Below are 113,165 nucleotides of genomic sequence, written 5' to 3'. Positions count from 1 at the left end.
GTTCGACGCGCACTGCCCGCTGGCGCGGGACGCGATGGCGACCACGGTGCCGGGCGACCACGGGGTGGGCGCGCTCTTCGCGCCCTTCTTCCACTCTTTGACCGGCCACTCCGCCGGTCTGTCTCCCGACGCGAGGGCACGGATCGGCGCCACGCTGCTGGAGCTGCTGGCCACAGCTCTGTCCGAGCGAACCGATTCAGGCGCCCGGCTCGGCGTACCCAGAGCAGCCCATATGGACCGCGCCCGCCGGTACATCATCGACCACATCGCCGACCCCGACCTGTCGCCCGCCATGGTCGCCCGGGCGCTGGGAATCTCCGTCCGCTACCTGCACGCGATCTTCAGAGCCGAGGACACCTCACCGTCTCGCTGGATCCTGCAACAGCGGATCGACAGGGCCGCCGGGCTGCTCGCCGACCCGGGCCGGGCGGGCCGCAGTGTCACGGACATCGCCTACGCCGTCGGCTTCAAGGACGCCTCGCACTTCACCCGCGCCTTCAAGGACCGCCACGGGTTCAGCCCGCGCGAGTACCGCAGAAGGCTCGCGGGCTGAGCCAGGTGGGAACGATCGCCGGCCGGCGCTTGCACGGTCGGATGACAGTGATGACCATGGTGGCCACCCGCTGTCAGGCGCTTGCCTCGGCCGCCTCTTCGATCAGGTCGGCGACCGGTCCGGGGTTGGCTTCGACACCCCCGAGCTACCGCGAGGCCCTGCCTTCATGCGCCGACTTGATCGGTAAGCGGATGGCTTCTAAGGCCGCACAGAAGCCGGAGACCGGCGAGAACCGGGTTGAGGCCGTCGACGAACTCAAACACCACCGCAGGGTCTACCCGGGTCACCGTCCTCTTGCGCGGCCCTCGCATTCCGTAGCGGCGCGTGGAAGGACGAGTTCGCCCCTGCTGAGTCGTCGACCTTCCTCGCGAAGGGCCGCAAACCGGGTGGGTGGACGAGTCACGGCATCCCGGTGTCACCGACCCGGTCGGGTCCGAATTTCAACGGCGACCCCGGTGATGGCCTGGTCGATCCCGGCTGTAAGTTCCGGAGCCGGCAGCGCGGAGCCGACCATCCCGTCGGTGAACCCCTGGGGGCCGGTCTGGGCGGCCACGGTGCGCTGGTGGGTGAACTCGTCGAAGCCGGCCTTGCCGCCGTGCGCCTGTGCCGGAGCCTCCCACTCCGCCGAACGGGGCGTTGCTGAGGGAGGCGTGCAGGAGGCCGTCGTTGCGGGTGACACCGCCGGAGGTGGTGTCCTGCAGGAAGCGGCGGAAGTCGTCGCCGTCCTCGCCGTACCAATACGCCGCCAGAGCGGCCGGACGGTCGTTGATGAACGCGATCGCCTCGGCCAGATCGTCGTAGGGGTGGATGGTCAGCACCGGTCCGAAGATCTCCTCGCGGGTGATCTCCGCGTCGTCGGGGACGTCGATCAGCAGCGTCGGCGGGATCAGGCGCGCCTCGCGGGCTGCGTCCCACAAACCCTCGTCCGCCCCCAATAGGGGGCAAGCTTGCGCCGCCCCCTCGGCACGTCAAAGGGCACAGCTCGGCCTGGCCCCGAGCGATCACCTGTCGGACACACCCCGCGCACTCGAACCGTCGGCCGTTCTTCGCCCGGTGCGGCGCTGAAGTAGGGCGTGACTCAGAACCCAGCGGAGACGTGACGGGGTCGTTGCCGTCGGTTTGCTTTACAGCCCCGCAATGTTGGATTAACTTCCAACATTGGAAGCAGTTCCAAGTATCCGCGAGCCCAACGATGCGAGCCGTGTTACGGAGGTCCGATGACCGACCGACTGAATGTGACGTTTCCTTCGGGGCCGGACGAGTGTCACGCCTGGCTGTACCTGCCCGAGGGCGGGGGTCGGCGCCCCGTGGTGGTCATGGCACACGGTCTCGGTGGGGTCCGCGAGATGCGGCTGGACGCCTACGCCGAGCGTTTCGCCGCCGCCGGCTACGCGTGCCTGGTGTTCGACTACCGGCACTTCGGGGCCAGCGGCGGTCAGCCGCGACAGCTCCTGAGCATCAGACGACAGCTCCAGGACTGGCGGGCCGCCGTGGCGTACGCGCGCTCCCGGCCGGAGACCGATCCCCGGCGCGTGGTGCTGTGGGGCACCTCTTTCGGCGGCGGCCATGTCCTGGCGACAGCCGCCCAGGACCCGGCCGTCGCCGCCGTCATCGCCCAGGGCCTGTTCACCGACGGTGTCGCCTCTGCCCTGGCGATGCGCCCGGACACCTCGGTGAAGGTGATGGCCCGCGCGGTCCGTGACATGGTCGGCGCCCGCCTCGGGCGCCCTCCCGTCATGGTCGCGACGGCGGGGCCGCCCGGATCCGCCGCGTTGATGACCGCTGCGGACGCCGAGCCCGGCTACCTGGCCCTCGTGCCCAACGACGTGCCCTTCTCCAACCAGGTTGCGGCGCGGTTCGCCCTGGACATCCTCCGCTACCGGCCGGGCCGCCGGACCGCGAAGATCGCATGCCCGGTGCTGTTCTGCGTATGCGAGCACGACAGCGTGGCCCCCGCGCGGCCGACCCTGCGCCATGCCCGCAGGGCCCCGCGCGGCGAGATCCGCCTCTACCCCGACGGCCACTTCGACATCTACCTCGGCGAGCCCTTCGAACGCGTTGTCACGGACCAGCTCGCCTTCCTGACGCGGCACGTCCCCATCGGCTCCGCACCCGGTGAAGCCCCGAGACCCACGACACCCTGAAAGAGGTACGAGATGCTCACCTACCCGATTGCGGGGAAGACCGTCTTCATCACCGGCGCAGCCGGAGGCATCGGTGCGGCCACCGCCCGCACGCTGCACTCGCGCGGAGCCAACGTGGTCCTCGCCGACCGGGGCATCGACGCCACATCGGCCCTCGCCCGCGACCTCGGCGGCGACAGGACACTGACGCTGTCGGTGGATGTCACCGACAGCGCCGCACTGGCCGACGCGGTGGACCGTACGGTCGACCGGTTCGGCGGCCTGGATGTCGTCTTCGCCAACGCGGGGATCGCGGCCGATCCGCCGGCGGCGATCGCCACCATCGACCCGGCCATGTTCGAGCGCGTCGTCGAAGTGGACCTGCTGGGCGTCTGGCGCACCGTTCGCGCCGCACTGCCGCACGTCATCGCGGCGCGCGGGCACGTCCTGGTCACCGCTTCGGTGTACGCCTACTTCAACGGTATGACCAACGCCCCCTACGCCATGTCGAAGGCCGGCGTCGAGCAATTCGGCCGCGCCCTGCGCGCCGAACTCGGCATCCACGGCGCCAGCGCCGGGGTCCTCTACCCCGGCTGGGTCCACACGCCCATCGCTGGGGCAGCCTTCGGAAGCAACGACATCACCACCCGCATGCGCGAGATCGCCTTCCCATCCCTGCTCGGCAAAGCCATCGCCCCCACGCGCGTCGCGGACGCCGTCGTCCGCGGCATCGAGAACCGCTCGGCCCGTGTCATGGTCCCCCGCAGGTGGGTACCGATTTCGGCCCTGCGCGGCGTCCTTAACCCCGTCACCGATCTCATCGCCGAACGCCACCCCGAACTGCGCCGACTCCTGCGCCGACTCGAGGAATCCGCCGGCCCCACAGGCAAGTCCCCGCAGACCGACTCACCGAGGTAGGTTGTCATGACCCGTTACGACCTGGCCGGGCGCACCGTCGTCCTCACTGGCTCCACCGGCGGCCTGGGCGCCGCCCTCGCCCAGGCCCTGCGCGGGCGCGGCGCCAACCTCGCGCTGCTCGACCTCAGCCTCGCGGCCAGCACTGCCCAAGCGCAGGACCTGGGAGACGAAACAGTCGCCCGTGGCTGGCACGCCGACGTACGCGACCTCGCCGGCCTGCAGCAAGCCATGGACGAGGCCGCCTCGCACTTCGGGCGCCTCGACATCGTCATCGCAGGCGCCGGGATCGACACCATGGCCCCGATGGCGACCATCGACCCGTCGGCCTACGAACGTGTCATCGACGTCAACCTCAACGGGGTCTGGCGCACCTTCCGTGCGGCTCTGCCCCACGTCGAGGCCCAACGTGGCTATCTCCTCGCGATCTCCTCCATGGCCGCCTTCGTGCACTCGCCGCTCCAGATCTCCTACACCGCGAGCAAGGCCGGCGTGTGGGCGATGTGCGACAGCCTTCGCCTGGAGGTTCGCCACCTGGGTGTCGGTGTCGGCAGCGCCCACCCCACGTTCTTCCGCACTCCGATGATGGACGACGTGACCGCGGACCCGGCCGGGCACGCCCTCTGGGGCGGCAACTCCAAGGGGGTGTGGAAGATGGTGCCGCTGGAGAAGGTCGTCGCCGGTATCGTCCGCGGCATCGAGCGCCGTGCGGACCGCGTCGTCGTCCCCAGGTCCCTCACCCTGACCGCGAACGCTCCCGGCCTGTTCCGGCCGATACTCGAACGCGTCGGTTTCCGCCCTCAGACGGTCCAGCGCGCCCTCGGCCTCGCCTCGGCGTCGGGCTGGCACGACCCGGCGGTGCATGAGCGCCACCAGGCCGGTTCCCGCTGAATTCCGGGCTGAAGGAAGCGGCCGAGAGGGTCCGGCCGTTTCAAGCACCACGTAAAGTAGCGGAGACCATGACAATCAAGGTCACACGCACGACACGTCGGGCCGCCGCAACCCGTGCGGCCATCGTCGACGCCGCCGAGGAGCTGCTGGCCTCCGGAGGCCCCGACGCGGTCACCTTGGAAGGCATCGCCGAACGCGCGGATGTCGCCGTGCAGACGGTGTACAACCGCGTGGGCGGCCGCGCGGCCGTTCTCATCGCGGTTGCCGAGCGGGCACTCGAGGACAACCGGACCTACATGGACGACGCCTACGCTGCCCCGGGCACCCCCGTGGAACGCATCAGGGCCGCCTCGGCCGCGTACGTCCGCTTCGCCGCCGAGCGCCCACACCAGTTCCGCCTGCTGGCCGAGCCGCCGGACGAACCCGCGGCCCTGGAACGGGTCGCCGCGCTCGTCGACGAGCAGAACGCCAAACTCGCCGCCGCCCTGGCCGACGGGGTGGCCGACGGCTCGCTCGCCGCCGACCTCGATCCCGTCACCACCGCCACCGCGTTGTGGGCTGCCATGAACGGCGTTCTCGGCCTCTCCTGGCGCGCGGACCGACTCCGCGCTGACGCCTCCCACTTGACGGAACTCGTCGCAGCTGTGGAAAGGGTGGTTCTCCGCGGGCTGCTCGCCCGCTGAAGTCCGCCCGGGGCCGTGCCACCGTACGGTGGCCGGCCTGGCTCCCGCCGCGCCGGGATACCGCCGCCTGCGGATCGCTCCCCTTCCGGGTGGCGGTATCACCCAGGCTGGAGCACGTCTGCACACGCCGTACGGCACCGCCGAGGTGTCCTGGGCGCTCTCCGGGCGTGAACTCACCGTGGAGGCCACGTCGTCCCTCCGAACACCACGGCCGACGTTGTCCTGCCGGACGGCAGGGCGTCATCGAGGTGGGCTCCGGGAGGCACACGTGGACAGTGGCGTTGGGGGCACACACGGTTGAGCAGGCACCGTTGTCCCTGGACATGACGATGGGGGAACTCATGGACCGCGAAGATGCGGTCCGTGTCTTCAAGGACTTGCTCGTCTCGTACTTCCCGGAGGCCGCAGAGTTCGTCGAGAGCGGCTCCGGAGCTCCGGCCGGACCACCGTACAGGCGATCGCCGGAATGCTGCCCGACGGCGAGAATTTCCTGGCCGACCTGGAAGGGCGGTTCACCACGCTGACCGCCGGTACTGAAGTCTCCTGAGCTCGAGTGACCGGCTATCCCGTCTGTGCGGAGTCTGACGTCTTTCCCATCGGCTCGCCGGTACGTCCGGCCGCCGTGGCCAATTCCATTGAAAGCCCCCTCGGGGGACAGTGAGGAGCACGACCATGCCCAGCGCCACGTTCGCCCTGATGGATGGGTGGCATCAGGAGTCGGCCCGGACCAACGGCCCCGTGAGCCTCGCGTCGGAACGCGAGGGGTGGACGCGTTCGTCGGCATGTACCAGCCATTGGCGGGAGTCGCCCACCCATGAGGAGGTCGCGGAACTCAGGCCCCGGATCGTGGCTCCTGACACCGCAAGGCGCCCCCGAAGACCTTGTCATCCTCGACCTGCACGAGGGCGGCTTCCGGGTCGGATCCGCTGCCGGGGCGCGCTCCCTGGGCGCTCAAGTGGCGCTGGCCGCAGGCGCGCGCGTGCTGCTTCCCGCGCATACCGTCTCGCGCCCGAGAACCCCTTCCCCGCCGGTCTGGATGACTGCCTGGCGGCCTACGACCTGGCCGCCGAGACGGCTCCGAGGATCGTGGTGGCCGGGGAGTGTGTGCGTCCGCGGTTCGGTGGCGGTCGGCTCGCCGGCGTGGTCCGCTTGATCCCCCGGCTTCGGCAGATGCGGGAAGCCCGTGGTGAACGCCGCATGGTCCGCCCGGCTCTGTGGTGACTTGGCAAGCGTCCGGCTTCGCGGCCGCTGTGGCCCACCTGAGTAACAGCGGCTCGCCCGTGCGGGCCCAGCCCGCCGCCGTGCCGGCCCTGACGGCGGTGGCGTACGCCGCGGTCCGGCTGACAGCCGGGGCGTGCGCCGTCTCGCGCGGGAGCTCGTCACGCCGGACCGCTCACGGGTCGCCCGCTCGGCGTAGAGTCGACAGTGTGGTGGAGTACACGGCCGCCAGCTTTGTGTCCCGGGTCGCCGGCGAGCTCGGACCGAAGGCGGACGAGCTGATCGCCGACGTGGTGCGGTGCCTTCGGCATGAGGTTCCCGAACTGTGGAACGACCCGGATCTCGCCCGTAGGACCTCCGAGGGCGTCACCGAAAACGTCGTCGGCGTGCTGCGGGGCCTGCAATACGGCATCGAGCCGAGCGAGATCGAACCGCCGGCCGCGGAGATGGAACGCGCACGCCGGCTGGCCCGGCGCGGTATGCCCGTCAGTGTGATGCTGCGGGCCTACCGGCTCGGTCAGCGCATCGTCCTCGACAGACTGCTCGCGGAAATGCCGCGACTGACGAAGAATGCGGAGCTGATCAGTGCGGCGTCGCGCTGGCTGCTGGCGACAAGCGGATACGTCGACCACACATCTGAGCAGGGCGTCACGGCGTACCAGGAGGAGCGGGACCGGCGACTGCAGTGGCGGCTGTCCCTGGTGAACGAGGCCGGCAAACGCGTCGGGACCACCCTGGACATCGCTCGCACCACCCAGGAGCTGGCGGATCTCGCCATCGGTCACTTCGCCGACCTCGTCACTGTCGACCTGCTCGACCCCGTGGACCACGGGGGCGGCAGTCCGGCGGCGGGCCAGCTCGTACTGCACCGGGTTGCCCAGGCGTCGTCGGCGCGGGGCGGTCAGGAGCCGACGATTCGGCTGGGGGAGCGCCACACCTGCCCGGGCGGATCGCCCTCGGCTCGCGCCCTGGCCACCGGTCAGCCGTCCCGGCACACGGCGGCGCCGACCGATCCGGCCGATGCCTTCGTCAGCCACCCCACCCGCTCGATGCTGGTGGTGCCGCTGAGCGCCCGCGGTGCCACCCTTGGCGTCGCGCGGTTTTCCCGTCACAGCAACCCCGACCTGTTCGACGACGAAGACCTGATCCTCGCCCAGGAGATCGCGGCCAGGGCGGCCGTGGCCATCGACAACGCCCGCCGCTACACGCACGCCCATGCCACGGCCGTCACCCTGCAGCGCAGTCTCCTCCCACGTCGTACGGCGGAGCAGTCCGCCGTCGACGTTGCCTGCCGCTACCTGCCCGCCGGTGCCCAGGCCGGTGTGGGCGGCGACTGGTACGACGTCATCCCGCTGTCCGGCGCCCGGGTCGCCCTGGTGGTGGGCGATGTGGTTGGCCACGGTATCCACGCCGCCGCCACGATGGGGCGCCTGCGGAGCGCGGTCCGTACCCTCGCCGACATCGACCTGCCTCCCGAGGAACTGCTGACACATCTGGACGACGTCGTCATTCGGCTGTCCTCCGAAGTCTCGGCCGACCCGGACGTGGAAGCGCCCGGGGACATCGGTGCCACATGTCTGTACGCCGTCTACGATCCCGTGGACGGCCGCTGTTACCTGGCACGCGCGGGCCACGTGCCGCCCGCCGTGGTGACCGGCGACGCAACCGTCGACCTCCTCGATCTCCCGCCCGGCCCGCCGCTGGGCCTGGGTGGCCTGCCGTTCGAGGCGGCGGAGGTCGACCTGCCCGAAGGCAGTCTCCTCGCCCTGTACACCGACGGCCTGGTCGAAGCCCGCGACCGCGATATCGAGGCAGGCCTCACCCTCCTGTGCCACGCCCTGGCCCAGCCCTGCGCCTCGCTGGAGGCCGCGTGCGACACCGTGCTCGAAGCCCTACTGCCCGCAGGCCGAGCCGACGACGACGTCGCCCTGCTGCTGGCCCGCACCCGCGCCCTCGGGGACACCCAGGTCGCAGCCTGGGACGTGGACGCCGACCCGGCAGCCGTCACCCGAGCCCGTTCGAATGCTGCCCGGCAGCTGACCGCCTGGGGACTGGAGGAACTCGACTTCACCACCGAACTGGTGGTCAGCGAACTGGTCACCAACGCCATCCGCTACGGTCGGCCTCCCATCCGTCTGCGCCTCATCCGTGACCGCTCCCTGCTGTGTGAAGTGTCCGACGCCAGCAGCACCACGCCCCACCTGCGCCGGGCCCGGGTCTTCGACGAGGGAGGACGCGGCCTGTTCCTCGTCGCCCAGCTTGCCGAGCGCTGGGGAACGCGCCATGCCAGGCAAGGCAAGACGGTCTGGGCCGAGCTGGGCGAGGAGAACCCCGCCGAGGCCGAGGGCTAGGAGCGTGGGTCAGTAACGGGCAATTGGCCGGTCGGTCGTGATCGGGGTGATTGAGCTCTTTCAGCGTTGCCGCTCCGGCGTGAGGACGGCAGCGGCGATTGACGTCATTCGATTCGGGCTGCAGCGGGACCGGCGGAAGATGGCCCAGGACTTCAGCCGTGCGACGCCGCGCTCGACCGGGGCCCGGGCTGCGGACAGCGCGCGGTTGACGGTTTGCTGGGTCAGTGTGAGCTCGCGGCCCGGCGGGCGCCTGAGGGGTGTCGTCACCCATGAGCCAGCTCCCATGTAAGCCCGGTCAGCGAGGACTGGGACGCCTTGGCGTACGCAGATCCGGATGATCCGGTGGTTGCGCGCCGTCGTCAGGTCGTGGGCGCGGCCGGGGCGTGCGGGTGAGATCCACAGCAGCTGGCAGTCTGGATCAGTGACCACCTGCACGTTCACCCCGTGTCGGCGGTGTTTGTGGGAATAGTCGGCTCGGCTGTCGCCGACCCGGTCGCACTCCGCGAGGGTGTCGTCCAGCAGGACGTACTCCGGGTCGGCTTCACGCAGGGCACGGAGCAGGCCGGGCCCGGTCGGCGAGCAGATCGATGACAGAGGCCGTGTAGGCGTGGGCGGTGCCGACAGATATGCCGAACCCGGCCGCGATCTGCGCCAGAGTGTCGTGCCGACGCAGGTACACCAGACCGACCAGGGCACGTTGGTGCGGCGGGAGTTTGCAGCGGCGGTCACCCTCGCGGGTGACGATGAGCATGGTGACGGTGACCCACTCGGCCAGGGCGTGAGGCAGGTCGAGCGCGGCAGAATACGGAACCAACGCGGCTCCTGTGCCTTTGGGTTGAGACTTCGAACACCTCCCCCAACGGCACGGGAGCCTCGTGCGTTGCGCACACCACCAGCGTCACCCGATCAGTGGCCGAGCTGAAAACGCTCACTGACAGGCGGGGTCTCGGACTGCATTGGTTGACCGCCTCGTCCGCCATACCGAATGGTCTACCTCAAAGGCGACGGCCACCGCGTGCGAGGCCACTACCTCAGACGGGTTCTCGTCGTGGACATCGGGGAATGAATAACGTCAAGTGGCCTACTGGGGCCGGTGTTCACGCGTTCGTCAGGAGAGGCCGCCGAAAGACCCTGAGACGGACGCGCAAGTGGGAGGGGGCGGCATTGGCGGCAGCGCACGTGCTTGCGAGACACACGATCCCACAAGTGCCTGCGCGTAGTCCTGTTGCCGTACCCCGTGCCCGCCGGCTTCCTGTCGTCCCGAAGCCGGTTAGCGGCGAGGCTTTCTCCTCCTGGGTAGATCGTGTTGCGGGCACGCTGAGCGTTCCTCCCGGCCGGGCTGCCCACGCACTGGGGTTGGAGTGTTCCGAAGGCGCGGCAATCACTCGGCCCGTGTTTTTCGGAGTCATTCTCACCCCTGAGAGCCTCAGCGGCCTGCGCGATGCGACAGGGTTGCCGGTCCGAACGCTTCAGGCCATGCAGCTCGCCCGGTATGACGGGACCGCACTCGACTTCGCGGGCCTGGAGCCGAGCGACCGGACGTCGATGCGGCTTGTCGCTCTTCGTGAATGGATGTTGACCACGTCAAGTCGGGCCTGCCCGTGCTGCCTTGCAGAGAGACCGGTATGGCCGCTGTGGTGGCGTCTTGGGATCGCGGCAGTATGCCCCGTCCACCGTTGCCTGCTGATCGATCTCTGCCCCACGTGCGGCATCCGGCTCAGGCGCGGCAACCACAGCAACCAACGTGGCCTGCTCTCGCGGCCTCCGCTGCCTGGTCCCGGTGAATGCGGCAATCGTCCACCTGGCGGGCCGTCAGCCCGTGGTGGTCGCCGCGGCGGACTGTGCCCGCAGCAGTACAAGGACATGCCGACAGTAGCCGTGAACGACTCCTTAGCTGTTCTCCAGCTGCGGGTACTTGCCATCGCAGACGGAGCTGAAGGGTCCGTGGCAGGTACGTCTGTCTCCTCGAGCGAATGGTTTGCTTCCCTACGACTGCTGACAGCCATGGCCCGTCTCGCCTCTGATGAGACCGATGTCTCCGTCTTCCCGGGCTACATGGCCCAAGCGGTGGCAGAAGACCGTCGACGGCGCCAGGCCATCCGCAGCGGTAGTGCGAGTCACCTCGGAGCAATGCCTGCAACAGCCGCTCACGCCATGGCCTATTTGGCGCTGGCTTCCGCTGTCCTCGATGCCCCGAACTTCGAGAGCGGTGCACAAGTACTGGCTCCATGGGCCCGGCGCCTGGCGGACCTGCAACGGGCCGCCGGTGTCGGAGACCGGCTTCGCAAGATGCGCCGCCCCACCGTCATCAACGAAATGATGGCTGCCGTTGCTCCTCGTTCCTCACGTGTTGTCGGCGCCCTCACAGCCGTAAGACCAGTGGGAATCAGTCCCTGTCACGTTCCTCATCTCACTGATGCTGCGGACTACAGCGAGCTGGTTGCCGCGCATCTGCCCGGAACCAGTCCGTTGTGGGGAAGGCGGTTCACCGCCCTGGCCCTGGCCCGCCTGGCGGGCGCATCCAGTTGGCCGCGCGCCGCGGAGGTATTGGACATGGACGGCGGCAAGGCCATACGTGCCGCCACCAAGGTTGTCCGGCGAATCTCCGACGCGGACGCGTTCTGGGAGTCGGTGACGCTGGTGGCGGAACGTCTTCAGGAACGCGGGCTGGTCGACTATGCCGCCCGCAGAGCTGCTCTTGCAGACCTGTGTGAACTCCCCGCGGGCGTACTCACGCCTGTCTTCCGTCCCCTTGGGATGTCCGTCACTCCTCAGCGACGGCGCCACGCTGCGGCCTGGATCTGGCAGCGCTTCACCAGTGGTGATCCGCACGAGGCGCCCGCCTACAGGCAGGAATGGGGTAACGCCACGGCGGAATCGATACGCGTGGGCTGGTGGCGCTTCCAAACCCGTCTGCCCCCGCAAGCCGCTACTGCCCTCGTTGTCTGGGGGACGACCCACCTTTCCGACAAGGGGATCTCATGAGCCCACGGCGAACACGCACGCTTCGACCGGTGCGCGCCGCTCCCGACCGAACTTTCCTCCAGTACTACGACCCCTGCGGCACGGAACGCCTCATCCCTGCCTCCCAGGCTGCCGCAGTGACCTTCGAGGACGCACTCCCCGTCCGCAAGATCCCCTCTCATGCAGGACAACACCACACCCCCGGCCACTACTGGTCGGCGACGACAGACCGGATGATCGACTACGAGTCGTACCTGGAGTCGAAATGGATGAAGCTGCTCGACTTCGCCCCTGAGGTGGTTTCATTCAGCGCCCAGCCCTTCACCATCGACGGCCACGATACTGAGGGCCCCTGGCGGCACACGCCAGATCTTTTCGCTCGTCGGCGCGACGGCTCGGTGCTGCTGCTGGACGTGAAGGAAGACGGGCGTATGGCAGTGCCCGCCGTTATCTGCCAGGCCCGTCGGACAGCCGAGCTGTGCCAGCGGATCGGCTGGGACTACGCCATGGTGGGCGAACCCGATGCGCTGCGCTGGGCCATCGTTTCCTGGCTCGCCGGCTACCGCCGGCCCCTGTTGGCCGGGAAGGCTCTCGTCGATCGCCTGCTAATACTCGCCCAAAGATCCGTGGCCATTGGCGACTTGGTGAGCTTCCAGCCCGTGCCCGAACTCGCGCGGTCCGTGATCTACCACCTCATGTGGCACCACCGGCTTGCCTTCGACCAGACCCGCCCTCTGCGCGATCACACCCATGTGCGAGCCGCAGACCTACGGAGTCCCGCATGAGCAGCCACCGGCTCGCCGTCACCGACTGGATCGAGTTCGAGGAGGAACGGCACCAGGTCGCGGGGCTCGACGGTGCCACCGTGCGCCTGCGGTCGGAGAACGGCCGCGTGCAGACCATCATGCTGTCGGTCCTGCTCGCTGACAGCAGCTTCCGTGAGGCGGTCGAACCGCCGCCCACGGCACTGATGGATGCCGATGCCCACCCCGATCCAGCCGGCGTCCTGGCAAGCCTGGACAAAGCTGTGAAGGAGGCCGCACTGAAACTAGAGGCCCATCTACTGGAGGCCATGACGGGCTACCGCTCCGGTGACCCGCTCAGCGCTGCCGCGGACGAGCCCCGCCCGCAATACGATCCTGCGCTCCCCCAAGTCGTCCGTGTTCAGGCCAAGGCACAGGAGCTCGGCGTGACGGAACGGTGGATGTGGAAGCTGTGGGCACGGCGCGCGGAGAACGGTCTCTGGGGGCTCGTGGACAAGCGCAAGGCCCGCGTGCCAAACCCCTTGAGGAACCTCGATCCACGTGTGGTCCAGGCCATTCGTGATCAGGCGGCCGCCGAACGCGCTGACAGCTCCGCGACCATCGGCAACCGCTTCTACCGGCGTACTCAGAACCGTCTCGATGCCGACCACGGCGCCGGTGCCGTTGCGCTGCCAAGCCGGGACATCTTCCGACGCGCGGTCGCCCACTTGCTGGACATCAGCCCCTCTGCCCTGGCCTACCAGCGGTCCTCGGCCGCGAACCAGCCCGACCGGCCCTTCGGCAACGTCATCGCCACCCGCCCCGGCGAAGTGGTCATGCTCGACACCACCCCGCTCGACGTCCTCGCCTTCGACCCCGGTACCACGAGCACGATCCGCGTGGAACTCACCGTCGCCCTCGACGTGGCCACCCGTTCCCTCCTGGCTTGGCGGCTCACGCCCGAGGGGACCAAGGCCATCGACATCGGTCTGTTGTTGGCCGACGTCATGACGCCTGAAATGATGCGACCCGGCTGGTCTGATGCCCTGCGCTATCAGATGCTCCGCGTCCCATACGAGCGGCTGCTGACCGTGGACGAGCGTCTGGCCGAGGCCGCCGCTCGGCCGGTCATCTACCCCGAGACGCTGCTCTACGACCACGGCAAGCCCTACAAGTCCGACGTTGTCTGGCGCGCCTGCACCCGCTGGAAGATCGACCTTCAGGACGCGCGCAAGCTCAAACCCACTGACAAGCCGAACGTGGAAAGACTCTTCAAGACCATCCGCGAGCAATTCGCCGAGCACGTAGCCAGCTACAAGGGCTTCAACGTCGCACACCGCGGCCGCACTGCCGAAGAGCAGGCCCGGTGGACCATCGACGAACTCACCGAGTTCTTCGCGGAGTACGTCATCGCTGTCTACCAGCGCAGACATCATCGTGGGCTCACCCTGCACGGCTTCCCAGACCTGCGCGTCTCCCCGAACGAGGCGTACGCCATGGCGCTCGGCTCGGCTGGCTACGTGGACTGTCCCCGCGAAGCCAACGTGTACTTCGAGCTGCTGCCGATTGCCAAGCGCGTAATCCACCCCTACGGGGTCGAGCTGAACCACCTGACGTACAACGCCGACATCCTGTACCGCTACCGGAAGGCCAAGGCTCCCTACCCCGGCGAACTGTGGCCCATCCGCTACGACCCGCGGAACCTGTTGCACGCCTACTTCCTCGATCCCTCCGACGGCCGCTGGCACGTACTGCGCTGGACCCATGCGCTCGGAGAGCACCAGCCGTTCACCGACATCACGCTGCGGGAGGCGAAACGGCTCATCACCCTGCGCGGCCGCGCACCCGAGGACCAAGAAGCGGTAGCTCAGGCTCTGACCGACCTACAGAACCGCACAGACGCACCAGAGACCTGGACCGCTGCCGACCGCAAGCGTCACACGCGGGACGAACACCGAGGTGCGGCACAGAGCCGCGACATGCAGCGTGACGACGCCCCCGTCAACAGCCACCCTCCGCTGACCGCCGTGCCCGACGCTGCGGACGAGGAAACAGAGCCCGGCGAATGGGGCGACCTCGACTTGAGCAAGGTCAGGGCCGCAGAGGTCTGGGACCCCGACGCGATCTAGGAGCCTGTGTGAGCACCTTCCGACACCCCGGCCTAGCCGAACCCCGCAACAAGGAGGAATGGCGGCGCTACCGCGATAGTCGCGCCCCCGAGCAGCCCGTCATGCCGCCGTACGAGGAGTACTTGAAGCTGTCGGATGACGACAAGGACGACCTCAATGAGGATCGCGACAACTATCACAGTGCCCTCGCGATCATCGACACTTCCCAGGTCAAGCGTCTGCACTACCTGATGGAGCGCAGGATGAAGGCCAACGCCCGGCGGGCTGCGGGGGCCAGAGCCGGCCTTGTCTTCGATGGCCCTCCCACTGTCGGCAAGTCCACCCTCGTCAAGTTGTTTGCCGCCCGCTATGAGAGACGGCTGCGCCGCAAGCACCCAGAAAGGTTTCAGGACGGTTATGAATCCAACGGGATGGTCATCGACTACACACCCGTCGTCTATCTCAGCATTCCGGCCAGAGCCACGCCCAAGGACCTCTCGGTACTGTTGGCCGACTATCTCGGCATGGTGCAACGCGGCCGGGATACCCAGACCGACATCACCAACCACGTGCTCTCCGTCCTGTCGGACGTCGGCACGGAGCTCGTGATCATTGATGATGTGCACTTCTTGGACATGTCGGCAAAAGAGGGACGAGTGGTCAACGATCACTTGAAGTACATCGCCAACGAAACCGCGGCAACGTTCGTCTACACCGGCGTCGACCTTGAGAAATCCGGACTGTTCCTCGAAGGCCAGGCTGCCTCGCGGGCCACCCAAACCTCAGGACGAAACACTCGCTACCCGGTCCGCAAGTTCGGATGCAAAACTGCTCAGGAAAAGCTCGAATGGGCGGAGACCGTCAAAGCACTGGAGGACACTCTCGTGCTGTACAGGCACAGGCCCGGCCAACTCGTGAAGCTTTGCTCGTACTTCTACGATCGTACCGATGGCAGCATCTGCGCCCTCACCGATCTGTTCCGTGAATCCGCAATCGAAGCAGTCATGAGCGGGGAGGAGGCGATCACACGCAAGCTCATGGACCGCATCGAGATTAGCGAATACGCCCAGGCCACGTACCGGAAAGTCGTACAGCAGCGCCGCCAGAAAGCCGCAGTAGGATCGAAGGTGGCGGCAAGCTAGACATGAGAAACGAGCACTTGGCGGAACCTACCACTGCCCGACGGCGGGACGTCGTCCACCCCCAGCTGTCAGCTCACGCGACGCGGCTCCGCCGACTTCCCGTTGTGCCCGCCCCTGTGGAAGGCGAAGCGTTCCACTCCTGGGTGGATCGCGCTGCCATCAAATTGGACGTGCCGCCGGGTATCGCAGCCCGGGTACTGGGACTTGAATTCAGCTCGGCAGGGAAAATGAGGCGACCGCTATTCTTCGGCGTCACCCTTACACCGGCCAGCCTGGCTGGCCTGCAGCTGACGACTGGGCTGACCACCAAAACACTGCGACAGATGCAGCTTGCTCGATATGACGGAACTGCCCTCAATTTTTCGCGTCTTGACGTAAACGACGTAACAACCCTGCCTCGTCTGACTCGCCACCAGTGGTTCCTGGCCTACCAAAGTCGCGCCTGCCCACATTGCCTTTCAGGGAGTGGGGTATGGCCGGTGTGGTGGCGCCTGGGCATCGCAGCCGTATGTCCCGTCCATCGGTGCCTTCTCGTCGACATATGCCCTGCCTGCGGCGTCAGATTGCGGCGCGGAGGCGGGAACAAGAAGCCTACAGGTCTCCCTACAGGGACCCATTACGCACGGGACACGCAGGAATGCGGAAACCGCTCGCCGAACCCGGTGGCAGCGAGCCAGCCGGAAGTATGCCGCCAGCGGATCGCAGACATCCCCACTCTCTCGGTCCCACATGCGTTGGTTGATCTGCAAGTGCGCGCGCTCGCCATTGCCGACGGCGGTGCGGCCCGGCTGGCCGGCGAGCCTGTCTCCGGCGCCGAATGGTTCGATGCTCTGCGCTACCTGACGGCAGCTGCGCGACTGGTCGTCCACGATGACGAACTCGCGGAACTTCCCGGGTTCGCCGCGGACACATTCGCCGCCGTCCGCACACAGCGCGCACTCAGCCCTCGCGCAGTACCCGGTGGGGCCAGCGCGATGCCGGGCACCGCGTCCGAAGCTGCCGCCGCTCTCGCACTCGCGGAACCCATCCTGAACGCCTCCGACTGGGGTGCTGGCGCACGCCATCTTGCTCCTTGGGCGCGCAGGTTGGCCGCAGAACGGCAAACCAGGCACAGTGGCCGCAACCCGCTGCGCGGCATCCAGCACCCGGCGGGACTACATCGCATGATGACGGCGATCGTTCCCCACCAGAGACGAATCGCCGGCGCCGTTCCCACTGGATCATCCGTCGCCCTGGAGTTCCGGCATATTCCGAATCTGATAGACGCTGATGACTACCGCAACGTCATGGCCGTTCACCTTCCCGGAACCACACCTGTCATCGGCAGGCACTTCTGCTCCCTCGCGCTCGCTCGCCTGGCCGGGGCAGAGACTTGGGCCCAAGCCGAAGACTCGCTAGACGCTCCACAGCGCCGCAAAGGAAATTGGGGAAAAACTACCCAGCGAATCCCTGACTCTCAGGCTTTTTGGAGCGGAATTCGCACTTTGGCCGATCTATTGCGGAAACGAGGAGCCATTGACTACGCCGCTCGCCGGAGAGCGCTATCCGAACTTCTCGAAGTCCCTTATGACAGCCTGTTCTCGATCTTCCGTCCAGTACGGATGGGCGTTACTCGTCAGCGGCAACGCCACGCCGCAGCGTGGATCTGGCAAGCCCTCACCGGCAGCCCAGCCCACGGCTCCCCTGTCTACGCCGGAGGCTGGGAGGGACAGAGCGCGGCCTCGGTGACCGAAGCCCGGCGGAAGTTCCACGAACGCGTTCCGGAATCCGCCGCCAGGGCATTGACGCTGTGGGGGCTGGAATGGCTGGACGAGAAGGGCACTGGACCCCAGCCTGACTCGAGAGCCGCTGGTGCCGTGGGCGGCCCGGTGCGATCGTGGTCTGCGCACTGAACTGTTCCGCGCGAGGGTCGCTACTTCCTTCCATGCAGAGAAGAGTTCAGTGCCCAGGTCAGGGCCACGGGGACTGAACTATTTCCTTTCGTCCGACAAGTGACGCGACCGGCGCCCCGGCCGGGGCGCCGCCGAGCGCAGCACGTTCACAGCCCTGCAGAAGGCGGGGCCGGGCCGCGTACGCCCAGCACGGTGTCCGTCCGCGGGGTGGTCAGCGGGCCGGTACCGCCGGGTCGGGGTCGGGGTCCTCGACGGGTGGCAGCAGTACCTCCTCGTAGCGGCCCAGCGCCAGAACGGCGCAGAGCATCAGCATCGGAATGATCACGGCGATCACCGCCATGGGCCCGGTCCTTCCCCAGGGAATGTGCGGTGGGGGGTGTCAGGGCGGGTCTCCCCGGCGCGGGCGGGCAAACCCGGACGGCAAGCGGAGCCCCGTACGAGGAACAACCCCGTACGAGGAACGGAACCGGCCGCCGCCGGATCGCCCGTGTCGACGCCGGGTCCTCGGGTACGCGGGGGCCACGCCAACCATGGAGGGGAGTCATGCAGCGAGGCAGCGACCGGCTGAACGTCCACCGCGACGACGAGATGAAGCACGAACTTCAGGGGCTGCTCCGGTCCGGGCACCCCACCCGGACGGAGGAGTGGCACGACCCGGAGCCGTACGCCGAGGACGACCCGGAGGTCGCGCACGGGCCGGTGACACCGAGCCGCGCACCCGCCCGGGTGGAGACGCTGCGCCTGGAGCTGGCCCGGGTTCTGGGCCGCACCTCGTTCCCGGCGCGGCCCGGCGAGCTGATCGGCGTCATGCGCGACAAGCACGCTCCGGACAGCCTCGTCGAGCCGTTGGAGCGGCTGCCGAAGAAGGACCGCTACGACTCCGTGCACCAGCTCGCGCAGGCGGTGGCCGGCACCCGGGACGGCGACGGCCAGGGCTGACCGGACGGGAACCCCGTCCGACCTGCGACGTCCAAGAAGAAAGGAGACCGAACGCTATGCGTATCGCATTCCTGACCGCACCGGAGGGTGTGGAGCAGATCGAACTGACCGAGCCCTGGCAGGCGGTGAAGGACGCCGGTCACGAGCCGGTGCTGGTGTCGACGCGGCCGGGCCACGTCCAGGCGTTCGACCACCTGGACAAGGCGGACACGTTCGCCGTGGACGACGTGGTGGGCGAGGTGCCTGCCGAGTCGTTCGACGCGCTGGTGCTGCCCGGCGGCGTGGCCAACCCGGACTTCCTGCGGATGGACGAGAAGGCCGTCTCGTTCGTGCGGGAGTTCTTCGAGCGGGGCCGGCCGGTCGCCGCGATCTGTCACGCGCCGTGGACGCTGGTCGAGGCGGACGTGGTCCGCGGCCGGGTCCTCACCTCGTGGCCCAGCCTGCGCACGGACATCCGCAACGCGGGCGGCGAATGGGTCGACGAGCAGGTGAGGGTCTGCGACCACGGGCCCAACAAGCTGATCACCAGCCGCAAGCCCGACGACCTGAAGGCGTTCTGCGAGGCCTTCCTCGACGTCTTCCAGACAGCCGGCGTCTGAGCCCGGCACGACACAGCACGACACAGCACGACACAGGGGGCGCTCGCACAGACGTGCGGGCGCCCCCTGCTCATCGCGCCGCTACGGCCGGCGGCCGAGCAGGCACAGCAGCGCGGTCTGCGCGTCGGCGCCCGCCGGCGGCTCCACGGGGGCCGCGAACAGTCCGCTCTTCTCCAGATCCCCCGCGTACGGGGCGATCTCCTGCGTCGTGAACGTCACGAGTTCCTCGGGGAGACGCTCGTCCGCGCCGATCGCGCGGGACAGGTCCCAGGCGTGGACGACGAGGTCCGCGATCATCTGCGCGCAGTACGCGGTGGCCGGGGTGTCCCCGTACGACAGGTGGACGGTGCGTTCGAGCGCTCCCGGCGCGGCGAACGCCTCCCGCGCGGAGCGGGCCGCCGTGTCCCAGGACGCGGCCGGGTCGGGCCCCAGCAGGTCCCCGTCGAACGTGTCGCCGACCTCCTCGATCATGCGGCTGTCCCGGACCAGCGGCGGCACCCACAGCTGCTCGGAGACGAGATGGTTGACGAGGTCGCGGACCGTCCACTCGGCGCACGGGGTGGCGGCGCCCCACTGGTCGTCGCGGACGGCGTGCACCCGGTCGCCGAAGAGGTCCTGGGCCTCGGCGTGCCGGGCGAGCAGTGGATGGGGCTCCGCCGAGCCGGACGTGTCGCCGGCCGGGTCGGACGTGGTACGCGTCATGACGGCCCCGGTCCCCGGTCCCGTGCGCCCTCGCGGGTGCGCCCGGAGACCACCGGGCGGCGCGGATGACGGCGCAGGTACTCGCCCTCCAGTTGCGCCATCCGCTCGTTGTGGGTGCGCAGCGCTTCGGCCGATCCATGCAGCAGCGTGTCGTGACGCGTCCGGTGGATCGACTCCAGCTCCTTCATCAACTGCTGGTCGTCCAGCTGGTCCGGGTGCACTCCGGTCATGGTGGTACCCCGATCTTCGTATGCCTCCAATGAGGTCCGGGTACCCGCCCGGCAAGCGTCACCCCGAGCGGCGTCCGGGAGGGAGCCATGGATCTCGCGTTCCTCCATCCACTGTACGAACATCCGGGGCCCTGGGCCTCCGTGTACGCCGGTACGGCCGCGCCCTCCGAGTCCATGGGGCGGGAGCGGTCCCTGGCGGCGGCCGCCGTCTCCCATGAGCTCGTCGAGCAGGGGGCGGACGAGGCGACGTGCCGGGCCGTGCACCGGGCGGTGGAGGAGCTGCGGCCCGACACCGAGCCGCACGGCCGTGCGCTGTTCGCCCATGACGGGCGGGTGGTCCTCGATCCGCCGCTGGCCGCGCCTCCCCCGGCGAACCGGGCCTTCTGGGCGCCGCTGCCGCGGACGGCTCCCCTGCTGGACCCCGCCGGGGAGGACCCGGTGTGCGTGGTGGCGTACGTGGACCGGCGGGGGGCCCGCTTCGAGCTGCGCGGCGCCCCCGGCGGCGAGGACGCCGGGCCGGTGGCCGGGCGGCGGCCTCGGCGCGCTGCTGCGCCGGACGTGACACCCGCCGTGACACCGGCCGTGACACCCGCCGCGACACCGGCTGCTCCGCTGCGCGGTGGCTCGCCACGCGCCGGGGACGGGTGACGCGCCGCCCCCCGGACGGCGTGTGTTCTAGCGGGCGCGCTCCACCCGGCGCTCGTCCCACACCGGCTCCGGGGTCTCCCGGACCCGGCCGTCGGAACCGAACACGAGATAGCGATCGAACGAACGCGCGAACCAGCGGTCGTGGGTGACCGCGAGCACCGTGCCCTCGAAGGCCTCCAGGCCCTCCTGGAGTGCCTCCGCCGACTCCAGGTCGAGGTTGTCGGTCGGCTCGTCGAGGAGCAGGGCGGTGACTCCCTGGAGTTCCAGGAGGAGGATCTGGAAGCGGGCCTGCTGGCCGCCGGAGAGCCGGTCGAAGGGCTGCTCGGCCTGTCTGGTCAGCTCGTAGCGGCGCAGCCGTGACATGGCGGCGCCCCGGTCCTGCGCATGCTCCTTCCACAGGATGTCGAGCAGGGTCCGCCCCTCCAGCTCCGGATGGGCGTGCGTCTGCGCGAAGTGCCCGGGGACGACCCGGGCGCCGAGCTTCCACTGGCCCGAGTGGGCCACGTCCTCACCGGCGAGCAGCCGCAGGAAGTGCGACTTGCCGGAGCCGTTGGAGCCGAGGACGGCGACCCGCTCGCCGTAGAAGACCTCCAGGTCGAAGGGTTTCATCAGGCCCGTCAGTTCGAGCCCGGCGCAGGTCACGGCCCGTACGCCGGTGCGGCCGCCCTTGAGCCGCATGGTGATGTCCTGCTCGCGCGGCGGCTCGGGCGGCGGCCCTGCCTCCTCGAACTTGCGCAGCCGGGTCTGGGCGGCGGCGTACCGCGAGGCCATCTCATGGCTGACCGCGGCGGCCTGCCGGAGCGTCAGTACGAGCTTCTTCAGCTGGGCGTGCTTCTCGTCCCAGCGGCGGCGCAGTTCCTCGAACCGCTCGAACCGCTGCCGGCGGGCCTCGTGGTACGTGTCGAACCCGCCGCCGTGCACCCAGGCGTCGGCGCCCGCGGGGCCCGGTTCCACGCTCACGATCTTCTGGGCGGCGCGGGAGAGGAGTTCCCGGTCGTGGGAGACGAACAGGACGGTCTTGCGGGTCTCCGCGAGCCGCTCCTCCAGCCAGCGCTTGCCGGGAACGTCGAGGTAGTTGTCGGGCTCGTCGAGAAGGAGCACCTCGTCGGTGCCGCGCAGCAGCGCCTCCAGCACGAGCCGCTTCTGCTCACCGCCGGACAGGGTCCGCACCTGCCGCCACTGCGCCTTCTCGTACGGCATGCCGAGGGCGGCCGTGGTGCAGATGTCCCAGAGGGTCTCGGCCTCGTAGCCGCGGACCTCGGCCCAGTCGGAGAGGGCCTGGGCGTAGGCGAGCTGGGCCGCCTCGTCGTCGACGGTCATGATCCCGTGCTCGGCCGTGTCGACGGCGCGGGCGGCCTCCCTGATGCCGGGCTGCGCCACGGACACGAGCAGGTCCCGGACGGTCGTCTCGTCGCGTACGGAGCCCACGAACTGGCGCATCACGCCGAGCCCGCCGGTCACGGTGACCGATCCCCCGTGGGGCTTCAGCTCCCCGGAGATCAACCGCAGCAGAGTGGTCTTCCCGGCGCCGTTGGGACCCACGAGGGCGACCACGGCGCCCTCGCCCACCCGGAACGACACATCGCCGAGCAAGGCCCTCCCGTCAGGAAGGTAGTACTCCAGATGCGCCGCTTCGAGATATCCCATGCGGCGCATTCTCCGAGCCCCACGAACCCGGAAGCAAACCGATAAGCCACCCCGCCACCGACGCCCCGGCCACGGCACGGGTGGCACCGCCCGGCGCCACGGCCGCGATACGGGGGCCAGCGGCAGCACCCCGACCACGACACGAGTTGCAGCGCCCGGCACCCGGCCACAAGCCCGGAACCGCCCAGCGCCACGGCCGCGACACGAGCGACACCGAGCGGCGCCACGGCCGCGATGCGGGGGGCACCGCCAGGCACCCCGGCCACGACACGAGCGACGGCGCCAGGCACCCGGCCACGACACGGGGGGCACCGTCCGGCAGCCTGGCCGCGATACGGGTGGCAGCGCCCGGCACCCGGCCACAGGCCCGGCGCCCCGGCCACGGCACGAGCGGCAGCGCCCCGGCGGCCCGGCTGTGAGACCGGGAGCGGTCAGTGACCCTGCTGCGGGTCGGTGCTCCCGCCCGGCCGGCTCCCCCAGCCGCGACAGGGCCGCGCTTTCCCGGCCCGCCACGGGCGGCAGGGCCTCCGGGCCCCGTTCGCGTCCCGGGCGGGCCGCATCCGGCTCCGGCGGGCCGGTGGCCCGAGGGCACCCCCGCCTGACACGGTTTGCGCACCATGGGGTACCCGTGGAGCCATGACCGCAGACGTCGACCTCACCGTCCGCCCGCCGGGCCACCACATCCTCCGGGACCGTTTCCTCGCCGCGGACAGCCGCCTCTTCAACGCGGTGGCGACCCGCGAGTGGCCGGGCGCCCACCCCATGCTGCCGAGGCTGAGCCGCGCCGCCAACCACGGCGTCCTCTGGTTCGCCACGGCGGCCGTGATCGCCGCGACCCGCAGCCCGAGGGCCCGCCGGGCCGCCGCCCGCGGCGTGGCCTCCCTCGCCCTCGCCTCGGCGACGATCAACACCCTCGGCAAGCGCACGGTGCGCCGCCCCCGCCCGGTCCTCGACAACGTCCCCGCCATGCGCCGGCTGAAGCGCCAGCCGATCACGACGTCGTTCCCGTCGGGTCACTCGGCCTCCGCCGCCGCCTTCGCGACCGGCGTCGCCCTGGAGTCCCGAGGCTGGGGCGCGGCGGTCGCCCCGCTCGCGACCGCCGTCGCGCTGTCACGTGTGTACACGGGCGTGCACTTCCCGAGCGACGTCCTGGTCGGCGCCGCGTTCGGCGTGGGCGCCGCCTACGCCGTCCGGGGCATGGTGCCGACCCGCGACCAGCTCGCGCCCCCCGGCCGCCCCCGCGCGGACGCGCCCGCGCTGCCGGACGGCGAGGGCCTGGTCATGGTCGCCAACACCGCCTCCGGCACGGCCGACCGGGTACGCGCCCTGCGGGACGCGCTCCCCGGCGCCGAGACCGTGGAGTGCGAACCGGAGGACCTGCGCGCCGAGTTGGAGAAGGCGGCCACCCACGCCCGGGTGCTCGGCGTGTGCGGCGGCGACGGCACGGTGAACGCCGCCGCCGAGGTCGCCCTGCGCCACGGCCTGCCCCTGGCGGTCCTGCCCGGCGGCACGCTCAACCACTTCGCGCACGACCTCGGCGTGGAGGACGTCCGCGATCTCGGCCGCGCCCTGCGCCGGGGCGAGGCCGTCCGGGTGGACGTGGGCCACTTCCGGTCCGGTGAGACGGAGGGCCACTTCGTCAACACCTTCAGCGTGGGCGTGTACCCGGAGCTGGTGCGGGAGCGCGAGCGCTGGGAGCGGATGCTCGGCGGCTGGCCGGCCGGGGTGATCGCGGCGGTGCGTGTCCTGCGCTCCGACCGGCACCCGCTCCAGGCCACGTTCCAGGGCCGGCCGCACCCGATCTGGCTGCTGTTCGCGGGCAACGGCACGTACCACCGGCTGGGCCTGGCCCCCGGCCACCGTTTCGACCTCGCCGACGGGCTGTTGGACGTCCGGGTCGTGCACGGCGGGCGCCGCCCGGCGCTGCGGCTGCTGGCGGCGGCCCTCGCCGGCCCGCTGACCCGCTCCCCCGCACACGCCGCGGTCCGGGTGAACCGGCTCCGCGTCGAGGGCGTCACACCGGGCACCCCACTGGCGTACGACGGCGAAGTCACCGAGGTGCACGGCGATCTGACGCTGCGAAAGCTCCCGGAGGCGCTCACGGTCTACCGGCCTCTCGACTGACCCCGGGCGGGCGGCCCGGCGGGCGGTCCGGCGGCCTCCCGCCCATTCAGGCTCGTCCAACATTCAAGACGGCGGTCTCAATATTCGGCATGGGCGCGTACGGTTCCCCCAAGACCTGGAGAAGGGGAAGGGCCATGTCGAAAGCGCGGGAGACCGCCGTCTACACGCACGGGCACCATGAGTCGGTACTGCGGTCGCACACCTGGCGGACGGCCGCCAACTCGGCGGCGTACCTCCTCGGTTCGCTGAAGCCGCACATGAAGGTCCTGGACATCGGGTGCGGCCCCGGCACCATCACCGCGGACCTCGCCGCCCTGGTCCCGGACGGTCACGTCACCGGCGTCGACCACGCCCCCGGCATCCTGGAGCAGGCACGGGCCACGGCCGCCGAACGGGGCCTGGCCAACGTGGACTTCGCGGTCGCCGACGTCCACGCGCTGGACCATCCGGACGACACCTTCTGTGTGGTCCACGCCCACCAGGTGCTCCAGCACGTCGGCGACCCCGTGCAGGCGCTGCGTGAGATGGCGCGGGTGACCAGGCCCGGCGGCCTGATCGCCGTCCGCGACTCGGACTACGCGGCGATGACGTGGTTCCCGCGGTCGGCGGGCATGGACGACTGGCTCGACCTGTACCGGCGGGTGGCCCGGGCGAACGGCGGCGAGCCGGACGCCGGGCGCCGGCTGAAGTCCTGGGCCCTGCGGGCCGGGCTCACCGACATCACGGCCTCCTCCTCCACGTGGACGTACTCCACCGCCGAGGAGCGGGCCTGGTGGAGCGGGCTGTGGGCGGACCGCACGGTCGCCTCCGCGTACGCCGAGCGGGCCACCGAGGGCGGTCACGCCACCGAGGAGCAGCTGCGGACGATCGAGGCGGCGTGGCGGGAATGGGGGCGGCGGGAGGACGGCTGGTTCGCCGTACTGCACGGAGAGATCCTCTGCCGTAAGCCCGCCTGAATCCGGGAAGGCTCAGTCCCTGGGGAGCAGCGGCCCGAGCGGCCCGAGGTCCAGATTGAGGTCCTCGGGCCGCAGGCCGTAGCGCTCGCGCAGCTCGGTCATCCGGTCGTCGAGCAGCATCAGGGTGAGCCCGATGCGCTCCTCCTGCTCCTCGGTGAGCTCCCCGGTGTCGAACCGGCGCACCGCCTGCCGCTCCATGAGCTGACGGAGCAGCTCGACGACGGTGAGGACCAGCTTGACCAGGTCGCGTTCCACCGTGTCGGGCTCCAGTTCGAGACGGTTGCGGCCGGTCACTCGCTGCCTCCCCAGGGTGCGGGCACATTCGCGTTCACGGAGCTGATGAGCGCGTTCAGGTCGATACGGACGAGGTCGACGTCCGCGATGCGCAGGGTGAGGTCACCGGTGATGACGACCCCGCCGGCGAGCAGCCGGTCGAGCAGGTCGACGAGGGCCACCTCCCGGCGTTCTATGACGGTCACGAATTCTCTCCGCTCATGCCGTCGGATTCCCTGTCGCCGGGCTCCTCACCACTGAAGGAATAGGCGGCCCAGGGTCCGGTGAGTTCCACGCGCAATCCGGGTTCCTCGTTCTTCGTGCGGTCCACGAGTTCCACGAACTCCTCGGAATTCCGGCGCGGCACCAGATAGGCCGCGTTCAGTACATTGCGGCCGGGCGCACCGGAGAGCGCGGAATTCTGGGGTGCGTGCAGCCGGGTGTCCTCGGCGCATTCCGAGAGGGTCTCGTGCAGTCGGCGGGCGAACCGGTCGGCCTTCTCCCACATCTCCTCGTGGGCCTGCCGGCTGCGCCGCCGCTGCCGCAGATAGTCCCGCCCGCTGGTGGCCTTCACCGGCTCCCGGGGCTGCTCCTCGGCCTCGGCCTCCGGTTCCGCGTACACCTTGACGCCCCACTCCACCCGGCCCGACAGCCGGTCCAGGGTGCGCAGGAAGCCCTCCTCGCGGGCCTCCAGCATGACCCGTACACCGCTGTCGTCGTGGAAGACGGTGCCGAGGCGCAGCGGGAGCGGGGTGGTGACCACCGTGAGCGCGTCGATCACGTTCTGGTGGGCGTGGGCGGTCTCGGTCAGCCAGTCGAGGTCCTCCAGGTGGGCGCGGAGCGGCTGCTCCGCGAAGTCCCGCTCGGGCACCTCGCTGACGACGGCGATCAGGTCGCGGTGGCGCAGCAGCCGGGGAGGGGCGCCCCCGACCCCCGTGATCTGGGACTGGAGCGGCGCGTCGAAGGGTCGGCACACGGCGTACACGTAGCGCAGTCCGGTCATGAGGGCTCCTCTCTGGCACGGCCGCGCTCGACGGCCGGCTCCGGCTCACGCCGGGGACGGCCGTCGTCCAGCTCGGCGAGCCGGGCGCGCAACTCGGCGTTCTCCCGGGAGAGTTCGTCGCGGCGGGCGTGCGACGACAGGGCCGGGTCGGTCTCCCACCAGTCGATGCCCATCTCCTTGGCCTTGTCGACGGAGGCGACGATGAGGCGCAGCTTGATGGTGAGCAGTTCGATGTCGAGCAGGTTGATCCGGATGTCGCCCGCGATCACCAGACCTTTGTCCAGTACACGCTCCAGGATGTCGGCGAGGTTGGCGCTGCCGTTCTGGCCGTACGGCTCGGGGACTCGGCTGGGGAAGGTCACCGGCGGCTCCCGCCCACGGCGGCCTGTTCCTCGTCCTCATAGTCGTACGGTTCCTCGTCGCTGTCCTCCTCGACGTCGTCCTCGTACGCGTCCTCCGCCTCGTCGGTGCCCTCGGGGTCCTCCTCGTACGCGCCCTCGGCGCCCTCGTCGTCCGCGTACTCGTCCTCGTCGGGCTCCTCGTCGGCCTCGTCCGCGTCCCGGGGCTCGTCGTCGGGCTCCTCCTCGTCGTAGGCGCCCTCGTCGTCCTCGTAGGCGTCCTCGGCGTCCTCGGGCTCGTCGCGGGCCTCGTCGTCGTCGCGGGACTCCTCGCGCTCCTCCTCCGCCACCACGTCCTCGTGGGAGCGCACGACCTCGCCGTCACGGATCTCCCCGCGCCAACCCTCCTCCGCTTCACCCTTAAGAGTGACAAAGCGGGCGAAATGTTTGAGGTCGAGCCGAGCGCGGCGGCCCTGGGCGCGCCAGAGGTTGCCGGTCTTCTCGAACAGGCCCTTCGGGTAGTACTCGATCACCAGCAGCACCCGCGTGAGGTTGTCCGCGAGCGCGTGGAAGGAGACCGTGCCCTTCGTGGTGCCCTTGGCGCCCTCGGACGTCCAGGTGATCCGGTCATCGGGCACTTGTTCGGTTGTGTGGGCCTTCCAGCTGCGATTGGACCAGAAGACCTTCAGCTGCCAGTCGGAGTGGGTGTCGTCGGCCCGGCCGGCGCTCTTGACGCCCTTGGCGAAGGTGCTGAAGTCCTGGTAGCGGGTCCACCGGTCGTACGCCGTGCGCACGGGCACGCCCACGTCTATGGACTCCAGGATGACCGTGGGCTTGCTGCCCGCCCCGCCCCCGCGGCCGCCCTTGCCGCCGCCGAGGTTCTTCAGGGCGCCCAGCACGTTGTCCTTGGCCCGGCCCGCGCCGACCTCCAGGGCGGTGCGCAGCGGCCCCTTGCCCTCGGCGAGCTTGCGGCCGCCCTCCAGGGCGAGCTGGGCGAAGCCGGGGCTGTTGCCGTCGGCGATGTCGTTCAGCTTGCCGGTGGTCTCGCCGAGCTTGCGGCCGAGGCCCACCAGCATCCGCTGGGCCTGCGCGGAGAGGAATTCCCGCGCCTCCTCCTTCAGATGGTCGACGGCGGGGCTGTGGGCGAGGTCGGAGAGCGGGCTGCCGCTCGCCGCGCCCTTCGCCGTGTCGGTGGCGCCCTTCGCCGTCCTCGTCGCGCGGCCGGTCGCCGCGCCCACGGTCTCAGTCATCGCCACCGCCTCCCCTCGTGGCCCGCGACCGGGTGGCCTTGCGGGCGGTCTTCTTGGCCGGGGTGGTCTTCCTGGCGGCCGTCTTCTTGGCGGCGGTCTTCTTCGCCGTGCCCTTGCGCGCGGCCGGGGCGGCGGTCTTCTTCGCGGGGGCCTTCTTCGCGGCCCGCCCGGCGGTCTTCCTCGCCGGACGCTCACGCTCCGGTTCCTCGCCCCCGTCGCCGGCCTCGGCGTCGTCCGCGTCGGACCGGGCGTCGGCACCCTCCTCGTCGCCCTCGTCGTCCTCGTCGGACGCTTCGGCGCGCTCGTCCTCGTACGCGTCCTCGTCCTCGTACGCGTCCTCGTCGCGGTCCGACCGCCCGGGGGCGGCTGCGGAGAGCTGGTCGCGCACCTGGGAGGTGCGGCCGTGGAGCCGGTCCGCCAGACCTTCGATCTGGCGTTCGACCAGGGCTCCGGTGGCCGCCTTGCCGACTCCGCGCAGATCACCGCGCAGCTGGTCGCCGATCTCCTTGAACTGCGGATTGTCCTTCAGCTGCTGGGACACCAGGTCCGCGATCGCCCGCGGCCCCAGGTTCAGCCGCTTGCCCGCCACCATGGTGCCGACCGCGAAGGCGAGCTTCAGTTTCTTCGTACGTCCGAGGACGTATCCGGCCCCGACAGCGAGGCCCAGTCCCACTCGGTTCATCATGTCGTCCCGTCGCCGTTTCCCGTGCCCCTGCGCGCGCTGATCTCCAGCCGCTCCAGAAGCTCGTCCTCCAAGCGGTCGAACTCCTCCTCATCGATCTCGCCCGCGTCGAGCCGCTGCTCGAGGCGGGCGAGTTCGGCGCGGACGGCCGCCGGGTCGTAGTACTGGCGCTCGGCCTCGGCCAGCACCTGTCCCACCGCCCAGAGGCTGCCGCGCACCGGTGCGAACGGCAGCAGCAGCACCTCGGAGATCAGACCCATGCACTCGCCTCCTTCGACCTCGTGCGCCGTGCGCGCGGCGCGCTCAGTGCGCCGCTTCCGTCTCCGCCTCCGCGTGCTGGGCGGGACCCGGCTCGACGAAGCTGTACGGCGGCAGCGGACCGTTGACCCGCAGTTCGACGTGCGGATGGCTCTTGCGGAGCTGCTCCACGGCGGCGAGGAACACCTCGGCCGACCGCCGGTCGACCAGGTACGAGAGGTTGGCCAGCCAGCCGGTGGACTCGGGGCCCACACTCACGGCGGTCGCGGCCTCCTCCAGCGCCCGCCGGAGCTCCGCCGCGTCCTCGGCCTCCCGCTGCTGCACCGCGCCGGCGACCATCTCACCGAGCCGCAGCCGGTCCTCGTAGGTGCCGCCGTCGGCCTTGCGATTGGCCTCCGCCAGCGCCCGCAGCTCGGCGTTCTCACTCATCACGCGGTGCAGCACACCCTGCTCGTCGTGGCTGGCCTTGACGTTGTACTCGACCTTGCCGTCGAGGGCTCCCAGCCGCTCCCGGTAGTGCTCGGCGCGCTCGGCGAGCACCCCGGTGACGGCCGCGTCGTCCTGGGCGACGCTGCCGAACCGCATGGGCAGCACGGAGCCGCCACCGCCCGCCTCGCTCAGCACGTTCTGGTGGGCGAGCAGGTCCCTGCGCTTGGGGCGCAGCCCCTCGGGGGCGTCGCTGACGATCGCCGCCAGCTCGCCCTCCTTCAGGATGCGCACGGGGCGCGGCGGGTCACCGACCCCGCCCATGCCCTCGGGGAGAGCGGTGTGCGAGCCGGCCGTGATGCCGTAGACGTACGTGCTCACTCCTGTTCCTCCCTCTTGCGCGAGCTGGTGGACTTGCGGGCCCGGGGTCGCGATTCGGTCTGGCCGTCGTCGCGGGCCTGCTTGAAGGCATCGGAGATCGTCTCCGCGGCGCCGGACAGCGCCCCCTTCGACTTGCCGCGTGCGCCGGACTCGGTGATCTCACCGACGAGGTCCGGCAGGCCGGGGTCCTTGCGCGGCCCGGCCTCCAGGTCGAGCCGGTTGCACGCCTCGGCGAAGCGCAGATAGGTGTCGACGCTCGCGACGACGACCCGCACGTCGATCTTCAGAATCTCGATGCCCACGAGGGAGACCCGTACGAAGGCGTCGATGACCAGTCCTCGGTCGAGGACCAGTTCCAGGACGTCGTAGAGACCGCTGCTGCCGCCTCCACCACCGGACTGCTGTGCCGGGACTACGGTCATGCCGGCCGTTCCTCCTTCTGGGGATGCTGGTGTCTGGGGTTGCTGATGTCTGGGGTTGCTGATGTCTGGTGACGCCGACGTCTGTGATGCCGGTGTCACGGGATGCCGATGCCGGACGACGGCCTAGCGGCCGCCGGAACGACGTGGGTCGGCCCTCCCGCGCTCGTAGCGGCGGACGCGCCGGTAACCGGTGAGCTCACCGTCCGCGTCGAGCTCCACCTGGTAGCTCGCGAGCAGGCTCATGGTGTCGGGCACCCTGGCCATCTCCAGGACCTCGACCTCCAACGTCCAGCCGTCCTCGGTCTGTTCGAAGGACGACACGGACTCGGGCGCCATGCCGGTCAGCTCCGCGAGCTGGGTCCGCGCGTGGCGCAGTATCTGCATGGGGGTGGGACGGCTCTCGGCCGCCTCGTCCCGGGAGGACCCGGACGACTCCCGCCCCTCCTCCGGTTCGTCCGCTTCCCGTGATGTCTGATTCTTCTGCGTTGTCTGACTTTTCTGTGAACGCTGTGTCTTGGATGTGCTGGATGTGTTCGACATGGCCACCTCGAACACCGAGTGGCCCTCCGGCCGTTGGCCAAACCTTCCGGGTGCGTACGGTCTCAACCGCGCAGCGTGCCGAGCCGCCGTCGGGCCGGTCCGAGGGCACGGGCCCGACGCATCACCCCGGCCCAGGGGTCGGTGCGGGCCTGGTCGACGGCGTCCTCGATCGTCCAGCGGCGCGCGTCGACGGCGGGGTCGTCGAGCTGCTCCCAGGTGATCGGTGTGGCGACGGGGGCACCGGGACGGGCCCGTACGGTGAAGGGGACGACCGCGGTCTGGGCGTAGGCGTTGCGCTGGATGTCGAGGTAGAGGCGCCCTCCCCGGTCCTTCTTGCGGACGGCGGTGGTGAGCCGCTCGGGATGGGCGCGGACCAGTTCCTCGGCGATCTCCCGGGCGACGTCGCGCACCGCGTCGAAGTCGTCGTGCCCGTTCACCGGCACGACGACGTGCAGGCCCTTGGAGCCGGTGGTCATCGGCGCCGACGGCAGCCCCAGCTCGTCGAGCAGCTCCTTGACGTCGCGGGCCGCTCGGCGGACCTGGCCGAAGTCGTCCTCGGCCGGGTCCAGGTCGAGGACCATCCGGTCGGGCCGGTCGATCCGGCCGGTCCGGGACAGCCAGCGGTGCAGGGTGACGCAGGCCTGGTCGGCGAGGTAGACGAGGGTGGCAGTGTCGTCGCAGACCGCGTGGACGACCGTGCCGCCCTCCTTGGCCACCTCCACCCGCTCGATCCAGTCGGGATAGTGGTCGGGGGTGTTCTTCTGCATGAAGGTGGGGCCGCCGAGGCCGTCGGGGTGCCGCTCCAGCATCAGCGGGCGCCCACGCAGATGCGGCAGCATGAACGGGGCGACGGCCCGGTAGTACGCCACGAGGTCACCCTTGGTGTACTCCTTGCCGCCGCCCTGCCCCTGCCCACCGCCGTCACCGCTGCCACCACCGCCGTCCGCGGGGAAGAGCACCTTCTCGGGGCGGTGGATCTCCACGCCGCGCCGACCGACCCGCAGGGTGCGTGCGGCCCCCATGGTCAACTCCTCACTCCGTACGGACCGTTCCCGGCGCGCCGGTCAGGGCGCGATCGCGTGCTCCACCAGGAGGCGGCCCGCTGCCGCGATCGCCTCCGCGTCGATGCCCGCCTCGTGCAACTGCTCCTCGGGGGAGGCGGAGCCCGGCATGTCCCGCACCGCGAGGCGCACCAGTCGGGGCACCGGCCGCCCGTCGGCGAAGGCCTCCAGGACCGCGTCGCCGAGGCCGCCCTCCGCGTGGTGGTCCTCGACGGTGACGAGGCAGCCGGTGCGCTCCGCGGCCTCCCGCAGGGTGCGGCGGTCGACGGGCTTGACCGAGTAGAGGTCGATCACCCGGATCGGGATGCCCTCGCGGCCCAGCGCGTCGGCGGCCTTCAGTGCCTCGTGCACGGTGATCCCGGCGGCGACGACGGTCAGCCGGTCGTCGTCCGAGGCGCGCAGCACCTTGCTGCCGCCGACGGGGAAGTCCTCGGTCGGGCTGTAGACGACGGGGGTGTCGCCCCTGGACGTGCGCAGATAGCGGACGCCTTCGAGGTCGGCCATGGTGCCGACGAGCTTGGCGGTCTGGTTGGCGTCGCACGGGTACAGCACGGTCGAGCCGTGCACGGCGCGCATCATCGCCAGGTCCTCCAGGCCCATCTGCGAGGGCCCGTCCCGGCCGATCGCGACCCCGGCGTGCGAGCCGGCGAGGTTGATGCCGGCCCCGCTGATCGAGGCCATGCGGACGAAGTCATGGGCGCGGGTGAGGAACGCGGCGAACGTCGAGGCGAACGGCACCCAGCCGCGCGACGCGAGCCCCACCGACGTGGCCACGAGTTGCTGTTCGGCGATGTAGCACTCGAAGAACCGGTCGGGGTGTTCCTTGGCGAAGAACTCGGTACGGGTGGAGTCACCGACCTCGCCGTCCAGGGCGACGACGTCGCCACGGGCGCCGCCCAGCGCGGCGAGCGCCTGCCCGAAGGCGTCACGGGTGGCCACCTCGTCGCCGATGTCGTAGCGGGGCAGCTCCAGGTGCCCGGTCCGTACGGCGTGCAGCATCCGCGCGGCGGGCGGCTCGGGGACCTCGACGCGGAGATCGCGCGGGCCGCCGAGTTCGGCGATCGCCTCGTCGGCGTCCTTGAGTGGCTTGCCGTGCAGCCCTTCGCGGTCCTGGACGGCCTCGACGCCCTTGCCCTTGAGGGTGCGGGCGAGGATCACGGTGGGCTGGCCCTTGGTGGACGCGGCCTCACCGTAGGCGCGGTCGACGGCGTCCACGTCGTGGCCGTCGATCTCGATCGTGTGCCAGCCGAAGGCGGCGAAGCGGCGGGCGTAGGCGTCCAGGTCGTGGCCGTGCCGGGTGGGGCCGCGCTGGCCGAGCCGGTTGACGTCGACGATCGCGGTCAGGTTGTCGAGGTGCTCGTACGCGGCGTGCTCGGCGGCCTCCCAGACGGAGCCCTCGGCGAGTTCGCTGTCCCCGCACATCACCCAGACCCGGTTGCCGGTGCGGTCCAGCCGCTTCCCGGCGAGCGCGATGCCGACGGCCACGGGCAGGCCCTGGCCGAGGGACCCGGTGGCCGTCTCCACCCAGGGCAGACGGCGGGGCGTGGGGTGCCCTTCGAGGCGGCTGCCCAGCTTGCGGTAGGTCATCAACTCCGTCTCGTTGATCGCCCCGGCCGCCTTGTACGCCGCGTACAGCAGGGGCGAGGCGTGGCCCTTCGACAGCACGAAGCGGTCGTTGCCGGGGTGCTCGGGCCGCTCGAAGTCGTAGCGGAAGTGCCGGGCCGTCAGCACCGCCATCAGTTCCGCCGCCGACATCGACGACGTGGGGTGCCCGGACCCGGCCGCCGCCGAGCAGCGGATGCTGTCGACGCGCAACTGCTGGGCCAGCTCGTTCAGTTGACGGCTGTTCATGAGTCTCCTTCCGCACCCGGTGCGGGCGTGTGCGAGGGGTCGGTCCGCTTCGGCGACGCGGGGGCGGGTACCTTCGCCAGTTCCGGGGAGGCCGTGTCCAGGGGGACCGACCAGGAGCGGACGAGGCCGAGTTGGACGCCCTGGCGGGGCAGGACCGCGTCGAGGAGCCAGTCGGCGGCGACACGGACGCGGTTTCCGGGCATGGCGGCCAGGTGGTAGCCGCGGGTGACGGCTCCGGCGACGGGCCCGGACAGGGGGATGCCGAGGGGGTTGGCGGCGGCCTTGACCCCACCGAGGTCCACGACGAAACCCAGGTCGCTGTGGCGGTACGGCTTCGGCTCACCGCGGCCGAGGGAGGCGGCCACGTTGAGGGCCGCGACCTTGCCCTGCCGCCAGGCGTGCTGCGCGGTCATCGGCGTGTACGAGCCGGGCTTGGTCAGATCGGGCACGGCGGCCGCGTCCCCGCAGGCGAACACCTCGGGGCGGCCCGGCACCTGGAGCGTGGGCTCGACGAGCAGCCGGCCGCGTTCCATGGGCAGCCCGAGGGACTCGGCGAGCGGATCGGGCCGTACGCCCACGCACCACACCAGGGTGCGGGTGTCGACGAACTCCCCGTCGCTCAGCAGCACTCCGGTGGGTGTCGCCTCCTTCACGGAGGTCCCCATCCGTACGTCGACGCCCCGCTGCCGCAGCACCCGGTCGGCGGTGGCGGACAGCCTCTCGTCCATCTCCGGCATCACGCGCTCGGCGATGTCGAGCAGCATCCACCGGGGCCGCACACCGTCCCAGCGTGGCTGCCCCCGCACCAGCTCGTCGGTGAACAGCTGCCCCTGGGCGGCCACTTCGGTGCCGGTGTACCCGGCGCCGACCACCACGAAGGTGCAGCGTGAGCGGCAGGACTTGGGGTCCTCGGAGCCGGCGGCCAGCTCGACCTGCCGGGTCACGCGGTCGCGCAGGTACAGCGCTTCCGGCAGACCGCGGAAGCCATGGGCGTGCTCGGCGACGCCGGGGATGGGCAGCAGTTTGTTGACGCTGCCGGCGGCGAGCACCAGCCGGTCGTAGGTCAGGGTGCCGACACCGCCCTCGGGGTCGGCGTAGCGCACGGTGCGTGCGTCGAGGTCGATCCCGTCGGCCTCGCCGAGCACCAGGCGCGTGTGGCGCAGGGTGCCGGTGAGGGAGACGGTGACCCGGCGCGGTTCCAGGATGCCGGCGGCGACCTGGGGCAGCAGGGGCAGATACAGGAAGTAGTCGGTCGGGTTCAGCAGGGTGATGTCGGCCTTGTTCCGGGTCAGCCGCTCCAGGGTGCGGGCCGTCCGGTAGCCGGCGAAGCCGGCACCGACGATCACGATGCGGGGTCGACTCACGGTTCGCCTCCGGCGGGGTCGCGCGTACGGAGTCCTCGGTCGTGGAGTCCTCGATGGTCCGATCTGGGCGTACGGCCTCGAACTCGGGGCTTTCGGCCCACGCCGTACGGGCCTATCGCGTCCCCCTGGTGGGGGCGCCCAAACCGGTGGGGGCCGCCGAGGCCGGGGGTTTCCACCGTGACCTCCGGGTACCCGGACCGCGACCTGACCCGCACCACTTGAGGACACCCCCCATGCCCGAGTTCGGCTACTTCCTGGCGACCGAGGAGTTCGGTCCCGCTGACCTCATCGAGCAGGCGAGGATGGCCGAGCAGGCCGGATTCGACTGCCTGTGGATCTCGGACCACTACCACCCGTGGAACGACGAACAGGGCCAGAGCCCGTTCGTGTGGTCGGTGATCGGCGCTCTGTCGGAGGCCGTGTCGCTGCCCGTCGAGACGGCGGTGACCTGCCCGACCGTCCGGATCCACCCGGCGGTGGTGGCGCAGGCCGCGGCGACCAGCGCGGTGATGACCGGGGGCCGGTTCCGGCTCGGCCTCGGCTCGGGCGAGGCCCTCAACGAGCACATCCTCGGCACGCACTGGCCGCCGACGAACGTGCGCCTGGAGATGCTGGAGGAGTCGATCCAGATCATGCGGCGCCTGTTCACCGGCGAGGAGGTCACCCACCACGGGCCGCACTACACCGTGGAGAACGCCCGCCTCTACACGGTCCCCGACGAGCCCGTCCCGATCGACATCTCCGGGTTCGGACCGAAGGCCGCCGGGCTGGCCGCCCGCGTCGGCGACGGCTTCATCACGATGGGCCCGGACGAGGAGATGGTGACGCAGTACCGCAAGGGCGGCGGGGGCGGCAAGCTCGTCAGCGGCGGTACGAAGGTGTGCTGGGGCCAGGACCGCGAGGAGGCCGTCCGTACGGCCCACCGCCTCTGGCCGAACCAGTACCTGCCCGGCGAGATGGGCCAGATCCTGCCGACGCCCCGCCACTTCGAGCAGTTGGGACCGTTGGTGACCGAGGAGACGGTCGGCGAGAACACGGTGTGCGGCGACGACGTGGACGAGCACGTCCGTGAGCTGCGGACCTTCGTCGAGGCGGGCTTCGACCGCGTGTACGTCGGTCAGATCGGCCCCGACCAGCGCGGCTTCTTCGACTTCTACCGCACGAAGGTGCTGCCGCAGCTCCGCCAGGGCTGACGCCGGCACACCCCCGGTTCCCCTCGTCTCCGCTGTTCCTACCGGCCCTACCGGCGCGACGGCGTCCGGCCCAGGCGGCGCAGACCGGCGGTCAGCGCCGCGCCCAGCCCGCCGACCGCGACCACAGCGCCCACCCGGTCGCGGTTGCGTGACGCCCAGTCCTGCGCGCTCCTGGTCCGGGCCTCGGCGTCGAAGCGCCCGTGCGCCCCGTGGTCCCGCCCGTGGGGGCCGTCCGCCGGCACCCACAGATTGCCGTTCCCGGTGTGCTCCCCCTGGTCCTGCTGCGAGGCGAACCCGGTGCGGCCGAGGTACCGGTCGAGGAGTCCCGGCGCGACGGCGTTGGCGATCAGGGTCGCCACGGTCGAGCCGCCCACCCAGTACTCGCGCCGCCTCCCGTGCCCGGCCGCGTGCACGACCGCCCGCGCGGCGACCTCCGGCTGGAAGATCGGGGCCACGGGCCGTGCCCGTCCCGGCAGCCGGCTCAGCACCCACTCGAACTGGGGTGTGTTCATGGCCGGCAGCTGCACCATGGTCGTCCGCACCCGCGACCCGTCGTGCAGCAGCTCGCACCGCAGCGACTCGTTGAAGCCCTGGATCGCGTGCTTGGCGCCGCAGTACGCGGACTGGAGCGGGATGCCCCGGTAGGCGAGCGCCGAGCCGACCTGGACGATCGTGCCGTGGTCGCGGGGCAGCATGTGCCGCAGCGCGGCCCGGGTCCCGAACACATAGCCCAGGTAGGTCACTTCGGTGACCCGTCGGAACTCGTCGGGGGTGATGTCCTGGAACGGCGCGAAGATTCCGGCGAAGGCGTTGTTGACCCAGACGTCGATGTGCCCGAAGGCGTCGACGACCTGCTGGGCGGCGTCCTCCACCGCCTTGGCGTCGGCCATGTCGACGGGCACGACGAGGGCCTCGCCCCCGGCCCGCTCGACATCGTCGGCGGCCGCGGCGAGACCCTCACGTCCGCGCGCGAGCAGCGCCACCCGGTCGCCCCGGACGGCGAACGCCACGGCGGTGGCACGGCCGACGCCGCCGCTGGCCCCGGTGACCACCACGGCCCTGCGACGGCGTCCCGACAGCGCGGCACCCATGGCGCGTCACGCCCTGTGGTGCGGTGTCTCCGGGTCACCGCCCGGCGCGGGCGGCGCCCCGCCCGGCGTACCCGGCACCGGCCCGGCGGCCGGGGCGACGGGCGGGACCGGCGGGTAACCGGCCGGTGCCACCCCACCCGGCGGCATGCCCGGCGCGATGTCACCGGCGCCATGGTCATGACCGGTGGCGCGCCCGGCCCCGTGCCCGGCGCCGGGCCGGGACGCGGAGGGACGGGCGGCGCCCCTCAGGACGTACGCCGCGGCGCCGAGCACGACGGCCGTGATCAGCGCGGCGGCCCAGTCGGGCAGGACCGACGAGAGCGCCAGACCGAGGGCGAGCGCCAGCGCGGCACCCGCGTACAGGGCGAGGGCACCGGACGCCGCGTAGAGCGCGGCCCGGCGACGCTGCTTGCGGGTCTGCTGCCGCAGCTCGTCCCGCACGGTCTCGCGGGCCACCAGCGCCAGCTCGTCGACCAGGTGCTTGTCCAGATGTTCCAGATGATCCAGGCGGTCCATGCCGCCCGGGTACCCGATGCCCTCCCCGGGTAACGCGGCGTGCGGGACCCCGGGCGGGCCCGCACACGGACCCCGCCGGGGCGGCCGTGCGGAACGATCTCCCGCGTGGCCGGTCCGGACGGTTTTCCAACTAGGCTTTTCCGTATGGAGATTCTCGGAACCACGCTCCGTATCTGCGTCGACGACCTTGAGGCCGCGGTGCCGTTCTACGAGAGACTCTCGGGCGGACCGGCGATGCGCTTCGAGCGCGGCGGCGTCCAGGTCGCCGCCATCGGGTGCTTCCTGCTGATGAGCGGCCCGGAGTCCGAGCTGGAGGTGCTGCGGAAGGTGGCCGCGACCATCGCGGTCGAGGACGTCGACGAGGCGAACCGGGTGCTCACCGCCTCCGGTGCCCGGGTCCTGGCGGGCCCGGTGCCGACGCCCGTCGGCCGCAATCTGATCGCCGTGCACCCGGACGGCTCGGTGTACGAGTACGCCGACCGCCGCGCACCCGGATAGCCGATGGCGCCCCGGTCCCTCAGCCGCGGGACCGGCCGGCGAGCGCGGCGAGCACGATGTCCGTGAGCAGCGCGCCCGCCGTGCCGTCCGGGTCGAGATCGGGGTCGTGGAGGGTGACGTCGAGGCCGACGCAGTGCGGTGACGTCACCAACGGGCCGAGCAGCGCGGTCAGTTGGTCGGGGAGCAGTCCGTCGGGGTCGGGGCTGTCGACGGCGGGCATGACGGACGGCTCGGGAGAGGTCGGTGCCCCCGGCGGGCCTGGTTCAGCCGCGCCGCCCAAGGCGAATCGTGCGCTCCCCCGGCGCGAACGCGTCGAAGGACTGCTCCCAGGACTCACCGGGCCAGTGGTAGGTGACGCGTCCCTCGCCGGGCCGGTAGTGCGCGGTGTAGAGAGTGCCCAGCCCCTCGTCGTACGCGGTCTGGTGGAGCGGCGGGCGAAGCATCGCCGCCACGTCCACGCCCGCCGCGCGGACCGCCGCCAGCCGCCGCCCGGTCCGGGAGAACCGCTCCTGCTCGTCGGGCACCGGCAGATGCTGGTGGTTGGCGGCGCAGGCGTCCGGGGCCTCGGTCGGCTCGATGTCCGGCCCCACGTACACGGTGACCGCCCGCTCGCGGTCGACGAGGGTGACGTTCTGCGGGAGGGAGACCGGGATGGACCGCAGCCTGCCCACGGCCTCGTCGACGGTGTCGCAGGTCTCCAGCAGATAGCGCAGCACGATGAGCACGGCGAAGCCGGGGCCGTGGACGAGGCGCCCGCCGAAGGTGAGCGACACCGCGAGCCCGGCGTCGTTCATCCCGTCCAGCAGCCCCCAGGCCGCGTCCTGCATACCGATCACCGGACGCAGGAAGTCGGAGCGGACGATCACGCCCTCGCACTCGTCGGGGTCGAAGTCGTAGTTGCGCAGCAGGGTTCCGGGGGCGCCGATCTGGGTGCAGCCCGAGAAGAAGGGGCGCAGGGTCGCGAGGGTGAGGAAGGCCTCCGCGTCGGGCCGGTCGAGCTGTCGGACGAGCCGCTCCAGTACCGGGACCAGCTCCGGCATGTGTGTCTCGAACAGCTTCCGGGCCCGTTCCGCCCCCTCGGGGGTGCGGCCCTCCTCGGTCATCCACTCCTCGGCGAGCGACCACAGCGGGAGCGTGTGGGCGGCCCACCGTCCGTCCCCGCCGTCGCCGACGTCGATCGCGCGAAAGGTCTTGTCCAGGTCCCCCATGACGGCTGCCGCTCCCTCGTGCACACAGTGGGTCGACGGCAACGTAGTGAATTTCAGGGGCGGTTGGCCAGATCGTCGGACCGCATCCGCGTGGTGAGCGCCCACCGCTCGTGGTCCCGCCACGCCCCGTCGATGAACAGGAAGTCGGGTGAGAAGCCCTCCAGCCGGAACCCGCAGCGCCGGGCCAGGGCGATGGAGGCGGCGTTGCCGGGCTGCACGTTGATCTCCAGCCGGTGCAGTCCCAGGGCGGTGAACGCGTACTCGACGACCAGCCCGAGCCCTTCCCCCATCAGCCCCCGTCCGGCGGCGTGGGCGAAGGCCCCGTAGCCGAGGGCGCCGCACTGGAAGGCGCCCTCCACGATGTTGTTGATGTTGATGAACCCGGCGATCGCCCCGCCGTCCCGCTCGCACACCAGGAACCCGGCCTTCGTGGGGTCCTCGATGAGCCGCCCCGCGTAGGTGGCGTACGCGACGGGCGTGGTGGGCGGAAAGATCCACGGGCGGTGCAGGTCCCGGCTCTCCCGCGCCCGCGCGAGGAACTCGGGGCCGTCGTCGAGGGTGAAGTGCCGTATGCCCACACGGGGGCCCACGGCGAGGTGGCGGACGTTCTCGGACACCCGGCCACGGTACGCCGCGCCGCCCCGCGCCCGCCGCCCGGCCCGGGTCCCAGGTGCCGGCGGTCGTCTCAATGGCGTCTGACGAAGTACGCCCAGTACGCCCCGCACACCGCTCCGATCAGCGCCGTCCCGAGCAGCGCCAGCCACAGCGGCATCGTGACCTCGGGGAACAGCAGCCGGATCTTGGTGTTCCGGGTGTTCTCGAAGATGAAGACGAGGGCGAGCAGGCCGAGCAGGCCGACGGTGACCCTGCCGGGCGTCAGCATGTCACCCCACTGCCGGTGCCCGCGTGCACGGCCCCTGCCCCTGCCTCGGTCCGACGCGGTGGTCTTCGGGCTCATACGACCAGGATGCGACGCGGCGGCGCTCCCCGCCCGGCGGGAGCGCCTCGCGGCGGCGCCGGATCAGAGCAGCGCCGGCTCGTCCAGCGTCAGCGTGCCCGCGTCCGCGTCCAGTTCGGCCGTCACACCGAACGGGACGGTCAGCGCGCCGTCGCAGTGGCCGAAACCGAACTCCTCCACCGTCGGCACCCCGAGTCCGCCGAGGCGGTCCACGAGCAGGGCCCGGACCCCCTCGTACGGCTCGCACTGGGCCCAGGAGCCGAGGAGGACCCCGGCGACGCCGTCGAACCAGCCGGCCCGCAGCAGCTGGGTCAGATAGCGGTCGAGACGGTAGGTCTCCTCGCCGACGTCCTCCAGGCAGACCAGGGCACCCCGCGCGCCCGGCCGGGCGTAGGGGTTGCCGAGTTCCGCGGCGAGCAGGCAGAGGCAGCCGCCGAGCAGGACGCCCCGCGCCCGGCCGGGGACGAGGGCGGTGCTGTGCGCGGCGGTGATCGTGCGCACCGACTCGGGGGCGAAGAGGGTGGCCCGCAGATGGTCCTGCGCGCGGGTGTTCTTGAGGAAGTCGACACCGGCGGCCATCGGACCGTGCAGGGTGACCAGCCCGGCCCGGGTGGCGAAGGCCTCGTGGAGGGCGGTGATGTCGCTGAACCCGACGAGGATCTTCGGCCCGGCCGCGCGGACGGCGTCCCAGTCGAGCAGGTCGGCCATCCGCTGCGTTCCGTAGCCGCCGCGGGCGCACACGACGGCGGCCACGGACGGGTCGCACCAGGCGGCCTGGAAGTCGGCGGCCCGGTCGGCGTCGGTGCCCGCGAGATAGTCGAAGTCGGGATGCCGGTCGAGTGTGTGCGGTGCGACGACGGGGTCGAGGTCCCAGCCGCGCAGGAGGTCCAGCCCCGCGCTGAGCCGCTCCTCGGGCACCGGCCCGCTGGGGGCGACGACGGCCACCCGGGCGCCGGGCACGAGGCGGGCGGGCCGGGTCAGCGGGGTCACGGCGGGGGCCGGGGGGCGGATCGGCGGGGGTGTGGTCACTTGGCGAGCTCCAGGGTAGGGATTCCAGGAGGATTCAACCCGAAGACCTGCGCGTACAGCGAAAGCTCCGCCTCCAGCACCCGGACCATCGTCTCCGCCCGCCGGAATCCGTGCCCCTCGCCCTCGAAGGCGATGTACGCGTGCGGCACCGGCCGCCCCTCCATCCTGGCCAGGAACCGCTCGCACTGCGTGGGCGGGCAGATCACGTCGTCGAGGCCCTGGAGCAGCAGGAAGGGAGCGGTGATCCGGTCGGCGTGCTCGGCGGGGGACCGCTCCGCGTAGCGCATCGGCTCCTCGGCGGGCGGCCCGACGAGCGTGTCCAGATACCGCGACTCGAAGTCGTGGGTCTCTCCCGACCCCCACTGGGTGAGGTCAAGGACCGGGTACAGGATGGTTCCGCAGGCGTAGACGTCGGTCGTGGTGAGGGAGACGGCCGTGGTCCAGCCGCCCGCGCTGCCACCCCGGATGGCGAGCCGGGAACGGTCGGCGGTGCCCTCGTCGGCGAGGGCGAGGGCGACGGCCGCGCAGTCCTCGACGTCGACGACGCCCCACTGCTCGCGCAGCCGGTTGCGGTACTCCCGCCCGTAGCCGGTGGACCCCCCGTAGTTGACCTCGGCGACGCCGATGCCGCGCGAGGTGAAGTACGCGATGGTCAGGTCGAGGACCAGGGGCGCGCGGCTGGTGGGTCCGCCGTGCGCCCAGACGACGTAGGGCGGCAGTTCGGTGCCGGGGGCGAGGCAGCCGGGGTTGTGGGGCGGGTAGACGTGCGCGTGGATCTCGCGTCCGGCGGGGCCGAGGAAGGTGCGGATCTGGGGTTCGGGGTAGTGGGCTGGGTCGACCGGGTCGTGGTGCGCGGCCCCGACGACCCGGGCGCGGCCGGCGAGGGTGCCGGCCGCGCCGGAGTCCGCGGGGCCGGTGTCGAGTTCGACGACCTCGTAGGCGCTGCGCGGGCTGGCGCCGATGCCGAGCACCCGGCCTCCGTGGGTGGCGAGTGAGGGGGCGAACTCGGTCCAGGGGCCGGCCGCGTCCGTGATCTGGCCGGTCACGGGGTCGAGGATGCCGAGCGCGGTGGCGCCCCGGCCGTGCACGACGGCGATGAGTCCGCTCTCCAGCAGGGCGAACCAGCGCAGGCCGATCCTCCACAGCGGCCCGCCGAACTCCTCCTCGCGGGCGCACAGCGGTGTGTTGCGGCCGTCGTGCTCGCGCCGGTACAGGTTCCAGTAGCCGGTGCGGTCGCTGGAGTGCACGAGGGTGCCGTCGGCGGCCCACTCGACCTGGGCGATCGACTCGTCGGGGCCGCCCTCGACGGTCCGCGCGCCCCGCAGCGTGCCGTCGTCGGCGAGGTCGGCGACGATCAGTTCGGTGCCGTCCCAGGGCATGCGGGGATGGTCCCAGGCGAGCCACGCGGCGCGCCGGCCGTCGGGTGAGATCCGGGGCCCGGTGACGAACCGGTGGGCGCCGTCGGAGAGCTCGCGGACGGCGTCGCGGTCCTCGGCAGCCGAACCGTCCAGCGGCACCGCGGCGACGACCCGCCGAACGTCGGCGGGCCCCTCCCCGGTGAACTCCTCCAGGACGCACCACACCTCGTCCCGCTCGGGGTGGAGCTGCGGATCCGCCCAGCGCAGCCCGCCGCCGACCGGGGACACGGGCGTGAGGGCGACGGGCTCCCCGCCGGGCTCGTACCGGTAGAGGCGCTGGTCGGCGAAGTTCACGAACACCACCAGCGGCCCGGTGTCCCGTGGGACGCCGGCCCACGGGTGCCCGCCGTACTCCATGACGCGGCTGCGCACGTTCCACGGCGCGGGCAGCACCGACTCCTCCGTGCCGTCGGAGGTCCGCCGTACGAGGGTGCGTCTGCCGCCCTCGGTGGGCCGTGGTTCGGTCCACCACGCCTCGTCGCCGACGAACCCCGCGAACTCGGGGCGCCCGTCGTGGGCGGCCGCGAGCTCCGCGTCGATCGGAGAGGGCCATGAACCGTACGCCAGGGTCTGCACCTTGTCCCCCATCTCCCTTCGTCCCCCGTCTGTGCCTTCCCCGGGCAGCCGCTTCCTAGGCCCCGTCGTCACCTTCCCGTCGTCCGCCCGAACGCGGCCCGGTGACGCTAGGCCGTCCTGAGGAAGCGGTCGAGTACCCGGACACCGAAGTGGAGTGCCTCCACCGGGACGCGTTCGTCGACGCCGTGGAAGAGGGCCGCGTAGTCGAAGCCCTCGGGGAGCTTCAGCGGCGCGAAGCCGTAGCCGGTGATCCCGAGGCGCGAGAACTGCTTGGCGTCCGTGCCGCCGGCCATGCAGTACGGCACGACGTGGCCCTCGGGAGCGAACTCCTCGACGGCGGCCCGCATCCGCGCGTACGTCACCGAGTCGACCGGCGCCCGGAGGGCCACCTCGCGGTGCTCGAACTCCCAGTCGACATGGGGTCCGGTGAGCCGGTCCAGGGTCTCGCGGAACTCGTCCTCGCCGCCGGGGACGTACCGCCCGTCCACATGGCCGACGGCCTCCCCCGGGATCACATTGATCTTGTAGCCGGCGTCGAGCATGGTCGGGTTGGCGCTGTTGCGCACGGTCGGTTCGACCAGGGCGGCGGCCGGGCCGAGCTTCTCCAGCAGCCGGTCGACGCCCTCGGGGTCGTCGAGCGCGGCGTCGATGCCGTACAGCGCGGCGAGCTCGGTCAGGGCGGCGCGCACGGTCGGGGTGAGCCGCAGGGGCCACTCGTGGGCGCCGATCCGGGCGATCGCCGCCGCCAGCCGGGTCACCGCGTTGTCCCGGTTCACCTTGGAGCCGTGACCGGCCCTGCCGCGCGCGGTGAGCTTCAGCCAGCCGGTGCCGCGCTCCCCGGCGGCGATCGGGTAGAGCTGCCGGCCGGCTCCGTCGTGGAAGGTGAACGCCCCGGACTCGCTGATGCCCTCGGTGCAGCCCTCGAAGAGGCCCGGGTGCCGGTCGGCGAGGAACCCGGAGCCGTCCTCGGCGCTGGCCTCCTCGTCGGCGGTGAACGCGATCACGATGTCGCGGCGGGGTCGTACACCGTGGCGGGCCCACTGGCGTACGGCCGCGAGGATCATCGCGTCCATGTTCTTCATGTCGACCGCGCCCCGGCCCCAGACCACCCCGTCGCGGATCTCCCCGGAGAACGGGTGCACACTCCAGTCCTCCGCCCGCGCGGGCACCACGTCGAGGTGACCGTGGACGAGCAGCGCGTCCGCCGAGGGGTCGGTGCCCTCGATCCGGGCGACGACGTTCGTACGGCCCTCGGTGCGCTCCAGCAGGGTGGGCTCCAGCCCGGCCTCGGCGAGCCGCGCGGCGGCGTACTCGGCGGCGGGCCGCTCCCGGCAGTCGCCGCCGCCGCGGTTGGTGGTGTCGATGCGGATGAGGTCGGAGGTGAACCGGACGACCTCGTCGAGCGCCTGTTCGTCCACAGGTGCCGTCCGCTCAGCCATAGGTCTCCTCCATCGCGGCCGAGACGATCGTCGTGACCGCCTTGAAGGTACGGATGCCCTCGTACATGGTCGGGCTGGTGTACGCGATCTTGCGTTCGCCGGTGCGGGTCACGCCCGGTACGACGGTCGCGGCCATCGCGAGGTGCTCGGCGTCGAACTCCAGCGCCACGGTGAAGGGCCCGCCCCGCACCGGTTCGTGCCGGACCGCGAGCGACGCGGCCTCCTTCGCCGCCGCGCGGATGTCGGCGGCGGTCCGCGCCGGGGTGCGGCACACGGCCGCGTACCGGGACACATGGTCCTTGACCGCGACCTTGAGCGCGCCCGGCGCGTACCCGAGGGCGTCCTCGCACGCCACGTCGTCACCGGTCACCAGCACCACCGGCACCCCGAACTCGGCGACCACCCGCGCGTTCAGCAGCCCTTCGCTGGCCCGTACGCCGTCGACCCACACGCCGGTGATGGAGTTCGCGAGGTAGGTGTGGGCGAGGACGCCCTCCATGCCGGCGCCCGCGTGGTAGCCGACGAAGGCGATGCCGTCGACGTCGCCGTGCTGCACGCCCTCCACCATGGACAGCGCCTTGTGCCGGCCGGTGAGCATCTGCGCCCGCTCGTCGAGCTGCTCCAGGAGCAGGTTGCGCATCGTCCAGTGCGCCTCGTTGATCAGCACCTCGTCGGCGCCGCCGTCGAGGAAGCCGAGCACGGCGGCGTTCACGTCGGAGGTGAACATCACCCGGCACCGCTCCCACTGCGGGGTACCCGGCAGCACGTCGGCGGGCCACGTGACACCGGTGGCGCCCTCCATGTCCGCACTGATGAGGATCTTCATGACGCCTCACGTTACGCGCCGCCCCGGACGGGCGCGGCGACGAGTCCCGTCGGACGTGCGGCTTCCCGTCTCAGACCCGGCCGGCCACGTACCACCTCGACGGCAGTTCGATCCGGGTGCCGTCGGGCGTGTGCTCGGCGGTGACGAGGGGCAGCTCGCCGTCGGCGAGGACCGTGAGCCCGGCCGTGCGCAGATACTCGGGCACCCCGGCGTCGCTGACCTCGGCGGGGGCGATGCCGTGGCGGAAGACGGGGGCGAGCTTCGCGGGCGGGCCCGCGGGACCGCCGGCCAGGCCCATGAGCACGGGCTTGGCGGCCTCGGAGAGTTCGACGAGGAAGGCCCGGCCGCGCTCCCCCACCAGCGTGGCGACGGTCTCGACGAGTCGCTGTCGGTCCTCGGGCTCGCACTGGTGGAGGACGCCGCGCAGATAGACGTTGGCGTCGCCGAGATCCGCGCGCAGGGCGTCGGCGTCCGCCTTGTCGGCCGCGTCGAGCAGCCGGTAGTCGGCCCGGCCGTCGGGGTCGGCGCGGCGGGCGTGGTCGAGGGCGGCGGCCGAGAGGTCCGTGCCGACGACGCGGGCGAAGCGGTCGGCGAGGTAGCGGGTCTGGGTGCCGTTGCCGCAGCCGAGGTCCACCATGGGCAGGTCCAGTGCGGTGAGGTGCGGCTCGAAGAGGGCCAGGTGGACGGCGGAGGTCCGGGCGGGCTCGGCGTCCCAGAACACGGCTCCCGCCCCGTCCGGGGCCTCACGCCAGAACCCGTCCCAGGCGTCCCGGTACCGACTCGTCACGCTCATGCCCAACCCCCCTGGATGCGGCCGCGGGTCCCCCGGACGGGTGGCCCAGAACGGTCTACCGCGCCAGTCACGCGGGGACAAGCACTCGGGGCGGTACCTTCACCCCGCATCCGGATCGCACACACGCGCCCCGCCCCGCGCGCGTACCCGCGTTCCCCGCGCCCCAGGGGGAACACCGGCTCGGCGGTCATGTGCGGTCCGCGCCTCCCGGCCATCGGAAGGGCCCTGACCGCCCGCGGCTCCCGCCGTCCGTCAGCGGCGGCGCGGGAGGGTCAGTTCGAACCAGACCGTCTTGCCGCCGCCGGTCCGGCTCGTGCCCCACTCACGGGCGAGGGTGCTGAGGACGCGCAGTCCCCGGCCGTACTCGTCGGCGGGGCCGGTGCTCAGCAGCGTCGGCAGGGTGTGGTCCTCGTCGTAGACCTCGCAGAGCAGGGCGTCGCCCCGGACGAGCCGCAGTTCGACACGGCGGCCCCTCGCATGGCGTACGGCGTTGGTGACCAGCTCGCCGGCCAGCAGCTCGGCGGTGTCCGTGAGCGGCTGGAGCCCCCAGACGTACAGCTGTTCACGGACGGCGGCGCGGGCGCGGCCCACCTCGACGGGGTCGGAGGCGAGACGCCACTCGGCGACGTCCTCCGGTTCGACGCCGTTGAGACGGGCCATCAGCAGGGCCACGTCGTCCTTGCGGCCGCCCCGGGTGTTGAGGGCGCGGATGATGGTGTCGCAGGCCGCGTCCATGGAGGCGGCCGGGTGCGCGGCGGACTCGCAGAGCGTCGCCAGACCGACACCGATGTCCACGCCGCGCATCTCCACCAGCCCGTCGGTGCACATCACGAGCCGGTCGCCGGGTTCCACGCGGACGCGTACCGCCTCGAAGGGCACTCCGCCGACCCCGATGGGCGCGCCGGTGGGCAGGTCGAGCAGTTCGCTGCGGCCGTCCACCGCGCGGACCAGCACGGGCGGGATGTGGCCGGCGTTGGCGAGGTGCAGCTCGCCCGCGATCGGGTCGTAGACGGCGTACAGGCAGGTCGCGAGGTAGGTGTCGCCGAGGCGCTGGGCGAGGTCGTCGAGGTTGCGCAGCAGCTGCGCCGGCGGCAGGTCGAGGGCCGCCATGGTCTGCACGGCGGTGCGCAACTGGCCCATCATCGCCGCCGAGTTGAGTCCGTGCCCCATGACGTCGCCGACGACGAGGGCGGTGCGGGCACCGGGGAGTTTCACCGAGTCGAACCAGTCACCGCCGACCCGGCCGAGCAGGGTGCCGGGCAGATAGCGGGTGGCGATGTCGCAGCCCGTCCGGTGGGCCTCGATGGTGGGCAGCATGCTGTCCTGGAGCGTCTCGGCGACGTTCTCCTGGTATGTGTACATGCGGGCGTTGTCGAGGACGAGCCCGGCGCGGGCGGCGAGTTCGGCGCCGGTGACGCGGTCCATGTCGTCGAAGACCTCGCGCTGCGGGTGACGCAGCAGGATCATGAAGCCGAGCACCACGTTGCGGGCCTTCAGCGGCACGATCAGCATGGAGCGGCCCGTGATCAGCGGCCGGATGTCGCGCTTCTCGAACTGCGCGGCGATCGCGTGCCCCATCTGCTCGCTGATCCGGGGGACGAGGACGGGTTCGCCGGTGGTCATGCACTGGAAGAACGGGGTGTGCGCGGGGAACGGCATGGCCTCGCCGACGGGGACGACGTCGTCCCAGCGGCCGGGTTCGTCCGTGTGTTCCAGGGCCACCCGGTGCCACATGGTGGTCGTGTCGGGCACACCTTCGGGGAAGCCCTCACCGGCGACGACCTGCTCGCGCAGATAGGTGCCGGCGACATCGGTGAAGCGGGGGACGACGGCCTTGCTGACCTCGATGATCGTGCGGGACAGATCGAGGGAGGTGCCGATGCGTCCGCTCACCTCGTTCAGGAACTCCAGGCGCTCCCGTACGGCGGCGTACTCGAGGTCCTCGCCCTCGTCCTTCAGCTCTTCCGGCACGGGCAGCCCCTCGGCGACGGCGCGCGCGGCGCGTTCGCGGCGCCTTCGCCGTTCCGTGCGCCGGGGCACGCCCCAGTCGGGGGTCACGGGCACCCGGTCGTTCTGGCTGAACTCCAGGACGGGGTAGCCCAGTTCGAGGACCTGCGCGACGATGCGGGCGCTGTCGTCGACGCTCATGCTCGGCAGGATCTCGGGGAGGCGGCGGGCGAGTTCCTCGGCGCCGGGGAAGTCGGTGTGGAGGGCGAAACCGGGCGCGATGCGCTCGACGGCGACCCCGTCGTGGTGTCCCCGCAGTGCCTCGGCGTCGGCGGCCAGCACCAGCAGGCGTCCCGGGCCGGGCCCGACGAGCGGGTAGGCCCACCACAGGACGTCGATCCGGGTGCCGTGCCCCTGCCCGGGGGCCTCGGCGGCGCTGGTCGCGTCGTGGTCGTCCTCGGGCACGGTGAGCCGGGCCCGTCCGGCCGACGGGTAGCAGAGCTGCCCGTCGAGGGAGGACTCCAGGTCGGGGCCGAGTCCGTCGTAGGGGCCGTACGCGGCGTGGGACGGGGTGTCGTCCTCCTCGGGGAGGGCTCCGGACACCGGGAGCAGGTCCAGGGCGGGGCGGCCCACCGCCTCCTCCTTGGCCGTGCCGAACAGCCGCCGGGCTCCGGTGCTCCAGTGCGACACGAGTCCGCCGCGGTCGAGGACGACCACGGCCAACGGGACACGGCCGGCCGCGGTCCGCCCCAGCGCGTCGTCCCCCGCTCCGTGGCCGGTGTTCGCGCCCGTGTCGGTGCCACGGTCCATGGCCAAGGCCCTTTCTTCCACGGCTCGCCGGCTCGCAAGATCTGCGGCGCCTTCACTACCGTACGGCGGCGTAGCGTCGCGAGGTCTGGCAATACGGGAATTGACCACCTGGAGCCTCCGGCGCACGGACAGGCACGGGTTCAGCGCCCCCTCGACGCGTACGCCCCTTCGACGCGCACGCCCTCGACCCGCGTGCCCCTGGGACACGCGTGGCCCCTGCGGCCCAGGGGCCGACGCCGAGGGGCGCCACCGGCGCCGGTGGCCGGCCCGGACGCCCGCCCTGCCTGCGGCCTGGGTCCAGCCGGAGTCGCCAACCGCCGTCCCGCCCGCGCGTCGCACCCCGTCAGGCCGGGGCGGCCGGCCCGGGGCCCCGATCGGCGCCGGTCCCTCGTCACGAGCCCCGCGTCTCAGTCCGCGTGCCCCAGGTGCAGGTCCCGTACCGTCCGGTCGCCGCCATCGACCCGCAGGACCGTCGCGACCGGCGGATACCCCGTCGCGATCACCGTGTACTCGCCGACGGACAGGTCGTCGAACCGGAAGGTGCCGTCGGCGCCGGTGGTGAGCGTGTCGACAACGTTGCCCGCGGCGTCGAGGAGGGTGACCCGCGCGTCCTCGACGGGGCGGCCACCACCGGCGCGGACCGTGCCCTTCAGCACGGCACCCCCGGCGAGTTCGATGTCCTGCCGGGTCTCGCCGGCGGCCCGGACGGTGACGGGCAGCGCGGAGGGGCGGTGGGAGTGGGCGCCCGCGGCGAGGGTGTACTCGCCGGCCCGCAGATCGCTGACGGCGTACTCGCCGAGCGCGCCGCTGCGGGTGGTCACCACGACCTCGCCGTGCACATCGGTGAGGGTGACGGTCGCGTCGCCCACCGGCCGGCCGTCCGACGTGCGCACGGTCCCGGTGAGCCGCCCGACGCCGCCGAGCACGATGTCGACCTCGACGGGGCCTTCCCCGACGGTCACGCTCACCGCCTGCGGCTGGTGGCCGCCGGCCGCCGCGATCAGCACGTAGGGCCCCGGTCCGGGCGTGGACAGCGCGTACGTCCCGTCCTCGCCACTGCCGCCGCGCCCCGTCTGCCGGCCGACGGCGTCGATGAGGGTGAGCGCGGCCCGCGGCACGACGGTGCCGTCCTGGTGGCGCACCGTGCCCCACAGCGGGACCCCGGGGGCGGCCGGGGCGGCGCCGGGGTCGTGGGCCGAGCGGTCCCGCGGGCCGGGGACGGGAGGCATGGGGGCGTCGGGGACCGGCTCGTCGGGGACTGCCCCCTCAGGCATCTCGTCCTGCGGGACCAGCGGGTCGCCCTTGAGGAAGAGGGCGACGAGGAGCCCGAGGACGAGCACCGGCGCCAGATACAGGAAGAGGCGCGGCAGGACATCGGCCCAGCCCTCGGCGTACGCGGCGCGCAGCGGGGCGGGCAGCTCGTGGACGGGCCCGGCGGTGAGGAACCGGGGGTCGGGTCCGCCGTCCGCGGGGGCGGGCAGGCGGTCGGCGAGCCGGGCTGTCAGCAGCGTGCCGAGGAGGGCGACGGCCACGCTTCCGCCCAGTTGCCGGAGGTAGTTGCTCGCGTGGGTGGCGGTGCCGACGTCCTGGGGGCGCGCGGAGTGCTGCACGGCGAGGACCAGGACCGGCATCACCATGCCGATGCCCGCGCCCAGCAGGGCCGTCCAGAGGCCGAAGTGCAGCCGGGGCGTGTCGGGCTCCAGTCGGGAGAGCAGCCACGTCCCGGCGGCGGCCAGGGCACTGCCGAGGACCGGGTAGGTCCGGTAGTGCCCGGTGAGGCCGATGAGCCGGCCGGAGACGACCGACGCGGCGACGATGCCGGCCGTCATCGGCAGCATGAGGACGCCCGCCTCGGTCGCGGAGGCGCCGTCGGCCAGCTGAAGCCAGGCCGGGAGGTAACCGGCCGCCCCGAAGAGCGCGGCGCCGATGGCCGGTCCGACGAGCCCGGTGACGACGAAGACCGGGTCCCGGAACAGCCGCAGGGGGATGAGGGGATGGGCCGCGAACCGTTCGACGACGAGGAGGAGGACGGTCGCCGCGACCGCGCCGGCGCCGAGCCCGAGGACGACCCGGGAGTCCCACGCGTGGGCCGTGCCGCCCCGGCCGGCGGCCAGCACCAGGCAGGTCGAGGCGACGGCGAGCAGCAGCGCGCCGACCGCGTCGAGCCGCCGCCGGGGCCTGCGGGGCTCCCTCCGCGGCGACTTCAGCGCGAAGGTGACGACGGCGAGGGCGAGCAGGCCGGGGGGCACGTTGGCGTAGAAGCACCACCGCCAGGAGAGCTGGTCGGTGAGGTAGCCGCCGAGGAGCGGGCCGGTGACGGAGGCGAGGCCGAACACGGCGCCGACCGCGCCGAGATAGCGGCCGCGGTGCCGCTCCGGCACGATGTCGGCGACGATCGCCTGGACGCCGGTCATCAGACCGCCCGCGCCGACGCCCTGGAGGGCGCGGAACGCGATGAGCTGGTCCATGGTGCGGGACCAGCCGGCGAGGGCCGACCCGGCCAGGAAGACGACGAGGGCGAACTGGAAGACGCCCTTGCGGCCGTACAGCTCGCCGAGCCTCCCGTGGACCGGCAGCGTGACGGTGGCCGCGAGCAGATACGCGGTGATCACCCAGGACATCCGGTCCCGGGCGTGCAGTTCACCGGCGAGCCGCGGCAGCGCGACGGCCACGGTCATCTGCTCCAGCGCGGCGAGGAGCAGCACGAGCAGGAGGGCACAGAACACAGAGCGGACGCGGCCGCCGCCGAGCGGTGGGGGCGCGGCGGGCGGCGACGGCGCGGGGGTGCTGGCCGGTTCGTCCTTCAGCAGTGTGGTCGCGCTCATCCGTACCGCTCCCCTCGTGGCACCTACCGCACAGTTCCCGCGTCAAGCGGCAACTGCCGGTAAGGGCCACGAGTTACGGCGTCCCGGGGAGCGCGACGGAGATCCACTCGAACCGGTGAGGGGCGCAAGGGACGCCGGTGTGCCGCCCGTTGAACCGGGCCGCGGGGGCGGCGGGGCGGTGGGGTGCTTCGGGACGCCTACTTCTCGACCTCGGTGGCGAGGTTCGCGAGGATGGCGTCGTAGATCCGGCCGAGGCCCTTGGGGGCGAAGGTCCGCTCGAAGAAGCCGCCGATGCCGCCGGCGCCCTGCCAGGTGGTGGTGACGACGACGCGGGAGCTGCCCTCGCCGGCCGGGGTGACCCGCCAGACGGTGACCATGGAGGAGTTGCGGTCCTTCTCGACGAGCTCGCCGTCGGAGGGCTCGGTGACCTCCAGGAGGCAGTCGCGGACGCGCTTGCTGGTGGCCTGGAGCCGCCAGTGCACGAGGGTGCCCTCGCCGTCGCCGCCCTCGCGCACCTCGTACTCGCTGAAGTGCTCGGGCAGGAGCTTCCCGCGCGTGCCGCTGTAGTCGGCCAGGGTGTCGAACACCGTCTCCGCGTCCGCCGCGACGACTCGTTCCGTCGTGGCCTCGACCTGCGCCATTGCACTTCCTCCAGCACTTGGTAACTCGGGGATGTGCGGAAAGCCAACCACCACCCGGCCGGACGGCCCAAATCGGGGTGCCGCAAGGGCGGCGGGCGGCCCGCGGTGGATCCCTCCCGGCGAGACCTTCACACGATGTTCGAAAGCCCATTCGCACGATCATGGGAACGTGTGTTCTATTCTGAGGTCAGAGCAACCGAGGAGGCGTCCATGCGCTGGGACCATCTGGCCGAGAACCCCGCCACGGCCCGGGACGCCGCGCTGTTCGGCGCGGAAGCGGTGACGACGCGCACCTTCGACACACCCGAGTTCCGGGGCATGACCTTCCACGAGATCCGGGCGAAATCGATCGTGAACCGGGTCCCGGGGGCCTCCCGGATGCCGTTCGAATGGACGGTGAACCCCTATCGGGGCTGCACGCACGCGTGCGTCTACTGCTTCGCCCGCCGGACCCACAGCTACCTGGACCTGGACACGGGCCACGACTTCGACTCCCAGATCGTGGTGAAGGTCAACGCGCCCGAGCTGCTGCGCCGCCAGCTGGCCTCACCGCGCTGGCGCGGCGAGCACATCGCGATGGGCACCAACGTGGACTGCTACCAGCGCGCCGAGGGCCGCTACCGGCTGATGCCGGGCATCATCGCCGCCCTGCGCGACCACGCGAACCCCTTCTCGATCCTGACCAAGGGCACGCTGATCCTGCGCGACCTGGACCTCGTCCGACAGGCCGCCGAGGTCACCGAGGTGGGCATCTCCGTCTCCGTCGGCTTCACCGACCAGGAGCTGTGGCGCACGGTCGAGCCGGGCACACCGGCACCGGAGCGCCGCCTGGACATCGTGCGGGCCTTCACCGACCACGGCATCGGCTGCGGGGTGCTGATGGCCCCCGTGCTCCCCTTCCTCAGCGACCACCCGGACCGGCTGCGCGACACCGTCCGGGCGATCGCGGCCTCCGGGGCGACCTCCGTGACACCGCTGGTGCTGCATCTGCGGCCGGGCGCGCGCGAGTGGTACATGGCCTGGCTGGAGCGCCATCACCCCCATCTCGTACGGCGTTACGAGCGGCTGTACGCGGAGGGGGCGTACGCCCCGAAGTGGTACCAGCGGCAGGTGACCCGTCAGGTCCACGAACTGGCCGAGGAGTTCGGCATGGGGCCCCGGCGCGCGGGGTTGCCGAGGAGGCTCACACCGCCCGAGCCCGACCCGGCGGAGCAGGCGCCGGACACGACACCCACCCAACTGACGCTTCTCTGAAAGAACATCCCCGACCGGTTGGGGGTCATCCGGGCGCTCCTTCATCACCGATCGGGTCAAGATGTGACAGACCGGGTTCTTCCGTGCCCTCATTCCGGGACGATGCGACCAAAGGCCGTGGTGTGCACGGCTCGGCATCCTCCGTCCTGGGAGACCTGACAGATGAAGAAACGCGCGACCGCCCTGTGCGGTGCCGCCGCCGTGCTGGCCGGGATGGTCACGGCGGTCCCCGCCGACGCGAGCGGCGGCTCCGCGGCCGCCCCGGTGGCGAAGCTCTCCTGGAAGAAGTGCGCCACCAGCGCGTATCCGACCCTCCAGTGCGCCTCCCTGAAGGTGCCGCTGAACCACGCCGACCCGCGGGGCAGGAAGATCACGCTCGCCCTGTCGCGCGTGCGGCACACCGCGAAGAAGTACCAGGGACCGCTGCTGGTCAACCCCGGTGGCCCCGGCGGCAGCGGACTCACCCTGGCCGGCTACGTCGCCACCTCCCTGCCGAAGAAGGTGGCCGCGCGGTACGACGTCATCGGCTTCGACCCGCGCGGCGTCGGCGCCAGCAGGCCCGCCCTGAACTGCCGGCCGGCCCAGTTCGCGCCGGTGCGCCCCAACTCCCTGCCGGTCACCGGCAAGACGGAGAAGGCGAATCTGAAGCGCGCCGAGGACTTCGCCCGGGCGTGCGCCGCGAAGTACGGGGACGTGCTGCCGTACATCGACACGGTCAGCGCTGCCGAGGACATCGACGCCATCCGCGCGGCGCTCGGCGCGAAGAAGATCAACTACTTCGGGTACTCGTACGGCACCTATCTGGGCGCCGTGTACGCCAAGCTCTTCCCCCACCGGGTACGGCGCGCGGTGCTGGACTCGGTCGTCGACCCCACCGGGGTCTGGTACGAGAACAACCTCCGGCAGGACCACGCGTTCGACGACCGCCACCGGGCGCTGATGGCCTGGATCGCCAGGCACAACGGGACCTACCGGCTCGGCGCCGATCCGCGGAAGGTCGAGGGCAAGTGGTACGCGATGCGGTCGGCGCTGGCCAGGAAGCCCGCGGACGGCAAGGTGGGCGCCTCCGAACTGGAGGACACCTTCATGCCCGGCGGGTACTACAACGGCTACTGGCCCGACCTGGCCGCCGCGTTCGCGGCGTTCGTGAAGAAGAAGGACGACGACCCGCTGGTCGAGGCGTACGAGAACTTCGCCGCCGTCGACTCCGCGGGCGTCAACGGCTACAGCGTCTACACCGCGGTGCAGTGCCGTGACGCGCACTGGCCGCGCGACTGGGACCGGTGGCGTGACGACAACTGGGGGGTGTACGAGAAGGCGCCCTTCATGACCTGGAACAACGCCTGGTACAACGCGCCGTGCGCGTTCTGGCCCACGGCGTCCCTGAACCCCGTGGACGTCTCCAACGACGCGCTGCCACCGGTCCTGATCCTCCAGGCCACCGACGACGCCGCCACCCCGTACGAGGGCGGTGTCATGACCCATCACCTGCTGCGCGGCTCCAGCCTGGTGGTCGAGCAGGGCGGCGGGAACCACGGCATCTCGCTGAGCGGGAACGCCTGTCTGGACCGGCATCTGGCCGCCTATCTGACCGACGGCACGGTGCCGCGCGGCACCGGTGAGGCCGACGCGGTGTGCAAGAAGCAGCCGGACCCCAAGCCGCGCAAGGGCAAGGCCGCGTCCGCCGCGTCACGCGGCTCGACCCTCCACGGCCTGCTGGGCTTCCGCGGCTGACCCGACCCCGGCGACCCCTCGGGGAGCGGGGAAAATCCCCGCCCCCCGAGCGTCGGCCCGCCTAGGGTGCCCCCATGGATGATCTTCATGACCTCCGGGTCCGGCACATGGCCCTGACCGACTGCCGTGCCGTCGCCGAGATCCGGGTCGACGGCTGGCGCACGGCGTACGCGGGGCTCGTCCCACGGTCGTACCTCGACGGGCTGGACGTGGCCGAGGACGCGGAGATGCGGCGCGGAATGCTCCTCAAGGCCGGCAACCCGGTGGTGAACCTGGTCGCCGAGCGCGCCGGGGAGGCGCTCGGCTGGGCGGCGTACGGGCCGTACCGGGAGGGCGACATCCGCACCGGGGACGCCGAGTTGTACGCGATCTACGTACGGCCGGGTCATCTCGGCGGCGGCGTCGGCGGGGCGCTGCTGCGGACCTCGCTCGACCGCTGCCGGGCCGCCGGGTACCCCCGGGTGTTCCTGTGGGTGTTCAAGGAGAACACCCGGGCCGGCCGCTTCTACGAGCAGCACGGCTTCGCGCCGGACGGCGTCGAGGGCACCTTCGAGGTGGACGGGGTGGAGATACCGGAGCTGCGGTACGCCCTCAGGCTGGGGCCCGGCGAGAACACTCCCTGAGCGGCGCCGGTCCGCGCACACCCGGGGGCGGCGCCCCCGCCGGGCGTCAGCGCTGTCTCGGGATCCTGGCCAGGGCGTGCACCGCGGCCTCCGCCAGCGCCGGGTGGGCGAGCGCCTCGCTGAGGACCCGTCTGGCCCGGGTGTCGCCCAGCGCCCCGAGGCCCTCCACGCAGGCGAGGGCCACCCGGCGGTAGGGGTCGTGCGGGGTGAGCCGGCGTTCGAGGGTGGTGATCAGTGCGGGCACGGCCTCGGGCGCGCGGAGCTCGACGAGCAGCCGGACCGGGTGCAGGGCGTAGGCGACGCGCAGTTCGTTGGTGGCGAGGGCGGCGGCCGCGCGGGCGGTGCGCGGGTCGCCGAGCCGGGCCAGCGCGTACGCCGCCGAGGCGCAGCGGGGCGGGTCGCGGTGGTTGAGGAGCAGGACGAGCGCCTCGAAGGCCCGCCGGTCCCCCGCCGCCCCGAGCCGGAAGGCGGCCACCTCGCGCGCCCACAAGGGCTGTCCGGGCGCGGTGAGCACGGAGGCCAGCTCGTCGGTGTCCTCGGTGGCGAGGAGCCGTTCGCAGCCGGCCGATCCGCCCGACTCGTTCCGCACACGCTCCGTGAGCGATCGCAACGCTTCGTCCATACCGTCGAGATTACGGGCGGGGCCCGCCGTCAGGGACCTACATCACAAAGACGGGGGCTGGCGCGCTCGTTACCCACCGGTTAAGCTCAGACGAGCGAGTGACCCACTCGTATTCGCTTCGACGGTCTGGTGACGCGGCCGTCGTGAGCGCAGTCGGTTCGGTACGCAGTACCGCAGTGCGACGCGGCCTCGGGACAGGGCCGGTCGGTTCAGCCGTTCCCCCTGGGCGTGTGCACGCCCACGGCGGCGGCACCGGGCGTGTGCGCTCGCAGCCCGGCAGCACCCGCACTCCACGCGCTGGTCGCGCCCTCGTCGGCGTACCCGGGCGCTTCCTCAGTCGTCACCCTCATCCCTGGAGTCCCGCGATGGCCACTCCCCTTTCCGACTCGCCCCTGTCCCCGCAGTCCCCTCTCACCACGATCGCCGTCATCGGCCTCGGCACCATGGGCACCGGCATCGCCGAGGTGCTGGCCCGGGCCGGCCGCGAGGTCATCGGCATCGACATCAGCGAGGCGGCCGCCGCCCGTGCCGTCGCGGCGCTGGAGTCCTCGACGGAGCGTGCCGTGGCACGCGGGCGGATCACCGAGCGGGAACGCGGTGACGCCCTCGCCCGCTTCCGCACCTTCACCGACCTGCGGGCCGCCGCCGACGCCGACCTGGTGATCGAGGTCGTCCCGGAGTCGTACGACATCAAGCAGCAGCTCTTCCGGGAGCTGGACGCGATCGTGCGTCCCGAGACGGTGCTCGCCACCGGCACCAACGCCCTCTCGGTCACCCGGCTGGCGGCCGACTCCGCGCACCCCGAGCGGGTGCTGGGGCTGCACTTCTTCAACCCGGCGCCCGCGATGAGGCTGGTCGAGGTGGTCTCCTCGGTGCTGACCGCGCCGCAGGCCGTCACCGCCGTCACGAACCTCGCGCTCGACCTGGGCAAGGAGCCCGTCGCGGTCGGCGACCGGCCCGGATTCGTCGCCGACGGGCTGCTGTTCGGCTACCTCAACCAGGCCGCCGCGATGTACGAGGCCAAGTACGCCTCCCGCGAGGACATCGACGCGGCGATGCGGCTCGGCTGCGGTCTGCCGATGGGCCCGCTGGCGCTGCTCGACCTGATCGGCGTCGACACCGCCCGTACGGTGCTGGACGCCATGTACGCGGCCTCGCACGACCGGCTGCACGCGCCGGCGCCGATCCTCAAGCAGCTCAGCGAGGCGGGCCTGACGGGCCGCAAGTCGGGGCGCGGCTTCTACACCTACGAGGCGCCCGGCTCCGCCACCGTCGTGCGGGACGCGCTGACGCCGCTGGAGGGGGTCGCCACGGTCCCCGGGCGCACGGTCCGCTCGGTCGGGGTGGCGGGGTCCGGGACCATGGCGTCCGGGATCGCCGAGGTGTTCGCCAAGGCCGGCTACGAGGTCGTCCTGGCCGCGCGCACCGAGGAGAAGGCGCAGGCCGCCAAGGCCCGTATCGGCAAGTCGCTGTCGCGGTCGGTCGACAAGGGCCGGATGACGGTCGAGGCCGCCGCCGAGACCCTGGACCGGATCACCCCGGCGGGCTCGTACGACGCGTTCGCGGACGTCGACCTGGCGCTGGAGGCCGTCGCGGAGGACCTGGAGGTCAAGCGGCAGCTGTTCGCGACCTTCGACAAGGTCTGCAAGCCGGGGGCGATCCTCGCCACCACCACGTCCTCGCTGCCCGTCGTGGCCTGCGCCCGCGCGACCTCGCGCCCGCAGGACGTGATCGGGATGCACTTCTTCAACCCCGCGCCGGCGATGAAGCTGGTCGAGGTGGTCCGCACGGTCCTGACGGCCGAGGACGTCCACGCCACCGTCCGCGAGCTGTGCGGCGCCATCCGCAAGCACCCGGTGGACTGCGGCGACCGGGCCGGGTTCATCGTGAACGCGCTGCTGTTCCCGTACCTGAACAACGCGATCAAGATGGTGGAGGAGCACTACGCGACGCTGGACGACATCGACGCGGCGATGAAGCTGGGCGGCGGCTACCCGATGGGTCCGTTCGAACTGCTGGACGTGGTGGGGCTGGACGTCTCGCTGGCCATCGAGAAGGTCCTGCACCGCGAGTTCCGCGACCCGGGGCTCGCCCCCGCGCCGCTGCTGGAGCATCTGGTGGCCGCGGGCTGCCTCGGCCGCAAGACCGGCCGCGGCTTCCGCGAATATGCCAAGCGCTGAGCGGCCGGGCGACTGGTTCCACGAGGGCACGGACTGGGGCGGACTGCTCTCCCCGGGCGGCCGGTCCGTGCCCTCCGGCACCCGTACTCCCCCGCCCGCGCGGGGCGGGGGGATCGGTGGACCTGCGCACTCTCCTGCGCGGATGCAGTACGTTCGGGGCATGTCCCAGCCCGCCAAGTCCTCACGTACACCAGCTACGCCCGACGCGCCGGAGAGTGCCGCGGGCAGTCGCGCCGCCGCCCAACGGCTCAAGATGCGCCGGGAACTGGCGGCCGCGGCCATGGAGCTGTTCTCGACCAAGGGGTACGAGGCGACCACCGTCGACGAGATCGCGGCGGCGGCCGGTGTCGCCCGCCGCACCTTCTTCCGCCACTTCCGCTCCAAGGAAGAGGCGATCTTCCCGGACCACGACGACACGCTGATCCGCGCGGAGGCCGTGCTCAACGCGGCACCGCCGCACGAGCACCCGCTCGACACGGTGTGCCGGGGCATCAAGGAAGTCATGAAGATGTACGCGGCGCGGCCGGAGATCTCCGTCGCCCGCTACAAGCTGACCCGTGAGGTCCCCACCCTGCGCGAGGCGGAGATCGCCTCCGTGGCCCGCTACGAGCGCCTCTTCACCCGTTATCTGCTGGGCCACTTCGACGAGCACGCCCATGTCGACGACGGCAACGACGACCCGCTGCTCGCGGAGGTGGCCGCGTCCGCGGTCGTCACCGCCCACAACCACGTCCTGCGCCGCTGGCTCCGCTCCGGCGGCCAGGGCGACGTGGAGACCCAGCTCGACCACGCGTTCGCCATCGTCCGCAAGACCTTCGGCACCGGCATCGGCGCCGGCCGCTCCATGGCCCCGGAACCGGCCGCCGCGACGGCCTCCGCCCACGGCGAGGTCCTCGTGACCGTGGCCCGCACGGACGCCCCTCTGGAGGAGGTCATGCGCACGATCGAGGAGGCCCTCCGCGACCGCTGACGCCCATGGTGCAAGCGTGATACCCATGTACCAGTGTCACGCTTCACGGGGGGTGCGCCGGGGTGCCGGGCGAAACGGGAGGCACGAGCAACGAAGTCGGCGGCTCTGTGGAAGGCAGCACCGTCTTCCAGGCGGGCTACATCGGCTCCATCAACACAGGGGCCGCGGCGTCCGTCCCCGTACGCCTCACCGACGCCCTGCCGCCGCGCCCGACGGGGCTTGTCGGGAGGGCACGGGAACTGGCGGTGCTCCAGCGATTCCTGGACCCCTCGGTACGACCCGAGACTCCGGCCCTCGCCCTGGCAGGGCCGGGCGGGGTGGGGAAGACGAGCCTGGCTCTGGAGGCCGCGTACCGGGCGCGCGACAAGGGCTGGCTCCGAGGGCGGATCCTCCACCTGGACGTACGGGCGCACGGGGCGGACACCATACAGAGCGTGCCACCGTTGCTGCAGGCGCTGCTGAGACAGTTGGGCCTCCCCGGTCCTGAGCTGCCTTCCCTGAGAGCGAGCCTGGAGCAGGAGTGGCGGGCCGCTCTGCGCCGTGAGAAGGAAGGGCTGCTGATCCTCGTCGAGGATGTGGTGGACCCGGAGCAGTTGCGGTCCTTGGTCCCAGGCGACGACCACCACCGGCTGCTGGTCACCTCACGAACCCGACCGGAGGTCCCGGGTGTGGGGGTCTTCACCGTGGACAAGCTGTCGCCAAAGGCCTCCCTCGCTCTCCTGCGGGACGGCCTGCCGGACCAGGAGTTCGACGAGAGCACACTGCTCGAAGTGGCAGAACACTGCAGCCACCTCCCGCACTCCCTCAGATTCGCCGCGACCAGGCTGCGCGAGCCGGCGACCGTCGTGGCGGACTTCATCGACGCGTTACGCACGCCGGACGACCGGCTCACCGAGCTGGGGCTGACGCCTCTGTACGACGCGTCGTACGCGCTGCTGGACGAGCGGGACGGTCGGCTGCTCCACCTCCTGTCGGTGCATCCGGGTGCCGATTTCGACGCCGACGCGGCGGCCGCGCTGGGCGGCACGACCGTCTCGGAGGCGCGAAGGGCACTGCATCGGCTCTGCGACACGTACTTCCTGGAGTGGACCAGAACGGAGGGGAGGTTCCGCTTCCATGACCTGATGTGGCAGTACACGCGGAACAGGTGGGCTGCTCAGGGGTCGCGGGAAGAGAGCGGGGAGGCACAGGAGCGGCTCCTGCTGTCACACGCCGCACGGGCCGCCGACGCGTCCGGGGGGTGGCTCGACCAGGAGAGGCACGCGGCCGTGGCGCTCGCCGCCTTCGGTGTCGAGATCGGCCGGTACGCCGCGGTCGACGGCCTGGCGACGCCTTTCATCGTCCACTTGACGCGGCAGGTCCAGCTCGTCGATGCCCTGCACCTGCTGCGGTACGCAGTGATCGCGGCACACGAACGCCGGGATCACGCACGGGAAGCCGAACTGCTCGTGACCATGAGCCGGACGTACCGAGCGGCAGGCCTGCACGAGGACGCCCGCGCATGTGCGGAGGCGGCCCACCTCGTGCGTATCCGCATCGGGGTCTTCTCCCCCGAGTTCGACGACGAACTGGCCGAGCACTCCGCCGCTCGGGGCGACGACGGAGCAGCCGCACACCACTACGCTCGCGCCGCGCGAACGTGGGAACGCCGGGGGCGGCGGGACAAGGCGGCCGTCTCCTGGAGCGGCCTCGGACGGGCCTGGGGTGCCCTCGGGCGGCCCGACCGCGCGGCATGGGCCCTGGAACGAGCCGCGGCGGCCGCCGAGGAGACGGGAGACCTGGCCGTCGCCGCCCGGGCGAGGCTGGACCTGGCACAGGTCATGCCCTTCGGTTCACGGGATCTGGCCACGGAGCACCTGCGCCGCGGCCTGCACCTGGCCCGGCATTCCGGCGACGTGACCGTCACCATCGAGCTGCTCACCCGGCTCTCCGAGGTGTACGCGGACGAGGACCTCATCGAGAAGGCCGACGAGCTGATCGCGTCGGCCCTGGACCTCGTGGAGAGCCACCGTCTCTACCGGACGGAGGTCGAGCTCCAGATCGCTCGCGTCCGGCGAGCCAAGCCGTCGGGGCGGCCCCGCGAGCCAGTGGCCCGGCAGCACGAGAACGGCGGTGCGGACAGCTCACCGACACAGGCACCCTCACCACCTGTCTTCCGTCCCAACCCGCACGAGCGGGTTGTGCTGGCCCGGCTCTACGCCCTTCCCGCCCTCTCGGCACTGTGGGCCCTCGGTTGGCTCGGGCACGGCACGCTGACCGAAGGCCCCGTGGGGATCTGGCTTCTGTATGTCGGCTGGACCGGGGCCGGCTTCGAATACACGCGACACGTCTGGCGTCGCAGCCGGGGCAACCGTTTCGAGGACGTCATGGTCCGGTACGGCTTGTGGGGCCATGCCGTGTGCTGCGGCGGCCTCGTCGCGATGGCCGCTGCCGACGGCCTGTGGGTCGGCGCGGCAGGGGCAGCCCTTCTCCTGGGAGCCCAGCTCATCTGGGGAGCTCAGCCGCTCCTACGGCGAACCACTCGCTCTACCCATCGGTAACTGTGATGACGGCCACCCCTCCGGGTGGCCGTTTTGGCATGTCAGAGGCCCTTTTACGGCCTCTTCTGATCGATCATCGCTCAAGTGTTACGTAAAGATTTCACCTGAGCGAACTTTCTGGCACTCGGTGCCTTGCGGGGTGACACGGCGTGCCATACGTTGAAGGTGTCCGGGCGGCCGGCGAACAGAGAACTCCCGTACGCCGACTGTCCCCGCAAGCCACGTGCCTGCGCGCCCGGACGCCTGCGTCACAGGCACCCTTCCGCGCCACAAAGCGCCGCCGAGAGCACCACCCCTCCGCCGAACCGACGGCATCACCCAGACAGATCAGCAGCACCCCGACGTAACCCTCAACAGCGTCTTCCCTCGGACGCTCGTCGCCGGAGGCACCACCGTGAAGGAAATCCTGGACGCGATCCAGTCGCCGGAGTCCACGTCCGCCGACTTCGCCGCCCTGCCGCTCCCCGAGTCGTACCGCGCGATCACCGTGCACAAGGACGAGACGGAGATGTTCGCGGGCATGACGACCCGCGAGAAGGACCCGCGCAAGTCGATCCACCTCGACGAGGTTCCGCTGCCGGAGCTCGGCCCGGGTGAGGCCCTGGTGGCCGTCATGGCCTCCTCGGTCAACTACAACTCGGTGTGGACCTCGATCTTCGAGCCGCTGTCGACCTTCGGGTTCCTGGAGCGCTACGGCCGCACCAGCGAGCTGGCCAAGCGCCACGACCTGCCGTACCACATCATCGGCTCCGACCTCGCGGGCGTCGTCCTGCGCACCGGCCCCGGCGTCAACGCCTGGAGGCCCGGCGACGAGGTCGTCGCGCACTGCCTGAGCGTGGAGCTGGAGTCGAGCGACGGCCACAACGACACCATGCTCGACCCCGAGCAGCGCATCTGGGGCTTCGAGACCAACTTCGGCGGTCTCGCCGAGATCGCGCTGGTCAAGTCCAACCAGCTGATGCCGAAGCCGGACCACCTCAGCTGGGAGGAGGCCGCCGCCCCGGGTCTGGTCAACTCCACCGCCTACCGGCAGCTCGTCTCCCGCAACGGCGCCGGCATGAAGCAGGGCGACAACGTCCTGATCTGGGGCGCCAGCGGCGGACTCGGCTCCTACGCCACGCAGTTCGCCCTCGCCGGCGGCGCCAACCCGATCTGTGTCGTCTCCTCGCCCCAGAAGGCGGAGATCTGCCGGTCCATGGGCGCCGAGGCGATCATCGACCGCAACGCCGAGGACTACAGGTTCTGGAAGGACGAGAACACCCAGGACCCCAAGGAGTGGAAGCGCTTCGGCAAGCGCATCCGTGAGCTCACCGGCGGCGAGGACATCGACATCGTCTTCGAGCACCCCGGCCGCGAGACCTTCGGCGCCTCGGTGTTCGTCACCCGCAAGGGCGGCACCATCACCACCTGCGCGTCGACCTCGGGCTACATGCACGAGTACGACAACCGCTACCTGTGGATGTCGCTCAAGCGGATCATCGGCTCGCACTTCGCCAACTACCGCGAGGCCTGGGAGGCCAACCGGCTCATCGCGAAGGGCAAGATCCACCCGACCCTGTCGAAGGTGTACTCCCTGGAGGACACCGGCCAGGCCGCCTACGACGTGCACCGCAACCTCCACCAGGGCAAGGTCGGCGTGCTCTGCCTCGCCCCCGAGGAGGGTCTGGGCGTGCGCGACCAGGCCAAGCGCGACCAGCACATCGACGCCATCAACCGCTTCCGCAACATCTGAGAGACCCGGGAGCACAGATGACTGAGCGTCAGCCCGCGGCTGCGCCTGAGGGCGCGCCCGTGTCGAAAGAGACGAAGGCAAGGGAGCGCAGCGACCGCGGACTGAGGAACGTCGACGCGGGCACCGAGCGCTCTCAGGCGCAGCCGCAAAGGGAGAAGGACCGGCCGTGGCTCATGCGCACGTATGCCGGCCACTCCACGGCGGAGGCGTCCAACGAGCTGTACCGGCGCAACCTCGCCAAGGGCCAGACCGGTCTGTCGGTGGCGTTCGACCTGCCGACGCAGACCGGGTACGACTCCGACCACATCCTCGCCCGCGGCGAGGTCGGCCGGGTGGGCGTGCCGGTCGCGCACCTCGGTGACATGCGCCGGCTGTTCCAGGACATCCCCCTGGAGCAGATGAACACCTCGATGACCATCAACGCCACCGCCATGTGGCTGCTGGCGCTCTACCAGGTCGTCGCCGAGGAGCAGGGTGCGGACATCACCAAGCTCCAGGGCACGACCCAGAACGACATCGTCAAGGAGTACCTGTCGCGGGGGACCCATGTCTTCCCGCCGGGGCCCTCGCTCCGGCTGACGACGGACATGATCGCGTACACGGTCTCCCACATCCCGAAGTGGAACCCGATCAACATCTGCAGCTACCACCTGCAGGAGGCGGGCGCCACGCCGGTCCAGGAGATCGCGTACGCGATGTCCACCGCGATCGCGGTTCTCGACGCCGTGCGCGACTCGGGGCAGGTTCCCGAGGAGAAGTTCGGGGACGTCGTGGCCCGTATCTCCTTCTTCGTGAACGCGGGTGTCCGCTTCATCGAGGAGATGTGCAAGATGCGGGCGTTCGGGCGGATCTGGGACCGGATCACGCGCGAGCGGTACGGCATCGAGAACCCCAAGCAGCGCCGCTTCCGGTACGGCGTCCAGGTCAACTCCCTCGGCCTGACCGAGGCACAGCCGGAGAACAACGTCCAGCGGATCGTGCTGGAGATGCTGGCCGTGACCCTCTCCAAGGACGCACGCGCGCGTGCCGTGCAGCTGCCCGCCTGGAACGAGGCGCTGGGGCTGCCCCGGCCGTGGGACCAGCAGTGGTCGCTGCGCATCCAGCAGGTCCTCGCGCACGAGAGCGACCTGCTGGAGTACGCGGACATCTTCGAGGGCTCCCACGTCATCGAGGCGAAGGTCGCCGCGCTGGTGGAGGAGTCGCTCACCGAGATCGAGCGGATCCAGGAGATGGGCGGCGCGATGGCCGCCGTCGAGTCGGGTTATCTGAAGTCGCAGCTCGTCGCCTCGCACGCCGAGCGGCGGGCGCGGATCGAGTCCGGCCAGGAGAAGATCGTCGGCGTCAACATCTTCGAGACGACCGAGCCGAACCCCCTCACGGCCGACCTGGACACCGCGATCCAGACGGTCGACCCGGCCGTCGAGGCCCGTGTCATCGCCGCCCTCCAGCACTGGCGGGACACGCGCTACCAGCCGCCCTTCAACCACCCGCGCCCGTGCAAGGCGCTGGAGCGGCTGAAGGAGGCCGCGAAGGGCACGGACAACCTCATGGAGGCCACCCTGGAGTGCGCCCGCGCCGGGGTCACGACCGGCGAGTGGGCCGGGGCCCTCCGTGAGGTGTTCGGGGAGTTCCGGGCGCCGACCGGTGTCTCCTCCGCCCCGGTGGCGGTGGCGGCCGAGGAGGGCTCGGCCCTGTCCGGGGTGCGCCGCAAGGTCGAGCTGACCGCGCGGGACCTCGGGGTCGGCAAGCTCCGCTTCCTGGTCGGCAAGCCTGGCCTCGACGGGCACTCCAACGGGGCCGAGCAGATAGCCGTGCGGGCCCGTGACGCCGGGTTCGAGGTGGTCTACCAGGGCATCCGGCTCACCCCCGAGCAGATCGTGGACGCGGCCCTCGCGGAGGACGTGCACGCGGTGGGGCTGTCCATCCTCTCCGGCTCGCACGCGCAGCTCGTCCCGGACGTCCTGGAGCGGCTGCGGGACGCCGGCGCGACCGACATCCCGGTGATCGCCGGCGGGATCATCCCGAACGCCGACGCCGAGCAGCTCAGGGCCGCCGGAGTGGCCGCCGTGTTCACCCCGAAGGACTTCGACATAACCGGGATCATCGGCCGTATCGTCGACGAGATCCGCAAGGCCAACAAGCTCGCCCCCCTGGAGGTCCCCGCATGACCAGCCCTGTTCCCCAGGTGAACCGCCTTCGCCCGCGGCGCTCCTGCCTCGCGGTGCCGGGAAGCAACCCCCGCTTCCTGGAGAAGGCCCAGGGCCTCCCGGCGGACCAGGTCTTCCTCGACCTGGAGGACGCCTGCGCCCCGCTCGCCAAGCCCGAGGCGCGGCACACCATCGTCAAGTTCCTCAACGAGGGCGACTGGACCGACAAGACGCGGGTGGTGCGCGTCAACGACTGGACGACGGAGTGGACGTACCGCGATGTCGTCACCGTGGTCGAGGGGGCCGGCCAGAACCTCGACTGCATCATGCTGCCGAAGGTGCAGACGGCCCAGCAGGTCGTGGCGCTGGACCTGCTGCTGACGCAGATCGAGAAGACGATGGGCTTCGAGGTCGGCAAGATCGGCATCGAGGCGCAGATCGAGAACGCGCAGGGCCTCAACAACGTCAACGAGATCGCGACGGCCTCCCAGCGCGTCGAGACGATCATCTTCGGCCCGGCCGACTTCATGGCGTCGATCAACATGAAGTCGCTGGTCGTGGGCGAGCAGCCGCCCGGCTACCCGGCGGACGCGTACCACTACATCCTGATGAAGATCCTGATGGCCGCCCGCGCCAACAACCTCCAGGCGATCGACGGCCCCTACCTCCAGATCCGCAACATCGACGGCTACCGCGAGGTCGCCCGGCGCGCCGCGGCCCTCGGTTTCGACGGCAAGTGGGTGCTGCACCCGGGCCAGGTCGAGGCGTCCAACGAGATCTTCTCGCCCTCGCAGGAGGACTACGACCACGCCGAGCTGATCCTGGACGCGTACGACTACTACACGTCCGAGGCGGGCGGCAAGAAGGGCTCCGCGATGCTCGGCGACGAGATGATCGACGAGGCCAGCCGCAAGATGGCGCTGGTCATCTCCGGCAAGGGCCGTGCGGCGGGCATGCAGCGCACGTCCAAGTTCGAGATCCCGGAGGCCTGAGCGCGATGCAGTTCGGACGCACCTACGAGGAGTTCGAGGTCGGGGCCGTCTACAAGCACTGGCCCGGGAAGACGGTCACGGAGTACGACGACCACCTCTTCTGTCTCCTCACCATGAACCACCACCCGCTCCACATGGACGCGAACTACGCCGAGAGCACGACGGACTTCGGCAAGAACGTCGTCGTCGGCAACTACGTCTACTCGCTGCTGCTCGGCATGTCCGTCCCGGACGTCTCCGGCAAGGCGATCGCGAACCTGGAGATCGAGTCGCTGCGGCACGTGGCGCCGACCTTCCACGGCGACACGATCTACGGCGAGACGACCGTGCTGGACAAGTGGCCGTCGAAGTCGAAGAACGACCGCGGCATCGTCCACGTCGAGACCAAGGGCTACAAGCAGGACGGCACCCTCGTGTGTGTCTTCCGCCGCAAGGTGATGGTGCCCACCGAGACGTACATCAAGGAGCGCGGCGGCGAGCAGCCCGGCCGCCCGGAGCTGAAGGCACAGGAGAAGTAGCCATGGCGCGACTCGCCCAGACCGCCGGTCTGACCGACATCCAGCAGGAGATCCTCTCCACCGTCCGCGACTTCGTGGACAAGGAGATCATCCCGGTCGCGACCGAGCTGGAGCACCGCGACGAGTACCCGCAAGCGATCGTCGACGGGCTCAAGGAACTGGGGCTGTTCGGTCTCATGATCCCCGAGGAGTACGGCGGTCTGGGCGAGTCCCTCCTCACCTACGCGCTGTGCGTGGAGGAGATCGCCCGCGGCTGGATGTCCGTGTCCGGGATCATCAACACGCACTTCATCGTGGCGTACATGCTCAAGCAGCACGGCACCGAGGAGCAGAAGGAGTACTTCCTGCCGCGCATGGCGGCCGGCGACGTCCGCGGCGCCTTCTCGATGTCGGAGCCGGGGCTGGGCTCCGACGTGTCGGCGATCACATCGAAGGCGGTCAAGGACGGCGACGACTACGTCCTGAACGGTCAGAAGATGTGGCTGACGAACGGCGGGACGTCAACCCTGGTCGCCGTTCTCGTCCGAAGTGACGAAGGACACCCCGAGGGCACGGCGCCCCACAAGTCGATGACGACCTTCCTGGTGGAGAAGGAGCCCGGTTTCGGAGAGGTCCGGCCCGGCCTCACCATTCCCGGGAAGATCGACAAGATGGGGTACAAGGGCGTCGACACGACCGAACTCATCATGGACGGACTGCGCATTCCGGCCAATCGTGTACTCGGCGGCGTCACGGGCCGAGGGTTTTACCAAATGATGGACGGTGTCGAGGTGGGCCGCGTGAATGTGGCCGCGCGTGGCTGCGGTGTCGCGCAGCGTGCATTCGAGCTGGGTGTGCGGTACGCCCAGCAGCGCCACACCTTCGGCAAGCAGATCGCCCAGCACCAGGCGATCCAGTTCAAGCTGGCCGAGATGGCTACCAAGGTCGAGGCCGCTCATGCCATGATGGTGAACGCAGCACGCAAAAAGGACTCGGGCGAACGAAACGACCTCGAAGCAGGGATGGCGAAGTACCTCGCCTCCGAATACTGCAAAGAAGTCGTCGAGGACGCTTTCCGGATCCACGGCGGCTACGGCTTCTCCAAGGAGTACGAGATCGAGCGCCTCTACCGCGAGGCCCCGATGCTGCTCATCGGTGAAGGTACCGCCGAAATCCAGAAAATGATCATCGGTCGCCGGCTTCTCGAGGAGTATCGATTCCAGGGCTAGTCCAGGGTCGAATGTCTGCTTCGGGGTGTTTTCTTCGAGAAGAAGATCACACCCCGTCAGCACTGTTCGGCCGTCGACTCGGCTTCCTGGCTTGCCCAGTTGCGGGCCGCGACCGGTACGATCCCCGGAAAGCCGCCGTCCCCTGTCACCGCGCGGCATCATCCGCTACGAAGGTCATCCATGCCCCACAGCCAAACCTCTGCACCTCGCGACAGCCTCGCTGGCGTACGGCTCGCGCGCGGAGCATCGCCGTGGCTTCTCCCGACCGTCGCCACCGCAGCACTCAGCCTCGCCCGCTCGCGCCGCTCCGGCGCCGCGCGGGCCGTGGCCGTACCCGCCACCGCGCTGGCGGCGGGCATGCTGTGGTTCTTCCGCGACCCCGAGCGTGAGATCGCCCAGGGCCGGGTCATCTCGCCCGCCGACGGAGTGGTGCAGAGCATCATGCCGTGGAAGGACGGCCGGACCCGCGTCGCGATCTTCATGAGCCCGCTCAACGTGCACGTGAACCGCGCGCCGCTCTCCGGCACGGTGACGTCCGTCGAGCACATCCCGGGCGGGTTCGTCCCGGCGTTCAACAAGGAGAGCGAGAACAACGAGCGCGTCGTCTGGCACTTCGACACCGAACTCGGTGACATCGAGATGATCCAGATCGCCGGCGCCGTCGCTCGCCGCATCGTTCCGTACGTTCCCGAGGGCACCAAGGTCGAGCAGGGTGACCGGATCGGGCTGATCCGCTTCGGTTCGCGGGTCGACATCTACCTGCCCGAGGGTGTGGAGGTCGACGTCGAGGTGGGTCAGAAGACCGTGGCTGGGGTGACTCGCATTGACCGTGATTGATCCTGATACACAGGCCGGGAAGACCGGCCCGGCGACCGACTGGATGCCGGACGTCGACGAGGCGGACGACGCGGAGGAGATGCCGCTGTCGCTGCGCCTGTCGATAGCGGACACGCTGACCCTGGGCAACGCCACGTGCGGCTTCATGGCGGTGTACTTCACCACCACGGGCATCCTGATCCCGCACATCACGGGCAGCCAGGAGACCGGCATGGCCCGCCACAGCGCGGCCACGGCGGTCATCCTGATGCTCTGCGCGGCGATCTTCGACCTGTTCGACGGGCTGGTGGCGCGCAAGCTCCGCTCCTCGCCGATGGGCGCGGAGCTGGACAACCTCTCGGACCTGATCAGCTTCGGTCTGGCGCCGGCGTACTTCGTCCTCGTCTACGGCATGGTCGCGAACGACGCGCACCAGCGGGTGGCCGCGGTGGGCGCGATCGTCGTGCTGCTGGCGGTGGTGCTGAGGCTCGCCAGATTCTCCTGTGTGACCGTGAAGGACGGCACCTTCCAGGGCATGCCCTCGCCGTTCGGCGCGCTGACCGTGGTGTCGATCGTGCTCCTGGAGCTGCCCTTCGAGGCGACTCTGCTCGCGATCCTCGGCACGGCGTGGCTGATGGTGAGCCGGGTGGAGTACCCGAAGCCGCGGGGTGTCCTCGCGGTCGCGATGCTCTCCTGGATCGTCCTGTCCATGGGCCTGCTTGCGGCGTGGGCCTTCGCCGCCCCCGGCGGCCAGTTCCTCCTCCAGGCCGGCTGCGCCCTGCAGCTCGTCATGGGCGCGGTCATCCCCCTGTTCGCCACGGCCCGCCGGGTGAACACCTTCCGCGACAACCGGCGTGAGGCGCGGGCGGCCCAGCTGCCCTGACCCCCTCCGTCACCGACAGGTGTGGCCCGAGCCCTCCCGGCTCGGGCCACACCTGTTTCGCGTTCAAAGGTGCCGGCGTTTGGGGACCGTCGGCTCGGGTCAGGTCAGGAAGTCCCGGGCGATCGCCTCGGCCACCCGCTCCAGGATCGGGCCCGGGTCGGCGAGGCAGCGGGCCACGTCCGGCTCGGCCTCCGTCAGCGGGTACGCCCGGCGGATGCCGGCGCGGCCCAGCGCCTCCGGGGGCAGGGCCAGACGGCCGCAGACCGCCACGACCTCCTTGTCCGCGGCCCGCGCGGCCGCGGCGACCCCTGCGGGCGCCTTGCCGTGCAGCGTCTGCTCGTCCAGGGAGCCCTCGCCGGTGATCACCAGCGTGGCCCTGTCCAGCGCCTCGGCGAAGCCCAGGACGTCGAGCATCACCTCGATGCCGGGGCGGAAGCGGGCGCCGAGGACGAGCGCGCCGTAGCCGATGCCGCCCGCGGCGCCCGCGCCGGGCGCCAGCGCGTGCTCGGCGGCCAGGCCGCCGAGCGGCTTCTCCAGGACGGCCGCGAAGTGGGCGAGCGCCGCGTCGAGGACCGCCACGTCCTCGGGGCTCGCGCCCTTCTGCGGGCCGTACACCGCGGGCGCCCCCTTGGGGCCCGTCAGCGGGTTGTCGACGTCGCTCGCCAGGACCAGGTCGAGGGAGGCGAACCTGGGGTCCAGGTCCGACAGGTCCGCCGTCACCAGGTCGCCCAGTCCGCCGCCGCCCGGCCCGACGGGCTCGCCCGCCGCGTCCAGGAAGCGCGCGCCCAGCGCGGCGAGCATGCCGGCGCCGCCGTCCGTCGTGGCGCTGCCGCCCACCCCGAACACGATCGTGCGGGCGCCCGCGTCGAGCGCGGCGCGCAACAGCTCTCCGGAGCCGTACGTGGAGGCGGTGAGCGGTGCGAAGACACCCGGGGGCAGCAGTTGCAACCCGCTCGCCTCGGCCATCTCGACGACGGCGGTGTCGCCGCGCAGCGCGTACGCGGCGGTCACGGGCTCGCCCAGCGGGCCGGCCACCCGTACCTCGTGGCGGGTGAATCCCGCGGCGACCGCGGCGGCCACCGTGCCGTCTCCCCCGTCGGCCACCGGGAGCGCCTCGACCTCCAGGTCCGGCAGGACCCGGCGCAGGCCCGCCGTCACCCGCTCGGCGACCTGGACGGCGGTGAGCGTGCCCTTGAACTTGTCCGCGGCGATCAGCACCCGCGGGATTGCCGTGCCGGTGTCGGTCCCGTCCACTACGGCGTTCGCCACCTTGCGTTCCCCTCGCTCATCGGGCCTTGCGCATGTCAAGGCAGTCGCGCCGCTGTGACCCTAACCTCACCGGGGCGGCTCCGTCATGCCCTGTCCCGCCCATCGAGCGCGACACGCCGCGTACCCGCCCGTTCACCGAGCGCCGATCCGCGGAATTGGGTAGACCTTCAACCATGACCCCTGTGGGCAGCGAACTCGCCGACCGCGTACTCGGAGGCTGGCTGGGCCGGATCGCGGGCAACATGCTCGGCAAGCCGGTCGAGCGGGGCGACCACTGGACGCGGGAGCGCATCGACCGCTATCTGCGCCGCGCCGACGCGCTGCCCCTCACCGACTACCTGCCGGAGCCGGCCGACGAGGGCGACCGGCTCGCGCTGCGTCCCGAGTGGCGGGAGTGCGTGCGCGGCCGCGTCCACGGCAGTTGCCGCGACGACGACGTCGACTACGCGATCCTCGGGCTGCACCTGCTGGAGACGCACGGTTTCGACTTCACCACCGAGCAGGTCGGCGACCTGTGGCTGCTGCGGTTGCCGTATCTCCAGACGTTCACGGCGGAGCGGGCGGCCTACCGCAACCTGGCCAACGGTCTGAAGCCCCCGCTGACGGCCACGTACGACAATCCGTACCAGGAGTGGATCGGCGCCCTCATCCGCGCCGACGTCCACGGCTGGACCAGCCCGGGCGCGCCCCGGCGCGCGGCCTCGCTGGCCCGCCGTGACGCGGTCCTGTCGCACACCGGGAACGGCGTGTACGGGGCGATGTGGGCGGCGGCGCTGGTCTCGGCGGCGTTCACGGCGGGCACCGTGCGCGAAGCCGTGGAGCAGGCGCTGACGGTGATCCCGGCGAGCAGCCGGCTCGCGCGGACCGTACGGCGGGTCGCCTCGCTGCACGAGACGGGGATGGCGTGGGACGACACGCTCACGACGGTGGCGGAGGAGACCGCGGGGACGCACTGGATCCACACGATCCCGAACGCGGCGGTGCTCACCGCCGGTCTCCTGTACGGCGACGGCGACTTCACCCGGACCGTCGCGCTGACCGTGCGCGGCGGGCTGGACACCGACTCGAACGGCGCGACCGCCGGTTCGGTGGCGGGGGTGCTGTGCGGGGCGGCGGCGATCCCGGACCGGTGGAAGGACCCGCTGGAGGACACCGTGCGCAGCGCCGTGTTCGGCTTCGACGGGGTGCGGATCAGCGAACTCGCGGAGCGTACGGTGCGGTTGGCGCGGACCTCGGCGTGAGGGTGGGCGGCGTCTACCCTTCGTGGATGACCACTCAAGACTTCGCCGCGTACATCGCGAGCCTCCCGAAGGTCCTCGCCGGCGCCGCGGCGATCCTCCGTGACGCCGAGGGGCGGGTCCTGCTCGTGGAGCCCAACTACCGCGAGGGGTGGGCGCTGCCGGGCGGGACGATCGAGTCGGACGACGGGGAGACGCCCCGGCAGGGCGCGCGGCGTGAGACCGCCGAGGAGATCGGCCTCGACATCGAGCCGGGGCGGCTGCTCGCCGTGGACTGGGTGCACGGCGTGGGGCGGCCGCCGCTGGTGGCGTACCTGTACGACGGCGGGGTGATCGGTGAGGGCGAGTTGTCCCGTATCCGGTTGCAGGAGGAGGAGTTGCTGTCGTGGCGGCTCGTGCCGCGGGCCGAACTGACCGGGTACCTGCCGGAGGTGCTGGGCCGCCGTGTGCTCGCCGCCCTGGACGCGTTGGCGGACGGCACCGGTCCGGTGGAGTTGGAGAACGGGATCCGGGTCGGCTGAGGACCGTCGACAACGCGCCACGGCCACCCGCTGTCGCGGGGGTCGGTCGTTGACAGGAGTCAGCTGACCTACGGTCAAGTCCCCTTGTACGGACGGTGAAGAGGTGTCCGCCACCGTTGATGGAAAATTAAAGCGTTGGCTGAAAACGCTGCCCACTGGTCACTCCAGCCTCTAGGCTGACCGCAGACCCCGTCCGAGCGATCGCCCTGTGCTCACCCGCTCCGGTACCGGGGGTGGCACTCGGGATCCCGGACCGGCATCCCGGGCGCGGGCCGCGGCTTCGGCAGGATTGCGGGGCTCTGGGGAGCGGTCGTACGGGATCCCCCCGGACACGCCGGTCTCCCCCCCCCCACTCCGCGCGGGCCGTTTCCCGCCCGGCTTGACCGAGAACAGGCAGCTGAGGTCATGGAACCACTTGGCCCTGACGATCCCGAGGTACTGGGTCCGCACCGGCTCGCGGCCCGGCTCGGCGCGGGCGGGATGGGGCGGGTCTACCTGGCGCGCTCCTCCCAGGGACGGTTCGTCGCGGTCAAGGCCATCCGCCCCGAGCTGGTGGGCGACCGGAACTTCCGGATTCGTTTCCGGCGCGAGGTGGAGGCGGCGGGGGCCCTGGGCGGCCGGTACACGGCGCCCGTGGTGGACGCCGACCCCGACGGCCCGGTCCCCTGGCTGGCCACCGACTACATCGCCGGCCCCACCCTGGCCGAGGCGGTCCTGGAGCACGGGCCGCTGCCGGTGGAGTCGGTACTGGCGCTGGGCGCCGGGATCGCCGAGGCGCTGATCTCGGTGCAGGCGGCCGGGCTGGTGCACCGCGATCTCAAGCCGTCCAACGTCCTGCTGGCCGCCGACGGCCCGCGGGTCATCGACTTCGGCATCGTCCGCGCCACCGACGGCTACGACCTCACCCGCTCGGGAGCGCTGTTCGGGTCCTTCGAGTACATGTGTCCCGAGCAGGCCACGGGCGAGCCGCTGGGCCCCGAGGGCGACGTCTTCTCCCTGGGGTCCGTGCTCACGTACGCCGCGTCCGGGCACGCCCCGTTCAGCGGGACGGCGGCGGCCACGCTCCTCTACCAGGTCGTGCACAGCCCGCCCGACCTGTCGGGCGTACCCGATCCGCTCGACAAGATCATCAGCCTCTGTCTCACCAAGGACCCCCGGCTGCGGATCACTCCGGACAAGCTGGCCGCCGCCTGCGCGCCGGGCGGCGTGGAGCAGGTGACGGGCGACGGCTGGCTGCCCCCGTCGGTGACCGCCTCGATCGCCCTGCGCGCGGCAGCCGTGGCGACGTTCGCCACCGCGCCGGACGACGGGCCCACCCGCCCCGCGTCCTGGGACGCCCCCGAGCCGTCCCCCTACCGCCGGGACGCTGCGGGCGGCGTCCCGGAGCAGGACCGGGCGCCCTACGCCGAGGACCGGGCACCGTACGCTCCCGACCAGGCGCCGTACACCTCGGGCCGGGCCGCGTACGCCTCCGATCCGGCGCCCCACGCTTCCGAGCGCGCCCCGTACACCTCCGGGACGCCGGTACCGTGCGCGGCGGAGGGCTGTGACCACTCCGCCCACCCGGACGGGGTGACGGGCACCGCCGAGTCGCCCGGCGCCGAGGCTCCCGGCGCCCGCGTCGGCGGCTCCCCGGGGGAGCCGGAGCCCTATCGCGCGGCCTCGCCCGGTCACCGCCGGGTGCCCGACCGGTCGGGGCCCTCCCGGCGTACGGTGCTCGCCGCGTCGGCCGCCTCCACCACCGCGGCCGCCATCGGGGGTGCCGTGTTCCTGTCCCGGCGGGAGAAGCCCGCCGGGCGGAGGACGACACCGCTCGGCCCCGCCCCCGAGCCGGCCTGGGTGTACCGGGGCGACCCGCTGCTCCAGGCGCCCGCCGTGTTCCACAAGGGGACGGCCCTGGTGAAGACCCGGCCGGGTGACCTGCTCAGTCTCGACCTCAAGAACGGTGCCCGGCCCACGTGGGTCTACAGCGGCATCAGCCAGTCCCCCACCCCGGTGGTGCTGACGTTCGGCGCGGCGGTCGCGCTGGGCGAGGGCTCGACGGTGATCGGCGTGGACCCGGCCGACGGCTCGGAGCGGTTCACCATCGACTTCGGACCGGACTTCCGGTTCACCACACTGCTCGGTGTCGTCGACGCCCGCTACATCTCCGTGATCGGTGTCCGGCTCCAGCGGGACTCCGAGGAGCAGGGCGTCGCGACGTCCACGGACACCGTCTTCGGTGTCGACCTCGCGAGCCGCCGCGCCGAGGTCATCCCCATCAGCCCGGAGGACGTCGGCATCCGGCTGGCCCCGGTGATCGTCCCCGGCTACTTCGTCTACGCCGACGGTCTGCGCAATGTGACGGCCCGCGACACCGACAGCTCCGACGTCGTGTGGCGGCACCCCGTCGGCTACGACCTCCGGCCGGGTCTCGCCGTCCTCGACCGGACCGTGTTCGCCATCGGCCGGGAACTCAAGGCCCTCAACCTCGCCACGGGCAAGGTGCGCTGGCGGGTGAGCCCCGACGACGGGCAGTTCGCCTCCCTCGGCGTCTACGGCAACACCGTGTACGTCACCGGCACCAACCCCTCCGGGGTCCACGCCTTCAACGCCGCGACCGGCTCCCGGCGCTGGTTCTGCCCCACCCCGCCCCTCAACGGCGATCTGCCGGTGACCACCGGGCCGAGCGCGGTCTATGTGCCCGCCTACAAGAACCGGAACGGCTTCTACGCCATCGACGCCGCCCGCGGCCGGCTGCTGTGGCACTTCACCGACGGCGTGGAGACCGGCGTCAACGACTGGCAGCTCGCCTGCGACCACTCCGGCGTCCTGGTCGCCCAGCACTACGACCGCGCCTACGGCATCCCCGCCCCCTGACCGCCCCGGTCCCGCCGGCCCCTTGGGCCTCGACCCCTTGGGCGGCCGCAGATATCCGCTGGTCCCGCACTGCCGGGCGACCTACCCTCGGCCCCATGAAGAAGCCCCTCGTCGCCCTGCTCAGCGGCGCCGGTGTCTCCACCGACTCCGGTATCCCCGACTACCGCGGTCCGAACGGGCTGTGGCGTACGGACCCGGACGCCGAGAAGCTGGTGACGTACGAGTACTACATGGGCGATCCGGAGATCCGCCGACGCTCGTGGCGGATGCGGCGGGAGAGCGAGACGCTGAACGCCGAGCCGAACGCGGCCCACCGGGCGGTGGCCGAGCTGGAGCGGTCCGGGGTGCCGGTACGGGTGATCACGCAGAACGTGGACGGGCTCCACCAGCTGGCCGGGATGCCGGCCAGCAAGGTCCTCGAACTGCACGGCACGGCCCGGTCCGTGGTGTGCACCAAGTGTCATGCCCGTACGCCGATGGAGGACGCGCTCGCCCGTCTCGACGCCGGTGAGGACGACCCGCCGTGCCTGGAGTGCGGGGGCGTGCTGAAGTCGGCGACGGTGATGTTCGGTGAGCGCCTCGACCCCGTGGTGCTCGGCGAGGCCGTCTCCATCGCGAAGGCGTGCGAGGTGTTCATCGCCGTCGGCACCAGCCTCCAGGTGCAGCCCGCCGCCGGGCTCGCCGGGGTCGCCGCCGACCACGGGGCCCGGCTGATCATCGTGAACGCCGAGCCCACTCCGTACGACGAGCTGGCCGACGAGGTCGTCCGGGAGCCGATCGGCACCGCGCTGCCGGAACTGCTGCGCAGGGTCGGTGCCGTGGACGGCTGAGCGGCCGGGAGCCGGGCGGCGGAGGGTCAGAACAGTGCCGTGCCCTGTTCGAAGTCGAGCAGGCGCCGCTTGCGGTCCAGGCCGCCGCCGTACCCGGTGAGGCTGCCGTCGGAGCCGACCACGCGATGGCAGGGCACGATGATCCCGACGGGGTTCTTGCCGTTGGCGAGACCGACCGCCCGGGACGCCTTGGGACTGCCCAGGGCGTCGGCGAGTTCACCGTACGAGCGGGTCTCCCCGAAGGGGATCCGCGCGAGCTGCTCCCACACGCCGCGCTGGAACGGCGTGCCGTGCAGGCGCAGCGTGAGGGTGAACTGCCGCAGCTCGCCAGCGAAGTAGGCGGCCAGCTGCTCCTTCGCGTCGGCGAGGAGGGTGTCGTCGCGCGGGCCGAAGTGCTCCTGCGGCGGTCGGTGGCGCTGCCCGGTCATGTAGAGGCCGCACAGCACGCCGTCGTCGGCGACGAGGGTGAGGGGGCCGTAGGGGCTGTCGGTCACTGTGTGCTGCTTCATGCCGTGTCCTTCAAGGGGCTCATGCGGGAAGGAAGTTGATGGGGTGGCTGTCCGTCGCCCAGAGGTACTGGACGGCGTACGCCCGCCAGGGCCGCCAGGCCGCGGCGCGGGCGGTGAGCGCGGCCGGGGTGGACGGCAGGCCCAGTTCCGCGGCGGCGCGCCGGACGCCGAGGTCGGTGGGGAGGAAGGCGTCGGGGTCGCCGAGGGCGCGCATGGCGATGACGTCGGCGGTCCAAGGGCCGAAGCCGGGCAGGTCGAGGAGGCGGGCGCGGGTCTCCGCCCAGTCGCTGTCCACCCCCAGGTGCAGCTCGCCCCCGGCGAGCCGGCCGACGAGCGTGGTGAGGGTCGCCCGGCGGGTGCGGGGCATCGCCAGGGTCGCGGGGTCGACGGCGGCGAGCGCCTCGGGTGAGGGGAAGAGATGGGTGAGGCCGCCCTCGGGGTCGTCGACGGGGTCACCGTGGGCGAGGACCAGGCGGCCCGCGTGGGTGCGGGCGGCGGCGGTGGAGACCTGCTGGCCGAGCACCGCCCGTACGGCGAACTCGGCCTCGTCGACGGTGCGCGGCACCCGGCGGCCGGGCGCCTTGTCGACCAGCGGCGCCAGCACCGGGTCCTCCCGCAGCTGCTCGTCCACCGCGACCGGGTCGGCGTCCAGGTCCAGCATGCGGCGGCAGCGACTGATGGCGACGGGCAGGTCACGCAGATCGCTGAGGGTGAGCCGGCAGGCGATGTGGTCGGGGCGCGGGGTGAGGCCGACGATGCCGTGCCCGTACGGCAGCCGGAGCGTGCGCCGGTACGCGCCGTCGCGCCACTCCTCCACGCCGGGCACGGCGGTCGCGGCGAGGTGTCCGAAGAGGTTGTCGGGGTTGAGCGGGGCCCGGAAGGGGAGCCGCAGGGCCAGGACACCCGGTGTCCCGGCGGGGCCGCCGGGCGCCACGGCCGGGATCCCGGCCCGCTTCGCGGCCCGGTCCCGCAGCTCGCTGGGCGAGAGCGCGAAGACCTCCCGCACGGTGTCGTTGAACGTCCGGATCGAGGCGAAGCCGGCGGCGAACGCGATCTCCGCCATGGGCAGCGCGGTGGTCTCGATCAGCAGCCGCGCGGTCTGCGCGCGCTGTGCCCGGGCGAGGGCCAGCGGCCCCGCCCCCAGCTCCGCCAGCAGCTGCCGCTCGACCTGCCGGGTGCTGTATCCGAGCCGCCGGGCCAGCCCCGGCACGCCCTCCCGGTCGACGACGCCGTCCGCCACGAGCCGCATCGCACGGGCCACGAGGTCGGCCCGCTGGTCCCATTCCGGTGATCCCGGGCTCGTGTCGGGCCGGCACCGCTTGCACGCCCGGTACCCGGCCTGCTGGCAGGCCGCCGCGCTCGGATAGAACGTCATGTTCCGCGGCTTCGGCGGCACCGCCGGGCAGCTCGGCCGGCAGTAGATCCGCGTGGTCAGCACGGCGGTGAACACCCATCCGTCGAACCGCGCGTCCTTCGACTGCACGGCCCGCACACACCGCTCCACGTCCCTGTACATCCCGTTCCGCATGGCTCAAGCATCGAGCACGGGAGGAGGCGGGGCTGGCGAGAATCCGACATCGAGGTGGGGGCGACCTCGGCACGGCGCCGGCCCACAGGGGAAGTCCGCACCGTGCGACGCGCCGTGGACGCCCCCTCGGGTGCGGCTATCCGACGGCTCGTCGCCAGGCGCTCTCCCGCAGCAGCCGCAGCCCGTTGAGGCCCACGATCACGGTGGATCCCTCGTGCCCGGCGACCCCGAGCGGCAACGGCAGATGCCCCACCAGATCCCACACCACCAGCACGGCGATGCACACTCCCGCGATCACCAGGTTCTGCACGACCAGCCGCCGGGCAGCCCGCGACAACCGCACCACCGCCGGGATCGCCACCAGCTCGTCCCGCACGACCACGGCGTCCGCCGTCTCCAACGCCAGGTCGGACCCGGCCCGGCCCATCGCGACCCCGGAGTGGGCGGCGGCCAGCGCGGGCGCGTCGTTGACGCCGTCGCCGACGAACAGGACCTTGCGGCCCTCGCCGCCCTGCAACTCCCGTACGGCCGTCACCTTGTCCTGGGGCAGCAGTCCGGCCCGGACGTCGGTGATCCCGGTGTCGGCGGCCACCCGGGCGGCGGTCCGCGGATTGTCCCCGGTCAGCAGCACGGGCGCGGTGCCGGTCACCGCGGTGAGCCCCGCGACGGCGGCGGACGCGTCGTGACGCACACGGTCCGTGAGGGTCAGCAGTCCGACGGCGACCCCGTCCCGCGCGACGAGAACGGTCGTCCCTCCGGATTCCTGACGGCCGACGAGGTCGCCGCCGGTGACCTCACCGTCGAGGATGTCACCGTCGAGGACCTCACCGTCGGAGGCACCGTGCTCGCCCGGTCGGCCCACGGTGACCACACACCCCTCGACGGTGGCGCGCACGCCCCGCCCCGGCGTGGCCGCGAACTCCTCGGCGGCGGCCGGGCGCAGCCCTCGCGCACCGGCGGCGGCGACCACCGCGCGGGCCAGCGGGTGCTCGCTCGGGTGCTCGGCGGCCGCGGCCAGCGCCAGCAGCCCGTCCTCGTCGAGCCCGGAGCCCGGCAGCGGCCGTACGGCGGTGACCTCGGGCGTCCCCTCGGTGAGCGTGCCGGTCTTGTCGAGCGCGGCGACGTCGACCTCGCCCAACCGCTCCATGGCGACGGCCGACTTGACGAGGACGCCGTGCCGGCCGGCGTTGGCGATGGCGGAGAGCAGCGGCGGCATGGTGGCCAGCACGACCGCGCAGGGCGAGGCGACGATCATGAAGGTCATGGCCCGGAGCAGGGCCTCGGTGAGGTCCTCGCCGAAGGCCAGCGGGATGCCGAACACGGCGAGGGTGGCGACGACGACACCGACGGCGTACCGCTGTTCGACCTTCTCGATGAACAGCTGGGTGGGCGCCTTGGTGCGGGACGCCTCCTCGACGAGGCCGACGATGCGGGCGATGACCGAGTCGGCGGGGTCGCGTTCCACGCGGACGCGGAGCGCGCCGTTGCCGTTGAGGGTGCCGGCGAAGACCTCGTCGCCCGGCGCCTTGGGCACGGGCAGGGGTTCACCGGTGATGGTCGCCTGGTCGGCCTCGCTCTCGCCCTCCAGGACGCGGCCGTCGGCGCCGATGCGTTCGCCGGGGCGGACCAGCACCGTGTCGCCGACGGCGAGCCGGTCGGTCGGCACGGTCTCCTCGGTGCCGTCCGGTGACAGCCGGGTGGCCGTGGTGGGCGCGAGGTCGAGCAGGCCGCGTACGGAGTCGGCGGTACGGGCGGTGGCGAGGGCCTCCAGGGCGCCGGAGGTGGCGAAGATGACGATCAGCAGGGCGCCGTCGAGGACCTGGCCGATCGCGGCCGCGCCGAGCGCCGCGACGATCATCAGCAGATCGACGTCGAGGCTCTTCTCGCGCAGCGCCCGCAGCCCTTCGAGGGCGGGTTCCCAGCCGCCGGCCGCGTACGCGACGACGTAGAGCGGGCCGTACAGCCAGGCGGAGGCGCCGGCGAGGTCCAGTGGGAAGGCGATGAGGAAGGCGACGGTCGACGCCAGGGCCCAGCGCGCCTCGGGGAGGGCGAGGACGCGGGTGCGGCGGCGGGGGGCCGTCGACGCGGGCGTGGGGCGGACCGGTGAGGGGGCGAGAGTGGCAGACACCCGGCACACCTTACAGGAACACATGAAGACTCATTCATGCCTTCATGTGCGATGAGTAAGATACTCGCCATGGGTCATGGAGCCGTAACCGCCACCGCGCAGGACGCCACCCCCCGCGTGCGTCTGGACGCGGGCAACGTCGCGAAGGTGGCCACCACCCTCCAGGCCCTGTCCACGCCCTCCCGGCTGCTGATCCTGGCCCGGCTGCGCGAAGGCCCGCTCCCGGCGACCGAGTTGGCCGCCGAGGTCGGCATGGAGCAGTCCGCGTGCTCCCACCAGCTGCGCCTGCTGCGGAACCTGGGGCTGGTGGTGGGTGAGCGCCGGGGCCGTTCGGTGGTGTACGCGCTGCACGACCACCATGTCGCCGAGCTGCTGGACCAGGCCGTCTACCACGTGGAGCACCTGCGGCTGGGGCTCAGCGACGCGCCCGAGGGGGACTGAGCCGCCGGGCCGGGGGACGGCGTGGACGGCGGTCGGACCGGGGGCTAGGACGCGGGCAGCGGGGCCGGGAGCGCGGCCGGCGTTCCCCCGACGGCGCCGAGGACCGGCTGGAGGAGGCCGGTGACCACGCCGAGCACCGGGGAGAGCACTCCGGTCACCGCGCCCAGGACGGCACCCAGGTCGAGCGAGGTCAGGGTCTTGAGGAGGCCGTCGACGGCGGACTGGAGCGTGCCGAGGAGATCGGCGACCGGGTCGGCCGCCGCGGCGGCGCGGTACGGGGTGGCCGGGGCGGGCGCGCGGTGGGGGGTGACCGGCGTGGTGGCGTGCAGTGTGCGCAGCCTCTTCTGCACCGTGGCGTGGGCCCGCTTCACGGCGTCGGCATGGCGGGCGGCGGCGGCCGGTTCGAGCCGGTCGCCCTCCACCTGCGCCAGCGTGGTCAACTCGCGCAGCAGCGGGGCGAGTACATGGCGCTGGTCCATGCGGTCGAGGGTCCCGATCCGGGTCACCAGCACGTCCGACGCGGCGTCGAGCCGCGCGAGGAGCGCGTCCGCCTCCGCCTCCTTCCGGGCCACGAGGGCGTCCGCCTCGGCCTCCTTCCGCGCCGCGAGCGCCTCGGCGTCCGACTCGCGCTGCTCCACGAGCGCGTCGGCGTCCGCCTCCTTCTGCGCCACGAGCGCGTCGAATTCCGCCTCCAGCGCGTCGAGCCAGGCCGTGAGGGCGTCCACATCGGGTTCGGGAGCCTTGGCGGCTGCCGCCGCGTGGGGTCCCCTCGCCTCGTGGCCCGCGTCGACGAGCGCGGCGGCGGTGCCGGCCGGCGCGCAGACCAGGGTGGCGCACATCAGGGGCGGCAGCAGGAGGCCGCGGGTGACGAGGGCACGCATGGACGTTCCTTTCGGGGGCGGGTCGGGCTGTCCTTGGGCTCACCGTGGGAGCCGCCGCAGCACCCCGCAACCGGTCCCACGGCCGACGCCGACCCCGCACTACCGCGTCCGGCACCTCTGACCAGCCGTTTCCGCCTCCTCACGACGGCTTCCGGGCCACTCGCCCGTTCCACCGTCCGGGTCCGCCGTGTCGAGGCGGCGGGGCCCCGTCAGCCGACCCGCGCCGCGAACGCCTCGTACGCCCGCTCGTCGAACAGGACGAACCTGACCTCCTCCACCGCTGTCTCGGTGGAGCGGACCGTCTCGACGGCGATGCGGGCGGCGTCGTCCATGGGCCAGCCGTAGATGCCGGCGGAGACGGCGGGGAAGGCGACCGTGCGGGCGCCCAACTCGTCGGCCACCCGGAGGGATTCGCGGTAGCAAGAGGCGAGGAGGGCGGACCGGTCCAGGCTCTGGCTGTGGACGGGGCCCACCGTGTGGATGACCCATCGGGCGTCCAGCGCTCCGGCCGTGGTGGCCACCGCCTGCCCCGTCGGCAGGCCCTTGCCGTAGTGCGAGGCGCGGAGCCTGCGGCAGTCCTCCAGGATGGCGGGGCCGCCGCGCCGGTGGATCGCGCCGTCCACTCCTCCCCCACCGAGGAGGGAGGAGTTCGCGGCGTTCACGATGGCGTCGACGGACTGCTGGGTGATGTCCCCCTGGACGAGGGTGATGTTGGTCATGACCACCTCTTTGACATGCTCCTCGCCCTGAAGGCGAGGATTCTGGCCTTCCCCACCGGAGACTGTGCCTCCCCCAAGCTCTCAACTACGTTCGAGCAGGGGTGCCCCCATGGCGGCACGGTTTCCGGTCGGGAATCCGTCTTCGGCAGGTTCAGCCGCCCCCGGTCGGTGACGACGCGTGCGCACCCGAACGCCCTGGCCGGCGTGGCCTGCTGAGCGGCGTTCGGGTACAACCTGAAGGCGTACCGGAGCTGCATGACGATCACACTAGGCACGTCGAACCCACGTCGTCACCGGGAACAGGTGAACGATCCGTCACCGTCACGAAGCAGGGTCCGGCTCCGCCGGAACGCCACTGCGACGCTCCGCGTCGCGGCCACAGGATTCGCCTCACCCCGGCCTGAGGGCCGGAGCACAGCGAATGATTTCCGGTAGCAGCATGTGATGTCAGTTCTCCACCCGGGCGCCGAACGCCCCGTCGGTCACGTCACCAGGCGACCGGCAGGGACCTCACCCCGTGCACCGGGCTCAGCGGCTGCGCGAAGTCCTCGGGGTCGGCGGTCAGCCGCAGGCCCGGCAGCCGGTCGAAGAGGGCGGGCAGGGCGATGCCCAGTTCGGCGCGGGCCAGGGACTCGCCGACGCAGTGGTGGGCCCCGTGCCCGAACGCGAGGTGCCGGGACGCGTCCCGGGTCACGTCCAGCCGGTCCGGGTCGGGGTAGACGTCCGGGTCGCGGTTGGCCGCCTGGAGGGGCACGATGACGCCCTCGCCGGCGCGGATGAGCACACCGCCCACCTCCGCGTCCTCGGTGGCGACCCTGCGCATGCCCGAGTGCACCACCGTCAGGTACCGCAGCAGTTCGTCCACCGCGCCCGGCCACAGCGCGGGGTCGGCGCGCAGCGCGGCGAGCTGCGCCGGGTCGCGCAGCAGGGCCACGGTCGACAGGGCGATCATGTTCGCGGTGGTCTCGTGACCGCCGAGGAGCAGCACGAACGAGACCCCGACGGCCTCCTCGACCGTGGCCTGGCCGGTGGCCACCCGTTCCGTCGCGAGCCGGGAGAGCAGGTCGTCGGCGGGTTCCTCGGTCCGTCGGGCGAGCAGGCCGCCGAGGTAGTCGTACAGGTGGGCGCGGGCGGCCATCGCCTCCTGAGGGCTGGTGGCGATGGTGAGGAAGGTCCGGGCCTGCTGCTGGAAGAACGCGTGGTCCTCGTAGGGCACGCCGAGCAGTTCGCAGATCACGAGCGAGGGCAGCGGCAGGGCGTACGCCTCGACGAGGTCCGCCTCGGTGGCCCCGTCGGCCGTCATGGTGTCGATCAGGTTCCCGACGTGCCGGGTGACGCAGGGGTGCAGCGCCTCGACCCGGCGGTGGGTGAAGTCGCTGATGAGCATGCGGCGCAGTCGGTTGTGGTCGGGGCCGTCCATCATGAAGATCTGGCCGGGGGTGCGCGGCGTGGGCTGGGGACGCATGGTCGGGTAGCCGTCGCGGGTGCCGTCGGAGCTGAAGCGGGCGTCGGAGAGCACCGCGCGGGCGTGCTCGTGCCGGGTGATCACCCAGGGGCTGCTGTCGCCCCACAGCGCCACGCGGCGGATCGGCTCCTCCGCCTGCCACTTGGCCTACTCGGGGGCGGGGTCGAGCAGGGGGCGGGCGGTGGGGAGCGGGGGGTGCTTGGTCATCGCGGTGTGCCGTTCCTAGTTCGCGTCGGTGTCGGTGTGGGGGCCGTCGGTGTGGGGGGCGTCGGTGCCGGTGTGAGATTCGTCGGTCGCGGGCAGGCCCGCGAGGGTCAGCAGCAGTTGTTTGACCTCGGTCGCGGCGTACGCCTCGCGTGCCTCGTCGGGTGTGGAGCACAGCAGGACGGGGCCGTCGTCCGGGTCGGCGGGCAGCCGGCCGTGGCTGCCGCTGACGCCGGAGGGGTCCAGCGGGACGGTGCTGATGCGGTAGCGCAACCCGAGCTTCTTGCGGGCCACCTGGCCGATCGCGCGGAGCTTCACCGCCGGGACGGTGTCGTCGTACAGCAGCTCGGCGGGGTCGTAGCCGGGCTTGCGGTGGATCTCGACCTGACGGGCGAAGTCGGGGGCGTGCGCGTCGTCGAGCCAGTAGTAGTACGTGAACCAGGCGTCGGGGTCGGCGACCGCGACGAGTTCGCCGGCACGTTCGTGGTCCAGGCCGTGGGCCTTCTTGCCCTCGGCGTCCAGGACCTCGTCCACGCCGTCGAGTTCGGCGAGGAGCCCCGCGACGTCGGCGGTGTCGGCCGGGTCGCGGACGTAGACGTGGGCGATCTGGTGGTCGGCGACCGCGAAGGCCCGTGACGTCCACGGGTCGAGGTACTCCATGCCGTCCTGGGTGTACACGTCGAGGAGTCCGGCGCGGCGCAGCGCGCGGTTGATGTCGACGGGGCGGGAGGCGGGGGTGATGCCGTACTCGCTGAGCGCGACGACCGTGGCGCCCTCGCGCAGGAAGTGGTCGATCAACGGGCGCAGCGCCTCGTCGAGCCGACGGGCGCTCTCGGCGGTCCCGGGCGAGTCGGGGCCGGACCGCTGGGGCTCGTAGTCGAGTTGGGGGACGTAGACGAGGGTGAGGTCGGGCCGGTGTTCGTCGAAGACCTGGCGGGCGGCGCCGAGGATCCACTGGGTGGAGGGCATTCCGGCGTTGGGGCCCCAGTAGGTGAACAGCGGGAACGGGCCGAGCCGGTCGGTGAGTTCGTCGTGCAGGGACGGCGGCCAGGTGTAGCAGTCGGGTTCCTTGCGGCCGTCGGAGTAGTAGACGGGGCGGGGGGTGACGGTGAGGTCGACGTCCGCGCCCATCGCGTACCACCAGCAGATGTTGGCGACCTTGTAGTCGGGGGCGGTCCTGCGGGCCGTGTCCCAGATCTTCTCGCCGCCGACGAGCGCGTTGTGCTGTCGCCACAGCAGGACCTCGCCGAGGTCGCGGAAGTACCAGCCGTTGCCCACCGCGCCGTGCCCGGCGGGGGGTTCGCCGGTGAGGAAGGTGGACTGGACCGTGCAGGTCACGGCGGGCAGGACGGGGTCGAGACGGGCCCGGAAGCCGCGCTCGCCGAGGGCGGCGACGGCGGGCATGTGCCTCAGCAGCTTCGGGGTGAGGCCGACGATGTCGAGGACGACGAGCCGGTGTGCGGGCGCGGCATCCACCGGCCGCGTGCCCGCTGACGGGGTGCTCACGGCCGGCGTGCCCGCTGACGTGGAACTCACGGACGGTGTACTCGTGGGTGGGGTGCTCGGGGGTGGGGTGTTCGGGGGTGGGGTGCTCACTGGTGGTCCTCCTTGAGGCCGAGGCCGGTCATCCGGTCGCGGGCCCAGGCGAGTTCGGCGGCGATGCCCCCGGCCAGGTCGGCGGGCGGCTCGGGGAGGACGGACCAGGTGTAGGTCTCGACCTCGATGTGGTCGCAGTGGACGGAGGTGCCGCCGAGCAGCCCCGCGAGGACGGCGGTCAGCTGGTCGGCGGTGGTGCGCAGCGGTGGCTCGGGGTCGGCGTGCAGCGGGGCGTGGAAGTGGACGCGCCAGGGCCCGGTACCGGTGGGCAGGCCGCCGTCGAGGGCGTCCGGCAGGTCGTCGACGGCGTGGACGGGGGCCTCGGGCGCGGACGCCGTACGGGTCTGGTGCAGGAACCGCGGCTCCGCGAGGCGCCGCAGGGCCGCGCGGGCGGCGGGATCGGTGGGATCGGTGGCCTCGACGGCGCAGGACGCCTGGAGCTTGACGACCGCGAGCCCGGCGTCCGCGAGGCGGGCGAGGGCGGCCCCGGGGTCCTCGAACTGCACGGCGAGATGGCAGGCGTCGAGGCAGACGCCGAGCCGCTCCGGGTCGAGTCCGCGCAGCTCCCGTACGGCCTGGGCGGTGGTCTCCACGACGCAGCCGGGCTCCGGTTCGAAGCCGACGCGGACGCGGCGCCCGGTGTCGGACTCGATCGCGGCGAGTCCGGCGGCGAGCCGGTCCAGGGCGCGGCGGGCGGTCTCGGCCCGGTCCGGGGGCCAGGGGGTGCGCCAGGCCAGCGGCAGGGTGGAGACGCTCCCCCGGGCGACGTCGTCGGGGAGGAGCGCGGCGAGCACACGGGCGCAGTCGAGGGTGTGGCGCAGCCGGGCCTCGTCGGCCCAGTCGGGCAGGTAGACGTCCTTCTTGACCACCTCGCGGTGGAACCCGGCGTAGGGGAAGGCGTTGAGGGTGACGGTCTCCAGGCCGCGGGCGGCGAGTTCGCTCTTGAGGCGTCTCACCTCGTCCTCGTCGTCGACGAGCCTGGTCACCACGTCACGGGCGAGCCAGAGGCCGATGCCCAGCCGGTCGACGCCGAGGCGTTCCCGCACGGGTTCGGCGTACGCGGCGAGCTGGCCGATGACTCCGTCGAGGTCCTCCGCCTGGTGGACGTTGCTGCAGTAGCCGAGATGGACGGGGCTGCCGTCGGGGTGCCGGAGTCTCATGGCCGGGCGCTCACTCTCCGCCGCGGCGGATGGAGTTGCCCTGGAAGCTCGACTCCTCGTCGGGCTTGGGCTCGTCGAGGTCGAGTCGGCCGCTCTGTCCGTAGAAGCCGACGGCGTTGCGCCAGAGGACCTGGTCCACCGTGTCGTCGTCGAAGCCGGCGGCGAGCATCGCGTCGGCGGTCCTGCGGGTCTTGAGCGGGTCCGAACGCCCCCAGTCGGCGGCCGAGTTGATGAGGACGCGATCGGTGCCGTGCTCCTTGAGGATGGCGACCATGCGGTCCTCGCTCATCTTGGTCCTCGGGTAGATCGAGAATCCGGCCCAGCAGCCGCTGTCGAGGACCATGCCGACGGTCAGCTCGTTGAGGTGGTCTAGCACGACGAGTTCGGGGGCGATGCCCGACTCCCGTATGACGTCCAGGGTGCGGCGGGTGCCGGTGGCCTTGTCGCGGTGCGGGGTGTGCACGAGCGCGGGCAGGCCGTGCTCCAGGGCGAGTTGCAGCTGGAGGGCGAGCGCCTCGTCCTCCTGCGGTGTCATGGAGTCGTAGCCGATCTCACCGACCGCGACCACCCGGTCCTTGGCGAGGTAGCGGGGCAGTTCGTCCAGGACGGGCCGGCAGCGCGGATCGTTGGCCTCCTTCGGATTGAGCGCGATGGTGCAGAAGTGCTGGATGCCGAACTGGGCGGCCCGGTACGGCTCCCAGCCCAGCAGCGCGTCGAAGTAGTCGTAGAAGCTCTCGGGGGAGGTGCGGGGCTGGCCGAGCCAGAAGGCCGGCTCGACGACCGCGCGGACCCCGGCCGCGTGCATCGCCTCGTAGTCGTCGGTGGTGCGGGAGGTCATGTGGATGTGGGGGTCGAAGATACGCACGTTCTGCTCTTCCGTTCTTCGGGGGGCGGGGCGAGTTCGGCGGGTACCGCGGGACTACCGGAGTTCCTTCAGCGCGCGTGCGGCGGCCTCGCGGCGTTCGGGCACGGCGGCCCCTGTCTCGGCGGTGAGCCCCTCGACGAGGGCGGCGCGGGCGGGGTGGGCCCGGACGAGGGGCCAGATGTCGTGCGGGACGTCCCGGCCTGCGGCGACTCGCTCACGGACGAAGTCGGCCAGCATACGGGCGAGTTCGGCGTCCGCGCGGAAGTCGAGCCCGGCGATCCGATCGAGTGGGATCTCCTGGAAGACGCACTTGAGCACGGCCTGCCGGTACTCGGCGTCGGGCAGCCGGGCCGCGCCGTACGGTCCGAGGGCGGCCTCGATGACGTGGCTGTCGTTGCCGCGCAGCGCCTCGCGGACGAGGGGGAGGGCGAGGTCGGCGAGGGCCTCGCCGGCGACCTCGGTGGAGGTGTCGAGGAGGGGCAGGGCCCGTAGGACGGCCCGTTGTTCGGCCGGGTCGCCGTGGCGGAAGAGGCCCGCCAGTTCGGTGGCGAGAGGGGCGCCGGTGAGGGGCAGGGCGGTGAGCAGGACGGCACGGGCGGCCTCGTCGGCGGTCCAGTGGGCGTCCAGCCGGGCGCGTCCGCAGTGTCTGCGGGCGGCGGGGAACAGGGCCCGCACGGCGGCGGGCCGCGCGGCGATTTGCGCCTCCGCGTCGGCGAGCCAGGTGCGGGCGGCCGGTTCGAGTGGATGGCGGGAGAGGGCGGTTCTTGGATCGGGGGGCGGAGATGCGGGCATGCCGAGGTACGCCATGGCGGAACAGCCTCCGGTGAAGGTGGAGGGAGGGAAACACAAGAGGGAGGGAGGAAGAGGAGGGAGGGGAGAGGAAGAGGAGGGAAGGAGGGAGAGCGAGGGAAGACGCAGGAGGCGGAAGGAGGTGCCGGAGGGGGTCAGGCCGCCGCCGCGCGCAGGAACTCGATGGAGCGGCGGGCCACGTCGGGGGCGTCGAGGGAGCCGCCCTGGATCTCCACGGAGACCAGTCCGCGGTGGCCGAGGTCCCGCAGGGCGGCGAGTACGGGCGGGAAGTCGATCTCACCCGCGCCGAATTCGAGGTGCTGGTGGACTCCGCGCCGCATGTCCTCGATCTGCACGTTGAGCAGGCGCGGCGCGGCGGTCCGCACGCACTCCAGGACGGTCCGCTCCTCCACGCAGTGGGCGTGCCCCACATCGAGGGTGATCCCGAACAGTTCGTGCCCGCCGACGAGTTCGGCCAGTTCGAGGCATCGCTCGACGGTGTCGACGAACATGTACGGCTCCGGTTCGAACGCCAGGGAGACGCCGTACTCCTCGGCGGTCTCCAGGACGGTCTCCACGCCCGCCGTGAGCCGCTTCCAGGCGTCCCCCGCCTGGAGTCCGTCGTGCGGTGCGGGCCCGCTGCACAGATGGACGGTGGGCGAGCCCAGGTCGGCGGCTATGCGCACGGCGCGCCGCAGCAGGTCGATCCGGTGTTCGGCCGCGTCGGACATCAGGGTCGGCTGGTGCTTGCCCCAGGGGTCGAGGAGGTAGGGCGCCCCGGTCTCCAGGGTCACGTCGAGGTCGTGCCGGTCGAGGTCCCGGGCGATCTCGGCGACACGTCGGGGCAGGTCGGGGGCGTACGGGTCGAGGTGCCCGTGGTCGAGGGTGAGGGCGACCCCGTCGTAGCCGAGGTCGGCGAGGACGGTGAGGACGTCGCCCAAGCGGTGGTTGGTGAAGCCGTTGGTGCCGTAACCGAATCGGAGGGGGGTGGGGGACACGGTCATGCCGGCGTTCCTCCTGCGGAGGTCTGTACTGGTCGAGGGGGTGGTTCAGGTGGGGGACACACGCCGGGCGAGCCGCCGGGCCAGGGGGTGGGCGACACCGAGGGCGGCCGCCGCGACCGTGGCGCCGCTGCGCGCGGTCAGCGCCGTCTGGAGAGGCAGGAACCCGAGGATCCCGGCCCCGACCGCCCGCCGTACGTTCTCGCCCGACGGCTCCCGTACGGCGCGGATCTGGGCCGTGCCGTAGGTGCCGAGGTAGGCGAGGGCTCCGGCGCCGGCGACGGCTGCCCGGGTGACGGCCGACCGAGCGGTGGGATGGCTGCCGAGGTACCGCCGGGTCGCGGACGCGGCCGTGCGCCCCGGTGACGGTGCCGCCGCGCCGGCCCGTGCGGAGGCGATCGCCGTGCGGACGGCGGGCAGCGCCGTCGCGAGGGCGGTGGTCGTGGCGGCGGCGAGGGTCGCGGCCGGCACGCGGGCGGGGGCGCCGGAGATCTCATGGCGGCTGAGGGCGGACAGCGTGTAGGTGTGGGCGCCGACGAGCGCGGCCGGGGCGGCGCCGCGCAGCAGTGCCCTGCCGGTTCCGCCCGGGCCGGCGGCGGCCAGCGCGCCGGCGAGGACGTCCAGGGTCCGGGCCGAGGCCATGGCGGCCGCTCCCGCGGGGGTGGACTTGAGCTTCAGGTCATAGGCCCAGATCACGCCGGTCAGCGGCAGCGCCGCCAGCAGGCCGCGGCGGCCGCCCGAGGCGGCGGCGAGCCCCAGTCCCGCGGCGGTGAGCGCGCCGGCGGCGGCGAGGGCGGTACTGCGGGGGACACGGCCCGAGGGAACGGGCCGCTCAGGGCGTTCGACGGCGTCGATCGTGGCGTCGGCGTAGTCGTTGAGAGCCATGCCGGCCCAGTAGAGGCAGACCGACGATCCCATGACTCCCAGGGTCGGTCCGCCGAGCGGGCGCCCTGCGGCCGCGGCCCCCGCGAGGATGTCACCCGGCACGCTCAACGCGGCCGGCGCACGTACGAGTTGAGCTAGATCCGCGAGGCGCACGACAGGCCGCGAGCCGGAGCGGACATCCCATCTCCGATCTTTCATGGCGGCAACTTACCCCTACCAGTTGGACATTCATGCGAAGAACGCGTGAAGACCTTTTTCACTTCGCGACTTGATAACGCCTACCGATGCACGCATCTGCGTGCTATTGGCCGTCAGAGTCCTGACGCAGTCTCCGCCACACCGCCTTGGCCGCGTTGTGCCCCGACATTCCGTGCACTCCGGGGCCCGGCGGGGTGGCCGACGAGCAGATGAACACAGCCGGATGCGGGGTGCGGTACGGCCGCAACGTGAGCTTGGGGCGGAGCAGCAGTTGCAGGCCGGAGGCGGCGCCGCAGGCGATGTCACCGCCGACGTAGTTGGCGTTGTGCGCGGCGAGTTCGGGCGGGCCGGCGGTGGCGCGGGCGAGGACCAGGTCGCGGAACCCCGGTGCGAAGCGCTCCAGTTGGCGCTCCACGGCGTCGGTCAAGTCTCCGGTCCAGCCGTTCGGCACATGACCGTACGCCCAGAAGACGTGCTTGCCCTCGGGGGCGCGGGTGGGGTCGACGAGACTGGGCTGCACGGTGATCAGGAACGGCCGGTCGGGGGCGTGGCCGTGCCGGGAGGCGGCGTCCAGGGCGGTGCTGATCTCCGCCTTGCTCGCCCCGACCTGGACCGTGCCCGCGGCACGCGCCTCCTCGGCGGTCCAGGGCACCGGGCCGTCCAGCGCGTAGTCGACCTTGAAGACGCTCGCGCCGTACCGGTACGAGTCGTAGAAGCCTCCGAAGCCGGCGATCCGGGCCAGGGCGCTGGGCGAGGTGTCGAAGACATAGGCGCGCGCGGGCGGCAGATCGTCGAGCCGCTTGACCTCGTAGTCGGTGTGGACGGTGCCCCCGAGGTCCTCGAGGTAGGCGGTGAGCGCGTCCGAGACGGCCTGGGAGCCGCCGCGGGCCACGGGCCAGCCGGCGGCGTGCGCGGCCAGCGCGAAGACCAGGCCCACGGCGCCGGTGGCGAGGCCGCCGAGCGGGGCGATGACATGCGCGACCAGCCCGGAGAACAGCGCCTTGGCCTTCTCGTCCTTGAAGCGGCGCATCAGCCAGGTGGAGGGAGGCAGTCCGGCGAGGCCGAAGCGGGCGAGGGTGACCGGGTCGCGGGGCAGCGCAGACAGCGGCAGCGACATGAAGTCCCGCACCAGGGTGTCCCACTTGGGCAGGAACGGCTCGATCAGCCGACGGTACGCGCCCGCGTCCCGCGGCCCGAACGAGGCGGCCGTCTCCCCCACCGAGCGGGACAGCACCGCCGCCGAGCCGTCCAGGAACGGGTGCGCCATGGGCAGCTCGGCGTGCAGCCACTCCAGGCCGTAGCGGGCGAGCGGCATTCCGTTGAACGCGGGCGAGTTGACGCCCAGGGGGTGGGCCGCCGAGCAGGGGTCGTGCCGGAAGCCGGGGAGGGTCAGCTCGGCGGTGCGGGCACCGCCGCCGACCGTGTCCTTCGCTTCGAACACCGCCACGGAGAAGCCGCGGCGGGCCAGCTCCACGGCAGCCGTCAGGCCGTTCGGCCCCGCCCCCACCACCACCGCGTCGAGCATCGCCGGCACGTTCGGACCCCTTCGTCAGCCGATGGTCATCGAGCGCCGCGAACGGGTTTCCGCCCGGCGGCGAACCTGCGCTCAGGATATGCCCGACCACCGACAGGCACGGCATGGGTAGGCTGCGCCGTATGACGCGCCGGTTCCGCCGCACCGACCCCGAGCAGGATCTCCAGCACTGGTTCGAGGTGGGGGACGACGGGCGGGTACTGCGGCAGATCTCGTTCCGGGGCGGGGGACCGGCGGCCCTGGTCGCCGCCGCCCCGGCCGAACGGGAGGAGGTCCGGCAGGTCGGCGGTGGACTCGCCGTCCAGCTGTACGAGGTCGTGTACGGCACGGCCTGGCCGGGGCCGGTGGTGGAACCGGCGGACGCGGTGCCGGTCACCGAGCTGGAATTCACCCTGGCGTGGGGCAGAGCCCGCAGCCACCGCCAGTGCGATGTCAGGCACGACTCCGGTCCCGTCCCCGTCGGTGCGCGTCTGCCCGGCACGTTCGCCGTCTCCCCGTGGGCCCCCGGGGCCACCGGGGTGCTGGTGGACCTCGGTCTGTCCGTGCCCGGCTTCGTCGACGCCCTGATCCTCCTGCGGGCCGAGTGTCCGTGGCCACCGGAAGGCACGCCCGCCGTGTTCGAGGTGATCGACATCCGTGTGGGCAACAGCGCGTGCCAGCTCAGGCTCCGGCCGACAGCAACCCCCGCACCCGGCGAGCCGTGGCCGAGTCCCGCGCCGCGGTGAACGGCAGGGTGTTGCCCCCGGTGATCCGGAAGGGTTCGTCCGCGAGGGTCAGATGGGCGCCGCCGGACTCCTCGACGAGGAGGAGGCCCGCCGCGTGGTCCCAGGCCGCCTCCCAGGAGAACGCGACCGCGTCCAACCGCCCTCGGGCGATGGCGAGATACTCCAGCCCCGCCGACCCGCACGGGCGTGGGGCGACACCCTCCGTCCACAGTCCGAGCAGCGCCGCCTTCTGCTCCTCCGTGGTGTAGTCCGGGTGGGAGGTGGCCACGTCGAGGTCACGGTCGGGCTCGGGTGAACCGGCGTGCAGCGGCTCGCCGTCCAGCGTGGCCCCCCGGCCCCGTATCGCCACGGCGAGCCGGTCGAGCGCGGGCGCGTACGTCCAGGAGGCGCGCACCACGCCGTCCAGCGCGAGGGCGACGAGCGTGCAGAAGCCGGGCTCGCCGTGCACGAACTGCCGGGTGCCGTCGACCGGGTCGACGATCCAGACCGGCGCGTCGCCGTGGATCGCCTCGTAGGACGCGGGGTTGGCGTGGACCGCCTCCTCGCCGACGACGACGGAGCCGGGCAGCAGCGCGGGCAGCGCCTGGGTGAGATACAGCTCGGCCTTGCGGTCGGCGTCGGTGACGAGGTCGTGGGGGCCGTTCTTCTGGTCGACCTCGTGCTCGGCGAGCTGCCGCCAGCGCGGCATGATCTCGGCGGCCGCCGCCTTGCGGATCGCTTCTTCGACGTCGGAGGCGTGCCGGGCGAGAAACTCGTCGATGGTTTCGCTGTCTTCGATCATGCCTCCATCACAGCACGCACCACTGACAATCCCCACCGGGAGGGTGCACTCCGCATGGAATCACCATGAACAGCGGGTCCGCCGCGGCCGGGCGGCGGCTCCCGCTCAGCGTCCGACCGCGTACCCCTGCATGCCCCGCGGGTTGGCCGCCGCCGAGAGCACGCCGGTCGCGGGGTCGCGCGCGACCGCGCAGAGGCGGCCCTCGGACCAGGGTTCGCCGACGGTGACGTCATGGCCGCGGCGGCGGAGTTCCGCCACGACCTCCGAGGGCATGCGGGACTCGACCGTGACGCTGCCGGGGCGCATGCCACGCGGGAAGAAGGAGCCGGGGAAGCCGTCGTTGTGCCAGTTCGGGGCGTCGATGGCGCCCTGGAGGTCCAGGCCGCCCCGGACCGGTGGGCGCAGGGCGACAGCGAGGAAGAAGTGGAGCTGCCACTGGTCCTGCTGGTCTCCGCCGGGCGTCCCGAACGCCATCACGGGCACCCCGTCGCGCAGCGCCAGCGAGGGGGTGAGCGTGGTGCGGGGCCGGCGGCCGGGGGTGAGCGAGTTCGGCAGCCCCTCGTCCAGCCACGTCATCTGGAGCCGGGTGCCGAGCGGGAAACCCAGCTCGGGCACGACGGGGTTGGACTGGAGCCAGCCCCCGCTGGGCGTGGCCGCGACCATGTTGCCCCAGCGGTCGACGACGTCCAGGTGGCAGGTGTCGCCCCGGGTGCCCCCGTCCGCCCCGACCTCGGGCTCCCCCGGCACCGGGGAAAGGGGGCTCTTGGCGACCGTGGGCTCGCCGGCCCCCAAGGGGTTGAAGCCGGGTTGGTCGGTGGCCACCACGCGCGCGTGGGCGCTCAGTCGGGGGGTGCGCCCGCCGGGGCTGCCGGGCCGCAGGTCGTACGAGGCCGTGTCGCCGACGAGGGCCCGCCGCTCGGCGTTGTACGCGTCGGACAGCAGCTCGGTCAGCGGCACCGGCGCCGCGTCGCCGTACCAGGCCTCGCGGTCCGCCATGGCGAGCTTGCAGCCCTCGATCAGCAGGTGCACGTAGTCGGCAGACCCGTACGCGGGCAGTTCGTCCGGCAGCAGGGCGAGTTGCTGGAGAAGTACCGGGCCCTGGCTCCAGGGGCGGGCCTTGCACAGGGTCCAGCCGTTCCAGTCGTAGGTCGCCGGGGACTCGTAGGAGGCGGACCAGGCGGCCAGGTCGGCCGCCGTGAGGGTGCCGGTGTGCCGTTCGCCGCTGGTGTCCAGGGTGGGCCGCCCGGCCTGCCGTACCAGGGCCTCGGCGATGAAGCCCGAGCGCCACACCTGCCGTGCCGCCTCGATGCGGGCCTCGCGGTCACCCGCCCCCTCGACCTCGGCGATCAGCCGCCGCCAGGTCGCGGCCAGGGCGGGGTTGCGGAACAGCTCGCCGGGGCGGGGCGCCCGGCCGCCGGGAAGGTAGACCTCCGCCGACGACACCCACTCCTTCTCGAAGAGGTCGCGCACCGACTCGACGGTCGCGCCGACGTTCTCCACGGGCGCGTGCCCGTCCTCCGCGTAGCCGATGGCGTACTTCAGGACGTCGGCGAGGTCCTTGGTGCCGTGGTCGCGCAGCAGGAGCATCCACGCGTCGAACGCGCCGGGCACGGCGGCCGCCAGGGGGCCCGTGCCGGGGACGAGGTCCAGTCCGAGTCCCCGGTAGTGCTCGATCGTCGCCCCGGCGGGCGCCACGCCCTGTCCGCACAGGACCCGGACCTCGCCGTCCGCCGTCGCCAGGACGAGGGGGACCTCCCCGGCGGGCCCGTTGAGGTGCGGCTCGACGACGTGCAGCACGAACCCGGCGGCGACGGCCGCGTCGTAGGCGTTGCCACCGTCCTCCAGGACGGCCATCGCGGACTGCGACGCGAGCCAGTGCGTGGAGGACACCATGCCGAAGGTCCCCTGGAGCGTCGGTCGAGTGGTGAACACGGAAGGACTCCTCACAGCACGACGATCGTCCGCCGATCGTACGCAGCGCCCCCGGTCACCCTGGAACGCGCGATCGCACGCGGCCGTCCCCAGCCCGCATCACGCGCGCCGCCCCACGGTCAGCACATGCCCGCTCGTGCCCAGCGGCGACGGCTCCGACTCGATCCACCGGGCCGCCGCCAGAACGGCCTCCCGCCGCTCGGGGTCGTCCAGCCACGCGTCCCGTGTCACCGGGTCATGCGTCAAGGGTGCTGATCGCCGCGAACGCGACGCAAACGTGAAAGGACCCCTAAGAGTCCCGCACCTTCGTCCAGGCGCCGGTGGCGAGGCGGCCGGTGGTGCCCAGGTCCAGGCCGCCGTCGGGGGCGAGTACCTGTGCGGGGCGGCCCTTCGCCGGGGCGACGCGCAGGTAGGGGGCGTTGACGGCGGGGACGTCCGCCTCGGTGACGGTGTTGCGCCAGACCAGCGAGGTGGTCGCGGACTCGCCCGGCTTCAGCGTCACCTCGTGCGGGCCCGGGTCGGGCACACCCGTGGTGATCTCCTCCGGGCCGCGCAGGACGCGCACGTCGACGGGTTCGCGGTCCTCGTCGAGCACCTGGACCGAGGGATAGCCGTTCACGGTGTACGGCTCGGTGCCGCAGTTGGTGAGCCTCACCGTCATCGCGCGCAGTCCCATCGCGGGCTCCACGAGACCCGGCAGCATCCGCACCCCGGAGGACGGGCAGGTGTCCGTGGGGTCGGGCGACGGCACCTCCGTGGGCCGCACGTCCAGGCCCGAGGGGAGTTGCTCGGGCAGTTCGTCGGCGCGCACGCCTCCCGGCCGTTCCGTTCCCGCGGACGAGGCCGACGCGGACGGGAGGTCGCGGTCCGGGTTCACCTCGCGGTCGATCTCCTCCCCCAGTCCGCAGCCGCCGACGGCCAGGATCAGCGCGGCGGCCAGGGACACACGGGAGGCGGTGCGGCGGGGTATCGGGATCATGGATCCGATCCTGACACGCGCTCCCGACGGAAGGCGGGACTCCGGAAAGTCGCCGTACGACTGAACGCTGAGGGCCGGTCACCACGTATACACAGAGCGAGGTCGCACTTTCGCCCCACAGGCAGTCGTGTGACACTGACGTACCCCACCGACCGGCGGTACCGCCGCCACGACCCCGAGAAGTGCGCTGTGCGTGATCTGCCTCTGCCGCTCGCCCTCACCGTGCGTCTGCTTCCGGTCGCCGTACTCGCCACGGCAGGCTGGGCGTTGGCGTCCGGTTCGTCGGACACGAGCCCGGCGGGGAAGGAGTCCGCGCCGGAGACCGCGTCCGGGCCCATCTCCACCTCCGAGTCCGCGCCGGCCACGTCGGCCGCGACCAAGACGTATGCGAAGGCGCCCTCGCCCTGCGGCGCCATCGCGGCGAAATCGGTCAAATCCCTTGTTCCGGGCGCCAAGACGGCCGGCAAGGAAATAGCGTCGACCGACGAGTCCGTGCGCCGCACCTGCTCCTGGAACGCCCTGAAGGGCTACGACTACCGCTGGTTGGACATCTCGTACGAGATTCACCAAACGGACGCGAAGGCCGAAACCACCTACAAGGAGCGGATGTCGCAGAAGAGCGGCGGCGGCGCGGTGCCCGGTCTCGGTGACGCGGCCTACTCGGTCGTGAACCTCACCACCGAGGACAAGCAGCAGACCCGCGAGGGTGTGGTGTACGCGCGCGTGGCCAACGCCCTGGTGGTCGTCACCTACAACGGCAGCGACTTCGAGTCGCAGAAGGCGCCCGGCACCGAGGAGATCAACAAGGGTGCCATCAAGGCGGCGAAGGAGGCGGTGGCCGCGCTGGAGGGCACCCGGTAGGGGCACGTCTCCGGCGCGAGCACCGCCTCCGTGGTCAGGTTCGGCGGCTCAGACGGTCGCTCTCGCCTTCTCCCGCTCCCCCGCCATCAGCGCCACGTACACCAGTATCGAGGCGGCGAGGCCCACCGCCCAGCCGTAGTCGGCGAGCGGCTTGAGGAACGGGATGAGGCCGTCCCGCGGGAACGGCCCCGAGGAGACCCCCTCCGCGTTCACGGTCGAGTAGGACCCGCCGACCGCGAGGACACCGCCCACCAGGAACGCGGCGATGGCCCGCCAGTTCCAGCCGGCGGAGTACCAGTAGCGGCCGCCCTCCGTGTACAGGTCCGCGAGGTGCAGGACCGTGCGGCGGATGATCCAGTAGTCGGCGATGAGGATGCCCGCGACCGTGCCGAGCAGTCCGCCGACCACGCCGAGCCACGTGAAGATGTAGAACTCGGGCGTGGAGATGAGCTTCCACGGGAAGATCAGGATGCCGAGGACGCCGGTGATCAGGGCGCCCGTACGGAAGTTGATGAGCTTCGGTGCGAGGTTCGCGAGGTCGTACGCCGGTGACACCACGTTCGCCGCGATGTTCACGGAGATCGTCGCGATCAGCACGGTGATCAGGGCGAAGAGCAGACCGAAGGTGCTGTCGGCCTTGGCCGCGAGGGTGACCGGGTCCCAGATGGCCTCGCCGTAGACGGCCTCGGAGCCGGAGGTGACGAGGACGGCCAGGATCGCGAAGAGCGTCATCGTCGTCGGCAGCCCGAGGGACTGTCCCCAGGTCTGCGCCTTCTGGCTGGCACCGAAGCGGGTGAAGTCGGGAATGTTCAGCGAGAGGGTGGCCCAGAAGCCGATCATGCCCATGAGCGAGGGGAAGAAGACCGGCCAGAAGTCGGCACCCCAGCCCAGCCTGGACGGCTGGTCCAGCAGCGCACCGAACCCGTCCGCCTTGACCGCGATCCAGATCAGCAGCACGAAGGCGCCGACGATCACGAAGGGCGCGGCCCAGTTCTCGAAGTGCCGCAGGAAGTCCATGCCCCGGTAGATGATCGCGATCTGCAACGCCCAGAAGAGGATGAAGCAGAGCCACAGCGGCCAGGGGTTGCCGGCGATCTTCCCCGCGGTCTCCCACTGGCCGCCGGTGAGCTTGGAGCCGAGGGCGAAGATGCCGCTGCCGCCGATCCAGGTCTGGATGCCGAACCAGCCGCAGGCCACGGCCGCACGGATCATGGCCGGTATGTTCGCCCCGCGCAGACCGAACGAGGCGCGGGCGAGCACCGGGAACGGGATGCCGTACTTGGGGCCGGCGTGCCCGGTGGCCAGCATCGGCAGCAGCACGATGACGTTGGCCAGGGCGATGGTGAAGACGGCCTGCTTCCAGTCCATGCCGAGGGCGACCAGACCGGAGGCCAGGGTCCAGCTGGGGATGCAGTGGGCCATGGAGATCCACAGCGCCGCGAAGTTGTACGTCGTCCACTTGCGTTCGGAGACGGGTACGGGACGCAGGTCCTCGTTGGCGAAGGGACTGTCGGCGGGGAAGGCCCCGGGGGCCAGTTCTATCCGGCCGGACGAGTCGACGGACTGGGCCATCGGCGACCCCGGGGGAACTGTTTCGGTCATGGGCAGGCCAATCAAGGAGGCGGGACGGGAGAGAAAGGCCGTGCGGGCCTTGGGCCCTCCCCGGGGGAGCGGGGAGGGAGTCAAGGTGTGGGGGGTCGTGATGGAGTGGAGCGTTCCGGATTGTGACAGGAGCCGGCCCGGGAAGGAATCCCTGGTCAGCCGGTGATCGCGGGGATGACCGTGGAGCCGTACACGTCGATCACCCGCTCCTGCGCGTCGTGCATGTCGTACACGGCGAACTGGTCGACGCCCAGGTCCCGCAGCGCGTTCAGCTTCGCGATGTGCGTCTCGGGGGTGCCGATGACACAGAACCGGTCGACGATCTCGTCGGGGACGAACGCCGTGTCGGGGTTGTCGGCCCGTCCGTGGTGGGAGTAGTCGTACCCCTCGCGGGCCTTGATGTAGTCCGTGAGTTCCTCCGGTACGGCCGCGGAGTGCTCGCCGTACTTGGAGACCAGGTCGGCGACGTGGTTGCCGACCATGCCGCCGAACCAGCGGCACTGCTCACGGGCGTGGGCGAGCGCCTCCGGGGAGTCGTCCTCGGTGATGTACGCGGGGGCGGCCACGCAGATCCTCACCTCGGACGGGTCGCGCCCGACGGCGACGGCCGCGTCCTTGACCGCCTTGACCATGTACTCGGTGAGGTACAGGTCGGAGAGCTGGAGGATGAAGCCGTCGGCCTCCTCCCCCGTCATCTTCAGGGCCTTGGGGCCGTACGCGGCCATCCAGACCGGGAGTTCGGCGTCCTCCTTGATCCAGGGGAAGCGGATGACCGTGCCACCGAGGTCGGCCTCTCCCCCGCTGCCCAGCGAACGGATGACCTTCATGGCTTCGCTGATCCGGGCCAGGGTGTTGGGCTTGCGGCCCGCGACGCGCATCGCGGAGTCGCCGCGGCCGATGCCGCAGACGGTGCGGTTGCCGAACATGTCGTTCAGCGTGGCGAAGGTGGAGGCGGTCACCTCCCAGGTGCGGGTGCCCGGGTTGGTGACCATCGGGCCGACCTTCAGTTTCGTGGTCCGGGACAGGATCTGGCTGTAGATGACGAACGGCTCCTGCCACAGCACGGCGGAGTCGAAGGTCCAGCCGTAGGTGAAGCCGTTGTCCTCGGCGCGCTTCATCAGCTCGATGACACGCGAGGCCGGCGGGTCGGTCTGCAGGACGAGTCCGAAGTCCATCTGCTCCGCTCCTAGGTGAGGTACTGACAGGTGGAGCGGGGGGTGTAGACGCCGTGCCCGGCGTGACCGGTGTACTCCCGCTCGCTGATGACGAGTTCGCCGCGCGAGAGGACCGTCTCGACCCGGCCGGTGGTGCGCTTGCCCTCGTACGCCGAGTAGTCGACGTTCATGTGGTGGGTCTCGGCGGACATGACCTGCTCGGCGTGCGGGTCGTAGATGACGATGTCCGCGTCGGCTCCAGGCGCGATCGTGCCCTTCTTGGGGTACATGCCGAACATACGGGCCGGGGTCGCGCAGGCGATCTCGATCCAGCGGCGGCGCGAGATGTGCCCGTCGACGACGGCCTGGTGCAGCAGGTCCATCCGGTTCTCGACGCCCGGCAGACCGTTGGGGATCCTGGAGAAGTCGCCGCGGCCGAGTTCCTTCTGCCCGACGAAGCAGAACGGGCAGTGGTCGGTGGAGACGACCTGGAGGTCGTTGGTGCGCAGGCCCTGCCACAGCTTGGCCTGGTGCTCCCTGGGCCGGAGCGGGGTGGAGCACACGTACTTGGCGCCCTCGAAGTCCGGCTCGGCGAGGTTGTCCGTGGACAGGAACAGATACTGCGGGCAGGTCTCGCCGAAGACGTTGAGCCCTTCGTCGCGTGCCCTGGCCAGCTCGGCGACCGCCTCCATCGCCGAGACGTGCACGACGTACAGGGGCGCGCCGGCGACCTGGGCGAGCCTGATGGCCCGGTGGGTGGCCTCCGCTTCGAGGAGCGCCTTGCGGACCTCGCCGTGGTAGCGGGGGTCGGTCTCGCCGCGCGCCAGCGCCTGCTCGACCAGGACGTCGATGGCGATGCCGTTCTCCGCGTGCATCATGATCAGGCCGCCGTTGTCGGCGGAGCGCTGCATGGCGCGCAGGATCTGGCCGTCGTCGCTGTAGAAGACGCCCGGGTAGGCCATGAACTGCTTGAAGGAGGTGACGCCCTCCTCCACCAGCAGGTCCATCTCCTTGAGCGTCTCCTGGTTCACATCGGAGACGATCATGTGGAAGCCGTAGTCGATGGCGCAGTTGCCCTCCGCCTTCGCGTGCCAGGCGTCGAGGCCCTCGCGGAGGGTGTGGCCCACGCTCTGCACCGCGAAGTCGACGATGGTGGTGGTCCCGCCCCAGGCGGCGGCGCGGGTGCCCGTCTCGAAGGTGTCGGAGGCGAAGGTGCCGCCGAAGGGCAGCTCCATGTGGGTGTGGGCGTCGACGCCGCCCGGGATGACGTACTTGCCGGTGGCGTCGATGGTGCGGTCGCCCTGCCACCCTTGGGCGGCCGAACTCCCGCTGGCGGCGAGGGCGGCGACGCGGCCGTCCTCGATCAGGACATCGGCGTGGATCTCATCCGAGGCTGTGATGACGAGACCGCCGCGGATGACTGTACGGCCGCTCATTCGGTCACGCTCCGTTCGGTTGTCGGGACAGTGCCGGTCGTCTGTGGCTGGTCGCGCAGTTCCCCGCGCCCCTGGAGGGCCCCTGCGGGGCCCCGGGGGCGCGGGGAGGCTTCGCTACGGTGCCGTCAGGGGCTCGTACGCGTCCGGGCGGCGGTCGCGGAAGAACTGCCAGCGGTCGCGGACCTCGCGGAGCTTGGCGAGGTCGAGGTCGCGGACGACCAGTTCCGTCTCCTTGTCGCTCGCCACCTCGCCGACGAACTGGGCCTCCGGGTCGACGAAGTAGGACGTGCCGTAGAAGTCGTTGTCGCCGAGGTCCTCGACGCCGACCCGGTTGATCGCGCCGATGAAGTACTCGTTGGCGACGGCCGACGCCGGCTGCTCCAGCTGCCAGAGGTAGCGGGACAGACCGCGCGAGGTCGCCGACGGGTTGAAGACGATCTCCGCTCCGCCGAGGCCCAACGCCCGCCAGCCCTCCGGGAAGTGACGGTCGTAGCAGATGTAGACGCCGATCTTTCCGACCGCCGTGTCGAAGACGGGCCAGCCGGCGTTGCCGGGGCGGAAGTAGAACTTCTCCCAGAAGCCGGGCACCTGCGGGATGTGGTGCTTGCGGTACTTGCCGAGGTACTTGCCGTCCGCGTCGATCACGGCGGCCGTGTTGTAGAGGACGCCCGGCTGCTCCTCCTCGTACATCGGCAGCACCAGGACGAGGTTCAGTTCCTTGGCGAGCGCCTGGAAGCGCTTGACGATCGGGCCGTCGGGGATCGCCTCCGCGTACTCGTAGAACGCCTTGTCCTGGACCTGGCAGAAGTAGGGGCCGTAGAACAGTTCCTGGAAGCACATGACCTGGGCGCCCTGTGCCGCCGCGTCGCGGGCCGCCTGCTCGTGGACCTGGATCATCGATTCCTTGTCGCCGGTCCAGGCCGTCTGGAAGATGGCTGCGCGGATGACTCTGCTCATCGGGACCTCCGGTCACTCGGTGTGAAGCGAGACTAGGAAGCCCGGGGGTCGGGTTTGAGTTGCACGGTGTCACGTCTGGAGCCGCTTGGCGTTCCACCGTGTCACCTCTTCGTGGACGCATGTTTCACCGCCGTTTTCCCAGGTCCCGGCATGTTTCAGCCCTGTTGCGCGTCGTGTGCGAGGAGGGCGATGTGCACGGACGCGGCCTGCTCGAAGTCGTCGAGGTCGACGCCGAGGCGGGCCTCTATGGCTTCGAGACGGCGGTACAGGGCGGGCCGGCTGACGTGGTGCAGCTGGGCGGTGTGGGACTTGTTGCGGCCGGTGGCGAGATAGGTCCGCAGGACCGGCAGCAGATCCTGCTCGGCGTGGCGGTCGCCGCACAGCAGCCCGTCCAGCTCCCGCTCGGCGAAGGCCTGGACGTGCGGGTCGTCCCTCAGCAGCCGGATCAGGCCCCGCAGATGGACGTCGCGCAGCCGTACGACGGCGGGCAGGTCGAGCCCGGTCGCCGACTGGGCGACGGCGTCGGCCACGTGCCTCGCCTCGCGCAGGCCCGCCGGGACCTCCTCCCAGGTGATGCGCGGCTCGGCCGCCGCCACGACCGTCCGGCGCACCCCGGACTCCGAGCGCAGCCTGGTCGCGAAGTGCGCGGTGAGTGCCTGCGCGTCCTGGTCCCGGGCGAGGCTCAGCAGGACGGCCGTCGCTCCCTCGGCGAGTTCGGCGACGAGGCCGGGGAGCCCCAGCATCCGCAGCACCCGGTCGAGCCCGGCCGGGTCGCCGTCGCGCACGACGAGCGGCACGAACGTCCGGCGGTTGACGGGCAGCCCGGCCGCCCGTGCCCTGGGCAGCAGTTGCCGGGCCGGTACGACACCGGAGACCAGGTCGGTCAGCAGGCTCTGCGCGGACTGCTCCTCCCAGCTGTGCGCGGTGCCGCCGAGCATGCGGTGCAGGACGAGGGCCTCGGCGGCCCGGTCGGCGAGGAGCCGCCCGGTGGCGGTGTCGCCGCGGTAGCCGCACAGCACGATCCGGCCCCAGCGCTCGCCGCGTCCGCCGAGTTCGGCGCGGATCCAGCCGTCGCCCTCGGTGCCGCCCGCCTGCCGTGAGATGCGTTCCCAGTCGCGCAGTACGTCGTCGACGGCGGGCCGCTCCCCCGCCGTGGCGAGGACGCGGTGGGCGAGGTTGGTGACGACGAGCGGGCAGCCCGCGTGCTGGGCGATCTCGTCGAGCAGCCGTTGCAGCGGGGCGCCGGCCGTGATGAGGCCGGTCAGCGCGGTCCGTACGGACTCGGAGAGGCTCACCGCCGCGAACTTCCGCCGGACGAGCCGGGACTGGACCTCCTCCGTCAGCTCGGCGAAGGGGAACGGCCGGTGCAGCACCACCATGGGCAGTCCGCAGCGCTCCGCCGCCCGGCGCATCACGTCGGGCGGCGTGGGGAAGGCGCGGCCGAGGCCGAGGACGACCGCCGCGGCCTCCGCCCGGTGCAGGGAGCGGATGTACTCGGCCTGCGCCTCCTCGTCGCCGGCGAGGAGGACCCCGGTGGTGAGGACCATCTCGCCCCCGCTGAGCATGACGCCCACGTCGGGGGCCTCGGCCACATGCACCCAGCGCACGGGCCGGTCGAGCTGGCCGGCCCCGGCCACCACCTCGGGCTCTCCGGCGAGGACCCGGTCCAGGGTGAGGACCTGGCGTACCGACAGGGCGGGTTCCAGGGCGGTGGTCATGGGGCGTTCCTCAGATCTGCTCCGGTGGTGCTACCGAATGCTCCTCAGAGCACGTTCGAGGGCGTCGGCGCCCTCCTCCGCCTCGGCGACGGTGAGGGAGAGCGGGGGCGCGATGCGCAGGGCGCTGGTGTTGTGGCCGCCGCCCTTGCCGATGAGCAGGCCCTCCCGGCGGGCGGCTTCGAGGACGGCGGCGGCCGCGTCCGGGTTGGCCTCCTCGGTGCCCGGCTTGACCAGCTCGACACCGATCATCAGACCCCGGCCGCGGACCTCCTTCACCTCGGGGATCTGCGCCGTGATCGCCCGGAGCCGCTCGATGAGCAGCCCGCCGACGCGGCGCGCGTTGCCCTGGAGGTCGTGCTCGACGAGGTAGTTGAGGTTGGCGAGGCCGGCGGCCATGGTGATCTGGGTGCCGCCGAAGGTGGAGATGGAGTTGCTGTCGAGGCAGTTCATGACCTCGGAGCGGGCGACGACCCCGCCGATGGACATGCCGTTGCCGATGCCCTTGGCGAAGGTCAGGATGTCGGGCGGCCCGTTCTGCCCGTGTGCCTGCCAGCCCCAGAAGTTGTCGCCGGTGCGGCCCCAGCCGGTCTGCACCTCGTCGGCGATCCACAGCACGCCGTGCCGCTGGAGCACCTCGCGGAACGCCGCGTACAGGCCGTCCGGCGGTGAGGTGAAGCCACCGACGCCCTGGATCGGCTCGGCGATCAGCGCGGCGGGCGGCCGGACATGGCCGAGGAGGTCCTCCAGATCGGCGACACAGGCCGCGATGAAGTCGGAGTCGCTCAGGTCGGCGTAGGGGCCCCGGGTGCGGACGCCCCCGTGCACGTACAGCGTCTGGAGCGGGGACAGCGACGTCGGTGACCAGCCCTTGTTGCCGGTGATGCCGACCGCGCTGAAGGAGCGGCCGTGGTAGCTGTTGCGCATCGCGAGGATCTGGTTGCTCTGCCGGTAGGTCGTCGCCAGCAGCAGCGCGGTGTCGTTGGCCTCGGTGCCGGAGGTGGTGAAGAAGACCCGGGCGTCGGGGATGCCGGACATCTGGGCGATGCGCTCGGCCAGCTCGACCATGGGCCGGTTGAGGTAGAGCGTGGAGGAGTGGATGATCCGCCCGGCCTGCTCGCTCACCGCCTTGGTGACCTCGGGCAGGGCGTGCGCCGTCATCGTGGTGAGGATGCCGCCGAAGAAGTCGAGGTACTTGTTCCCGGCGGCGTCCCACACATGACGGCCCTCACCGTGCGTGATCTCCAGCGGGTCCGCGTAGTAGAGCGCGAGCCAGTCGGGCAGCACGGCCTTGTGACGGCCGAGCAGTTCGTCGGTCACGGCTGCACCACTCCTTTCACTGCGGTACGGGTGGGGCGTGTCAGGGCTGTACGTGCCCGCGTCAGGGCTGTACGAGTCCTTCGTACGCGTCCGGCCTGCGGTCCCGGTAGAACGCCCACTGCGTGCGTACGTGCTCGATCAGGTCGAAGTCGAGGTCCCGTACGACGAGTTCCTCGTCCTGGTCGCTCGCGGTGTCGCCGACGAAGCGGCCGCGCGGGTCGACGAAGTACGAGGTGCCGTAGAAGTCGTTGTCGCCGTACTCCTCCACGCCGACGCGGTTGATCGCGGCGACGAAGTACTCGTTGGCGACGGCCGCGGCGGGCTGTTCGAGTTGCCAGAGGTGGGAGGAGAGGCCCCGGTGCGTGGCGGAGGGGTTGTAGACGAGCTGGGCGCCGTTCAGGCCGAGCTGGCGCCAGCCCTCCGGGAAGTGGCGGTCGTAGCAGATGTAGACGCCGACCTTGCCGACGGCGGTGTCGAAGACCGGCCAGCCGAGATTGCCGGGCTTGAAGTAGTACTTCTCCCAGAAGCCCTTGACCTGGGGGATGTGGTGCTTGCGGTACTTGCCGAGGTAGGTGCCGTCGGAGTCGATCACGGCGGCGGTGTTGTAGTAGAAGCCGGACTGCTCGACCTCGAAGACCGGGACGACGATCACCATGCCGGTCTCGCGGGCCAGCTCCCGCATCCGTGTGACGGTCGGGCCGTCGGGCACGGGTTCCGCCCAGGCGTAGTGCTCCGGCTCCTGCACCTGGCAGAAGTACGGCGCGTTGAAGACCTCCTGGAAGCCGATCACCTTGGCGCCCTGCCGGGCCGCCTCACGGGCGTGCTCGACGTGCTTGGCGACCATGGATTCCGTGTCGCCGGTCCAGGTCGCCTGGACGAGGGCGGCGCGTACGACGTTGGCCATGTCAGCTGCTCCTTCGACCGGGAAGTCAGAGAGCCTCTACGCCCGTAGAAACAGGCCGTAGAGGCTTGAAAGTAAGCCTCGCCGACGGGCTGGGCAAGACCATCGCCGTTAACCGGCCGAGTCGATCACGTTTCGCACTCCAGTGGGTGATCGCCTCCGCGCGCCTGCGCGTCCGCGTACGGAGGGCCGGTCGCGGCTCCCGGTGGGCCGTCAGGCGAGTCCGGCGACGCGCAGGGCGTGCGCCACGTCCCGGTGGCGGTCCTCCGACACGGCACGGGCCGCTTCCACGACCATACGGGCCAGCCGCTGCGGGTGCGTCTCCGCGACGCGCGCCGCCTCCTCGGGCGTACGCGTGCGTACATACGCGTCGAGCAGCGCACGCGCCTGCCGCTCGCGCCCCTCCTCGGTGAGGCCGAGCACCGCCTCGCCGATCTCCTCGGCCGGCCGTGCGACGCCCTGCCGCAGCATCTGCTCCCCGTCGGTGCCGCGCCCCACGGCGTTCAGGGCGTCGACGACGGCGACCAGCCGGTCCATGGGCAGCGAGGCGGCCTCCCACAGCAGGGTCGCCCAGTCGGCGCCCAGTCCTGCCCGGTGCATGTCAGCCGCGAGCAGCGGGAAACGGGCGGCGGGCCAGTGTGCGATCTCCACGAGCAGGGCGTGCGCCTCCCCGCTGCGCCCCTCCTTGCGCAGCCGCAGCAGCCGCTCGACGGTCCCGGCGACCTCCCGCCGCGCCTCGTCGTCGAGGGCCTGCCGGGTCGGCCGGTCCGTCCGCTGCGGCGGCACGGTGTCCTCGGCGACCCCGGCGTACCGAGCGCCCCGGCGGGCACGCGCCTGGGGCGCGGCCGCCTGCGCGGGCGCGCTCTCGGGCGCGACGACGGGCGTCTCCTCCACCTCCACGGCACCGGCGAAGCGGGCCCCACCCCGGGGACGCCGCTTGGCCCGCTTCTTGGACGTCACGGCCTCGGCCTCCGGTGCGGCGGCTTCGGGCGCGGGGGCTCGGGGGTCGTGCGCGACCGGGTGGGCGGGGCGGGCGTCGTACGCGCCCGCGTGGACCGTCTGCACGTCGCGCACGCCCGCGTGGACGGTCCGGGCGTCGTACGCGACCTCATGGCTCTGGGCCTGGACCTGGGCCTCGCGGCCGACCGTGTGGGCGTCGCCCTCCGGCCCCGGGTATGTACGGCCGGTGTGACCGCCCTGTGTCGCCGCCTCCGGCCCGCGCCCTTCCGCGTCCGGCGCCCGGGAGAAGTCACTGGCGCCGTCCGGGAAGCCCGTCGCGCCCCGCACAGGCAGGTGCGGGGCGCGACGGTCGAGGTTCTCCATCCGGGTGCGCAGTTCGGCACAGCGGGCGGTGGCCCGTTCGTGGTCGTCGTGGGCCCAGGCCAGGTCGAGGCGGAGGGACTCGGCCTCCTCCCGGGTGGTGGCGGTACGGAGGCGGCGGTTGAGTTCGGCGATGCGCTCGGCGGCGTAGCGCTGCTCGCGGAGCATGACGTCGAACCGGTCACCGAGGGCGTCCCGGGCGCCGGGCCGGGCGTCGTACGCGGCGAGCGAGGCGCCGTGCAGGATTCGGGCCCGCTCGGTCTCCTGGGCGGCGGCCGCGGGACCGTACGCGGTGTGCAGGTCGTGCATGAGCGCTTCGACGACGTCCCACGGCGGGACCTCCAGGCCGTCGAGGCAAGCCCGCATGCCGTCCGGGTCGCGCCGCCAGAAGACGGCGCACCAACCGCCGTCCTGGTCCAGCTTCGTCATCAGCTTGTTCAGGTAAACCGCGAACTCCCGAACCTCGCCCGGGAGTTGATCCACAGCCATCGCATGCTCCCCGGCAGACTGGAGTGCCCCGGTCCGCCAGAAAACACCAGCCGTGTTACAGGAAGGCTACGCGGAGTTTTCGGACCGGACGCAGTGTGCTGTGCGCGCCCGCCCGGCGGCTGTGCGTGAGGGATTCAGGCCACGCGACGACGGGCTTCGGCCAGGCACCCGCGCGAAGGAGCCCGTACGGAGGACGCCCGCACGGAGGACGCCCGCACGGAGGACGCCGCCTAGCGCCGGCTCAGGCCACCGCCGCCGGCGGCGCGGCCTCCACCGGCGTGCAGCGTCCGGCGAGTTCGTCCATGGAGAGGCCGAGCGTGCGGGCCAGGGCGGCGATCGTGAAGAAGGCCGGGGTGGGGGCGCGGCCGGTCTCGATCTTGCGGAGCGTCTCCGCGGAGATGCCCGCGCCGGCGGCGATCTCCGCCATGCTGCGACCGCCGCGGGCCTCCCGCAGCAACCGGCCGAGCCGCTCGCCGCGTTCGCGCTCTTCAGGGGTCAGAGGGGTGCGCACCATGCGCCCATTCTAATACCGACCCCCACCGGATGACCGGTATTAGAATTGGATATCGACCGGTATAGTAATTGGCATGGTGGAACTGAAGACGGACGCGTCCATGGACGCGATGTACGAGGCCGGGCAGGTCGTGGGGCGTGCGCTCAGCGCGGTGCGGAAGGCCGCCGACGTGGGAGTGTCCCTGCTCGAACTGGACGAGGTGGCGCGCGGGGTGCTGCGCGAGGCGGGCGCCACGTCGCCGTTCCTCGGCTACCGGCCCTCGTTCGCGCCGACCCCGTTCCCGGCGGTGATCTGCGCCTCGGTGAACGACGCGATCGTGCACGGCATCCCGACGCCCTACCGGCTCCGGGACGGCGACCTCGTCTCCATCGACTGCGGTGCCCACCTGGGCGGCTGGGCCGGTGACTCGGCGATCAGTTTCGTTGTGGGCGAGCCGCGCCCGGCCGACCTGCGGCTGATCGAGACCGCGGAGCGGGCGCTGGAGGCCGGCATCGAGGCCGCCGTCGTGGGCAACCGCGTCGGCGACATCGCCCACGCCATCGGCTCGGTGTGCCGTGCCGCCGGGTACGGCGTCCCCGACGGCTTCGGCGGCCACGGCATCGGCCGCCACATGCACGAGGACCCGTCCGTCCCGAACGAGGGCCCACCGGGGCGAGGGCTGCCGCTGCGGCACGGCCTGGTGCTCGCGATCGAACCGATGCTGACCGGCGGCGGCGAGGACGGCTACCACGCGGCCCCGGACGGCTGGACCCTGCGCACGGACGACGGCTCCCGAGCGGCCCACGTGGAACACACGGTGGCCATCACGGACGGAGGCCCCCGGGTGCTGACCGCTCGGTAGAGCGGGTGAAGAAAAGCACGGGGCGCAGCCCCGGTCGCTTTTCAGGGGCGCGGGGAACTGCGCGAGCAACCAGAACGAACCCGCACCCGACCGCGCGCCCCCACCCCAACGGCGCCCAAGGGTGTAGCCGCGCAGCGACAGGGCACTCGCGTGCCAATGAACAGCGGATTCCCGGGGCCCGAGGGCTACGGTCCGGACCCCTTCAGTGAGTTCTTCGCACGCTTCTTCGGCGGGCCCCGCCCCCAGCGCATCGAGATCGGGCGGCTGATGAGCGGCCAGGCCCGGCAGCTGGTGGCGGACGCGGCGGCGTACGCGGCGCAGCACGGCAGCAGCGACCTGGACACCCAGCATCTGCTACGCGCCGCGCTCACCGCCGAGCCGACCCGGAGTCTGGTGGCCCGCGCGGGCGCCGATCCGGACGCGCTCGCCGGGGAGATCGACGAGCGGTCGGGCCCGGCCCGGCACAAACCCGGCCAGGGTCCGGCGCCCGCGTCGCTCGCCCTGACGCCGGCGGTCAAACGGGCCCTGCTGGACGCCCATGAGCTGGCCCGTGCCACCGGCTCCGGATACATCGGCCCCGAACACGTCCTGAGCGCCCTCGCCGGCAACCCGGACTCGGCCGCCGGGCACATCCTGAACGCCGCGCGCCTGTCGGCCGCGTCCCTGCCGCCCGAGGCGTCCGAGCCACCGCCGAGCGGCACCCAGCCCGGACTGCCGCGCCCCCTGTACCCGCAGTCGGAGCTGCCGCGCCGGGCGGCCACGCCGACCCTCGACAAGTACGGGCGCGATCTGACCGAGCAGGCGCGCCAGGGCCGTATCGACCCGGTGATCGGCAGGGACGAGGAGATCGAGCAGACCGTCGAGGTGCTGTCCCGGCGGGGCAAGAACAACCCCGTGCTCATCGGGGAGGCGGGTGTCGGCAAGACGGCGATCGTGGAGGGGCTGGCGCAGCGCATCGCCGAGGGCGACGTGCCCGATGTGCTGGCCGGGCGCCGGGTGGTCGCCCTGGACCTGTCGGGGGTGGTCGCCGGTACCCGCTTCCGGGGCGACTTCGAGGAGCGGCTGACCACCATCGTCGACGAGATACGGACGCACTCCGGGGAACTGGTCGTCTTCATCGACGAGCTGCACACCGTCGTGGGTGCCGGTTCCGGCGAGAGCGGCGCCATGGACGCGGGCAACATCCTCAAACCGGCGCTGGCGCGCGGCGAGCTGAACATCGTGGGCGCGACGACGCTGGAGGAGTACCGCAGGATCGAGAAGGACGCGGCGCTGGCCCGCCGCTTCCAGCCGGTACTGGTCTGCGAGCCGTCCGCCGCCGACGCGCTGGAGATCCTGCGCGGGCTGCGCGACCGGTACGAGGCCCACCACCAGGTCCGCTACACCGACGAGGCGCTGGCGGCGGCCGTGGACCTGTCCGACCGGTATCTCACCGACCGGCGGCTGCCCGACAAGGCCATCGACCTGATGGACCAGGCGGGCGCCCGGGTGCGGCTGCGGTCCCGCACGAAGGGGACGGATCTACGGGCCCTGGAGCGGGAGATCGAGCAGCTGACCCGTGACAAGGACCAGGCGGTCGCGGGTGAGCAGTACGAGCAGGCGACGCGGTTGCGCGACCGGATCGCCGAGTTGAACGAGCGGCTCGCCGAGGGCCGTGAGGGCGACCGGGCCGACGACGGGCAGAGCCTGGGGATCACCGCCGAGGACATCGCCGAGGTGGTGTCCCGGCAGACCGGCATCCCCGTCAGCAGTCT

The 113,165-nt window shown here is 71.8% G+C and carries 100 protein-coding genes and 6 pseudogenes (2 of these 106 cut by a window edge); 44 read left to right on the top strand and 62 right to left on the bottom strand.

The window, feature by feature from the left end; translation table 11 throughout:
- Positions 1–553, top strand: partial view of a helix-turn-helix domain-containing protein gene (locus tag SMA5143A_RS04040; RefSeq protein WP_107461490.1) — the 3' portion only. Its footprint begins 404 nt before the window's first position; the window shows 553 of its 957 coding nt (coding positions 405–957); its start codon lies off the left edge, out of view; it ends in the stop codon at positions 551–553.
- Between the two features lie 440 nt (positions 554–993).
- On the opposite strand, the gene SMA5143A_RS04035 is transcribed toward SMA5143A_RS04040, so the two are convergent.
- Positions 994–1,488, bottom strand: coding sequence for an aldehyde dehydrogenase family protein (locus tag SMA5143A_RS04035; RefSeq protein WP_107461489.1), 495 nt, complete (start codon positions 1,486–1,488; stop codon positions 994–996).
- 282 nt (positions 1,489–1,770) lie between these two features.
- On the opposite strand from SMA5143A_RS04035, the gene SMA5143A_RS04030 reads away from it, so the two are divergent.
- From SMA5143A_RS04030 to SMA5143A_RS04000, 7 genes are all read left to right on the top strand, one after another.
- The gene (locus SMA5143A_RS04030; protein ID WP_046915890.1) at positions 1,771–2,697 is read left to right on the top strand and encodes an alpha/beta hydrolase; all 927 of its coding nucleotides are present in this window, start codon (positions 1,771–1,773) and stop codon (positions 2,695–2,697) included.
- 12 nt (positions 2,698–2,709) lie between these two features.
- Entirely contained in the window at positions 2,710–3,594 is an 885-nt protein-coding gene (locus SMA5143A_RS04025; protein WP_107461488.1) for a short-chain dehydrogenase/reductase, read from the top strand.
- Between the two features lie 6 nt (positions 3,595–3,600).
- The gene (locus SMA5143A_RS04020; RefSeq protein ID WP_107461486.1) at positions 3,601–4,482 is read left to right on the top strand and encodes an SDR family NAD(P)-dependent oxidoreductase; all 882 of its coding nucleotides are present in this window, start codon (positions 3,601–3,603) and stop codon (positions 4,480–4,482) included.
- A gap of 68 nt (positions 4,483–4,550) precedes the next feature.
- A complete protein-coding gene (locus tag SMA5143A_RS04015) occupies positions 4,551–5,165 on the top strand; it encodes a TetR/AcrR family transcriptional regulator (RefSeq protein ID WP_107461484.1) in 615 nt (204 codons plus the stop codon).
- Positions 5,166–5,193: 28 nt separating this feature from the next.
- Positions 5,194–5,466: an alpha-L-rhamnosidase C-terminal domain-containing protein gene (locus SMA5143A_RS04010; protein ID WP_258193279.1), complete on the top strand. Its 273-nt coding sequence runs from the start codon at positions 5,194–5,196 to the stop codon at positions 5,464–5,466.
- A gap of 371 nt (positions 5,467–5,837) precedes the next feature.
- On the top strand, positions 5,838–6,386 hold the full coding sequence (locus tag SMA5143A_RS04005; RefSeq protein WP_308812025.1) for an alpha/beta hydrolase fold domain-containing protein: 549 nt from the start codon (positions 5,838–5,840) through the stop codon (positions 6,384–6,386).
- Positions 6,387–6,595: 209 nt separating this feature from the next.
- The gene (locus tag SMA5143A_RS04000; protein WP_107461482.1) at positions 6,596–8,734 is read left to right on the top strand and encodes an ATP-binding SpoIIE family protein phosphatase; all 2,139 of its coding nucleotides are present in this window, start codon (positions 6,596–6,598) and stop codon (positions 8,732–8,734) included.
- A 60-nt stretch (positions 8,735–8,794) separates the two neighbouring features.
- On the opposite strand, the pseudogene SMA5143A_RS03995 reads toward SMA5143A_RS04000, so the two are convergent.
- Positions 8,795–9,548 (bottom strand): annotated as a pseudogene (locus tag SMA5143A_RS03995) (transposase family protein).
- A 248-nt stretch (positions 9,549–9,796) separates the two neighbouring features.
- Here SMA5143A_RS03995 and SMA5143A_RS44685 point away from each other — a divergent pair.
- From SMA5143A_RS44685 to SMA5143A_RS43700, 7 genes and pseudogenes are all read left to right on the top strand, one after another.
- Positions 9,797–10,408 (top strand): annotated as a pseudogene (locus tag SMA5143A_RS44685) (TniQ family protein); the annotation flags it as partial.
- Between the two features lie 480 nt (positions 10,409–10,888).
- The gene (locus SMA5143A_RS43705) at positions 10,889–11,719 is read left to right on the top strand and encodes a hypothetical protein (RefSeq protein WP_189787329.1); all 831 of its coding nucleotides are present in this window, start codon (positions 10,889–10,891) and stop codon (positions 11,717–11,719) included.
- Positions 11,716–12,483 carry a TnsA-like heteromeric transposase endonuclease subunit gene (locus tag SMA5143A_RS03985; protein ID WP_107461478.1) on the top strand — a complete coding sequence of 256 codons (768 nt, stop codon included), beginning with the start codon at positions 11,716–11,718 and terminating at the stop codon, positions 12,481–12,483. The genes SMA5143A_RS43705 and SMA5143A_RS03985 overlap by 4 nt, the downstream gene beginning before the upstream one ends.
- Positions 12,480–14,570 (top strand): Mu transposase C-terminal domain-containing protein, encoded by a 2,091-nt coding sequence (locus SMA5143A_RS03980; protein ID WP_107461476.1) that lies wholly within the window; start codon positions 12,480–12,482, stop codon positions 14,568–14,570. Before SMA5143A_RS03985 ends, SMA5143A_RS03980 begins: the two co-directional genes overlap by 4 nt.
- Before the next feature lie 8 nt (positions 14,571–14,578).
- Entirely contained in the window at positions 14,579–15,691 is a 1,113-nt protein-coding gene (locus tag SMA5143A_RS03975) for a TniB family NTP-binding protein (RefSeq protein ID WP_258193278.1), read from the top strand.
- A gap of 2 nt (positions 15,692–15,693) precedes the next feature.
- A pseudogene (locus SMA5143A_RS44680) lies at positions 15,694–16,212 on the top strand (TniQ family protein); the annotation flags it as partial.
- Positions 16,213–16,440: 228 nt separating this feature from the next.
- A complete protein-coding gene (locus tag SMA5143A_RS43700) occupies positions 16,441–17,583 on the top strand; it encodes a hypothetical protein (RefSeq protein WP_258193277.1) in 1,143 nt (380 codons plus the stop codon).
- 211 nt (positions 17,584–17,794) lie between these two features.
- On the opposite strand, the gene SMA5143A_RS43695 is transcribed toward SMA5143A_RS43700, so the two are convergent.
- On the bottom strand, positions 17,795–17,923 hold the full coding sequence (locus SMA5143A_RS43695) for a hypothetical protein (RefSeq protein ID WP_258193276.1): 129 nt from the start codon (positions 17,921–17,923) through the stop codon (positions 17,795–17,797).
- Positions 17,924–18,126: 203 nt separating this feature from the next.
- On the opposite strand from SMA5143A_RS43695, the gene SMA5143A_RS03965 reads away from it, so the two are divergent.
- Both SMA5143A_RS03965 and SMA5143A_RS03960 read left to right on the top strand, forming a co-directional pair.
- Positions 18,127–18,522, top strand: coding sequence for a DUF2795 domain-containing protein (locus SMA5143A_RS03965; RefSeq protein ID WP_107461470.1), 396 nt, complete (start codon positions 18,127–18,129; stop codon positions 18,520–18,522).
- Between the two features lie 56 nt (positions 18,523–18,578).
- Positions 18,579–19,121, top strand: coding sequence for a type 1 glutamine amidotransferase domain-containing protein (locus SMA5143A_RS03960; protein ID WP_107461468.1), 543 nt, complete (start codon positions 18,579–18,581; stop codon positions 19,119–19,121).
- Positions 19,122–19,202: 81 nt separating this feature from the next.
- Here the strand turns inward: SMA5143A_RS03960 and SMA5143A_RS03955 are convergent, their stop codons facing one another.
- Both SMA5143A_RS03955 and SMA5143A_RS03950 read right to left on the bottom strand, forming a co-directional pair.
- Entirely contained in the window at positions 19,203–19,823 is a 621-nt protein-coding gene (locus tag SMA5143A_RS03955) for a TIGR03086 family metal-binding protein (protein WP_107461466.1), read from the bottom strand.
- Positions 19,820–20,053 (bottom strand): DUF6158 family protein, encoded by a 234-nt coding sequence (locus SMA5143A_RS03950; RefSeq protein WP_099967589.1) that lies wholly within the window; start codon positions 20,051–20,053, stop codon positions 19,820–19,822. The genes SMA5143A_RS03955 and SMA5143A_RS03950 overlap by 4 nt, the downstream gene beginning before the upstream one ends.
- An 87-nt stretch (positions 20,054–20,140) precedes the next feature.
- On the opposite strand from SMA5143A_RS03950, the pseudogene SMA5143A_RS03945 reads away from it, so the two are divergent.
- Positions 20,141–20,587 (top strand): annotated as a pseudogene (locus SMA5143A_RS03945) (hypothetical protein); the annotation flags it as partial.
- 141 nt (positions 20,588–20,728) lie between these two features.
- On the opposite strand, the gene SMA5143A_RS03940 reads toward SMA5143A_RS03945, so the two are convergent.
- A complete protein-coding gene (locus SMA5143A_RS03940) occupies positions 20,729–22,348 on the bottom strand; it encodes an ABC-F family ATP-binding cassette domain-containing protein (protein WP_107461464.1) in 1,620 nt (539 codons plus the stop codon).
- Between the two features lie 636 nt (positions 22,349–22,984).
- On the opposite strand from SMA5143A_RS03940, the gene SMA5143A_RS03935 reads away from it, so the two are divergent.
- Together SMA5143A_RS03935 and SMA5143A_RS03930 are read left to right on the top strand one after the other, a co-directional pair.
- Entirely contained in the window at positions 22,985–24,472 is a 1,488-nt protein-coding gene (locus SMA5143A_RS03935) for a bifunctional phosphatase PAP2/diacylglycerol kinase family protein (protein ID WP_107461463.1), read from the top strand.
- Positions 24,473–24,606: 134 nt separating this feature from the next.
- Positions 24,607–25,428, top strand: coding sequence for a class I SAM-dependent methyltransferase (locus SMA5143A_RS03930; protein WP_107461462.1), 822 nt, complete (start codon positions 24,607–24,609; stop codon positions 25,426–25,428).
- Between the two features lie 12 nt (positions 25,429–25,440).
- On the opposite strand, the gene SMA5143A_RS03925 is transcribed toward SMA5143A_RS03930, so the two are convergent.
- The 13 genes from SMA5143A_RS03925 to SMA5143A_RS03865 all read right to left on the bottom strand — a co-directional run bounded on the left by SMA5143A_RS03925 (position 25,441) and on the right by SMA5143A_RS03865 (position 35,277).
- Positions 25,441–25,722: a gas vesicle protein K gene (locus tag SMA5143A_RS03925; RefSeq protein WP_055539027.1), complete on the bottom strand. Its 282-nt coding sequence runs from the start codon at positions 25,720–25,722 to the stop codon at positions 25,441–25,443.
- A complete protein-coding gene (locus tag SMA5143A_RS03920) occupies positions 25,719–25,907 on the bottom strand; it encodes a gas vesicle protein (RefSeq protein WP_055512018.1) in 189 nt (62 codons plus the stop codon). The genes SMA5143A_RS03925 and SMA5143A_RS03920 overlap by 4 nt, the downstream gene beginning before the upstream one ends.
- Positions 25,904–26,704: a GvpL/GvpF family gas vesicle protein gene (locus SMA5143A_RS03915; RefSeq protein ID WP_107461461.1), complete on the bottom strand. Its 801-nt coding sequence runs from the start codon at positions 26,702–26,704 to the stop codon at positions 25,904–25,906. Before SMA5143A_RS03915 ends, SMA5143A_RS03920 begins: the two co-directional genes overlap by 4 nt.
- Entirely contained in the window at positions 26,701–27,066 is a 366-nt protein-coding gene (locus SMA5143A_RS03910; RefSeq protein WP_055512022.1) for a gas vesicle protein, read from the bottom strand. The genes SMA5143A_RS03915 and SMA5143A_RS03910 overlap by 4 nt, the downstream gene beginning before the upstream one ends.
- Complete coding sequence (locus SMA5143A_RS03905; protein ID WP_107461596.1) at positions 27,063–28,292, bottom strand: SRPBCC family protein; 1,230 nt, start codon at positions 28,290–28,292, stop codon at positions 27,063–27,065. Before SMA5143A_RS03905 ends, SMA5143A_RS03910 begins: the two co-directional genes overlap by 4 nt.
- A complete protein-coding gene (locus tag SMA5143A_RS03900; protein WP_107461460.1) occupies positions 28,285–28,974 on the bottom strand; it encodes a DNA primase in 690 nt (229 codons plus the stop codon). The genes SMA5143A_RS03905 and SMA5143A_RS03900 overlap by 8 nt, the downstream gene beginning before the upstream one ends.
- On the bottom strand, positions 28,974–29,234 hold the full coding sequence (locus SMA5143A_RS03895) for a gas vesicle protein GvpG (RefSeq protein ID WP_107461459.1): 261 nt from the start codon (positions 29,232–29,234) through the stop codon (positions 28,974–28,976). The genes SMA5143A_RS03900 and SMA5143A_RS03895 overlap by 1 nt, the downstream gene beginning before the upstream one ends.
- Positions 29,235–29,277: 43 nt before the next feature.
- Positions 29,278–30,039 carry a GvpL/GvpF family gas vesicle protein gene (locus SMA5143A_RS03890; protein ID WP_107461457.1) on the bottom strand — a complete coding sequence of 254 codons (762 nt, stop codon included), beginning with the start codon at positions 30,037–30,039 and terminating at the stop codon, positions 29,278–29,280.
- Positions 30,036–30,461, bottom strand: a complete 426-nt coding sequence (locus SMA5143A_RS03885) for a gas vesicle structural protein GvpA (RefSeq protein WP_107461456.1) — start codon at positions 30,459–30,461, stop codon at positions 30,036–30,038. Before SMA5143A_RS03885 ends, SMA5143A_RS03890 begins: the two co-directional genes overlap by 4 nt.
- A 123-nt stretch (positions 30,462–30,584) precedes the next feature.
- The gene (locus SMA5143A_RS03880) at positions 30,585–31,001 is read right to left on the bottom strand and encodes a gas vesicle protein GvpO (protein WP_107461595.1); all 417 of its coding nucleotides are present in this window, start codon (positions 30,999–31,001) and stop codon (positions 30,585–30,587) included.
- 62 nt (positions 31,002–31,063) lie between these two features.
- Positions 31,064–32,023 carry a non-homologous end-joining DNA ligase gene (gene ligD, locus SMA5143A_RS03875; protein ID WP_107461454.1) on the bottom strand — a complete coding sequence of 320 codons (960 nt, stop codon included), beginning with the start codon at positions 32,021–32,023 and terminating at the stop codon, positions 31,064–31,066.
- Between the two features lie 42 nt (positions 32,024–32,065).
- A complete protein-coding gene (locus tag SMA5143A_RS03870) occupies positions 32,066–33,913 on the bottom strand; it encodes a transketolase (RefSeq protein WP_107461451.1) in 1,848 nt (615 codons plus the stop codon).
- Entirely contained in the window at positions 33,910–35,277 is a 1,368-nt protein-coding gene (locus SMA5143A_RS03865) for an NAD(P)/FAD-dependent oxidoreductase (protein WP_107461450.1), read from the bottom strand. The genes SMA5143A_RS03870 and SMA5143A_RS03865 overlap by 4 nt, the downstream gene beginning before the upstream one ends.
- 233 nt (positions 35,278–35,510) lie before the next feature.
- Here SMA5143A_RS03865 and SMA5143A_RS03860 point away from each other — a divergent pair, with 233 nt between their 5' ends.
- On the top strand, positions 35,511–36,470 hold the full coding sequence (locus tag SMA5143A_RS03860; RefSeq protein ID WP_107461447.1) for an LLM class F420-dependent oxidoreductase: 960 nt from the start codon (positions 35,511–35,513) through the stop codon (positions 36,468–36,470).
- Positions 36,471–36,517: 47 nt separating this feature from the next.
- Here the strand turns inward: SMA5143A_RS03860 and SMA5143A_RS03855 are convergent, their stop codons facing one another.
- Both SMA5143A_RS03855 and SMA5143A_RS03850 read right to left on the bottom strand, forming a co-directional pair.
- Entirely contained in the window at positions 36,518–37,561 is a 1,044-nt protein-coding gene (locus tag SMA5143A_RS03855) for an SDR family oxidoreductase (protein ID WP_107461445.1), read from the bottom strand.
- Between the two features lie 6 nt (positions 37,562–37,567).
- Positions 37,568–38,077: a phage holin family protein gene (locus SMA5143A_RS03850; RefSeq protein WP_107461443.1), complete on the bottom strand. Its 510-nt coding sequence runs from the start codon at positions 38,075–38,077 to the stop codon at positions 37,568–37,570.
- Positions 38,078–38,221: 144 nt separating this feature from the next.
- On the opposite strand from SMA5143A_RS03850, the gene SMA5143A_RS03845 reads away from it, so the two are divergent.
- A complete protein-coding gene (locus SMA5143A_RS03845; RefSeq protein WP_055539039.1) occupies positions 38,222–38,575 on the top strand; it encodes a VOC family protein in 354 nt (117 codons plus the stop codon).
- A 19-nt stretch (positions 38,576–38,594) separates the two neighbouring features.
- Here SMA5143A_RS03845 and SMA5143A_RS03840 read toward each other — a convergent pair.
- From SMA5143A_RS03840 to SMA5143A_RS03785, 12 genes and pseudogenes are all read right to left on the bottom strand, one after another.
- Positions 38,595–38,807 (bottom strand): annotated as a pseudogene (locus tag SMA5143A_RS03840) (arginase family protein); the annotation flags it as partial.
- A 31-nt stretch (positions 38,808–38,838) separates the two neighbouring features.
- Positions 38,839–39,783 (bottom strand): C45 family autoproteolytic acyltransferase/hydolase, encoded by a 945-nt coding sequence (locus SMA5143A_RS03835; protein WP_107461441.1) that lies wholly within the window; start codon positions 39,781–39,783, stop codon positions 38,839–38,841.
- A gap of 53 nt (positions 39,784–39,836) precedes the next feature.
- Positions 39,837–40,400 carry a GNAT family N-acetyltransferase gene (locus SMA5143A_RS03830; protein WP_107461439.1) on the bottom strand — a complete coding sequence of 188 codons (564 nt, stop codon included), beginning with the start codon at positions 40,398–40,400 and terminating at the stop codon, positions 39,837–39,839.
- 68 nt (positions 40,401–40,468) lie between these two features.
- Positions 40,469–40,741: a LapA family protein gene (locus SMA5143A_RS03825; RefSeq protein ID WP_107461437.1), complete on the bottom strand. Its 273-nt coding sequence runs from the start codon at positions 40,739–40,741 to the stop codon at positions 40,469–40,471.
- 63 nt (positions 40,742–40,804) lie between these two features.
- Positions 40,805–41,731: a S66 peptidase family protein gene (locus tag SMA5143A_RS03820; RefSeq protein ID WP_107461594.1), complete on the bottom strand. Its 927-nt coding sequence runs from the start codon at positions 41,729–41,731 to the stop codon at positions 40,805–40,807.
- Positions 41,732–41,766: 35 nt separating this feature from the next.
- A complete protein-coding gene (locus SMA5143A_RS03815) occupies positions 41,767–43,776 on the bottom strand; it encodes a dipeptidyl-peptidase 5 (protein ID WP_107461435.1) in 2,010 nt (669 codons plus the stop codon).
- 95 nt (positions 43,777–43,871) lie between these two features.
- Positions 43,872–45,203: a M20/M25/M40 family metallo-hydrolase gene (locus SMA5143A_RS03810; protein WP_107461434.1), complete on the bottom strand. Its 1,332-nt coding sequence runs from the start codon at positions 45,201–45,203 to the stop codon at positions 43,872–43,874.
- Positions 45,196–46,029, bottom strand: a complete 834-nt coding sequence (locus SMA5143A_RS03805) for a M55 family metallopeptidase (protein WP_107461432.1) — start codon at positions 46,027–46,029, stop codon at positions 45,196–45,198. The genes SMA5143A_RS03810 and SMA5143A_RS03805 overlap by 8 nt, the downstream gene beginning before the upstream one ends.
- 70 nt (positions 46,030–46,099) lie before the next feature.
- Positions 46,100–46,822 (bottom strand): class I SAM-dependent methyltransferase, encoded by a 723-nt coding sequence (locus SMA5143A_RS03800; protein ID WP_107461431.1) that lies wholly within the window; start codon positions 46,820–46,822, stop codon positions 46,100–46,102.
- Positions 46,823–47,074: 252 nt separating this feature from the next.
- The gene (locus SMA5143A_RS03795) at positions 47,075–49,579 is read right to left on the bottom strand and encodes an ATP-binding SpoIIE family protein phosphatase (RefSeq protein ID WP_107461429.1); all 2,505 of its coding nucleotides are present in this window, start codon (positions 49,577–49,579) and stop codon (positions 47,075–47,077) included.
- 407 nt (positions 49,580–49,986) lie between these two features.
- On the bottom strand, positions 49,987–52,404 hold the full coding sequence (locus SMA5143A_RS03790) for an MFS transporter (protein ID WP_107461428.1): 2,418 nt from the start codon (positions 52,402–52,404) through the stop codon (positions 49,987–49,989).
- Positions 52,405–52,601: 197 nt separating this feature from the next.
- The gene (locus tag SMA5143A_RS03785) at positions 52,602–53,045 is read right to left on the bottom strand and encodes an SRPBCC family protein (RefSeq protein WP_055513323.1); all 444 of its coding nucleotides are present in this window, start codon (positions 53,043–53,045) and stop codon (positions 52,602–52,604) included.
- Positions 53,046–53,255: 210 nt separating this feature from the next.
- Here SMA5143A_RS03785 and SMA5143A_RS03780 point away from each other — a divergent pair, with 210 nt between their 5' ends.
- The 3 genes from SMA5143A_RS03780 (at position 53,256) to SMA5143A_RS03770 (ending at position 56,656) form a co-directional block, all read left to right on the top strand.
- Positions 53,256–54,299: an Rv2578c family radical SAM protein gene (locus tag SMA5143A_RS03780; RefSeq protein WP_107461426.1), complete on the top strand. Its 1,044-nt coding sequence runs from the start codon at positions 53,256–53,258 to the stop codon at positions 54,297–54,299.
- A gap of 162 nt (positions 54,300–54,461) precedes the next feature.
- The gene (locus SMA5143A_RS03775; protein WP_107461424.1) at positions 54,462–56,033 is read left to right on the top strand and encodes an alpha/beta hydrolase; all 1,572 of its coding nucleotides are present in this window, start codon (positions 54,462–54,464) and stop codon (positions 56,031–56,033) included.
- Positions 56,034–56,107: 74 nt separating this feature from the next.
- A complete protein-coding gene (locus SMA5143A_RS03770; protein ID WP_107461422.1) occupies positions 56,108–56,656 on the top strand; it encodes a GNAT family N-acetyltransferase in 549 nt (182 codons plus the stop codon).
- Between the two features lie 46 nt (positions 56,657–56,702).
- Here the strand turns inward: SMA5143A_RS03770 and SMA5143A_RS03765 are convergent, their stop codons facing one another.
- Positions 56,703–57,278, bottom strand: a complete 576-nt coding sequence (locus tag SMA5143A_RS03765; protein ID WP_107461420.1) for an adenylosuccinate lyase — start codon at positions 57,276–57,278, stop codon at positions 56,703–56,705.
- A gap of 365 nt (positions 57,279–57,643) precedes the next feature.
- Here SMA5143A_RS03765 and SMA5143A_RS03760 point away from each other — a divergent pair, with 365 nt between their 5' ends.
- The 10 genes from SMA5143A_RS03760 (at position 57,644) to pssA (ending at position 71,264) form a co-directional block, all read left to right on the top strand.
- Positions 57,644–59,458, top strand: a complete 1,815-nt coding sequence (locus SMA5143A_RS03760) for a 3-hydroxyacyl-CoA dehydrogenase family protein (protein ID WP_107461418.1) — start codon at positions 57,644–57,646, stop codon at positions 59,456–59,458.
- A gap of 160 nt (positions 59,459–59,618) precedes the next feature.
- Positions 59,619–60,428, top strand: coding sequence for a TetR family transcriptional regulator (locus tag SMA5143A_RS03755; RefSeq protein WP_258193273.1), 810 nt, complete (start codon positions 59,619–59,621; stop codon positions 60,426–60,428).
- Between the two features lie 107 nt (positions 60,429–60,535).
- Positions 60,536–62,968: an ATP-binding protein gene (locus SMA5143A_RS03750; protein WP_181361706.1), complete on the top strand. Its 2,433-nt coding sequence runs from the start codon at positions 60,536–60,538 to the stop codon at positions 62,966–62,968.
- Positions 62,969–63,362: 394 nt separating this feature from the next.
- A complete protein-coding gene (gene ccrA / locus SMA5143A_RS03745; RefSeq protein ID WP_107461412.1) occupies positions 63,363–64,700 on the top strand; it encodes a crotonyl-CoA carboxylase/reductase in 1,338 nt (445 codons plus the stop codon).
- A 17-nt stretch (positions 64,701–64,717) separates the two neighbouring features.
- A complete protein-coding gene (locus SMA5143A_RS03740) occupies positions 64,718–66,868 on the top strand; it encodes a protein meaA (RefSeq protein WP_375136452.1) in 2,151 nt (716 codons plus the stop codon).
- Entirely contained in the window at positions 66,865–67,839 is a 975-nt protein-coding gene (locus SMA5143A_RS03735; RefSeq protein ID WP_107461408.1) for an HpcH/HpaI aldolase/citrate lyase family protein, read from the top strand. The genes SMA5143A_RS03740 and SMA5143A_RS03735 overlap by 4 nt, the downstream gene beginning before the upstream one ends.
- A 5-nt stretch (positions 67,840–67,844) precedes the next feature.
- Positions 67,845–68,357 carry a MaoC family dehydratase gene (locus SMA5143A_RS03730; RefSeq protein ID WP_107461406.1) on the top strand — a complete coding sequence of 171 codons (513 nt, stop codon included), beginning with the start codon at positions 67,845–67,847 and terminating at the stop codon, positions 68,355–68,357.
- A gap of 2 nt (positions 68,358–68,359) precedes the next feature.
- Positions 68,360–69,565 carry an acyl-CoA dehydrogenase family protein gene (locus SMA5143A_RS03725; protein WP_107461404.1) on the top strand — a complete coding sequence of 402 codons (1,206 nt, stop codon included), beginning with the start codon at positions 68,360–68,362 and terminating at the stop codon, positions 69,563–69,565.
- 180 nt (positions 69,566–69,745) lie between these two features.
- The gene (locus SMA5143A_RS03720; protein ID WP_079049686.1) at positions 69,746–70,402 is read left to right on the top strand and encodes a phosphatidylserine decarboxylase; all 657 of its coding nucleotides are present in this window, start codon (positions 69,746–69,748) and stop codon (positions 70,400–70,402) included.
- Between the two features lie 43 nt (positions 70,403–70,445).
- The gene (pssA, locus tag SMA5143A_RS03715) at positions 70,446–71,264 is read left to right on the top strand and encodes a CDP-diacylglycerol--serine O-phosphatidyltransferase (RefSeq protein ID WP_107461403.1); all 819 of its coding nucleotides are present in this window, start codon (positions 70,446–70,448) and stop codon (positions 71,262–71,264) included.
- 99 nt (positions 71,265–71,363) lie between these two features.
- On the opposite strand, the gene SMA5143A_RS03710 is transcribed toward pssA, so the two are convergent.
- Positions 71,364–72,533, bottom strand: coding sequence for a glycerate kinase (locus tag SMA5143A_RS03710; RefSeq protein WP_107461401.1), 1,170 nt, complete (start codon positions 72,531–72,533; stop codon positions 71,364–71,366).
- Positions 72,534–72,706: 173 nt separating this feature from the next.
- Between SMA5143A_RS03710 and SMA5143A_RS03705 the strand changes: the two genes are divergently transcribed.
- The 4 genes from SMA5143A_RS03705 (at position 72,707) to SMA5143A_RS03690 (ending at position 77,981) form a co-directional block, all read left to right on the top strand.
- On the top strand, positions 72,707–73,774 hold the full coding sequence (locus SMA5143A_RS03705; protein ID WP_107461399.1) for an ADP-ribosylglycohydrolase family protein: 1,068 nt from the start codon (positions 72,707–72,709) through the stop codon (positions 73,772–73,774).
- Between the two features lie 26 nt (positions 73,775–73,800).
- Complete coding sequence (locus SMA5143A_RS03700) at positions 73,801–74,292, top strand: NUDIX domain-containing protein (RefSeq protein ID WP_107461593.1); 492 nt, start codon at positions 73,801–73,803, stop codon at positions 74,290–74,292.
- 405 nt (positions 74,293–74,697) lie between these two features.
- A complete protein-coding gene (locus SMA5143A_RS03695; RefSeq protein ID WP_107461397.1) occupies positions 74,698–77,151 on the top strand; it encodes a protein kinase domain-containing protein in 2,454 nt (817 codons plus the stop codon).
- A gap of 95 nt (positions 77,152–77,246) precedes the next feature.
- On the top strand, positions 77,247–77,981 hold the full coding sequence (locus tag SMA5143A_RS03690; RefSeq protein ID WP_107461396.1) for an SIR2 family NAD-dependent protein deacylase: 735 nt from the start codon (positions 77,247–77,249) through the stop codon (positions 77,979–77,981).
- A gap of 26 nt (positions 77,982–78,007) precedes the next feature.
- Here SMA5143A_RS03690 and SMA5143A_RS03685 read toward each other — a convergent pair whose 3' ends face one another.
- The 3 genes from SMA5143A_RS03685 to SMA5143A_RS03675 all read right to left on the bottom strand — a co-directional run bounded on the left by SMA5143A_RS03685 (position 78,008) and on the right by SMA5143A_RS03675 (position 82,170).
- A complete protein-coding gene (locus SMA5143A_RS03685) occupies positions 78,008–78,490 on the bottom strand; it encodes a methylated-DNA--[protein]-cysteine S-methyltransferase (RefSeq protein WP_107461395.1) in 483 nt (160 codons plus the stop codon).
- Positions 78,491–78,509: 19 nt separating this feature from the next.
- Positions 78,510–80,018: a DNA-3-methyladenine glycosylase 2 gene (locus SMA5143A_RS03680; RefSeq protein WP_107461394.1), complete on the bottom strand. Its 1,509-nt coding sequence runs from the start codon at positions 80,016–80,018 to the stop codon at positions 78,510–78,512.
- Between the two features lie 136 nt (positions 80,019–80,154).
- Positions 80,155–82,170: a heavy metal translocating P-type ATPase gene (locus SMA5143A_RS03675; RefSeq protein WP_181361705.1), complete on the bottom strand. Its 2,016-nt coding sequence runs from the start codon at positions 82,168–82,170 to the stop codon at positions 80,155–80,157.
- 45 nt (positions 82,171–82,215) lie between these two features.
- Between SMA5143A_RS03675 and SMA5143A_RS03670 the strand changes: the two genes are divergently transcribed.
- On the top strand, positions 82,216–82,587 hold the full coding sequence (locus tag SMA5143A_RS03670; RefSeq protein ID WP_107461392.1) for an ArsR/SmtB family transcription factor: 372 nt from the start codon (positions 82,216–82,218) through the stop codon (positions 82,585–82,587).
- A gap of 44 nt (positions 82,588–82,631) precedes the next feature.
- Here the strand turns inward: SMA5143A_RS03670 and SMA5143A_RS03665 are convergent, their stop codons facing one another.
- The 11 genes and pseudogenes from SMA5143A_RS03665 to SMA5143A_RS03615 form a co-directional block, all read right to left on the bottom strand.
- Positions 82,632–83,468: a hypothetical protein gene (locus SMA5143A_RS03665; RefSeq protein ID WP_107461391.1), complete on the bottom strand. Its 837-nt coding sequence runs from the start codon at positions 83,466–83,468 to the stop codon at positions 82,632–82,634.
- 209 nt (positions 83,469–83,677) lie between these two features.
- Positions 83,678–84,187, bottom strand: a complete 510-nt coding sequence (locus SMA5143A_RS03660; protein WP_107461592.1) for an O-acetyl-ADP-ribose deacetylase — start codon at positions 84,185–84,187, stop codon at positions 83,678–83,680.
- A 170-nt stretch (positions 84,188–84,357) separates the two neighbouring features.
- A pseudogene (locus SMA5143A_RS03655) lies at positions 84,358–84,444 on the bottom strand (helix-turn-helix domain-containing protein); the annotation flags it as partial.
- 230 nt (positions 84,445–84,674) lie between these two features.
- A complete protein-coding gene (locus SMA5143A_RS03650) occupies positions 84,675–85,766 on the bottom strand; it encodes a cytochrome P450 (RefSeq protein ID WP_258193271.1) in 1,092 nt (363 codons plus the stop codon).
- Positions 85,767–85,874: 108 nt separating this feature from the next.
- Complete coding sequence (locus SMA5143A_RS03645; RefSeq protein WP_375136455.1) at positions 85,875–87,260, bottom strand: nucleotide pyrophosphatase/phosphodiesterase family protein; 1,386 nt, start codon at positions 87,258–87,260, stop codon at positions 85,875–85,877.
- 188 nt (positions 87,261–87,448) lie between these two features.
- On the bottom strand, positions 87,449–88,612 hold the full coding sequence (gene eboE, locus SMA5143A_RS03640) for a metabolite traffic protein EboE (RefSeq protein WP_107461390.1): 1,164 nt from the start codon (positions 88,610–88,612) through the stop codon (positions 87,449–87,451).
- A 10-nt stretch (positions 88,613–88,622) separates the two neighbouring features.
- Positions 88,623–89,477 (bottom strand): TatD family hydrolase, encoded by an 855-nt coding sequence (locus SMA5143A_RS03635; protein WP_107461389.1) that lies wholly within the window; start codon positions 89,475–89,477, stop codon positions 88,623–88,625.
- Positions 89,478–89,531: 54 nt separating this feature from the next.
- Positions 89,532–90,269 carry an EboA domain-containing protein gene (locus SMA5143A_RS03630; RefSeq protein WP_258193269.1) on the bottom strand — a complete coding sequence of 246 codons (738 nt, stop codon included), beginning with the start codon at positions 90,267–90,269 and terminating at the stop codon, positions 89,532–89,534.
- Between the two features lie 152 nt (positions 90,270–90,421).
- Positions 90,422–91,270 (bottom strand): sugar phosphate isomerase/epimerase family protein, encoded by an 849-nt coding sequence (locus SMA5143A_RS03625; protein ID WP_107461387.1) that lies wholly within the window; start codon positions 91,268–91,270, stop codon positions 90,422–90,424.
- A 45-nt stretch (positions 91,271–91,315) separates the two neighbouring features.
- A complete protein-coding gene (locus tag SMA5143A_RS03620; RefSeq protein ID WP_181361704.1) occupies positions 91,316–92,350 on the bottom strand; it encodes an SCO3242 family prenyltransferase in 1,035 nt (344 codons plus the stop codon).
- A 103-nt stretch (positions 92,351–92,453) separates the two neighbouring features.
- Positions 92,454–93,875 carry a phytoene desaturase family protein gene (locus SMA5143A_RS03615; RefSeq protein ID WP_107461385.1) on the bottom strand — a complete coding sequence of 474 codons (1,422 nt, stop codon included), beginning with the start codon at positions 93,873–93,875 and terminating at the stop codon, positions 92,454–92,456.
- 131 nt (positions 93,876–94,006) lie between these two features.
- Here SMA5143A_RS03615 and SMA5143A_RS03610 point away from each other — a divergent pair, with 131 nt between their 5' ends.
- Positions 94,007–94,609: a hypothetical protein gene (locus SMA5143A_RS03610; RefSeq protein ID WP_107461384.1), complete on the top strand. Its 603-nt coding sequence runs from the start codon at positions 94,007–94,009 to the stop codon at positions 94,607–94,609.
- On the opposite strand, the gene SMA5143A_RS03605 is transcribed toward SMA5143A_RS03610, so the two are convergent.
- From SMA5143A_RS03605 to SMA5143A_RS03590, 4 genes are all read right to left on the bottom strand, one after another.
- Positions 94,545–95,390: an inositol monophosphatase family protein gene (locus SMA5143A_RS03605; protein ID WP_107461383.1), complete on the bottom strand. Its 846-nt coding sequence runs from the start codon at positions 95,388–95,390 to the stop codon at positions 94,545–94,547. The genes SMA5143A_RS03610 and SMA5143A_RS03605 overlap by 65 nt on opposite strands.
- A 105-nt stretch (positions 95,391–95,495) precedes the next feature.
- On the bottom strand, positions 95,496–97,322 hold the full coding sequence (locus SMA5143A_RS03600) for a gamma-glutamyltransferase family protein (RefSeq protein ID WP_107461382.1): 1,827 nt from the start codon (positions 97,320–97,322) through the stop codon (positions 95,496–95,498).
- Between the two features lie 99 nt (positions 97,323–97,421).
- Complete coding sequence (locus SMA5143A_RS03595; protein WP_375136451.1) at positions 97,422–97,553, bottom strand: hypothetical protein; 132 nt, start codon at positions 97,551–97,553, stop codon at positions 97,422–97,424.
- A 58-nt stretch (positions 97,554–97,611) separates the two neighbouring features.
- Positions 97,612–98,301 carry a DUF4232 domain-containing protein gene (locus SMA5143A_RS03590; RefSeq protein WP_258193268.1) on the bottom strand — a complete coding sequence of 230 codons (690 nt, stop codon included), beginning with the start codon at positions 98,299–98,301 and terminating at the stop codon, positions 97,612–97,614.
- Positions 98,302–98,490: 189 nt separating this feature from the next.
- Here SMA5143A_RS03590 and SMA5143A_RS03585 point away from each other — a divergent pair, with 189 nt between their 5' ends.
- Positions 98,491–99,162, top strand: coding sequence for a hypothetical protein (locus SMA5143A_RS03585; protein WP_107461590.1), 672 nt, complete (start codon positions 98,491–98,493; stop codon positions 99,160–99,162).
- Between the two features lie 48 nt (positions 99,163–99,210).
- On the opposite strand, the gene SMA5143A_RS03580 is transcribed toward SMA5143A_RS03585, so the two are convergent.
- The 9 genes from SMA5143A_RS03580 to SMA5143A_RS03540 form a co-directional block, all read right to left on the bottom strand.
- Positions 99,211–100,764: an NCS1 family nucleobase:cation symporter-1 gene (locus SMA5143A_RS03580; protein WP_107461381.1), complete on the bottom strand. Its 1,554-nt coding sequence runs from the start codon at positions 100,762–100,764 to the stop codon at positions 99,211–99,213.
- 155 nt (positions 100,765–100,919) lie between these two features.
- Entirely contained in the window at positions 100,920–101,939 is a 1,020-nt protein-coding gene (locus tag SMA5143A_RS03575) for a TIGR03842 family LLM class F420-dependent oxidoreductase (protein WP_107461380.1), read from the bottom strand.
- Positions 101,940–101,950: 11 nt separating this feature from the next.
- Positions 101,951–103,354 carry a dihydropyrimidinase gene (hydA, locus tag SMA5143A_RS03570; protein ID WP_107461379.1) on the bottom strand — a complete coding sequence of 468 codons (1,404 nt, stop codon included), beginning with the start codon at positions 103,352–103,354 and terminating at the stop codon, positions 101,951–101,953.
- Positions 103,355–103,468: 114 nt separating this feature from the next.
- Positions 103,469–104,311 carry a nitrilase-related carbon-nitrogen hydrolase gene (locus SMA5143A_RS03565; RefSeq protein ID WP_107461378.1) on the bottom strand — a complete coding sequence of 281 codons (843 nt, stop codon included), beginning with the start codon at positions 104,309–104,311 and terminating at the stop codon, positions 103,469–103,471.
- A gap of 155 nt (positions 104,312–104,466) precedes the next feature.
- On the bottom strand, positions 104,467–106,029 hold the full coding sequence (locus SMA5143A_RS03560) for a PucR family transcriptional regulator (RefSeq protein ID WP_107461377.1): 1,563 nt from the start codon (positions 106,027–106,029) through the stop codon (positions 104,467–104,469).
- Between the two features lie 30 nt (positions 106,030–106,059).
- A complete protein-coding gene (locus tag SMA5143A_RS03555) occupies positions 106,060–107,346 on the bottom strand; it encodes an aspartate aminotransferase family protein (RefSeq protein WP_107461376.1) in 1,287 nt (428 codons plus the stop codon).
- Between the two features lie 61 nt (positions 107,347–107,407).
- A complete protein-coding gene (locus SMA5143A_RS03550) occupies positions 107,408–108,250 on the bottom strand; it encodes a nitrilase-related carbon-nitrogen hydrolase (protein ID WP_099967646.1) in 843 nt (280 codons plus the stop codon).
- Positions 108,251–108,460: 210 nt separating this feature from the next.
- The gene (locus SMA5143A_RS03545; protein ID WP_107461375.1) at positions 108,461–110,056 is read right to left on the bottom strand and encodes a hypothetical protein; all 1,596 of its coding nucleotides are present in this window, start codon (positions 110,054–110,056) and stop codon (positions 108,461–108,463) included.
- 241 nt (positions 110,057–110,297) lie between these two features.
- On the bottom strand, positions 110,298–110,570 hold the full coding sequence (locus SMA5143A_RS03540) for a helix-turn-helix domain-containing protein (RefSeq protein WP_107461374.1): 273 nt from the start codon (positions 110,568–110,570) through the stop codon (positions 110,298–110,300).
- Positions 110,571–110,643: 73 nt separating this feature from the next.
- Between SMA5143A_RS03540 and map the strand changes: the two genes are divergently transcribed.
- Positions 110,644–111,411 carry a type I methionyl aminopeptidase gene (map, locus tag SMA5143A_RS03535; protein WP_107461373.1) on the top strand — a complete coding sequence of 256 codons (768 nt, stop codon included), beginning with the start codon at positions 110,644–110,646 and terminating at the stop codon, positions 111,409–111,411.
- Positions 111,412–111,567: 156 nt separating this feature from the next.
- Positions 111,568–113,165, top strand: the 5' portion of a protein-coding gene (locus SMA5143A_RS03530) for an ATP-dependent Clp protease ATP-binding subunit (RefSeq protein ID WP_107461372.1). 985 nt of this gene lie beyond the right edge of the window; only the first 1,598 of its 2,583 coding nucleotides appear in the window; its start codon is at positions 111,568–111,570; its stop codon lies off the right edge, out of view.

Origin of the sequence: Streptomyces sp. MA5143a, from assembly GCF_900290235.1 — a bacterium.
GTDB lineage: Bacteria > Actinomycetota > Actinomycetes > Streptomycetales > Streptomycetaceae > Streptomyces.
Note: the sequence above shows the minus strand (reverse complement) of the source record. Positions and strands in the feature narration are given on the sequence as shown.

Bases quoted from the DNA above. Each gene is read 5' to 3' on its own strand.
- SMA5143A_RS03870 (WP_107461451.1), bottom strand. From the start codon at position 33,913: ATGAACAGCCGTCAACTGAACGAGCTGGCCCAGCAGTTGCGCGTCGAC.
- SMA5143A_RS03755 (WP_258193273.1), top strand. From the start codon at position 59,619: ATGTCCCAGCCCGCCAAGTCCTCACGTACACCAGCTACGCCCGACGCG.
- SMA5143A_RS03630 (WP_258193269.1), bottom strand. From the start codon at position 90,269: ATGCCCGCATCTCCGCCCCCCGATCCAAGAACCGCCCTCTCCCGCCAT.
- map (WP_107461373.1), top strand. From the start codon at position 110,644: ATGGTGGAACTGAAGACGGACGCGTCCATGGACGCGATGTACGAGGCC.
- SMA5143A_RS03985 (WP_107461478.1), top strand. From the start codon at position 11,716: ATGAGCCCACGGCGAACACGCACGCTTCGACCGGTGCGCGCCGCTCCC.
- SMA5143A_RS03790 (WP_107461428.1), bottom strand. From the start codon at position 52,404: ATGAGCGCGACCACACTGCTGAAGGACGAACCGGCCAGCACCCCCGCG.
- SMA5143A_RS03735 (WP_107461408.1), top strand. From the start codon at position 66,865: ATGACCAGCCCTGTTCCCCAGGTGAACCGCCTTCGCCCGCGGCGCTCC.
- SMA5143A_RS03800 (WP_107461431.1), bottom strand. From the start codon at position 46,822: ATGAGCGTGACGAGTCGGTACCGGGACGCCTGGGACGGGTTCTGGCGT.
- SMA5143A_RS04020 (WP_107461486.1), top strand. From the start codon at position 3,601: ATGACCCGTTACGACCTGGCCGGGCGCACCGTCGTCCTCACTGGCTCC.
- SMA5143A_RS03685 (WP_107461395.1), bottom strand. From the start codon at position 78,490: ATGAAGCAGCACACAGTGACCGACAGCCCCTACGGCCCCCTCACCCTC.
- SMA5143A_RS03775 (WP_107461424.1), top strand. From the start codon at position 54,462: ATGAAGAAACGCGCGACCGCCCTGTGCGGTGCCGCCGCCGTGCTGGCC.
- SMA5143A_RS03725 (WP_107461404.1), top strand. From the start codon at position 68,360: ATGGCGCGACTCGCCCAGACCGCCGGTCTGACCGACATCCAGCAGGAG.
- SMA5143A_RS03950 (WP_099967589.1), bottom strand. From the start codon at position 20,053: ATGACCGGAGTGCACCCGGACCAGCTGGACGACCAGCAGTTGATGAAG.
- SMA5143A_RS03680 (WP_107461394.1), bottom strand. From the start codon at position 80,018: ATGCGGAACGGGATGTACAGGGACGTGGAGCGGTGTGTGCGGGCCGTG.
- SMA5143A_RS03690 (WP_107461396.1), top strand. From the start codon at position 77,247: ATGAAGAAGCCCCTCGTCGCCCTGCTCAGCGGCGCCGGTGTCTCCACC.
- SMA5143A_RS03660 (WP_107461592.1), bottom strand. From the start codon at position 84,187: ATGACCAACATCACCCTCGTCCAGGGGGACATCACCCAGCAGTCCGTC.
- SMA5143A_RS03700 (WP_107461593.1), top strand. From the start codon at position 73,801: ATGACCACTCAAGACTTCGCCGCGTACATCGCGAGCCTCCCGAAGGTC.
- SMA5143A_RS04025 (WP_107461488.1), top strand. From the start codon at position 2,710: ATGCTCACCTACCCGATTGCGGGGAAGACCGTCTTCATCACCGGCGCA.
- pssA (WP_107461403.1), top strand. From the start codon at position 70,446: ATGCCGGACGTCGACGAGGCGGACGACGCGGAGGAGATGCCGCTGTCG.
- SMA5143A_RS03915 (WP_107461461.1), bottom strand. From the start codon at position 26,704: ATGACCGGACTGCGCTACGTGTACGCCGTGTGCCGACCCTTCGACGCG.
- SMA5143A_RS03835 (WP_107461441.1), bottom strand. From the start codon at position 39,783: ATGGGGGACCTGGACAAGACCTTTCGCGCGATCGACGTCGGCGACGGC.
- SMA5143A_RS04015 (WP_107461484.1), top strand. From the start codon at position 4,551: ATGACAATCAAGGTCACACGCACGACACGTCGGGCCGCCGCAACCCGT.
- SMA5143A_RS03740 (WP_375136452.1), top strand. From the start codon at position 64,718: ATGACTGAGCGTCAGCCCGCGGCTGCGCCTGAGGGCGCGCCCGTGTCG.
- SMA5143A_RS03780 (WP_107461426.1), top strand. From the start codon at position 53,256: ATGCGCTGGGACCATCTGGCCGAGAACCCCGCCACGGCCCGGGACGCC.
- SMA5143A_RS03605 (WP_107461383.1), bottom strand. From the start codon at position 95,390: ATGATCGAAGACAGCGAAACCATCGACGAGTTTCTCGCCCGGCACGCC.
- SMA5143A_RS03810 (WP_107461434.1), bottom strand. From the start codon at position 45,203: ATGGCTGAGCGGACGGCACCTGTGGACGAACAGGCGCTCGACGAGGTC.
- SMA5143A_RS03860 (WP_107461447.1), top strand. From the start codon at position 35,511: ATGCCCGAGTTCGGCTACTTCCTGGCGACCGAGGAGTTCGGTCCCGCT.
- SMA5143A_RS03940 (WP_107461464.1), bottom strand. From the start codon at position 22,348: ATGGGATATCTCGAAGCGGCGCATCTGGAGTACTACCTTCCTGACGGG.
- SMA5143A_RS03795 (WP_107461429.1), bottom strand. From the start codon at position 49,579: ATGGACCGTGGCACCGACACGGGCGCGAACACCGGCCACGGAGCGGGG.
- SMA5143A_RS03760 (WP_107461418.1), top strand. From the start codon at position 57,644: ATGGCCACTCCCCTTTCCGACTCGCCCCTGTCCCCGCAGTCCCCTCTC.
- SMA5143A_RS03580 (WP_107461381.1), bottom strand. From the start codon at position 100,764: ATGACCGAAACAGTTCCCCCGGGGTCGCCGATGGCCCAGTCCGTCGAC.
- SMA5143A_RS03695 (WP_107461397.1), top strand. From the start codon at position 74,698: ATGGAACCACTTGGCCCTGACGATCCCGAGGTACTGGGTCCGCACCGG.
- SMA5143A_RS03670 (WP_107461392.1), top strand. From the start codon at position 82,216: ATGGGTCATGGAGCCGTAACCGCCACCGCGCAGGACGCCACCCCCCGC.
- SMA5143A_RS03565 (WP_107461378.1), bottom strand. From the start codon at position 104,311: ATGAGCAGAGTCATCCGCGCAGCCATCTTCCAGACGGCCTGGACCGGC.
- SMA5143A_RS03705 (WP_107461399.1), top strand. From the start codon at position 72,707: ATGACCCCTGTGGGCAGCGAACTCGCCGACCGCGTACTCGGAGGCTGG.
- SMA5143A_RS03825 (WP_107461437.1), bottom strand. From the start codon at position 40,741: ATGAGCCCGAAGACCACCGCGTCGGACCGAGGCAGGGGCAGGGGCCGT.
- SMA5143A_RS03850 (WP_107461443.1), bottom strand. From the start codon at position 38,077: ATGGACCGCCTGGATCATCTGGAACATCTGGACAAGCACCTGGTCGAC.
- SMA5143A_RS03955 (WP_107461466.1), bottom strand. From the start codon at position 19,823: ATGACGCGTACCACGTCCGACCCGGCCGGCGACACGTCCGGCTCGGCG.
- SMA5143A_RS03610 (WP_107461384.1), top strand. From the start codon at position 94,007: ATGACGCGCCGGTTCCGCCGCACCGACCCCGAGCAGGATCTCCAGCAC.
- SMA5143A_RS03980 (WP_107461476.1), top strand. From the start codon at position 12,480: ATGAGCAGCCACCGGCTCGCCGTCACCGACTGGATCGAGTTCGAGGAG.
- SMA5143A_RS03560 (WP_107461377.1), bottom strand. From the start codon at position 106,029: ATGACCACCGCCCTGGAACCCGCCCTGTCGGTACGCCAGGTCCTCACC.
- SMA5143A_RS03815 (WP_107461435.1), bottom strand. From the start codon at position 43,776: ATGGGGGACAAGGTGCAGACCCTGGCGTACGGTTCATGGCCCTCTCCG.
- SMA5143A_RS03575 (WP_107461380.1), bottom strand. From the start codon at position 101,939: ATGGACTTCGGACTCGTCCTGCAGACCGACCCGCCGGCCTCGCGTGTC.
- SMA5143A_RS43705 (WP_189787329.1), top strand. From the start codon at position 10,889: ATGGCCTATTTGGCGCTGGCTTCCGCTGTCCTCGATGCCCCGAACTTC.
- SMA5143A_RS03770 (WP_107461422.1), top strand. From the start codon at position 56,108: ATGGATGATCTTCATGACCTCCGGGTCCGGCACATGGCCCTGACCGAC.
- SMA5143A_RS03960 (WP_107461468.1), top strand. From the start codon at position 18,579: ATGCGTATCGCATTCCTGACCGCACCGGAGGGTGTGGAGCAGATCGAA.
- SMA5143A_RS03625 (WP_107461387.1), bottom strand. From the start codon at position 91,270: ATGACCGTGTCCCCCACCCCCCTCCGATTCGGTTACGGCACCAACGGC.
- SMA5143A_RS03675 (WP_181361705.1), bottom strand. From the start codon at position 82,170: ATGTGTTCCTGTAAGGTGTGCCGGGTGTCTGCCACTCTCGCCCCCTCA.
- SMA5143A_RS43695 (WP_258193276.1), bottom strand. From the start codon at position 17,923: ATGGCGGTGATCGCCGTGATCATTCCGATGCTGATGCTCTGCGCCGTT.
- SMA5143A_RS03900 (WP_107461460.1), bottom strand. From the start codon at position 28,974: ATGAACCGAGTGGGACTGGGCCTCGCTGTCGGGGCCGGATACGTCCTC.
- SMA5143A_RS03730 (WP_107461406.1), top strand. From the start codon at position 67,845: ATGCAGTTCGGACGCACCTACGAGGAGTTCGAGGTCGGGGCCGTCTAC.
- SMA5143A_RS03805 (WP_107461432.1), bottom strand. From the start codon at position 46,029: ATGAAGATCCTCATCAGTGCGGACATGGAGGGCGCCACCGGTGTCACG.
- hydA (WP_107461379.1), bottom strand. From the start codon at position 103,354: ATGAGCGGCCGTACAGTCATCCGCGGCGGTCTCGTCATCACAGCCTCG.
- SMA5143A_RS03930 (WP_107461462.1), top strand. From the start codon at position 24,607: ATGTCGAAAGCGCGGGAGACCGCCGTCTACACGCACGGGCACCATGAG.
- SMA5143A_RS03855 (WP_107461445.1), bottom strand. From the start codon at position 37,561: ATGGGTGCCGCGCTGTCGGGACGCCGTCGCAGGGCCGTGGTGGTCACC.
- SMA5143A_RS03765 (WP_107461420.1), bottom strand. From the start codon at position 57,278: ATGGACGAAGCGTTGCGATCGCTCACGGAGCGTGTGCGGAACGAGTCG.
- SMA5143A_RS03550 (WP_099967646.1), bottom strand. From the start codon at position 108,250: ATGGCCAACGTCGTACGCGCCGCCCTCGTCCAGGCGACCTGGACCGGC.
- SMA5143A_RS03935 (WP_107461463.1), top strand. From the start codon at position 22,985: ATGACCGCAGACGTCGACCTCACCGTCCGCCCGCCGGGCCACCACATC.
- SMA5143A_RS03880 (WP_107461595.1), bottom strand. From the start codon at position 31,001: ATGTCGAACACATCCAGCACATCCAAGACACAGCGTTCACAGAAAAGT.
- SMA5143A_RS03965 (WP_107461470.1), top strand. From the start codon at position 18,127: ATGCAGCGAGGCAGCGACCGGCTGAACGTCCACCGCGACGACGAGATG.
- SMA5143A_RS03785 (WP_055513323.1), bottom strand. From the start codon at position 53,045: ATGGCGCAGGTCGAGGCCACGACGGAACGAGTCGTCGCGGCGGACGCG.
- SMA5143A_RS03885 (WP_107461456.1), bottom strand. From the start codon at position 30,461: ATGACCGTAGTCCCGGCACAGCAGTCCGGTGGTGGAGGCGGCAGCAGC.
- SMA5143A_RS03615 (WP_107461385.1), bottom strand. From the start codon at position 93,875: ATGCTCGACGCGGTGGTGGTGGGGGCGGGGCCGAACGGCCTGACGGCT.
- SMA5143A_RS03720 (WP_079049686.1), top strand. From the start codon at position 69,746: ATGCCCCACAGCCAAACCTCTGCACCTCGCGACAGCCTCGCTGGCGTA.
- SMA5143A_RS04005 (WP_308812025.1), top strand. From the start codon at position 5,838: ATGCCCAGCGCCACGTTCGCCCTGATGGATGGGTGGCATCAGGAGTCG.
- SMA5143A_RS03590 (WP_258193268.1), bottom strand. From the start codon at position 98,301: ATGATCCCGATACCCCGCCGCACCGCCTCCCGTGTGTCCCTGGCCGCC.
- SMA5143A_RS03545 (WP_107461375.1), bottom strand. From the start codon at position 110,056: ATGGCTGTGGATCAACTCCCGGGCGAGGTTCGGGAGTTCGCGGTTTAC.
- SMA5143A_RS03845 (WP_055539039.1), top strand. From the start codon at position 38,222: ATGGAGATTCTCGGAACCACGCTCCGTATCTGCGTCGACGACCTTGAG.
- SMA5143A_RS03540 (WP_107461374.1), bottom strand. From the start codon at position 110,570: ATGGTGCGCACCCCTCTGACCCCTGAAGAGCGCGAACGCGGCGAGCGG.
- SMA5143A_RS03645 (WP_375136455.1), bottom strand. From the start codon at position 87,260: ATGCCCGCCGTCGCCGCCCTCGGCGAGCGCGGCTTCCGGGCCCGTCTC.
- ligD (WP_107461454.1), bottom strand. From the start codon at position 32,023: ATGGGGGCCGCACGCACCCTGCGGGTCGGTCGGCGCGGCGTGGAGATC.
- SMA5143A_RS03895 (WP_107461459.1), bottom strand. From the start codon at position 29,234: ATGGGTCTGATCTCCGAGGTGCTGCTGCTGCCGTTCGCACCGGTGCGC.
- SMA5143A_RS03905 (WP_107461596.1), bottom strand. From the start codon at position 28,292: ATGACTGAGACCGTGGGCGCGGCGACCGGCCGCGCGACGAGGACGGCG.
- SMA5143A_RS04030 (WP_046915890.1), top strand. From the start codon at position 1,771: ATGACCGACCGACTGAATGTGACGTTTCCTTCGGGGCCGGACGAGTGT.
- SMA5143A_RS03620 (WP_181361704.1), bottom strand. From the start codon at position 92,350: ATGAAAGATCGGAGATGGGATGTCCGCTCCGGCTCGCGGCCTGTCGTG.
- eboE (WP_107461390.1), bottom strand. From the start codon at position 88,612: ATGAGACTCCGGCACCCCGACGGCAGCCCCGTCCATCTCGGCTACTGC.
- SMA5143A_RS03665 (WP_107461391.1), bottom strand. From the start codon at position 83,468: ATGCGTGCCCTCGTCACCCGCGGCCTCCTGCTGCCGCCCCTGATGTGC.